106 protein-coding genes, 1 tRNA gene and 2 pseudogenes (1 of these 109 cut by a window edge) are annotated in these 115,343 nt (G+C 44.5%); 102 read left to right on the top strand and 7 right to left on the bottom strand.

The genetic code is table 11. From position 1 onward, the window contains the following. Positions 1 to 80: 80 nt before the first annotated feature. Entirely contained in the window at positions 81 to 320 is a 240-nt protein-coding gene (locus GN277_RS30900; RefSeq protein ID WP_280178604.1) for a hypothetical protein, read from the bottom strand. Between the two features lie 601 nt (positions 321 to 921). Here GN277_RS30900 and GN277_RS11035 point away from each other — a divergent pair. The 23 genes and pseudogenes from GN277_RS11035 (at position 922) to GN277_RS11145 (ending at position 21,471) form a co-directional block, all read left to right on the top strand. Next, on the top strand, positions 922 to 2,235 hold the full coding sequence (locus GN277_RS11035) for a zinc ribbon domain-containing protein (RefSeq protein WP_159751081.1): 1,314 nt from the start codon (positions 922 to 924) through the stop codon (positions 2,233 to 2,235). A 377-nt stretch (positions 2,236 to 2,612) separates the two neighbouring features. Continuing rightward, the gene (locus GN277_RS11040) at positions 2,613 to 4,136 is read left to right on the top strand and encodes a sugar phosphate nucleotidyltransferase (protein ID WP_159751082.1); all 1,524 of its coding nucleotides are present in this window, start codon (positions 2,613 to 2,615) and stop codon (positions 4,134 to 4,136) included. After that, a complete protein-coding gene (locus GN277_RS11045; RefSeq protein ID WP_159751083.1) occupies positions 4,133 to 4,711 on the top strand; it encodes an SIS domain-containing protein in 579 nt (192 codons plus the stop codon). Before GN277_RS11040 ends, GN277_RS11045 begins: the two co-directional genes overlap by 4 nt. Positions 4,712 to 4,720: 9 nt before the next feature. After that, on the top strand, positions 4,721 to 5,188 hold the full coding sequence (locus GN277_RS11050) for a hypothetical protein (RefSeq protein ID WP_159751084.1): 468 nt from the start codon (positions 4,721 to 4,723) through the stop codon (positions 5,186 to 5,188). Continuing rightward, positions 5,181 to 6,482, top strand: a complete 1,302-nt coding sequence (locus GN277_RS11055; RefSeq protein ID WP_159751085.1) for a nucleoside-diphosphate sugar epimerase/dehydratase — start codon at positions 5,181 to 5,183, stop codon at positions 6,480 to 6,482. The genes GN277_RS11050 and GN277_RS11055 overlap by 8 nt, the downstream gene beginning before the upstream one ends. Before the next feature lie 17 nt (positions 6,483 to 6,499). Then, the gene (locus GN277_RS11060; protein ID WP_159751086.1) at positions 6,500 to 7,702 is read left to right on the top strand and encodes a radical SAM protein; all 1,203 of its coding nucleotides are present in this window, start codon (positions 6,500 to 6,502) and stop codon (positions 7,700 to 7,702) included. Positions 7,703 to 7,717: 15 nt separating this feature from the next. Next, on the top strand, positions 7,718 to 8,521 hold the full coding sequence (locus GN277_RS11065) for an aldo/keto reductase (RefSeq protein ID WP_159751087.1): 804 nt from the start codon (positions 7,718 to 7,720) through the stop codon (positions 8,519 to 8,521). Between the two features lie 27 nt (positions 8,522 to 8,548). After that, positions 8,549 to 9,457 carry a radical SAM/SPASM domain-containing protein gene (locus GN277_RS11070; protein WP_159751088.1) on the top strand — a complete coding sequence of 303 codons (909 nt, stop codon included), beginning with the start codon at positions 8,549 to 8,551 and terminating at the stop codon, positions 9,455 to 9,457. A gap of 129 nt (positions 9,458 to 9,586) precedes the next feature. Beyond that, positions 9,587 to 9,859 carry a hypothetical protein gene (locus GN277_RS11075; protein WP_159751089.1) on the top strand — a complete coding sequence of 91 codons (273 nt, stop codon included), beginning with the start codon at positions 9,587 to 9,589 and terminating at the stop codon, positions 9,857 to 9,859. 34 nt (positions 9,860 to 9,893) lie between these two features. Continuing rightward, complete coding sequence (locus GN277_RS11080) at positions 9,894 to 11,072, top strand: FkbM family methyltransferase (RefSeq protein WP_159751090.1); 1,179 nt, start codon at positions 9,894 to 9,896, stop codon at positions 11,070 to 11,072. Between the two features lie 19 nt (positions 11,073 to 11,091). After that, positions 11,092 to 12,237, top strand: coding sequence for a hypothetical protein (locus GN277_RS11085; protein ID WP_159751091.1), 1,146 nt, complete (start codon positions 11,092 to 11,094; stop codon positions 12,235 to 12,237). A gap of 42 nt (positions 12,238 to 12,279) precedes the next feature. Further along, complete coding sequence (locus GN277_RS11090) at positions 12,280 to 13,365, top strand: CBS domain-containing protein (RefSeq protein WP_159751092.1); 1,086 nt, start codon at positions 12,280 to 12,282, stop codon at positions 13,363 to 13,365. 24 nt (positions 13,366 to 13,389) lie between these two features. Continuing rightward, positions 13,390 to 13,722: a hypothetical protein gene (locus GN277_RS11095; protein ID WP_159751093.1), complete on the top strand. Its 333-nt coding sequence runs from the start codon at positions 13,390 to 13,392 to the stop codon at positions 13,720 to 13,722. An 18-nt stretch (positions 13,723 to 13,740) separates the two neighbouring features. Beyond that, the gene (locus GN277_RS11100) at positions 13,741 to 14,988 is read left to right on the top strand and encodes a hypothetical protein (protein ID WP_159751094.1); all 1,248 of its coding nucleotides are present in this window, start codon (positions 13,741 to 13,743) and stop codon (positions 14,986 to 14,988) included. 6 nt (positions 14,989 to 14,994) lie between these two features. Beyond that, positions 14,995 to 15,191, top strand: a pseudogene (locus tag GN277_RS11105) (TnpV protein); the annotation flags it as partial. 272 nt (positions 15,192 to 15,463) lie between these two features. Next, on the top strand, positions 15,464 to 16,138 hold the full coding sequence (locus GN277_RS11110; protein ID WP_159751095.1) for a hypothetical protein: 675 nt from the start codon (positions 15,464 to 15,466) through the stop codon (positions 16,136 to 16,138). Positions 16,139 to 16,184: 46 nt separating this feature from the next. Beyond that, positions 16,185 to 16,421: a hypothetical protein gene (locus GN277_RS11115; protein ID WP_159751096.1), complete on the top strand. Its 237-nt coding sequence runs from the start codon at positions 16,185 to 16,187 to the stop codon at positions 16,419 to 16,421. After that, complete coding sequence (locus tag GN277_RS11120; RefSeq protein WP_159751097.1) at positions 16,411 to 17,073, top strand: ribulose-phosphate 3-epimerase; 663 nt, start codon at positions 16,411 to 16,413, stop codon at positions 17,071 to 17,073. The genes GN277_RS11115 and GN277_RS11120 overlap by 11 nt, the downstream gene beginning before the upstream one ends. Before the next feature lie 103 nt (positions 17,074 to 17,176). Beyond that, positions 17,177 to 17,908: a lantibiotic protection ABC transporter ATP-binding protein gene (locus GN277_RS11125; RefSeq protein WP_159751098.1), complete on the top strand. Its 732-nt coding sequence runs from the start codon at positions 17,177 to 17,179 to the stop codon at positions 17,906 to 17,908. Next, on the top strand, positions 17,909 to 18,670 hold the full coding sequence (locus GN277_RS11130; protein ID WP_159751099.1) for a lantibiotic immunity ABC transporter MutE/EpiE family permease subunit: 762 nt from the start codon (positions 17,909 to 17,911) through the stop codon (positions 18,668 to 18,670). Positions 18,671 to 18,672: 2 nt separating this feature from the next. Beyond that, positions 18,673 to 19,437 (top strand): lantibiotic immunity ABC transporter MutG family permease subunit, encoded by a 765-nt coding sequence (locus GN277_RS11135; RefSeq protein ID WP_159751100.1) that lies wholly within the window; start codon positions 18,673 to 18,675, stop codon positions 19,435 to 19,437. A 1-nt stretch (position 19,438) separates the two neighbouring features. Then, positions 19,439 to 20,095 (top strand): response regulator transcription factor, encoded by a 657-nt coding sequence (locus GN277_RS11140; protein ID WP_244324676.1) that lies wholly within the window; start codon positions 19,439 to 19,441, stop codon positions 20,093 to 20,095. Beyond that, a complete protein-coding gene (locus GN277_RS11145) occupies positions 20,086 to 21,471 on the top strand; it encodes a sensor histidine kinase (RefSeq protein ID WP_244324677.1) in 1,386 nt (461 codons plus the stop codon). The genes GN277_RS11140 and GN277_RS11145 overlap by 10 nt, the downstream gene beginning before the upstream one ends. A gap of 80 nt (positions 21,472 to 21,551) precedes the next feature. On the opposite strand, the gene GN277_RS11150 is transcribed toward GN277_RS11145, so the two are convergent. Then, complete coding sequence (locus GN277_RS11150; RefSeq protein WP_159751102.1) at positions 21,552 to 25,796, bottom strand: 2-hydroxyacyl-CoA dehydratase; 4,245 nt, start codon at positions 25,794 to 25,796, stop codon at positions 21,552 to 21,554. A gap of 238 nt (positions 25,797 to 26,034) precedes the next feature. On the opposite strand from GN277_RS11150, the gene GN277_RS11155 reads away from it, so the two are divergent. The 11 genes from GN277_RS11155 to GN277_RS11205 all read left to right on the top strand — a co-directional run bounded on the left by GN277_RS11155 (position 26,035) and on the right by GN277_RS11205 (position 37,994). Then, the gene (locus tag GN277_RS11155; protein WP_159751103.1) at positions 26,035 to 26,910 is read left to right on the top strand and encodes a rhomboid family protein; all 876 of its coding nucleotides are present in this window, start codon (positions 26,035 to 26,037) and stop codon (positions 26,908 to 26,910) included. 82 nt (positions 26,911 to 26,992) lie between these two features. Further along, positions 26,993 to 28,429: a pyruvate kinase gene (pyk, locus tag GN277_RS11160; protein WP_159751104.1), complete on the top strand. Its 1,437-nt coding sequence runs from the start codon at positions 26,993 to 26,995 to the stop codon at positions 28,427 to 28,429. Between the two features lie 195 nt (positions 28,430 to 28,624). Then, positions 28,625 to 29,350, top strand: coding sequence for a TrmB family transcriptional regulator (locus tag GN277_RS11165; RefSeq protein ID WP_159751105.1), 726 nt, complete (start codon positions 28,625 to 28,627; stop codon positions 29,348 to 29,350). Positions 29,351 to 29,352: 2 nt separating this feature from the next. After that, positions 29,353 to 30,624: a diaminopimelate decarboxylase gene (locus GN277_RS11170; protein ID WP_159751106.1), complete on the top strand. Its 1,272-nt coding sequence runs from the start codon at positions 29,353 to 29,355 to the stop codon at positions 30,622 to 30,624. A gap of 144 nt (positions 30,625 to 30,768) precedes the next feature. Continuing rightward, entirely contained in the window at positions 30,769 to 31,407 is a 639-nt protein-coding gene (locus GN277_RS11175; protein WP_159751107.1) for a hypothetical protein, read from the top strand. 96 nt (positions 31,408 to 31,503) lie between these two features. Beyond that, positions 31,504 to 31,586, top strand: a tRNA-Leu gene (locus GN277_RS11180). A 344-nt stretch (positions 31,587 to 31,930) separates the two neighbouring features. After that, positions 31,931 to 33,037 carry an aldo/keto reductase gene (locus GN277_RS11185; protein ID WP_159751108.1) on the top strand — a complete coding sequence of 369 codons (1,107 nt, stop codon included), beginning with the start codon at positions 31,931 to 31,933 and terminating at the stop codon, positions 33,035 to 33,037. Positions 33,038 to 33,084: 47 nt separating this feature from the next. Beyond that, the gene (polA, locus tag GN277_RS11190) at positions 33,085 to 35,700 is read left to right on the top strand and encodes a DNA polymerase I (protein ID WP_159751109.1); all 2,616 of its coding nucleotides are present in this window, start codon (positions 33,085 to 33,087) and stop codon (positions 35,698 to 35,700) included. A gap of 12 nt (positions 35,701 to 35,712) precedes the next feature. After that, complete coding sequence (gene coaE, locus GN277_RS11195) at positions 35,713 to 36,303, top strand: dephospho-CoA kinase (RefSeq protein ID WP_159751110.1); 591 nt, start codon at positions 35,713 to 35,715, stop codon at positions 36,301 to 36,303. A 17-nt stretch (positions 36,304 to 36,320) separates the two neighbouring features. Then, positions 36,321 to 37,118, top strand: a complete 798-nt coding sequence (locus GN277_RS11200; RefSeq protein ID WP_159756661.1) for an MBL fold metallo-hydrolase — start codon at positions 36,321 to 36,323, stop codon at positions 37,116 to 37,118. 18 nt (positions 37,119 to 37,136) lie between these two features. After that, positions 37,137 to 37,994, top strand: coding sequence for a DegV family protein (locus GN277_RS11205; RefSeq protein WP_159751111.1), 858 nt, complete (start codon positions 37,137 to 37,139; stop codon positions 37,992 to 37,994). A 17-nt stretch (positions 37,995 to 38,011) separates the two neighbouring features. On the opposite strand, the gene GN277_RS11210 is transcribed toward GN277_RS11205, so the two are convergent. Beyond that, complete coding sequence (locus GN277_RS11210) at positions 38,012 to 39,295, bottom strand: nucleotidyltransferase (RefSeq protein WP_159751112.1); 1,284 nt, start codon at positions 39,293 to 39,295, stop codon at positions 38,012 to 38,014. A gap of 129 nt (positions 39,296 to 39,424) precedes the next feature. On the opposite strand from GN277_RS11210, the gene mgtE reads away from it, so the two are divergent. From mgtE to ilvA, 14 genes are all read left to right on the top strand, one after another. Further along, positions 39,425 to 40,801, top strand: coding sequence for a magnesium transporter (gene mgtE, locus GN277_RS11215; RefSeq protein WP_244324678.1), 1,377 nt, complete (start codon positions 39,425 to 39,427; stop codon positions 40,799 to 40,801). A gap of 166 nt (positions 40,802 to 40,967) precedes the next feature. Further along, positions 40,968 to 41,969 carry a phosphate acetyltransferase gene (gene pta, locus GN277_RS11220; protein WP_159751113.1) on the top strand — a complete coding sequence of 334 codons (1,002 nt, stop codon included), beginning with the start codon at positions 40,968 to 40,970 and terminating at the stop codon, positions 41,967 to 41,969. Between the two features lie 34 nt (positions 41,970 to 42,003). After that, positions 42,004 to 43,194 (top strand): acetate kinase, encoded by a 1,191-nt coding sequence (locus GN277_RS11225; protein WP_159751114.1) that lies wholly within the window; start codon positions 42,004 to 42,006, stop codon positions 43,192 to 43,194. 225 nt (positions 43,195 to 43,419) lie between these two features. After that, a complete protein-coding gene (locus GN277_RS11230; protein WP_159751115.1) occupies positions 43,420 to 43,947 on the top strand; it encodes a YceD family protein in 528 nt (175 codons plus the stop codon). Positions 43,948 to 43,950: 3 nt separating this feature from the next. Next, a complete protein-coding gene (rpmF, locus tag GN277_RS11235; RefSeq protein ID WP_159751116.1) occupies positions 43,951 to 44,130 on the top strand; it encodes a 50S ribosomal protein L32 in 180 nt (59 codons plus the stop codon). A gap of 229 nt (positions 44,131 to 44,359) precedes the next feature. Then, the gene (locus GN277_RS11240; RefSeq protein ID WP_159751117.1) at positions 44,360 to 45,070 is read left to right on the top strand and encodes a LytR/AlgR family response regulator transcription factor; all 711 of its coding nucleotides are present in this window, start codon (positions 44,360 to 44,362) and stop codon (positions 45,068 to 45,070) included. Positions 45,071 to 45,281: 211 nt separating this feature from the next. Continuing rightward, on the top strand, positions 45,282 to 47,585 hold the full coding sequence (locus GN277_RS11245) for a hybrid sensor histidine kinase/response regulator (protein ID WP_159751118.1): 2,304 nt from the start codon (positions 45,282 to 45,284) through the stop codon (positions 47,583 to 47,585). A 156-nt stretch (positions 47,586 to 47,741) separates the two neighbouring features. After that, the gene (gene fliD, locus GN277_RS11250; protein WP_159751119.1) at positions 47,742 to 49,067 is read left to right on the top strand and encodes a flagellar filament capping protein FliD; all 1,326 of its coding nucleotides are present in this window, start codon (positions 47,742 to 47,744) and stop codon (positions 49,065 to 49,067) included. A 242-nt stretch (positions 49,068 to 49,309) separates the two neighbouring features. After that, positions 49,310 to 50,332, top strand: a complete 1,023-nt coding sequence (plsX, locus tag GN277_RS11255) for a phosphate acyltransferase PlsX (protein ID WP_159756667.1) — start codon at positions 49,310 to 49,312, stop codon at positions 50,330 to 50,332. Between the two features lie 53 nt (positions 50,333 to 50,385). Next, positions 50,386 to 50,619 (top strand): acyl carrier protein, encoded by a 234-nt coding sequence (gene acpP / locus GN277_RS11260; RefSeq protein WP_016217183.1) that lies wholly within the window; start codon positions 50,386 to 50,388, stop codon positions 50,617 to 50,619. 122 nt (positions 50,620 to 50,741) lie between these two features. Then, entirely contained in the window at positions 50,742 to 51,437 is a 696-nt protein-coding gene (gene rnc / locus GN277_RS11265; protein WP_159751120.1) for a ribonuclease III, read from the top strand. A 7-nt stretch (positions 51,438 to 51,444) separates the two neighbouring features. Next, positions 51,445 to 55,005, top strand: a complete 3,561-nt coding sequence (smc, locus tag GN277_RS11270) for a chromosome segregation protein SMC (RefSeq protein ID WP_159751121.1) — start codon at positions 51,445 to 51,447, stop codon at positions 55,003 to 55,005. A 68-nt stretch (positions 55,006 to 55,073) separates the two neighbouring features. Continuing rightward, positions 55,074 to 56,027, top strand: a complete 954-nt coding sequence (gene ftsY / locus GN277_RS11275) for a signal recognition particle-docking protein FtsY (RefSeq protein WP_159751122.1) — start codon at positions 55,074 to 55,076, stop codon at positions 56,025 to 56,027. Positions 56,028 to 56,053: 26 nt separating this feature from the next. Further along, entirely contained in the window at positions 56,054 to 57,268 is a 1,215-nt protein-coding gene (ilvA, locus tag GN277_RS11280; RefSeq protein WP_159751123.1) for a threonine ammonia-lyase, read from the top strand. Between the two features lie 75 nt (positions 57,269 to 57,343). Here the strand turns inward: ilvA and GN277_RS11285 are convergent, their stop codons facing one another. Next, positions 57,344 to 57,913, bottom strand: a complete 570-nt coding sequence (locus GN277_RS11285) for a GNAT family N-acetyltransferase (protein ID WP_159751124.1) — start codon at positions 57,911 to 57,913, stop codon at positions 57,344 to 57,346. 158 nt (positions 57,914 to 58,071) lie between these two features. On the opposite strand from GN277_RS11285, the gene GN277_RS11290 reads away from it, so the two are divergent. From GN277_RS11290 to GN277_RS11325, 9 genes are all read left to right on the top strand, one after another. Continuing rightward, the gene (locus GN277_RS11290) at positions 58,072 to 58,779 is read left to right on the top strand and encodes an ABC transporter ATP-binding protein (RefSeq protein ID WP_159751125.1); all 708 of its coding nucleotides are present in this window, start codon (positions 58,072 to 58,074) and stop codon (positions 58,777 to 58,779) included. 35 nt (positions 58,780 to 58,814) lie between these two features. Then, positions 58,815 to 59,759, top strand: a complete 945-nt coding sequence (locus tag GN277_RS30145; protein ID WP_244324680.1) for a hypothetical protein — start codon at positions 58,815 to 58,817, stop codon at positions 59,757 to 59,759. 98 nt (positions 59,760 to 59,857) lie between these two features. Further along, on the top strand, positions 59,858 to 60,412 hold the full coding sequence (locus tag GN277_RS30150; protein WP_244324681.1) for a hypothetical protein: 555 nt from the start codon (positions 59,858 to 59,860) through the stop codon (positions 60,410 to 60,412). 38 nt (positions 60,413 to 60,450) lie between these two features. Beyond that, positions 60,451 to 60,657 carry a DUF1648 domain-containing protein gene (locus GN277_RS11300; protein WP_159751126.1) on the top strand — a complete coding sequence of 69 codons (207 nt, stop codon included), beginning with the start codon at positions 60,451 to 60,453 and terminating at the stop codon, positions 60,655 to 60,657. Positions 60,658 to 60,690: 33 nt separating this feature from the next. Further along, the gene (locus GN277_RS11305) at positions 60,691 to 60,987 is read left to right on the top strand and encodes an autorepressor SdpR family transcription factor (RefSeq protein ID WP_159751127.1); all 297 of its coding nucleotides are present in this window, start codon (positions 60,691 to 60,693) and stop codon (positions 60,985 to 60,987) included. After that, positions 60,974 to 61,585, top strand: a complete 612-nt coding sequence (locus GN277_RS11310) for an SdpI family protein (RefSeq protein WP_159751128.1) — start codon at positions 60,974 to 60,976, stop codon at positions 61,583 to 61,585. The genes GN277_RS11305 and GN277_RS11310 overlap by 14 nt, the downstream gene beginning before the upstream one ends. Before the next feature lie 150 nt (positions 61,586 to 61,735). Further along, positions 61,736 to 63,127, top strand: a complete 1,392-nt coding sequence (locus GN277_RS11315; RefSeq protein WP_159751129.1) for a beta/alpha barrel domain-containing protein — start codon at positions 61,736 to 61,738, stop codon at positions 63,125 to 63,127. A gap of 21 nt (positions 63,128 to 63,148) precedes the next feature. Beyond that, positions 63,149 to 63,802: a GntR family transcriptional regulator gene (locus tag GN277_RS11320; RefSeq protein ID WP_159751130.1), complete on the top strand. Its 654-nt coding sequence runs from the start codon at positions 63,149 to 63,151 to the stop codon at positions 63,800 to 63,802. A gap of 57 nt (positions 63,803 to 63,859) precedes the next feature. Then, positions 63,860 to 65,056: an NADP-dependent isocitrate dehydrogenase gene (locus GN277_RS11325; protein WP_159751131.1), complete on the top strand. Its 1,197-nt coding sequence runs from the start codon at positions 63,860 to 63,862 to the stop codon at positions 65,054 to 65,056. A gap of 47 nt (positions 65,057 to 65,103) precedes the next feature. Here GN277_RS11325 and GN277_RS11330 read toward each other — a convergent pair whose 3' ends face one another. Then, positions 65,104 to 65,535 (bottom strand): hypothetical protein, encoded by a 432-nt coding sequence (locus GN277_RS11330; RefSeq protein WP_159751132.1) that lies wholly within the window; start codon positions 65,533 to 65,535, stop codon positions 65,104 to 65,106. A gap of 295 nt (positions 65,536 to 65,830) precedes the next feature. Between GN277_RS11330 and GN277_RS11335 the strand changes: the two genes are divergently transcribed. Then, entirely contained in the window at positions 65,831 to 66,562 is a 732-nt protein-coding gene (locus GN277_RS11335) for a flavodoxin family protein (protein ID WP_159751133.1), read from the top strand. Positions 66,563 to 66,594: 32 nt separating this feature from the next. On the opposite strand, the gene abc-f is transcribed toward GN277_RS11335, so the two are convergent. Then, positions 66,595 to 68,508, bottom strand: a complete 1,914-nt coding sequence (gene abc-f, locus GN277_RS11340) for a ribosomal protection-like ABC-F family protein (RefSeq protein ID WP_159751134.1) — start codon at positions 68,506 to 68,508, stop codon at positions 66,595 to 66,597. 130 nt (positions 68,509 to 68,638) lie between these two features. Here abc-f and GN277_RS11345 point away from each other — a divergent pair, with 130 nt between their 5' ends. The 14 genes and pseudogenes from GN277_RS11345 to GN277_RS11410 all read left to right on the top strand — a co-directional run bounded on the left by GN277_RS11345 (position 68,639) and on the right by GN277_RS11410 (position 84,519). Next, positions 68,639 to 69,283, top strand: coding sequence for a redox-sensing transcriptional repressor Rex (locus GN277_RS11345; protein ID WP_159751135.1), 645 nt, complete (start codon positions 68,639 to 68,641; stop codon positions 69,281 to 69,283). A gap of 107 nt (positions 69,284 to 69,390) precedes the next feature. After that, a complete protein-coding gene (locus GN277_RS11350; RefSeq protein ID WP_159751136.1) occupies positions 69,391 to 70,911 on the top strand; it encodes an NAD(P)H-hydrate dehydratase in 1,521 nt (506 codons plus the stop codon). After that, positions 70,898 to 72,064: an alanine racemase gene (alr, locus tag GN277_RS11355; RefSeq protein WP_159751137.1), complete on the top strand. Its 1,167-nt coding sequence runs from the start codon at positions 70,898 to 70,900 to the stop codon at positions 72,062 to 72,064. The genes GN277_RS11350 and alr overlap by 14 nt, the downstream gene beginning before the upstream one ends. Before the next feature lie 70 nt (positions 72,065 to 72,134). Further along, complete coding sequence (locus tag GN277_RS11360) at positions 72,135 to 72,482, top strand: type II toxin-antitoxin system PemK/MazF family toxin (RefSeq protein WP_159751138.1); 348 nt, start codon at positions 72,135 to 72,137, stop codon at positions 72,480 to 72,482. Positions 72,483 to 72,520: 38 nt separating this feature from the next. Next, the gene (locus GN277_RS11365) at positions 72,521 to 73,315 is read left to right on the top strand and encodes a hemolysin family protein (protein WP_159751139.1); all 795 of its coding nucleotides are present in this window, start codon (positions 72,521 to 72,523) and stop codon (positions 73,313 to 73,315) included. Positions 73,316 to 73,354: 39 nt separating this feature from the next. Further along, a complete protein-coding gene (locus tag GN277_RS11370; RefSeq protein WP_159751140.1) occupies positions 73,355 to 74,086 on the top strand; it encodes a YebC/PmpR family DNA-binding transcriptional regulator in 732 nt (243 codons plus the stop codon). Between the two features lie 12 nt (positions 74,087 to 74,098). After that, positions 74,099 to 74,908, top strand: a complete 810-nt coding sequence (locus tag GN277_RS11375; RefSeq protein WP_244324682.1) for a CFI-box-CTERM domain-containing protein — start codon at positions 74,099 to 74,101, stop codon at positions 74,906 to 74,908. Between the two features lie 69 nt (positions 74,909 to 74,977). Further along, the gene (locus GN277_RS11380; RefSeq protein WP_159751141.1) at positions 74,978 to 76,258 is read left to right on the top strand and encodes an O-acetylhomoserine aminocarboxypropyltransferase/cysteine synthase family protein; all 1,281 of its coding nucleotides are present in this window, start codon (positions 74,978 to 74,980) and stop codon (positions 76,256 to 76,258) included. Positions 76,259 to 76,327: 69 nt separating this feature from the next. After that, positions 76,328 to 77,025: pseudogene (locus GN277_RS32140) on the top strand (ClpP family protease). A gap of 67 nt (positions 77,026 to 77,092) precedes the next feature. Next, the gene (locus GN277_RS11390; protein WP_159756673.1) at positions 77,093 to 79,561 is read left to right on the top strand and encodes an FtsK/SpoIIIE family DNA translocase; all 2,469 of its coding nucleotides are present in this window, start codon (positions 77,093 to 77,095) and stop codon (positions 79,559 to 79,561) included. Positions 79,562 to 79,597: 36 nt separating this feature from the next. Continuing rightward, entirely contained in the window at positions 79,598 to 81,268 is a 1,671-nt protein-coding gene (locus GN277_RS11395; protein ID WP_159751142.1) for a formate--tetrahydrofolate ligase, read from the top strand. A gap of 56 nt (positions 81,269 to 81,324) precedes the next feature. Then, a complete protein-coding gene (locus GN277_RS11400) occupies positions 81,325 to 82,752 on the top strand; it encodes a chitobiase/beta-hexosaminidase C-terminal domain-containing protein (protein WP_159751143.1) in 1,428 nt (475 codons plus the stop codon). Positions 82,753 to 82,821: 69 nt separating this feature from the next. After that, positions 82,822 to 82,977: a rubredoxin gene (locus tag GN277_RS11405; protein WP_159751144.1), complete on the top strand. Its 156-nt coding sequence runs from the start codon at positions 82,822 to 82,824 to the stop codon at positions 82,975 to 82,977. Between the two features lie 216 nt (positions 82,978 to 83,193). Then, a complete protein-coding gene (locus GN277_RS11410) occupies positions 83,194 to 84,519 on the top strand; it encodes a D-alanyl-D-alanine carboxypeptidase family protein (protein WP_159751145.1) in 1,326 nt (441 codons plus the stop codon). A 111-nt stretch (positions 84,520 to 84,630) separates the two neighbouring features. Here GN277_RS11410 and GN277_RS11415 read toward each other — a convergent pair whose 3' ends face one another. Further along, positions 84,631 to 85,665, bottom strand: coding sequence for an AAA family ATPase (locus tag GN277_RS11415; protein WP_159751146.1), 1,035 nt, complete (start codon positions 85,663 to 85,665; stop codon positions 84,631 to 84,633). 420 nt (positions 85,666 to 86,085) lie between these two features. On the opposite strand from GN277_RS11415, the gene GN277_RS11420 reads away from it, so the two are divergent. The 30 genes from GN277_RS11420 to GN277_RS11565 all read left to right on the top strand — a co-directional run. Beyond that, the gene (locus GN277_RS11420; protein ID WP_159751147.1) at positions 86,086 to 86,616 is read left to right on the top strand and encodes a hypothetical protein; all 531 of its coding nucleotides are present in this window, start codon (positions 86,086 to 86,088) and stop codon (positions 86,614 to 86,616) included. Beyond that, positions 86,613 to 87,149, top strand: a complete 537-nt coding sequence (locus GN277_RS11425) for a transcription termination/antitermination NusG family protein (RefSeq protein ID WP_159751148.1) — start codon at positions 86,613 to 86,615, stop codon at positions 87,147 to 87,149. The genes GN277_RS11420 and GN277_RS11425 overlap by 4 nt, the downstream gene beginning before the upstream one ends. A 61-nt stretch (positions 87,150 to 87,210) precedes the next feature. Then, the gene (gene loaP / locus GN277_RS11430; RefSeq protein ID WP_159751149.1) at positions 87,211 to 87,903 is read left to right on the top strand and encodes an antiterminator LoaP; all 693 of its coding nucleotides are present in this window, start codon (positions 87,211 to 87,213) and stop codon (positions 87,901 to 87,903) included. Then, positions 87,900 to 89,267, top strand: a complete 1,368-nt coding sequence (locus tag GN277_RS11435) for a DegT/DnrJ/EryC1/StrS family aminotransferase (protein ID WP_244324683.1) — start codon at positions 87,900 to 87,902, stop codon at positions 89,265 to 89,267. Before loaP ends, GN277_RS11435 begins: the two co-directional genes overlap by 4 nt. Positions 89,268 to 89,282: 15 nt before the next feature. After that, entirely contained in the window at positions 89,283 to 89,975 is a 693-nt protein-coding gene (locus tag GN277_RS11440) for an acetyltransferase (protein WP_159751150.1), read from the top strand. A gap of 9 nt (positions 89,976 to 89,984) precedes the next feature. Further along, positions 89,985 to 91,571, top strand: coding sequence for an ATP-grasp domain-containing protein (locus GN277_RS11445; RefSeq protein ID WP_159751151.1), 1,587 nt, complete (start codon positions 89,985 to 89,987; stop codon positions 91,569 to 91,571). A 10-nt stretch (positions 91,572 to 91,581) separates the two neighbouring features. Further along, the gene (locus GN277_RS11450; protein ID WP_159751152.1) at positions 91,582 to 92,244 is read left to right on the top strand and encodes a PIG-L deacetylase family protein; all 663 of its coding nucleotides are present in this window, start codon (positions 91,582 to 91,584) and stop codon (positions 92,242 to 92,244) included. A gap of 8 nt (positions 92,245 to 92,252) precedes the next feature. Continuing rightward, a complete protein-coding gene (locus GN277_RS11455) occupies positions 92,253 to 92,873 on the top strand; it encodes a sugar transferase (RefSeq protein WP_159751153.1) in 621 nt (206 codons plus the stop codon). A 4-nt stretch (positions 92,874 to 92,877) separates the two neighbouring features. Then, entirely contained in the window at positions 92,878 to 94,098 is a 1,221-nt protein-coding gene (locus GN277_RS11460; RefSeq protein ID WP_159751154.1) for a type III PLP-dependent enzyme domain-containing protein, read from the top strand. Beyond that, a complete protein-coding gene (locus tag GN277_RS11465) occupies positions 94,095 to 95,165 on the top strand; it encodes an ATP-grasp domain-containing protein (protein WP_159751155.1) in 1,071 nt (356 codons plus the stop codon). The genes GN277_RS11460 and GN277_RS11465 overlap by 4 nt, the downstream gene beginning before the upstream one ends. Before the next feature lie 17 nt (positions 95,166 to 95,182). Next, on the top strand, positions 95,183 to 96,412 hold the full coding sequence (locus tag GN277_RS11470) for a glycosyltransferase family 4 protein (protein WP_159751156.1): 1,230 nt from the start codon (positions 95,183 to 95,185) through the stop codon (positions 96,410 to 96,412). 29 nt (positions 96,413 to 96,441) lie between these two features. After that, on the top strand, positions 96,442 to 97,617 hold the full coding sequence (locus tag GN277_RS11475; RefSeq protein ID WP_159751157.1) for a CDP-glycerol glycerophosphotransferase family protein: 1,176 nt from the start codon (positions 96,442 to 96,444) through the stop codon (positions 97,615 to 97,617). 17 nt (positions 97,618 to 97,634) lie between these two features. Next, a complete protein-coding gene (locus GN277_RS11480) occupies positions 97,635 to 98,411 on the top strand; it encodes a hypothetical protein (RefSeq protein WP_159751158.1) in 777 nt (258 codons plus the stop codon). A gap of 91 nt (positions 98,412 to 98,502) precedes the next feature. After that, a complete protein-coding gene (locus GN277_RS11485; protein ID WP_159751159.1) occupies positions 98,503 to 98,766 on the top strand; it encodes a hypothetical protein in 264 nt (87 codons plus the stop codon). A 23-nt stretch (positions 98,767 to 98,789) separates the two neighbouring features. Next, the gene (locus GN277_RS11490; RefSeq protein WP_159751160.1) at positions 98,790 to 99,458 is read left to right on the top strand and encodes a hypothetical protein; all 669 of its coding nucleotides are present in this window, start codon (positions 98,790 to 98,792) and stop codon (positions 99,456 to 99,458) included. Further along, a complete protein-coding gene (gene wzy / locus GN277_RS11495) occupies positions 99,449 to 100,171 on the top strand; it encodes an O-antigen polysaccharide polymerase Wzy (RefSeq protein WP_159751161.1) in 723 nt (240 codons plus the stop codon). The genes GN277_RS11490 and wzy overlap by 10 nt, the downstream gene beginning before the upstream one ends. A 17-nt stretch (positions 100,172 to 100,188) precedes the next feature. After that, positions 100,189 to 101,058, top strand: coding sequence for an N-acetylneuraminate synthase family protein (locus GN277_RS11500; protein WP_159751162.1), 870 nt, complete (start codon positions 100,189 to 100,191; stop codon positions 101,056 to 101,058). A gap of 2 nt (positions 101,059 to 101,060) precedes the next feature. Then, complete coding sequence (locus GN277_RS11505; protein ID WP_159751163.1) at positions 101,061 to 101,819, top strand: CBS domain-containing protein; 759 nt, start codon at positions 101,061 to 101,063, stop codon at positions 101,817 to 101,819. A gap of 28 nt (positions 101,820 to 101,847) precedes the next feature. Continuing rightward, positions 101,848 to 103,032, top strand: coding sequence for an N-acylneuraminate cytidylyltransferase (locus tag GN277_RS11510; RefSeq protein ID WP_159751164.1), 1,185 nt, complete (start codon positions 101,848 to 101,850; stop codon positions 103,030 to 103,032). After that, entirely contained in the window at positions 103,029 to 104,312 is a 1,284-nt protein-coding gene (locus GN277_RS11515; RefSeq protein WP_159751165.1) for a flippase, read from the top strand. Before GN277_RS11510 ends, GN277_RS11515 begins: the two co-directional genes overlap by 4 nt. A gap of 5 nt (positions 104,313 to 104,317) precedes the next feature. Further along, positions 104,318 to 105,034 carry an IspD/TarI family cytidylyltransferase gene (locus GN277_RS11520; RefSeq protein ID WP_159751166.1) on the top strand — a complete coding sequence of 239 codons (717 nt, stop codon included), beginning with the start codon at positions 104,318 to 104,320 and terminating at the stop codon, positions 105,032 to 105,034. Positions 105,035 to 105,043: 9 nt separating this feature from the next. Further along, positions 105,044 to 106,105: an NAD-dependent epimerase/dehydratase family protein gene (locus tag GN277_RS11525; RefSeq protein ID WP_159751167.1), complete on the top strand. Its 1,062-nt coding sequence runs from the start codon at positions 105,044 to 105,046 to the stop codon at positions 106,103 to 106,105. Positions 106,106 to 106,131: 26 nt separating this feature from the next. Continuing rightward, entirely contained in the window at positions 106,132 to 107,070 is a 939-nt protein-coding gene (locus GN277_RS11530; protein WP_159751168.1) for an acyltransferase family protein, read from the top strand. Positions 107,071 to 107,173: 103 nt separating this feature from the next. Further along, entirely contained in the window at positions 107,174 to 108,238 is a 1,065-nt protein-coding gene (locus GN277_RS11535) for a polysaccharide biosynthesis protein (RefSeq protein WP_159751169.1), read from the top strand. Further along, positions 108,213 to 109,454: a polysaccharide biosynthesis C-terminal domain-containing protein gene (locus GN277_RS11540; protein ID WP_159751170.1), complete on the top strand. Its 1,242-nt coding sequence runs from the start codon at positions 108,213 to 108,215 to the stop codon at positions 109,452 to 109,454. Before GN277_RS11535 ends, GN277_RS11540 begins: the two co-directional genes overlap by 26 nt. Then, positions 109,451 to 110,647, top strand: a complete 1,197-nt coding sequence (locus tag GN277_RS11545) for a UDP-N-acetyl glucosamine 2-epimerase (RefSeq protein WP_159751171.1) — start codon at positions 109,451 to 109,453, stop codon at positions 110,645 to 110,647. Before GN277_RS11540 ends, GN277_RS11545 begins: the two co-directional genes overlap by 4 nt. Before the next feature lie 172 nt (positions 110,648 to 110,819). Beyond that, positions 110,820 to 111,545 carry a polyphosphate polymerase domain-containing protein gene (locus GN277_RS11550; RefSeq protein ID WP_159751172.1) on the top strand — a complete coding sequence of 242 codons (726 nt, stop codon included), beginning with the start codon at positions 110,820 to 110,822 and terminating at the stop codon, positions 111,543 to 111,545. Then, positions 111,527 to 112,201, top strand: coding sequence for a DUF4956 domain-containing protein (locus GN277_RS11555; RefSeq protein WP_159751173.1), 675 nt, complete (start codon positions 111,527 to 111,529; stop codon positions 112,199 to 112,201). Before GN277_RS11550 ends, GN277_RS11555 begins: the two co-directional genes overlap by 19 nt. Further along, the gene (locus GN277_RS11560; RefSeq protein WP_159751174.1) at positions 112,138 to 114,291 is read left to right on the top strand and encodes a carbohydrate-binding domain-containing protein; all 2,154 of its coding nucleotides are present in this window, start codon (positions 112,138 to 112,140) and stop codon (positions 114,289 to 114,291) included. Before GN277_RS11555 ends, GN277_RS11560 begins: the two co-directional genes overlap by 64 nt. Positions 114,292 to 114,428: 137 nt before the next feature. Next, positions 114,429 to 115,343, top strand: partial view of a 5-bromo-4-chloroindolyl phosphate hydrolysis family protein gene (locus GN277_RS11565; RefSeq protein WP_159751175.1) — the 5' portion only. 381 nt of this gene lie beyond the right edge of the window; only the first 915 of its 1,296 coding nucleotides appear in the window; its start codon is at positions 114,429 to 114,431; its stop codon lies off the right edge, out of view.

Raw genomic sequence — 115,343 nt, forward strand, 5'->3', positions numbered from 1 at the left:
TGGCAGGGTCCATCTCCTGCATATGATGTTGGTATGCGCCTACGCAGCTGATGGTACAGCCCTTTTTAATTTTTGTCCCGTCAAATACAGGCTTGGAGGAAGGGTGTGACCGTAATTAGAAGGTCTGCATCATTAATAGCTTCATCTGAGGATTTTACTGCTGTAATCTTTGTTCCATAGGATTGTAATTCCTCCTGCATACACGAGGCGAAGCTGGCGGTTCTATTGTAATTGAGGTCATATACCCGTAACGTTTCTAATTTTCTTACCGCTATCATTGCTTCTAGCTGTGTGGCGGCCTGTCCTCCGGTGCCGATCAAGGCACCAATCTGATTTCCTCTTAATATTTTAAGTCCGGGCTCATTAAAAAGAGGTTTCTCCAGAGAATGAATGACCTTATTCTCCAGAGGAGTAACTTTTGCAAGCAGTATCTATAAATAAGTTCATATAGATGAAAAGTCAAATAAACTCTTTGGTTTCCTTCTTAATTCTTATCTTGTAGTTCTAAGTAAGGAGGAAACCACATGAATCAAACATCTTAGAGACAAAATGTCTAACCAAATCTTTTACAGGGAAAAAGAAGGCAGACGTATCTTCCTTCGGAATGAAGCAGAGGATTGGAATCGTGTTGTGAGGGCTTGCCATAACGCTTATGTTATAATATAACTAAATTTGAAAAAAGACGTTACGGAAAAGTATACTTTTTCGTAATGGTACATTTAAAATAAATTCTCAACCATTCTAATATATTATCGACAAAAAGTCAATAAACTTAATCTCTATTTTTTGTAGTATATGTCTAAAAAATTTTCCATAAAAATCATTACGAAAATGTATACCTTAATGGACGCAGTCCGCCCGCCCCGCTAGGGGCATGGATTACGGGATGCCCTTTGGGTATATCTTATTGGACGGAATCATATGCCAGTAGACAAAGTATGTAAAACCATTCATCAGTATAGTAAAGAACCGCTCAAAGAAGCAGATATGCAGAAGCTTTTAGAGATTGCCGAGGATTACAAAAAGGTGAAAAACTATGTATATTCACGCTTCGGAGGACTCCATAGCCTGTCAAAGCTCTATCCGGGCTACACGGTGCAGAATGAAATGACGGCCAGCGGTTACCGCGAAACATTAGGGATGCCGTCAGTCTACTTCTATCTGGCGATTTTTGATGCATTGGGTGAGATTAAGAGCCAGTGGACCAGGACAAAATCGAAGCTAACGAAGCTGATTAACCAGAATAAAGGCTTTACGGAGGAAGATAAACATTATCTGCGGTTTTTGCTTAAGGTTAGCAGCGCATTTGAAGAAGTTTTAAATCAGAGGCCGGTTGAACTGCCCAAGGCGCTGCAGAAACAGTATCTTGAAGTGGCGGCGAAGGTTGATACAAAAAAGCTTCACCGTTATCTGTGCAGGCAGGTGAGAAAGCATCACGTAAAGCTGCATACGGACAGAGCAGACGGTTTTGCCATAGCAGAGAGAGCGTATCGCTATGGGGATCATGGAGTCTATATTTCCGTAAAAGAAAAGCGGAAACGAGTCTTTGTACTGCTGACAGATAATAACCGTTATAAGAGCCAGCTCTATATCAAGCTGTATCCGAAAGAGAGCAGTATCACCATCAAGGTACCGGTAAATGTCGCGGTCCGCGAACATGCAGATTATCGGAAGCAGGTAGGGGTTTCAGCAGGGGTTTACACGATGCTGACGACAGATGAAGGCCGTCGTTATGGTGAGGAGTTGGGCAGATATCAGATTGAATACGCAGACTGGATTCGTGAGCAGACGAGGATATATAACCGTAACAGGAATGAGAATCCCGGAAGGAAGAAGTACAATGCGAAGAAGAAGCGTCTGGAGGAACACCTGCACAGCTATATCAATCAGGAATTGAACCGCTTCTTAAGAGAAGAAAAGCCACAGGCCGTTTACATTGTAAAGCTGCCTAAGCCCCAGGCAGGGGGTGTGAATAAGAAGATTAACCATTCCATGGCACAGTGGCAGAGGGGATATATCCGAAAACGCCTGATGCAGAAATGTAAGGAACAGTCGATAGAGCTGATACAGGTTCTAGGTAAAGATATCAGTAAAGAATGCAGCGGGTGCGGCCAGGTAGGAAAAAAGAAGGAGGGGTATTTTATCTGCTCTAATTGCGGCTGCCGTATAGAAGAAAAGACGAATACAGCAAGGAATGTGCTGATGAGGGGAAGGTCTGGAAGGACGGTGAAATAGGTCATAAGAACATTGATTCAGATAAATGCCGGCGATGAGCCGGGATTTTACCTGTATAGAGTAAGAGGACTGAAGAAGATGTTCCTGATATAAAAAAATAATGAACGGCATTAGAAGGCAAAGAGATTGCGTATTGGGTATGCCAGGACCTGGGGAACATGGGAGGCTGTGATGTACCTGGGAGCGAAGCAGAATATATCTGCATCATCTGTTTTTTGGTAGTTGTCCAGGAGACATGAATTGTGTCTGGTTGGAGATTATTGTAAGAGAGAATAGATGACCAATGTACCTTATTTAATAATTTATAAATCGTTTTCACAATGAAAGTAGTTTGTTATATATGCCTTATTATATAACATAAACAGGAGTCTGATGATATGAATTATATTATTGTGCAGGCAGGGGGCAAGGGTACCCGCCTGAAGCATTTAACTGAAAATAAACCGAAAGCGCTTGTTCCTGTAGGGAATCTGCCGATGCTGTTCTATCTGTTTGGCAGGTATCCGGATAAGCGTTTTGTTATCATAGCAGATTATAAGAAGGAAGTCATGCACGAATATCTGGAAGCGTTTGCGGCTGTAAAATACCAGATCGTGGACGCAGCAGGGACAGGCACATGCGCAGGAATAAGGCAGGCGGCAGATTTAATTCCGGACGGAGAGCCTTTCCTGCTGGTATGGTCGGATTTGATACTCCCGGCAGACCTGAAGATGCCAGAGGGATACGATGCCAGCGGAATAAATACAACGCTGCAAAAGGATTACATAGGTGTCTCGCAGACATTTCCCTGCCGCTGGTCGTACAGGAATGGACGGTTTATAGAAGAAAGCAGCCTGGAATACGGCGTGGCAGGTTTTTTTCTTTTTACGGAAAAAGCAAAGATAGCGGATGTGCCGGAAAGCGGGGAACTGGTACGCTGGATGCAGGGAAGGCAGATGGAATTTGAAAAATTCGGGCTTGCAGGGACAAGAGAGTTTGGCTTAATAGAGGAATATGAGAAATTAGAAACCGAAAAATGCCGCCCGTTCAACCGTATAACCATAAAGGAAAACCGGGTTATCAAGGAAGGCATTGATGAACAGGGTAAGCGGCTGGCAGCAAGGGAATGTGCATGGTATGGGAAGGCAAAGCAGTTAGGCGTTAAAGCATTGCCAGAGATATATTCAGTAAACCCCTTAGAAATGGAGCGCATCAATGGGAAAAACATTTACGAATACCAGCCTGCATATGGACAAAAGCAGGAGATTTTACTGAAGCTGACAGATGCTCTAAAACAGCTTCATGCCTCTGAAAAAATTCCGGCAGACAGCTTTAGCTTAAGGGAGTCATATTTCAACAAGACCTTTGAACGGATCATAAAAATCAGGGATTTAGTGCCGTTTGCCAATGAGAAGATCATTGCGGTAAACGGAAGGAAATGCAGGAATGTATTTTTCCATAAAAGAGAGCTGGAAGAAAAACTGGCAGGGCTGTCTTGTAATAATTTTTGTTTTATCCACGGTGACTGTACCTTTTCAAACCTGATGCTGCGGGAGGACGGAAGCCCCGTTCTGATTGATCCGAGGGGATATTTTGGTTACAAGGAGCTGTATGGTGATCCGCTGTATGACTGGGCGAAACTGTATTATTCCATTGTCGGAAATTATGACCAGTTTAACCTGAAGCGGTTCCGGCTCTCCATCGGGCAGGACGCAGAGGAGGGCGTAGGGCTTCAGATTGAATCGAACCATTGGGAGGATATGGAAGCAGACTTCTTTGCAATGACAGGAACGAAACCAGAGGAGATCAGGCTGCTCCATGGGGTTATCTGGCTGTCACTGACAACATATGCGTGGCAGGACTATGATTCGATATGCGGCGCATTTTACAACGGGCTATATTATCTGGAGGAAGTGTTATGACAACATACTTTGAACGGCAATTAAAGGAATTTGACCACGCTATCCATTCTATGGATATGGAACTGTTTGAACGGTGGGTAAAGGAAGGGGCAGAAACCTTAAAAAACGGGCATAAAATTATTGCCTCCGGCTTAGGAAAGAATGTTCCCGTCTGCGAGAAATTCGTGGGTTCTATGCAGTCGCTTGGGCTAGAGGCATGTTTCCTCAACACCAACTCTGCCGTGCATGGCGATATGGGCGTAGTAAAGGAAGGGGATATGGTGATTATCCTTACAAAAAGCGGGGAAACGGAGGAATCCATTTACCTTGCAAGGCTTTTACAGGAGAGAAATGTGGATATGTGGCTCCTGACTTTTAATAAGGACAGCATACTCACATGCGAGATTCCTAATAGTGTCGTGCTGGATTTACGGCACGAAGGGGATATGTGGAACATCATGCCAAACAACTCCACGACGCTGAATCTGATTGTGTTGCAGGGGTTGGTGATGAAGATGGCCTCGACACTGGAGATCCCGATTGAGGATTTTAGGAAGAACCATCCGGGAGGGGCGATCGGACAGAAATTGAGGTGAATGGCTATTATGGAATGGCTGATTTGTGCATGGCAGGGAAGGAATATCTGGAGAAGGCTAAAAATAAAATATCGGATTAACTATGACTGTGTTGTAATCATTCTGACAGAGCAGGATGAGGAATGGAATAAAACGGCGTTAAAGTATCTTCCAGATTATATGAAACGAAAGAGCGCTAAAAAAGCCTTGGTATTTTATACGGAAAATTGCACATTAAAATATTTGGAGCCTTATATGACAGACAATATTCAGACGTTCAAAATGAAAGAACTGCAAGTACGGCGATTGCTCCGCTATTATTGCCTATATCGTTTCTTTGACAATGTTGTTTTCTTTTCATTGGAAGAACCGAAGGACAATAATAGCAGGGAGATTCTGTCCCATGAGGAAATCACGAAAGAGGAATTGATATGTCTGGGGTTTTATTGTTTGCGGTGTGTTCCGGACGGCAAAGCGGAGGGAACGGTCTATGTATGAATATGAGTGGAAGCTTGTAAAAAAAACGGTGCAAAAGTACGTAGAAACGAAACAAGGACATGGTTCCCTGCATACCCCCGTTTACGTTTTCGGCGTCAGTGAGCGGACATATCACATCATAAGGGAATTGTCATGGAAGGGAATCAAAGTGAAAGGTGTGCTCGACAATGACAGAAAAAAGCAGGGAATGCATTGCTGCGGGATTCCGGTTGTATCAGTGAATGCAATCGAAAAGGAAGGAAAATCCAGAGTGGATGTTTTCATCATGTCCCCATTTTGGCGGGAAATGGAAAAACAGCTTATGGAAACAGGCTTACAAAAACGACACATATATGTGATTAAAGCTATCAAGAGAATTCAAACGGTCTTTGTTATGAGGAGTCTACATGTCCATATGGGGAAAGCGGTTTATGGAGCGATCAGGAAGAAGTATGGCATCAACGCAAAAATATTTCTCTGCCCCTATACAGGAACGGGTGATATTTACCTGATCGGGACATTTTTGCAGCAATATATCAGACAAAAGCAAATAGAAAATTACGTGCTTGTTGTTGTCAGTACAGCCTGTAAAAAAGTTGCGGATTTGTTTGATATAAAAAATATTGAACAGCTTCCTTCCACGGATGTCTGTTCAAGGCTTATTTCCTATTATATGGCGGAACCAGAGCAATGTGATATGGAAATCCTTAATGACAGTTGGGGAGAAATCTATACAAATCCAACACAGTGGATTCGGGGATATAAGGGACATAATTTTACGGAGATGTTCCGAAAATATGTGTTTCGGCTTTCGGATGATACAATGCCGCAGCCACCAACATTGAAAAATGCGGACGATCAGATAGACAGAATTTTCACAGGGCAAGGGCTTGTTAGGGGAAAAACCGTTATCCTCTCTCCTTATGCAATGACTCTTGCGAATTTGCCGAATCCCTTTTGGGAGGAGCTCGTAGTGGCTCTGCAAAAAAAAGGGTATTCTGTATGCACCAATAGCTGCGGGGAAAAAGAACCTGCCATAGCGGGAACAGATGCAGTTTTTTTCCCATTGAATATTGCCCCGCAAGTGGTGGAGGCAGCGGGAACATTTGTCGGTGTCAGGAGCGGATTCTGCGATGTGATAAGCCGTGCGAAAGCGAGAAAGGTGATTCTATATGATAAAAATAATTGGTTTTATAATTGCAGCGCATATAAATATTTCAGCTTGAATGACATGGGACTGTGCAATGACGCGGTTGAGCTGGAATATGAGGAGGATTTTCAAAGGCTGTGCACTGAAATCATAAATTTATTTTAAAACGGAGGAATGGGTGAATGAACAGAAAACATTTGCATGTGATTAATGAACTGCCACATATTTACGAACTGGAAGATATGATGGAATTTTGCGGAAGGTATCAAAAATTGTATATTTATGGATATGCGTTTAATCAGGAAATGCTGCTGAAGTATTTTGATATGTGTGGTATAAGGATTGAAGGATATGTTGCGACATGGGCTCCGAAGGAACCTCCCTGTTTTTGTTATAGGGAAATGCCAGTAAAGCTGATGGAGGATGTGATACAGGAGAAAGGAGCAGGGATTATCGTTGCGTTGTCAGACCGATATTTTAATAGGATTATCCCCAAATTCCGGGAAAAAGGGTTTCAGGATTACTTTATCATGTCGGAGTTCAATAAGCGTGCGATTGCCAACCAGGTCAGACCGAGAGAACGGGAGGAGATGGCGTTTGAAATCAGTTTGGCGGATCATTGCAATATGTCCTGCCAGATGTGCGACCACTATTCGCAGCTTTCCGAGCCGCATTTTTTGGATTTTGTACAATTTGAGAAGGATATTCATCGTCTGGGAGAATTGTATGACCATGATTTGGGATACATTGCGCTTTTGGGCGGCGAACCCTTGCTTAATCATGACATTATCCCCATTATTAAGGCGGTGCGCAGGGAGTTTCCAGACTGTGAACTGATTATACTGACGAACGGTACGCTCCTGCTGAAATGGGAGGATATGCCGGAAGGAAATCTGTGGCAGGCATGCAGGGATTACAATGTCCATATCACGGTGACGATATATCCCATCCATTTGGATTATGAGGCGCTTGAGAGAAAGGCTGCGGAGTATGGAGTGTCTTTAAAGATGTCATCGGATATCCACGCTGCAGATCCGACAAAGATTGTGAAAATTTCCGACAAGCATACTCTTGACTTGGGGAAAGGCGTTGATAAGTTTTACTGTGTGAACTGCCTGTATTATAACAAGTTCAATGTATTGAAGGACGGACGGATCTATATGTGCCCGGTGGCGGCGCATATTGATATTTTCAACCAAAGCTTTCAGCAGAGCCTTGAGCTTTTGGAGGAAGATTCCATAGACATATACAAGATAGACAGTTGGAAAGAGATCGCTGCGTTCAGCTCTAATTATGTGCCGTTTTGCAGCTATTGCGATTTAAAGCATTGGGGGCATGCGTCACAGTGGAAGCCGAGCACTAAGCAGATAAATGAATATGTCTGATTTGGAGGGATATCTATGGAATGTTTTGAAACGGGATTGGGGCTTAAAATACCGCAGATTGGTCTGGGAACCTATGATTTGAAAGCGGATGCGATATGTAATGCAATCAGGGCGGGCTACACGCTTCTTGATACTGCGTGGCAGTATCGCAATGAGGGTGAAGTTGGCTGCGCGGTGAGGAAAAGCGGAATTCGGCGGGAGGAGGTTGCTATTTCTACCAAGGTGTGGACAGAGGATATCCGCCGGGGCAGGGTGAGGGAAGAACTAGAGGAAAGCCTGAAAGCGCTCCAAACAGATTATGTGGATCTGTATTTAATCCACTGGCCAGCCATCGGATTTGAGCGGGCATGGGAAACAATGGCACGGCTCAAGGAAGAAGGCAAGGTCAGGGAAATCGGTGTGTGTAATTTTGAACCGCACCATTTTGGGGAGTTGGAAAGGGTTTCCGGGATTGTGCCGGTTTTAAACCAAATAGAATCGCACCCATACTTCCAAAATACAGAGCTGATTCAGTATTGCAAAGGGAGAGGCGTATTAGCGCAGGCATGGTGTCCGTTGGGTGGTTCTTACAGTAAGCTGACGGAGGAGCCGGTATTTGGAGAGCTTGCTAAAAAGTATGGGAAAACGCCAGCGCAGGTTATATTGAGATGGCATCTGCAGCGCGGCGTGTGGATGATCCCGCGCTCCGGGAATCCAGTACGGCAGAGGGATAATAAGGAGCTGTTTGACTTTGCACTGGATGATGCGGATATGGAGAGGATTGGCAGGATGGATACAGGGCATAGGATAGGAGCGGATCCGGATAATTTTACATTTTAGAGTCTTAATAGTTTGGGAGGAAAACACATGATTCATTCTATTGGTTTATTCGTTACATTGGTTGATGCCTGTAATCTTGACTGTAGTTTTTGCTTACTTGCAAAACGACCAGATTTTAGGGCAGGAGATGAAATTGATTATGATAAATTTGTTGCAATGCTTCGGCAGCTTAAAGATTGTCCGCCGCCTATCCCTCTTGGTGCAGTTTGCTTTTGCGGTTCAGGGGAGCCTCTGATTTATCGTCGATTGACAGAGATTGTGAGGGAAACTAAGAAATATGTGCCACAGGTGAGCATCGTCACAAACGGCGTTTTACTGACTAAAGATATCTCTCGGCAATTACTGGAAGCAAACATTGATCATATTGTGGTCAGTGTTACAGGAAACAGTTCAGATGTGTACAAAAAATACCAAGGAAGTGGGAGGAAAACAGTTAATCCGGAAAATCAATATGAAACTGTTAAACAGAATGTTGCGGCATTGATAGATGTGCGCAACGAAATGCAATCCGGCACACAGATTGGCATCAGTTATATCCTTGCGGAAAGTTCAAGGGATGATTATTTTCCGGCATTGTCATACTGGAGGGAGCTGGGTGTGAATTATGTAGACACAAGGATACTTGATAAAGGGTTTTCCCGTCCTAAGCAGGATTTTCGTACATATATTGATGAAAATGCCCAGCAGTGGTGGGAGAGCTGCTGTACCTGTTTTGGAAAGGTTATGAATGTCTTTACTGACGGCAGGATTGGTTATTGCAACTGTGCTTATCAGGAAGAAACAATACTTGGAAATCTCTGGGATAGTTCCCTGAATGAAATTTTAAATTCACCGCGTTTTGTTGAGCTCCACAGGAGTTTTTCACAGGATTACGATCATATTCCGGAGTTTTGTAAGAGTTGTGATTTGTTGCGCTCACGTCCAATTTTAGCTTAGGAGGGATAAGGATGATATCTGAAAATTTTCATTTTATGCGTAATACAGAGGAGAATTTTATCTCCTGTGTACGGGGGGGGGAATAAAAAACTTGTCTTGTTTGGGGCAGGATATGAAATGTCGCAGGCTATGAAAAAAATCATATTGCCGAATTGCTTGGAGGTATCTTATGCAGTTGACAATGATTTTCGTAAATGGTATGCAAGATATTTTGGCATCAGGATATGCGAGCCGAATAGGCTGGCAACAGAAAATGCGGAGCAGACAGTTGTCCTAATTACAAGTAGGTATCCTTTCCGTATTGAGGAGCAGTTGGAAGGGATGGGAATCAGTCATTATTATTCCAGTTTCCTTTTTCTGGAAGAGTATATTGGGGAGCATCAGTTTATGGTTACTTTTTAGTGATTGAATTAGTGTGAATAAGGAAGGTATTAAAATGAATGGAATTTATTACAACCAGTATAAGGATTATGTGGAAAGCTATCATCAGGGAAGGAAGCTTGTACTTTTTGGGGCAGGTAGGAGAGCATTTGAAATAATATATGATTATTATCTGAATGAGGAGATTTCTTTCATATGTGATAATAGTACAGAGAAACAGGGAGGAAGTATTCTGAATATTCCGATTTGCACACCGGAAAAGCTTAGGGAGAATCCGGATGGATATGTGGTACTGATTACGGTAATGGAGGCTTTTGCGGTGAAAAGGATTTCCCAGCAGTTAGAGGAAATGAAAATCAGGCATTACTATCCGGCGGCAATCTTAGATTTTGTCAATATGATTGAGCGGTATGACACGGATGGAAATAAGAAGTACCACGAATTTCATACATTTCAGGTAATACAGGATAATATGGATAAGCTCTTACAGGTCAGGGAGATGCTTTGTGACCAGAAATCCGTAGAAGTCTTTGATGCATATATTGAAAAGGTTCAGTACAATGTGAAAAACTACGATGACATTGCGGATAATCTTTATGAGCATTATTTCAGTGATAACATTTTTCGGTATTCGGATCAGGAGTATTTTGTTGACGGGGGAGCGTATGATGGGGATGATTCCATATGGTTTGCAGAGCAGTTGAAACAGGAAGGAAAACATTTGGAGAAAGCATATTGTTTTGAACCAGATGGAGGTAATTTCTCAAGGACATGTACGAACTTTCAGAAATACTTTGGCGTCGAGATAAGCGGTAACGGAGATATGGCGCATTGTGGACACATGACGGTTTATCGGTCTGGATTGTATGATAAGGACGACAGGGCGGATTTTATTGCATATGGAATGCATTGCTCAAGATTTGAGGAAAACGGATATGGAGCAGATAAAATTCCAACTATGCGTCTGGATAGTGTCATAGGAGATGAAAAAGTTACATTTATTAAATTTGATTTAGAGGGTGCAGATATTCCAGCGATTGTGGGAGCTTCGGAAACAATTAGGAAGAATAAGCCAAAGCTGGCGCTGAGTATTTATCATGATATAGAGGATTTATGGGAAATACCGCTTATGATTAAGGAACTGGTACCAGAATATAAGCTGTTTGTCCGTCACCATACAAAATTTGAGTGGGATAAAGTTTTGTATGCGGCATTAGACCGTGATTTGAAATAGTTGGGACTGGGAGGTTAGAATGGAGCATTATCTGGAGCTAAGCGATTGTAAGCTGACTTTTGATGGATGCTGTCAGGCAGAAGCGGGAGTATGGTTTGCAGCAAACGAATTTAATGCGCTTTGCTGTGTGGATGAAGATGGCAAAACACATTATATGGGTTCAATACCAGACGAGGATATATTTGGGAGGTATTTATATGCGGATATCCAGTATTTCCATGGGAAATTGTACCTGACGCCTCTTGGCGCAGAGCATATTGCCGTTTATTGTATTGAAACAGGAGAGTTTCAGACAATTCCATTGAATAAGCCTTCTTCATTTGCCCCGAATCCATATGTAGCATGGTTGAAATTTATAAAGTCAGTAATTGTCGGTGAAAGTCTGTATATGCTTCCGCGAAGTTATCCTGCAATCATTGAAATGGATCTTATTACGCATCAGTTGACGTATCATACGCAGTGGCTTTCTTATATCCAAGGGAAAACTGTGAACAGGGATGCGCTTTTTTGGTCGGACTGTGTTGTTAAAAGCAATCGCTTAATCTTGCCATCAGCGATTGCCAATATGGTTTTTTCATTTGATATAATTACTAAAAATTTTAGTCTGATATACAGCGGAAATCAACCAACCTGCTATTCTAGCATATCAGAAATACAGGACGGCATATTGCTGTCTGAACGTAATAGTGGGAGATTGAAACTGCTGGATTTATTGCAGAACAGACTCATGCCCTATGGGAAGATGCCAGAGGGATTCAAAACAGAGCAGCTAATTGGTTTTTTGGATTTTCTGCAGATGGGAGATAGTATCTTTGCAATTCCATTATGGGCCAATATGCTGCTTCGGATTATACCTACGGATGGAGAAATCCTTCTAATAAAAAATTATGACGAAGATCGCGGTGAAAGCAAGGATATTGCCGTGCGCCGTGCGTGGGTATATAACCGGAAACTGTATTGCATGAATAATTTTACTGGGGAAATAGATGTTTTTCAACAGAATGGTGTCTTTGAAAAATCATTTGCTGTCACTGTTTCGGAAAATTTTGCCCGTAATATGGGAAAAAATATCGTTCATAATAAAATGCAGATGTTTGCGGAAAGTAATATTTTTCCATTGAAAGGATATCTAAGTTATATTCTGAAAAAGGTACAATCTTTTTGATAATGAAATAATGAAACCAAAACAATTTAGAAAGGAGTATGAATGGTGAGAAAGCTTGATGACTATTTGGTAAATTTGAAAGACGATATTTTTTTTGCACATTGGAAGTTGCATAAAAATGGGGCGATTCTGCTTGTCCTTGATGGAAATGGTGATTTCCAGGGCGTTACTACTTTCCGAGAACTGAGGCGCACCTACGTGGACAGAACATTGCGGAAAGTCGAGGATATTTATAATGCCAACTGCAAGTACATAGTCCATGAGAATGAGGAATTGGACTTTTTAAAGGCAAGAAGCCTGTTCCTTGATTTTCCGAATATTTTTCATATTCCAATTATCGATAGGGAAAAACATGTCTGGGACATCATATCGAGGGAACGGGCGTTTTGGAAAACCTATTATGTACAGGCAAGGCTTCCCCGTATGCACTACGCTTATTGCATCTATAATGCTGCGCAGGAGGCTAAGGCACTGGGATATGATAAATTCAGCGTTCTGGAGTTTGGTGTTGCTGGCGGCAACGGTCTTGTAAATTGTGAGTTTCATGCAAGGGAGATAGAGAGGCTATTCAATATCGGCATTGAGATATATGGATTTGATTCTGGTGAGGGGCTTCCAGAAAAGAATATGGGTTATAAGGACATGGTGAATCTCTGGCCGGGAGGAAGCTATAAAATGGATAAAAAGAAGCTGGAGGAACGTCTGCGCAGAGCAAAGCTGGTTTTGGGAAGCTTCCAGGATACGACAGAAGATTTTTTGGACAAGTACTGCCCCGCACCGATAGGTTGTGTATTGGTGGATGTTGATTATTATTCATCCACTCTTCCGATACTAAGTTTTTTGAAAAACCAAGATTCAGCTTTTATGCCCAGAATCTATATGTATTGGGATGATATCATTGTGGGATATGAGTTTCAAGGGGAAAGTCTGGCGATAAAGGAATTTAATGAAAGCAACAGTCAGATAAAAATCTCCCCTGAGTCGCTCTATTATCAGGATTATCGAGCTAGGATAAAAATATGTCATCGGTTTTCCCACATGGATTATAATAGGAAAGCAAGCGTTTTTGATGGCAGGACAATGGACGTTTCGGAATATGAACTCCCATTGGAGCCAAATGTCAATTAACTTAACAGTAAATCGGAAAAGAATATGAGAGTGCATGATATAGAAGATTTATTGCGTGATTATGACAAAGTTTTTTTGATAACAGAGAGCAGATACATAAAGATGTTGGAAGAAGATGCAGGAGATGCCGGAAAGGTCATTGTATTGCTGCCAATTTCCCCAACGAAAGATATGCAGTTTGATTTCATTACGATTGACGAAATACAATGTGAGGAACTCTTAAAGCTATACCACACATACGAATTTTCCGACCGTTTTCAGGTTATTATGGAGAATAGCTGCTATGGAGGCCTTGACAATTATGTAAAGACAGGGATTTTGACGCCAAAGGAGGCAGAGGAAGCTGCGTTGATGTAGGAACGATGGGGATATGGTATGGATAAAGCGCATTATGAAGAAATGGTGAAAGCAATAGATGGACTGACAGCACATTATTTGCTGCAGGATAGAAAAATTTATGTGTTTGGGCATTGTAATGCCACGGAGGAGCTTGCCGATCTGCTAATGAAGAAAAATTTTACGGTAAAGGCGATTCTGGATAACAACACGGCGAAGCATGGAAGCAGTTATCGGGGCATACCCATCACTCCGCCAGAAACTATATTGTCGGAAGATGCCACGCATACGATTGTCTGCATTGTGGCAAGGGCGTATGCGGCGATGAATGCGCAGCTTAGGGAGCTTGGGTTTTCCGGGAATGTGGTAAAGCTGGTGAATTATAACAGCTATGCAGAATATTCCCTTTCAGGGGATACTATGCTGAGAATGTGGCAGCGTGTGGAGAGGGGAATCCGACTGAAGGAGGAGATGGAGCAAAAATATCCGGGAGCTTTCAAGGTGCTTTGCCCCTTCTGCGCGTTGGGCGACGTTTTCCTTACCATGTCCTATCTGCCGTATTTTGCGGGGAAGCGTTGGATAGACGGGAAAGATATTGTCTATTGCGTAATTGGCTCTGCTTGCAGGCAGGTAGTAAGCCTATTTGGGGCGGACAAGCGTGTGGAGTGTTTTTCGCAGAAGGATATGGATGAGCTGGTGCAGGCGTGCCTGTATACGGAGGACGAGACTTCCTTTATCGCCCATCAGGATCGCCCCTATATGGTAAATCTGCATAAGGCATTATATTTGAAATGCATTCCGCTTGAAATCATTTATCGATGTGGGGTTTTCGGGCTGCCAATAGGCACGGAGCCGGTAAAGCCGGAAAATCTGCAAGTATATCCCGGATTGGAGCAGATTAAAAAAGGGAACGCGGTTGTTTTTTCACCTTATGCAAAGTCTGTCACATCATTGCCAAAGGATGTGTGGGCTGCAATCGTTTCTTACTATAAAGCCAAGGGATACCAGTGTTTTACAAACGTGGCAGGAGAGGAGAAGCCATTGGCTGGAACGACAGGAATCAGCCCGACGCTGTCGCAGGTGCAGTCCCTGGTGGAGTGGGCGGGCACGTTTGTGGGAATCCGCAGTGGGCTGTGTGATGTCCTGAAATATGCGGCTTGTGATAAGACGGCGCTTTTCCCAGATTATCATTACTGTGATACGAAGTGGAAGGCGATTGATATGTATGCCATTGATGGCTGGAGAAATCTTGTTGTAAAGGATGGTTTTTTATGGGGGAAAAGCTGATTTTTTCTTCTCACAAGAGGCAGGCTGAATACTTACCTTGCCAACATCAACAGGCAGGCACAGGAACGCTTTGAAAGGCTCATAGTGGGCATGAAACAGAACGACAGCTAGAGGAAGAAAATGGCTTAGATTAGACAGGAAGAATGAATGACATAAGGGTTTGTGCGAGGGAGGTTGTGAACAGCAAGATAATTTATCTATAAATACAAGATACCAAAGGGGAAATCGGCATGAGCCGATTTCCCCTTGTTTTTAAACCTTTGATATTGCCCATGAAAACGATCCAGATGCAAAGCCTTTATTCCACAGTGACCATGGATACCAATACATCTCAAAATCCTTCCGCAAAAAGTTTAACAAAGCAGGAATGATGCAAAGTATATCAAGAGTATCCAGATGTATTGATAACGGACCAATGGAAGCGTTCTGGGGGAAGCGGCGGCGTTTTGGTGTACTATGGACAGGGGGAGTGAAATTGGAGATACAATATTATAGAGAAATGACAGAAAGTTATAGTAAACTAAGGCAATGCGGTATTCTTAAAAATAAAAAAATTTTTCTCTTTGGGCATTGTAATGCCACGGAGGAGCTGGTAAAATGTTTTGCAGAAGGCGGATTTTCTATAACGTCAATTTTAGATAATAACACCTCCAAGCATGGTAAAGTGTATCAGGGAATTCCGATTGCTCCACCTAATTCAATCTTGTCTGAGAATCCTGAAGAAGTAATTGTATGTATTGCAGCACGGTTTTATGAATCAATGTATTCTCAGCTCAGGAAGCTTGGATTTCCAGGTGAAATACGAAAAATGGTTGATTATAATACATATGCTGAATATTCGCTTTCTAATGAAACCATAGGGAGAAAATGGAAACGTATAGAAAAAGGGCAACGTTTGGTGGCGGCGCTTTTTGCTCATTGTCCGGTTGAAATTATTGAGCAAAAAGAATTAGATGCTGCTATTCAGGCGGAATTATACCTGCAAGATGACAAGGCTTTTATTGCCCGTCAGGACAGACCCTATGTTGTGAATTTAGCAAAAGCGCTATATATTAAAAAAATCCCCTTAGAAAAGATATACTGTTGCGGTGTATTTGGACTTCCAAAAGGAGCAAGGGCGGCAGGTTTTTACAAATGTTGCAGGAGATGAAAAACCCCTTAGAGGAACCATACCCATTAGTCCCTTAATCTGTGAGATGAAATCAGTGGTAGAAAGAGCAGGGACTTTTATTGGGATTCGCAGCGGCATGTGTGATGTGATTCGGACGGCAAAGTGCCGAAAGATTGCACTTTATCCAGATTACAATTATTGCGATACAAAGTGGAAGGGAATTGATATCTATGAAATTAGCGAGTTTGAAAATATTTTTATAAAGAGTGATTTTGTATGGAAGAGGATTTTAGATAAGGAGTGTAGCAGATATGAATTTTGAATTAACAGCTTCCATGATGTGCGCCGATTTTGGCAATCTGGAGAAGGAAGTAAAAAATTTGGCAGAGGGAGGTATTGATTCCTTTCATATCGATATTATGGATGGACGTTATGTGCCCAATTTCGCAATGTCATTGAATGATATGAGATACATAGCTTCAGTGTCTCCAAAGCCTTTGGATGTACATTTAATGATTGAGCATCCGAATAACCGGATTGACTTGTTTCTGAATAATCTGCGCAAAGGAGATACGGTATATATCCATCCGGAGGCGGAATATCATCCGTCTACAACGCTGCAGAGTATTATCAATGCGGGAATGATTCCTGGCATTGCAATTAATCCAGGAACCAGTGTGGAGACTGTGATGGAGATGCTCAGGATTGTTAAAAAGGTGCTTGTGATGTCGGTGAATCCGGGGAATGCAGGACAAATGTTTCTTCCATATGTAGGGAAGAAGATTACGAAGCTGCTGTCAATGAAGGAAGATATGGATTTTGAATTATACTGGGACGGGGCCTGCAGCGCAGACAAGATTCTTGAATTTGCACCGAAAGGGGTACGAGGATTTGTCCTTGGAACGACGCTTCTGTTTGGAAAGGCTAAGCCGTATGGAGAGACGCTGCAGAGGATTCGGGAACTGCAGTTTTAATACTTTGTTTTAATTCCTTATACTTTCCTTATAATCCTGCCTTATACTTGTTTTGTAGTTCAGTAAGAGAACATGAACAAGGAGGAAATAAGGAGGAATCAACATGAATCAAAACATCTTAGAAACAAAATGTCTAACCAAATCTTTTGGAAATCACCATGCTGTTAATCATATTTCTTTGGCAGTACCCAAGCATTGTGTATACGGACTTCTAGGCCCCAACGGCGCAGGAAAATCCACCCTCTTAAAAATGATGACGGGAATCCTGCGCCCCACAGACGGGCAGATTCTCTTTGACGGTCATACATGGACCAGGAAAGACCTTGGGGATATTGGAGCCCTAATCGAGACGCCGCCAGTGTACGAGAACCTGTCGGCATGGGAGAACCTAAAAGTCCGCGGGCTGCTGCTTGGCATACCAGATGAGAGAATCCAGGAAGTATTGGACTTGGTGGATTTGGCAGATACAGGGAAGAAGAAGGCGGGCGCATTTTCCATGGGAATGAAGCAGCGGCTTGGAATCGGGATTGCCCTTCTTGCCAATCCAAGGCTTTTAATTCTTGACGAACCCACCAACGGACTTGATCCCATTGGCATTCAGGAGCTGCGGCAAATGCTTCGTAATTTCCCCGAAGAAGGAATCACGGTCATTGTCTCAAGCCATATCCTAAGCGAGATTGCAAAGACAGCCGACCATATTGGAATCATTGTAAACGGTGTGCTGGGATACCAGGGCAGTATGCCAGAGGCCGACCGTCTGGAGGAGTTATTCTTGAAGACTGCGGCGCAGGAAAGCCATGAGAGTCTGGGAAAAAATCGGAAGGAGGGGAGATAGATGAGAGAATATTTTCTTGCAGAAAAGATGAAGAACCGTCATACCTATCTGCAAAAATTGATGGTGCTCATGCCTGTGGCAGTGGTGTGTCTGTCCGCCTGGCTTGCGACGGATTATTTCATGATTGACAGTTACAACTGGTGGTATATGGTCCTGTTTCCATCAATGGTTGCTCTTGTTGGCGCCTCTGTAGGAAACCGAGATAAGAAGATGGGAAACCGTACAATCCGTGTACTGCCTGTAAAAATGGGGGCAGTCTGGGATGCAAAAGTATTGTACGGCATCCAGTGCATGGGGATTGCCCTGCTGGTTTTTTTGGGTATGACGCTTGCAGTCGGCACATGGCTTGAACATATACAACAGGTATTTCCCATTAATCCATCGGTGGGCGAACAGCTTCTGGCGGTAGTAGTCTTATTTGTGACGTCTCTGTGGCAGATTCCCTTCTGTCTGCTTTTGCAGCAGCTTATGGGCGTATTCCCTATGCTGCTGCTTCATATGGGCAGTTATACATTGCTTTCAGTGGAGTTAGCGCTTCACCCATTTTTTATGGCCCTGCCTGGCGGAATTACGGCAAGGCTGATGTGTATCATCTTAAAAATACTTCCCAATGGGCTGGTGGCAGAGCCAGGGAACGTGACATTTACACAGGAGTTGTTGGAATGGAGAGGGCTGCCTGTAGGAATTGCCGCTTCTGCTCTATGGTTCGTGCTGCTTTGGAGGGCAGGCCGTAAGTGGTTTGAGAGGCAGGTGGAAAGATAGAAATGGAAAACTTAAAGAGAAATGTGGAGGAATTGTACCGGAATATGAGAGGAGAGATGTGGAAAATGCGCCATACTCTGCTTAAATGGCTGCATCTGATGATTCCCTTGCTCGGAATTTTAGTATTCCTTTCCTACTATTCCTTTTCAGGATGGAGTGACCAGGGGAAAGTGTACGGATACATGGAGGTACTTTCCATTGTGCTGCCCCTAATCGTCAGCGTGGTCAGCGCAATGTCTGTGGAGTTGGAGGAGAAGGGGCATTTTCAAGCTCTTTTCACAGTGACGGTGTATAAGAGGAATCCCCTGATTGCCAAGTGGATGGTATTGTGGAGTATGGGATTTGCTGCAATCCTTCTGGCGGTTCTAGGTTTTGGAGTGTGTTTTGGCATCCAGACAGGGAGGACGGTGCTCTCAGTGGGAGAGTATTTGGTTTTGGCAGTGGTTTTGTGGCTTGGGAGTATGAACTTATATCTTCTCCATCTCTTTTTGAATCTTGCCTTTTCTAAGACCATTTCCCTGTGTGTGGGAACTGCACAGTTGGCGGTTTCTGCACTGTTTCTGACAGGGCTTGGGGAGGGAAGGTGGCAGTTTTTTCCCTGCGCATGGGGTGGCAGGTGGAGTGGATATCTGTTACAATATTGGAAGGGAAACGAGAGTGTATCAGGAGAATATGTGGCAAACAGCCTGGTTGTGGGAGCAGTTGTTACAATTCTGTTCTGGTGTGGGGCGCTGCTCTGGTTTCATTACTATGAGGGAAGGCAGTAAAATGAGGATATTGGCAGTAGATGATGATGAGCAGATTTTGAAGCTAATCAGAAATGCATTGGAGAAGGAGGGTTACCAGGTGACGGTGCAAGGTGACCCTCGTAAACTTAAAAACCTGAAGCTTACGGATTACCAGTTAATCCTTCTGGATGTAATGATGCCTGGACTTGACGGCTTTGCGCTGTGCGAGGAAATACGTGACAGCGTGGACTGTCCCATCTTATTTTTGACAGCAAAGACGAATGAGGCGGATATTATGAAGGGACTTGGCGTCGGCGGGGACGATTATATCACCAAGCCTTTTGGAATCGGGGAATTGCGCGCCAGGGTGGCGGCCCATCTGCGAAGGGAGACGAGAGAGAAAAAGCATGCGGTGACCGTAGACGGCGCAATGTTCTATCTGATGGAGAAGAAGGTGCGCTATGGAGAGATGGAGCTTGGATTTACCAAGAGCGAGTATGCCATCTGCGAGTATCTTGCCATGAATCGCGGACAGGTGTTTTCCAAGGACAGAATCTACGAGCATGTATTCGGGTATGACAAGGAGAGCGATCCTTCTGTGATTACAGAGCATGTAAAGAATATTCGGGCAAAATGCCAGAAGGCTGGTTTTCAACCCATTGAGACGGTCTGGGGGATTGGATATCGATGGAGATAAAAGGAAAAAAGAAGACCGTTACGTCGGTGTTTTTCAGGTATGCCTGCTTCTACACAGCCGGCGTCTTATTTTTGATATTTTTATTGTTCCTTATCTGGTTTGTGCTGGAGGTGACCGGAGAAATCCTTCCGGCGAACCATATGGAGATAAGGCTTAATGAAGCCGCAGATCAAATACGAAAAGCGCCGAGAATTACAAAGGAAATGCTTCCAGAGGGGTGTATATATGGAGTGTATGAAGGGGATGGCAGTTGGCTTTATGGTACGTTTCCCTCAGAGGAGATTAAGCAGGCCTGGGAGAAATACCAAAGGAATGACATCTATACCCATGGAAGTGGATATTATCGGTTTTTTGTTTGCGATTCAGGGGAGGTATGCATTGCAAGGTATGAGATTAGGACACAGTTTCAAAACGGATTTCTGGAGAAATTTTTGCCCAGTCCGGACCTGTTGATGGTCTGTTCATTTATCGTGCTGTTTCTGCTTCATACGGTCCTTATGTCACGCCGTTTTGGAAAATATATGAAGAACAGGCTGGTGGTTCTCAATGAGGTTACGGCAAAAATCAGGAATCAGAATCTGGAATTTGAGGAAGAACATTCTGAGTTAAAGGAAGTGGATGAAGTTCTAAATTCCCTAAACCAAATGAGGGAGGCCCTTAAGGCTTCTCTTTACAGACAGTGGAGCCTGGAAAAGAGCAGGGAGGAACAGATCGCCGCCCTTGCCCATGATATTAAGACGCCTCTTACGGTCATACGGGGCAATGGGGAGCTGTTGGCAGAGGCAGAGCTTGGGAAGGAGGAAAGGGAGTATAACCAGGACATTCTCCAGAGTGTGTCAATGATTGAAGAATATCTTGTGACATTGAACGAGATTTTAGCAGAGGACGAGGGAGAGTCTGGCGTCCAGAATCAGACAATTTCCTGCGACGCTCTTTTAGAGCTGTTTATGGAGCAGGGAAGGCTTCTTTCGTCTGCAAGGCAGTATCCCGTGGTTTTTGACGCAAAGGCTGTCCATGGGGAGGTCTGGTGTAGCGTCAGCCAGCTTCTGCGGGCGTTTAATAATATTTTGAGCAATGCTATGGATTACAGTCCGGCTAAGGGGGAAATCAAAGTTTCGCTGGAGATAAAAAGAGAACATAAGGGAGAATATTTGGTTATAACCGTTGTAGACGAGGGCCCAGGTTTTACGGCCCAGGATTTAAAGCATGCAACAGACCGGTTCTATCAAGGGGACGACAGCCGCAGCAGAAAGAACCATTACGGGATAGGGCTTCATACGGCTGAAAAATTTGTGAGAGCACAGGGAGGATATCTGGCGATTGAAAATGCAGAAAACCATGGGGCGAAGGTGAGTATTTTTGTTCAGATACATTGATTTTTGCAGAAAAACAGCATGGTCTTTCGGCCTTTCATCCGGAAACCATGCTGTTTTTATATTATAATCGGTTATGAAAGTCAAGCCTTCATATTCTTATTTGCCGTAGAAAGCATAAGTTTAATCCGGTTCAACTGGTTCACCTCGCTTGCACCAGGGTCGAAGTCGATTGCCACAATATTCGATTCCGGATACCGCCTTCTTAACTCCTTGATCACGCCTTTCCCCACCACATGATTGGGCAGGCAGGCGAAGGGCTGCGTACACACAATATTCGGCGCGCCGCTGTGTATCAATTCAAGCATCTCGCCGGTGAGAAACCACCCTTCTCCGGTCTGGTTGCCAAGAGACACGATATCAGAGGCCATCTTCCCAAGCTCTTTAATATCTGCCGGAGGGTCAAAATGCCTGCTCTCCTTAAATGCCTTGCTTGCCGGCGCACGAAACCATTCCAGAGCCTTGATGCCTAAGTTTCCTACAGTGGCCTTGGATTTTTTCATTCCCAGATGGGACACCTTAAAGTTCTGGTTATAGAAGCAGTACAAAAGGAAGTCCAGAAGATCCGGCACTACTGCCTCTGCGCCCTCGCTTTCCAGCAACTCCACCAGATAGTTATTGGCGGCAGGCAGGAATTTGACCAGAATCTCACCGACCACCCCCACACGGGGTTTTTTTACATCCAAAAGCTCAATGTTTTTATCGAAATCCTCAATAATCTCTTTGCAGAGCCGTTTGAACCTGTGTCTGGAAGGATATCCCTTTGACAAGAACTCTTTACAGACCTTCACCCATTTTTCATGCATAGCGTCGGCAGAGCCTTTGACCGCCTCATAGGGGCGGATGCGGTACACGCATTTCATGAAGATATCTCCCAACACGATTGCATACATGCTGCGCATGATAAGGCGGGGCGTCAGCTTAAAGCCGGGGTTCCCCTCCAGTCCGCTTAAATTCACAGAGATAACTGGTATATGCTCGTATCCAGCTTTTTTAAGGGCTCTGCGGATGAAGCCGATATAGTTGGAGGCACGGCAGCCGCCGCCGGTCTGGCTGATAATCACGGCAATCTTGTCTGTGTCGTACCGGCCGGAGAGGATGGCGTCCATAATCTGTCCCACCACCATCAGGGAGGGATAGCAGGCGTCGTTATTGACATACTTAAGCCCCACGTCCACCGCCTGCTTATTGTCATTGGGCAGGATTTCAATGTTGTAGCCAGAGGCTGCAAAAGCAGGCTCTAACAAATCAAAATGTATGGGTGACATCTGGGGGCAGAGGATGGTATAGTCTTTTCGCATTTCCTGGGTAAACGGAACCTTTGTGACAGCAGAAGACTGAATGGTCCGTTTCTCATTCCTCTTTTCCCGAACGCGGATGGCGGCAAGAAGAGAGCGCACCCGAATTCTTGCTGCCCCTAAGTTATTCACCTCGTCGATTTTCAGAGAGGTGTAGATTTTGTCTGAATCGTTGAGGATGGAGGCCACCTGGTCTGTGGTGACGGCGTCCAGCCCGCAGCCAAAAGAATTAAGCTGGATTAAATCCAGATTATCCCTGGTTTTTACAAAGTTGGCTGCCCCATAGAGCCTGGAGTGGTACATCCACTGGTCCATCACATTTAACGGATGCTCGGCAGGATGCAGATGGGAAACAGAATCCTCTGTCAGTACCGCAATATTGTAGGAGTTGACAAGCTCCGGAATTCCGTGGTTCACCTCAGGGTCAATGTGGTAGGGGCGTCCGGCAAGAACGATTCCCCGATTGCCGGTGCGGTTCAAAAATTCAATGGTTTCCTCACCCTTCTTTTTCATGTCCTCGCGGCATGCTAAAAGCTCATCCCAGGCCCTATGTACGGCAGAGCGGATTTCGGATGCGGGTATGGAGAACTTTTCTGACAACTCCTCCACCAGACGGTAGGAAATGGTCTCCTCGCTTTTTAGCGACAGGAAGGGATGGAGGAATTCCACCTCGCCGTTTACGATGGCGTCGATATTATTCTTAATATTCTCCGGATAGGAGGTAACAATAGGGCAGTTATAGTGATTGTTAGCCTCCTGAAATTCATTTCTCTCATAGGGAATACTGGGGTAGAAAATACGGTGTATTCCCTGATTAATCAGCCATTGTACATGGCCGTGGGCCAGCTTGGCCGGATAGCACTCAGACTCACTGGGAATAGATTCAATCCCCAGCTCATAAATCTTGCGGGTAGAAGCAGGGGACAGTACCACCTGGAAGCCCAGAGTATGGAAAAATGTAAACCAGAAGGGATAGTTTTCATACATGTTCAGCACCCGCGGGATACCAATTACACCCCTTGTGGCCTCGTACCCTTCTAAGGGGGTGTAGTCAAAATACCGGTGAAGCTTGTATTCAAACAGGTTGGGCAGCTTGTTGTCGGCTTTTTCCTTTCCAAGTCCCCGCTCGCAGCGATTTCCGGTGATAAATTTTCTTCCGCCGCTGAAATGATTAATGGTTAAGCGGCAGTTGTTGGTGCAGCCCTTGCATTTGGCCATGGTGGTGGAGTATTCAAGGGCCTCAATATCCTCGATGGAAAGCATGGTGGTTCCTTGACAGTCCATATAACGCTCACGGGCAATGAGAGCAGCACCGAAAGCCCCCATGATTCCGGCTATATCCGGACGAATGGCCTCGCAGCCGGCAATCTTCTCGAAGCTTCTAAGCACCGCATTATTGTAAAACGTACCTCCCTGCACCACGATATGGTTTCCAAGCTCGGAGGCGTCGGATACCTTAATCACTTTAAACAGGGCATTTTTTATGACAGAATAGGCAAGGCCGGCGGAAATGTCCGCAACCTCGGCCCCCTCTTTTTGGGCCTGCTTGACCTTTGAGTTCATGAATACCGTACAGCGTGTGCCAAGGTCAATGGGGTTGTGGGCAAATAAAGCCTCATGGGCAAAATCCTCCACAGAGTAATTCAGAGACTTGGCGAACGTCTCAATGAAAGAACCGCACCCCGACGAGCAGGCTTCATTTAGAAGCACGTTGTCAACGGTCTGGTTCTTAATCTTAATACATTTCATATCCTGTCCGCCAATGTCCAGGATACAGTCTACATCCGGCTCGAAATAAGAAGCCGCATAGTAGTGGGAAACCGTCTCAACCTCTCCTTCGTCCAGCAGAAGGGCAGATTTTATTAATGCCTCCCCATAACCGGTAGAACAGGAGTGGACGATTTGGACACCCTCTGGCAGCTTGCTGTAAATGTCCTTAATGGCCATGATGGTGGTTCCAAGGGGGTCGCCCTCGTTGTTGTGGTAGAAGGAATACAAAAGAGTGCCGTCGTCTCCCACTAAAGCGGCTTTTGTGGTGGTAGAGCCGGCGTCAATCCCAAGAAAGGCCTTGCCGGTGTAGCTTGCCAGATCTTTTACCGGAACCTGGTGTCTTGCGTGGCGTTTTTCAAACCCATGAAAATCTGCCTCGCTTGTGAACAAAGGCTCCATCCGGTCAACCTCGAATTCCATCTTAATCCGTTTCTCTAAGCGGCTCTGCATCTCCTGTAAGGATACCTGACGTTCCCTTTTTGAATTCATGGCAGACCCAATGGCTGCAAACAGATGAGAGTGGTTTGGAGCAATGGTATGTCTGTCATCCAGCTTTAGAGTCCGGACAAATGCCTCTTTTAATTCAGAGAGGAAATGTAAGGGGCCGCCTAAGAACGCTACATGGCCGCGGATTGGTTTGCCGCAGGCCAGACCGCTGATGGTCTGGTTTACCACCGCCTGAAAGATGGAGGCGGCTAAGTCCTCCTTGGAAGCGCCGTCGTTTATGAGAGGCTGGATATCGGATTTGGCAAATACTCCGCACCTTGCGGCAATGGAGTAGAGGGACTTGTAATTCTTGGCGTATTCGTTAAGTCCAGATGCGTCGGTCTGAAGAAGGGACGCCATCTGGTCGATAAAAGAGCCTGTACCGCCAGCGCAGACACCGTTCATGCGCTGCTCTACGTTACCGCCTTCAAAATAGATGATTTTGGCATCTTCACCGCCCAGCTCGATGGCCACGTCTGTCTGGGGAGCATAGTCCTGAAGGGCTGTGGATACGGCAATCACCTCTTGAACGAAGGGGACGTCTAAGTGCTTGGCGAGAGTCAGGCCGCCGGAGCCGGTGATTACCGGATAGGCGTAGATTCCCCCTAATTTATAGATTGCCCGTCCCAGAAGGTCGGACAAAGTTTCCTGGATATTAGCATAATGCCTTTCGTAATCGGAAAAGGCGACATCGTTGTCCTTGTCGAGTATAGCGATTTTCACAGTGGTTGAACCGATGTCAATGCCCAGTGTATACAATTCGTTTTTACTCATAATAATAATAACACTCCTTTACGGCTGTCTTATTACAGCCTGTAACATTATACGACAAAATTTTTAAAATAACAATTAAGAAAGTGCTATAGAAATATAAAAAAGTTGTAAAGTTCCATAGCAGAATTGACAAACAGTGCGTAAAACGGTAGAATTACTACAGTATAAAAATGATGTTAAGAGAATGTTCAGATATCTTCATCTAGTGTAAAATATTGGAATTTAAGGAGTTTGTCTTATGGAAAATTGGCTTTCAAAGCTGGAGAGAAGGTTTGGCAGGTACGCCATTCCCAACCTCATGTACTATATTATTATATTGTATGCGGCTGGATTCGTATTAAATATATTGAATCCTGAATTTTATTATCGGTATCTGAGTCTTAATGCCCAGGCAATCCTGAACGGGCAGATTTGGAGGGTGGTGACATTTATCATCCAGCCCCCTTCAAACAGTCTGATTTTTATCGTGTTTGCCCTGTATCTCTATTATATGATTGGCCAGCAGTTAGAGAATGCCTGGGGTGCGTTTCGGTTTAACCTGTACTTCTTTTCCGGAATGCTGTTCCATATAGTAGCGGCCATTCTATTGTACGTGATTACAGGGATGATATTGCCAATGTCCGTGTGGTATCTGAACATGTCTCTGTTCTTTGCCTATGCCGCCCTGTATCCGGATGTGCAGTTTCTGGTGTTTTTTGTGATCCCTGTCAAGGTAAAATACCTTGCTTTGATTGACGCGCTGTATTTTATCTATCCCATTATCCAGGCATTTCTTCCAGCCTACGGGGGGCATGCGCTGGTGGGCGGCTTCTACAAAGCGGCGGCGGTGGAATCGGTGGTGTCTCTTCTTAATTTCCTGATCTTTTTCCTTGGGTCAAGGAATATGAGACCGTATACGCCCAAGCAGCGCAGGAGGAAGAAGGAGTTTCAGCAGAATATACGGAGGGCGCAGCGTCCGGTTCAGAATTATGCCAACGGTGCGAAGCATATGTGCGCAATCTGTAAGAGGACTGAACTGGATGATCCCAACCTGGAATTCAGATATTGCTCGAAATGCAACGGCAATTATGAATATTGTCAGGATCATCTGTTCACACATACACATGTCAAATGACAGCAGTAATTTAAGAGGATTACCTGTATTAAGGCTGCTGTCAGGACAGTCACAAATTATATAGCAGGAGGAAGACGAAACGATGAAGAAGACAAAGATCATATGTACGCTTGGACCAAGGACCGACGATGACGAGCTGATGAGGATTCTGGTTCAAAAAGGTATGGATATTGCCAGATTCAACTTTTCCCATGGAACCCATGAAGAACAAAAGGAGCGAATGGACAGACTTAAGAGAATTCGCGACGAGGAAGGAAAGCCTATTGCCATACTTTTGGATACCAAGGGACCGGAGATTCGGACGGGTACCTTAAAGGACGGGAAGAAGGTTACGCTGAATGAGGGAGATACTTTTGTTCTGACAGCGGAAGAGTTGACGGGAGATGCCGAAAAGGTATCCATTACATATGAAGGTCTTGTGGATGATGTTCAGGTCGGAAGTACCATTCTGATTGACGACGGGCTGATAGGCCTTAAGGTCAAGGCGAAGAATGGCAGGGAGATCATCTGTACAGTTGTGAATGGAGGTGAGCTTGGCGAGCGGAAAGGCGTCAATGTCCCCAATGTTCCGGTAAGGCTTCCGGCAATCACGCAGAAGGATCGGGAGGATATCCGGTTTGGCGCCAAGCAGGAGATTGATTTTATTGCAGCGTCTTTTGTGCGCAATGCAGAGTGTATCCTTGAGATTCGTGCTTTCCTTAAGGAGTGCAATGCGCCGAATATCCCGATTATTGCTAAGATTGAGAATGCAGAAGGGATTAAGAACATTGATGAGATTATTCGCTGCGCAGACGGTATTATGATTGCCCGCGGTGACTTGGGTGTGGAGATTCCAGCAGAGGAGGTTCCTTATCTGCAGAAGATGATTATTCAGAAGTGCAATGAGAATTATAAGCCGGTTATTACTGCCACCCAGATGCTGGATTCCATGATGCGCAATCCGCGTCCTACCAGGGCGGAGGTGACGGATGTGGCCAATGCGGTCTATGACGGTACGGATGCCGTAATGCTCTCCGGCGAGACGGCTCAGGGCAAGTATCCTGTGGAGGCATTACGGATGATGGTGCACATTGTAAAGGATACGGAGCAGCATCTGGATTATGAATTGATGATGAAAAAGACGGAGGCTCATCATATGAAGAGTACCTCCAGCGCTCTGTGCCATGCGGCGGTGACGACGGCAAATAATTTGAGAGCCAAATGTATCATTACGCCCACAGTATCCGGTGTGACGGCAAGGGTAGTGTCAAAGTTCAAGCCGCGTATGGATATCATAGGCGTGACTCCAAATGAGGCTGCGCTTCGCAGGATGCAGCTCTATTGGGGAATTATTCCGCTAAAATCCATTCCTCTTAGCTCCATGGAGGACGTCTGCAACGGAGCCATTGATTTGGTATGTGCAAAGCAGATGGCGGAAGCAGGGGATATCGTGGTGCTGACTGCGGGAATTCCGGCTGCCAATGTGACCGCAGAGCGGGGCGGAGCCAGCAATATTATGCGGATTACTGTGATTGAGTAAGCATAAGGAGAAACGACGGACCAATCAGTTAAATTAGGTGTCAATATACAAGATATGGTATTTTCTGAGAATCAGATTTTGCCATATCTTGTTTTGGTTTGGCATATAATATTATTAGAATTAGAATTTATTGTAAAAAAATGTTGACACATGCCCTAGGAATCAAGTATAGTGTTCCTTGTGAGAACTACGGGGATGAGGAGTGAAGAATTGGAGCAAGTATCATTTACAGAACGCCTGATGGAGTTTGGGCTTACGCGTCAGGAGGCCAACATCTATCATTGTCTGCTCACTGAGGGGAAAGTGACAGGCTATGAGGTGGCGAAGCAGACAGGGATTTCCAGATCTAATGCGTACAATTCCTTGGCAAACATGACAGAAAAAGGCGCTTCCTATCTGGTGGAGGAGGGACATACCCGCAAATATGTTCCTGTGCCTCTGGATGAATTCTGCAAAAACCGGATTCGGAAGCTTACGGAAACCAAGAATTGGCTTGGCGAGCATATGCCTTCAGAGAAAACATATGTGGAGGGATATATTACCATTGAGGGTTCTGAGCATATCCTGGACAAGATGCGTAATATTCTAAAAAAAGTAGAGGGGCAGGTTTACATCAGCCTGACCAGGAACTATCTGCTGCTTTTGATTAAGGAGCTGCAGGAGCTTATCATGGACATGAAGCGGGTGGTTATCATTACAGACCAGCCTACTGCTTTTCCAAGGGCAAAGGTATACATAGGAGAGGATCGGGGCATGCGTATCGGTGTAATTGCAGATTCACGCTATGTCCTTACAGGAGAATACGGGGAAGGGAGTATGAACACCTGCCTGTATTCCGGACAGAAGAATTTCGTAGAATTATATAAGACTGCGCTTTCCAATGAGATTAAATTACTATCCATGCGAGAGGAGAATCAGTAACAATGAAGAAAGAGACATTTGTGACAAAAGATCAGTTAGAAGAAATTGTGAAGGAATATCCGACACCGTTCCATCTGTACGATGAAAAGGGGATTCGCAGGAATATTAGGGCGCTTAAGGAAGCGTTTTCCTGGAACAAAGGGTATAAGGAATATTTTGCCGTCAAAGCGACGCCCAATCCCTTTCTGATTAATATATTGAGGGAATACGGCTGCGGCTGTGACTGCTCCTCCTACACAGAGCTTATGCTCTCTGAGGCGGTAGGGGCTCTTAAGGAGGATATCATGTTTTCCTCCAATGATACCCCGGCAGAGGAGTTTGCCTATGCAGACCGTCTGGGCGCAATCATTAACCTGGATGATATTACCCATATTGATTTTCTGGAAAATGTAATCGGTCATATTCCGGAGACTATTAGTTGCCGTTATAATCCCGGCGGTTTATTTAAGATCAGCAACGATATCATGGATAATCCTGGGGATTCTAAATACGGCATGACCACTGAGCAGTTGTTTGATGCATTTAAAATACTGAAAGAAAAGGGCGCTAAGGAGTTTGGAATCCATGCATTTCTAGCAAGCAACACGGTGACCAACGAATATTACCCCATGCTTGCCAAGGTGCTGTTTGAAGTTGCCGTTAAACTAAAACAGGAAACCGGAGTCCATATTAAGTTTATCAACCTGTCAGGTGGAATCGGGATTCCCTATACTCCAGACCAGGAGCCCAATGATATCCGTATGATCGGTGACGGAGTCCGTCGGGTATATGAGGAGGTGCTTACGCCGGAGGGGATGGACGACGTGGCCATTTATACAGAGCTTGGACGTTTTATGATGGGACCTTATGGCTGTCTGGTTACAAAAGCCATTCACCAGAAGCACACTCATAAAGAATATATAGGCGTGGACGCCTGCGCAGTCAACCTGATGCGTCCGGCCATGTACGGCGCTTACCACCATATTACGGTTATGGGCAAAGAGAAAAAAGCTCTGGACCACAAGTACGACATTGTGGGCTCTCTGTGCGAAAACAATGATAAATTCGCCATTGACCGTATGCTGCCAAAGATTGACATGGGTGATCTCCTTGTGATTCACGATACAGGGGCTCACGGTTTTTCCATGGGATATAATTACAACGGAAAGCTAAAGTCCGCAGAGCTTTTGTTAAAGGAGGACGGCGGTGTACAGTTAATCCGAAGGGCTGAAACGCCTGCCGACTATTTTGCTACCTTCGATTGTTTTGAGGTTGCTAAAAATTTGATGAAATAATTCCTCTGTCAAGAGTTGATTTTGTACAATAATGAGAGTAATATAGTTTATGTGCGAAATATCAACGTAATAGAGAGGCGTTGAGGTCACAGGTGCAGGCATTTGCCAGATGCCGGCGCATTATTTTGTGAAGGAGGAATAATCATGAAAAAAAGAGGATTGCTGGCAGTATTACTCATTGCAGTCATGGCGTTGTTATGTGGCTGTGGAGGTATGAGTGCGGAGGACGCACAGTCTTATGCTAAGTCTATCATGGACGCAAGCTATAAGGGAGAGTTTGACAAGTACGTTGAATGGACGAAGTCATCAAAGGAAGAAGCCCAGAAGCTTTATGAGAGCAATGTTGATACCACCATGCAGGAAGCGGGATTTTCACAGCTTGGTCTGTCTGAGGAGCTGAACGCTAATTACAGACAGTTATTCCTGGACATGATTAAACAGGCGAACTATGAAGTTGGTGAAGCGAAGGAAGCGGGAGACAAGGCTTATACAGTCGATGTGACAGTGAAGCCTTTTACTGGTTTTGACGGGCTTCAGGCAGAAGTAGAGGCTGCTACAATGGCAGAGGTGGAGAATATTGATGTGAATGACCAGAATGCAGTCAATGAGCTGGTATTCCAGAAGATGTATGAGATCATGGCTGCAAAGATAGCGTCTCCTACTTACGGAGATCCTACTACAGTGACCATTACCGTTAAGCCGGATTCTGACGGTGTGTACTTTATCGATCAGACCGATATGACAGCATTGGATGACGCTTTATTCCCGTCAGATGCTTTCTAAAATCTTTGCTTCTAAATTTTTTTAATAAAAGCATTGACATTAGCTGCATTAGCAGTTATAATTTACCATGTTGCCGGTGATTATCGGCAACGATAAGCGGATGTGGCGGAATGGCAGACGCACAAGACTCAAAATCTTGCGGGGGCGACCTCGTGTGGGTTCAAGTCCCACCATCCGCAGTACTAAGAGGTATTTAGATAAGGTGAGTTTGTTCATTTATCTAAGTATCTTTTTTTATTTGAATTTGACGGGTTACTGTGAACATCATGGGTGTGAACAGTAACTTTGACAGAACCGTAAAATATGGGTCGGCGTAATAAGGGCTTTACACTGCAATCACCGATTGATATAATAAAAGTACTAAGAAAACGGCGTTTTAAAAAGAGAGGTGAAAAATATGCCGAACAATGAAAAAGAATATAACGGTTATCTTATCGATCAACTTAGATTGCTTAAACGGATTAAGGTAGTAACCAAAGATACAAAGGACTAGAAAAGGAAAATACCAGGAGGATAAGAGCATATGTACTATAAACAGTATGGCAGCACGGATATGAAGGTGTCGGCAATCGGCCTTGGCACCATGCGTTATGATGAGGAGGATATTAAGGCAGACCGCTTGGAGAAATGTGCGGAGATTCCTCTTTATGCTTTTGAGAAAGGGATTAACTACTGGGATACAGCACCCTTCTATTGCGAAGACAAGAGCGAGATTGTGACAGGAATCGCTTTGTCCCAGGTAAAAAGAAGCGAAGTCTATGTAACTTCTAAGACAAATTTGGGCACAATAGATGCAGGCGACCATCCGAAGAAGGAGGACTTTAGGAAAAGGCTTGAAATGTCTCTTGACAGGCTTAAGACGGATTATATTGATTTTTACCATATGTGGTGTATGTTAAGCCTTAAGTCCTGGGAGAAGCATATGGATGCTCTCTACGGGTTTTTTGAGGATGCGAAGCGGGAAGGGCTAATCCGCAATATCGTTTTTTCTTCCCATATGCAGGGAGACGAGATTGAGACAGTGGTTGAAACGGGAAAATTTCGCGGTATGCTGATTGGGTACAATGCGCTGAATTACCGTTTCCGCCAGATCGGGATTGAGGCGGCTTATCAGAACGGAATGGGCGTGGTGGTCATGAATCCTCTGGGCGGGGGCATGATTCCAGAGAATCCTGATGCATTTTCCTATCTGACGGAAGGGACGGATTTGACCGTACCTCAGGCGGCCCTAAGATTCGTGGCCTCCCATAAGGAGATTACGGTGACCCTGGCAGGCTGTACCAAGAAAGAGCATGTTGACGACGCAGTGAAGGCTGTTGAGAACCTTGAAGAGAAGCCTACCAGTGAAATTGTGAAGAAATACGAGGGAAAAGGCGTGGCGCTGAATAATCTGTGTACAGGGTGCTCTTACTGCAAGGTGTGTCCAAAGCAGATTCCCATTGCCAAATATATGGATGCATATAACCAGATGATTTTGACAGGAGATAAAGGCGCTATTTTGGACCGAATCGAAAACCACTGGGGCATTACGAAGGATAAGGCGAAAGATTGTATTGGCTGCGGCAGATGTGAACGTCACTGTACACAGCATCTTCCCATTATAAAGAGGCTTAAGGAGATTGCAGAGTAGATTAGCAGCTGTATTCTGGACTGTAGGAAAAACAGGGGGAATCTGATATGAGCAATAAAATCGTGTTAATAGACGGACATAGTATTTTAAACCGTGCATTTTACGGGCTGCCGGACCTGACGAATTCAGAGGGGCTGCACACCAATGCAATTTACGGTTTTCTGACCATCATGTTTAAGATACTAGAGGAGGAGAAGCCGGAATATCTGACAGTGGCCTTCGACGTCCATGCGCCTACGTTCCGCCACAAGATGTACGCGGAATATAAGGGAACCAGAAAGCCCATGGCGGAGGAGCTGCGTCAGCAGGTGCCGGTGATTAAAGAGGTTCTTCATGCCATGGGGGTTTTGACCATTGAGTGTGCCGGCCTTGAGGCGGATGACCTTTTAGGAACCTTGTCCAAACGATGTGAGGAGAAGGGGATGGAGGTGTCCGTCATTTCCGGCGACCGCGACCTCTTGCAGCTTGCGACAGACCATGTGAAAATCCGAATCCCCAAGACCAAACAGGGGCGTACTGAGGTGGAGGATTACTATGCCAAGGATGTGAAGGAGAAATATCAGGTGACACCCCAAGAGTTTATTGACCTAAAGGCTCTTATGGGAGATGCCTCTGACAATATTCCGGGAGTTCCATCCATTGGGGAGAAGACTGCAACAAAGATTATTGCAGAGTACCATTCCATTGAAAATGCTCACGACCATGTGGAGGAATTAAAGCCCCCCAGGGCTTCTAAGGCCCTTCGTGAGCACTGGGATATGGCGGTTATGAGTAAGAAGCTTGCCACCATCAATGTGACCGCAGATTTCCCCTATGAGCTTTACGAGGCAAAGCTTGGCAGCCTGTATACAGAGGAGGCCTATGATTATTTCCAGAAGCTTCAGTTTAAGAATCTCTTGTCTCGATTCGACGTAACGAAAGCCGCGGAAAAGGTTGAGGAAGGGTTCCTAGAGATTTCTGATTTGTACACAGCAAAACAGGTCTTTTTGGAGGCGGCAGGGGCAGAGTGCGTGGGAGCCTGCATTTTCAAAAATGGGAAAGACGTGCTTCCACTTTTTGCTGACCAGGCCCAGATGGGGGGAATCGGACTGTGTTTTCAGAAGGATAAGAGCTATTGTATCCGAACCGGAGAAGGGATTTCCGAGAAATGGCTTCTTGAGCGATTGTCTGAGACGGCAGGAAGTGCAGGGCGGTTCGTGATGTTTGATTTGAAGGAGGCTTTGGCATATCTTAGGCTTGAAGATCCGAAGAATTGCTTTGACGCTACTGTGGCAGCTTATCTTCTGAACCCGTTAAAGAATAATTATACTTATGAGGATGTGGCGCGGGAACAGTTGGAGATTTTGATTGATGAGAAGGCAAAGGAACAGGTAAAAGTATGCTACGAGGCCTATACGGCCTATAGGGCTTCCTCACTCCTTTGGGATAAGCTTAAAGAGTGTCAGATGGACAGGCTGTTTGCAGACATTGAGATGCCGCTTGTATTTACGCTGTACGATATGGAGAAAAACGGTGTCAAGGTGGAGGCGGAAGCCTTAAAGTTCTACGGAAGCCAGCTTGGCAGTAAGATTGCGGAGCTGGAAAAAGAGATCTATGAGGATGCAGGCGAGACCTTTAACATCAATTCACCCAAGCAGCTTGGGGTCGTCCTTTTTGAGAATATGAAGCTTCCTGGCGGTAAGAAGACCAAGACAGGATATTCCACGGCTGCAGACGTGTTGGAGAAGCTGGCGCCCGACTATCCGATTGTCGCCAAGATTCTGGAATACCGCCAATATTCAAAACTAAAGTCCACATATGCGGACGGGCTTGCGAACTATATTGGTGAGGACAAAAGAATCCACAGTAAGTTTAACCAGACAATCACGGCCACGGGGCGGCTTAGCAGTACGGAGCCCAATCTTCAGAATATTCCTGTGCGCATGGAGTTAGGAAGACTGATCCGGAAGGTATTTATACCGGAGGATGGATACGTGTTCGTGGATGCGGATTATTCCCAGATTGAGCTTAGGGTTCTTGCACACTGCTCCGGCGATCAGAATCTGATTGAGGCGTACAGGGAGGCGGAGGATATCCACAGGATTACAGCTTCCCAGGTGTTCCATGTGCCCTTTGAGGAGGTGACCTCACAGCAGAGGCGCAATGCCAAGGCAGTTAATTTTGGGATTGTGTATGGAATCAGCTCCTTCGGGCTGAGCCAGGACTTAAGCATTACCCGAAAAGAGGCGGCCCAGTATATTGAGGATTATTTTAAAACCTATCCTGGAATCAAAAGCTTTCTTGATGACACGGTAAAGCACGCCAAGGAGATGGGGTATGTGGTGACTCTGTTTGGGAGAAGGCGTCCTGTGCCGGAGTTGTCCTCCAGCAATTTCATGCAGCGCTCCTTCGGTGAGCGTGTGGCGATGAATGCTCCCATTCAGGGAACGGCTGCCGATATTATCAAGATTGCCATGATTGGCGTACACAAAAGACTTAAGGGCAGGCAGATGAAGTCAAGGCTGGTTTTACAGGTTCATGATGAGCTGCTAATCGAAGCATATCAGCCGGAGCTTTCGGAAGTTAAGGAGATTCTCAGAGAAGAAATGGAGAAGGCTGTTTCTTTAGATGTACCGCTGGAAGTGGATATGCACACGGGAGAGAATTGGTACGAAGCGAAATAGAGGTGTAAGGTCATGAAGATTATAGGAATTACAGGCGGTGTAGGCGCAGGAAAGACACAGATTTTGGAATACTTGAACAATCGATACGGCGCCACCGTCTGCCAGACGGATGCAGTAGGGAGAAAGCTTCAGAAGAAGGGAACGAAGTGTTTTGATGCTATCGTGGAGAGCTTCGGGACGGAGATACTGGATGAAAAAGGAGAGCTTGACAGGGATAAACTGGCTGGTATTGTGTTTTCCGACAGCGCCAGGCGAGAAGAACTTAACGGAATCGTCCATCCTGCGGTGGAGGAGGAGATCCGCAAAAAGATTGGTAAGGAGGAACGGAGGAATACCAATCTGTTTATGATCGAGTCAGCTCTTTTGATTGAGACCCATTATGACCAGATCTGTGACGAAGTCTGGTACGTTTACGTGGAGGCGTCCATCCGCAAGAAACGGCTGGTCTATGCAAGGGGCTATGACGCCAAGAAGGTGGACGATATTATTGCTGCCCAGCTTCCCAAGGATGAGTTCATGAAGCACTGTGACAGGGTGATTGACAATAGTAATACATTTGAAGAGACCCAGGCGCAGCTTGACGAGATTATGGCAGATTTGTAGGAAGGGCAGAAGAAATGATGAGACTATGCAGCATTGCCAGCGGAAGCAGCGGCAACTGTATCTATGTGGGGGATGACAAGACCCATCTGCTGGTGGATGCTGGAATCAGCAGGAAACGTATAGAGCAGGGGTTACATACGCTGGATGTTAAAGGTGATGAGCTAAGTGGGATTCTGGTTACCCACGAGCACATAGACCACATTCAGGGGCTTGGTGTATTCAGCAGGAAATATAAGATTCCTATTTATGGGACGAAAGGAACATTGGAGGGAATCCGCTGCTGCCATACATTGGGGAAGATGCCGGACGGGCTATTGAATGAGATCAGGGCGGACGAGCCGTTTGCCTTAGGCGGCATGAGGATTTGTCCCTTCACCATTTCTCATGACGCGAGGGAGCCGTCGGGCTACCGGATTGAGAATCAGGAGAAATCCGTGGCTGTAGCAACGGATTTGGGAAAATATGACGGATATATAGTAGAGCATCTTAAGAACTTAAATGCACTGGTATTGGAGGCAAATCATGATATCCATATGCTGGAGGTGGGACCTTATCCCTATACGCTGAAAAGGCGGGTCATGGGAGATGAGGGGCATCTGTCCAACGAATTGTCGGGAAGGCTTCTTTGCGACATTCTGCATGATAATTTACAGTATGTGGTTTTAGGCCATCTAAGTAAGGAGAATAACTATGAAGAACTGGCCTATGAGACGGTGAAGCTGGAGGTAAGCTTCGGCGACAATCCCTATAAGGGGGAGGATATCCCCATGATGGTGGCAAAGAGGGATACCGTGTCAGAGGTTATTACGTTATAAGACATGTGAGGTATTAGTATGGGAAAAGTAGCGATTGCGACAGACAGTAACAGTGGAATTACACAGGAGGAGGCAAAGGAGCTTGGAATACGGGTGCTGCCCATGCCGTTTTTTATTAACGGAGAGCTGTATCTTGAGGATATCACGCTGACACAGGAGGAGTTTTACCAGAGACTTTTAGAGGATGCGGATATTTCCACTTCTCAGCCGTCGCCGGGGGATGTAATTGATTTGTGGGACGAGATTTTAAAGGAGTATGATGAGATTGTCTATATTCCCATGTCCAGCGGCTTAAGCAGCTCATGTGAGACTGCAATAGGGCTTTCTAAGGATTATGACGGAAAAGTGCATGTCATTGATAACCAAAGGATTTCCATATCTCAGCGTCAGTCTGTGCTGGATGCCCTTGAGATGGCGAAAAAGGGTATGAGCGCCCAGGAGATTGACGATGTGCTCATGCGTGAAAAATTAGAAGCCAGCATTTATATTACGGTGGATACGCTGAAATATTTGAAAAAGGGCGGACGAATTACTCCGGCGGCAGCGGCCATTGGTACGGTGCTGAATCTAAAGCCGGTGCTTCAAATCCAGGGAGAGAAGCTGGATTCATTTGCAAAAGTGCGTGGCTGGAAGGCGGCAAAAAAGGCTATGCTGGATGCAGCGCAGAAGGATTTGACGGGGAGATTCAAAGGCAAAGAGATGTATGTCCATGCAGCCTATACCTGCTCTGACGAAGAAGCGAAAGAGTGGAAAAGTGAGATTGAGGCGAAGTTCCCAGGCTATGATATCCATATGGACAAGCTGTCCTTAAGCGTGTCCTGCCATATCGGGGCAGGCTCGAAAGCGATTGCCTGTATTAAGAAGGCGGAATATTAATTTGCAGGATACCAGCATCAGATTCTTAAGATCTGCTGCTGGTATTCGTTAATAAAGGGCATTTTATATTTGTTGGTAATGATACTTTCATAGAGGTTGGCGGCAAAGATGTCCGTTTTCAGCATGGACAGCCCTGTACGGCTTAACTTTTCTGTCTGGGTCAGTTTTGTCACCAGAGGGACTTGGGAGCGGTTTTTCAGCAAGGCAAACAGCCTGCGCGCGTCCTTGCGAAAGCCCAAGATACGGGCATACTGGCAGTAACCATGTTCCTGATAGGTAAGTAAATCCTCCTTCCTGATGTTCAGAAGGATGTGGAACAGGCAGCGGCAGATGCGGCTTAGTGTCATGTCGCGGGTCTTTAACTGGTCGCTAAACTGGTCGAAGGAAATAAAGTCGTTGGCATTGTTAATGATACGGTTTGCCAAATCTTCTGAGATATCCAGATATTCTGTCAGAGATTCTTTGGTCTCGGTCAGAAGACGGTATTTTAACAGCAGGGAAAAATCATTAGCGTATACAGGGTAGCGGCTGTGGTGGGTTTCCTCAAGCATTCGGATACAGGAGGGAGGAACTTGTCCCTCCAGGCGGCTTAGGACTTCGGACATGGAGGGCTCGTCGAACATGCCGTCCTTGTCCAGTAGAACAGACTGGCTGGTGTAGCTTAGAAGCCTTCGGATGGCGGAGGCTGAGCTGTAGGAGCCAGTAAGATCTGTGTCGTGGTAGCCGGAAATCATGCGCTTGATGGTGTAGGACTTCATAGGGCTGTGCCGCTGGTACAAAGCCTTAATGTATTCGATTCCCAAGATGTTGTTGGGCTGTGCAAGAACCGAATCCAGCGTGTCGTCCTGTAAATATTCCGTGAGCGCCGTCTGGCGGGCCAGGGGGAAGGACATGCCGTTTTTCAGGGCCTCCTTCAGAGACTGGCGATACCCCTCCGGCTCATCGGCAAGGATGTGAGCGACTCTGGCAAGAAGTCCGTAGTCGCCGCATTCGCTGCCAAAGCAGATGGAATCTACGCAGCCAAGCTGCTCAAACAAATCAATGGCTCCTGCGGCGAAATATTCTGCGCTTCCCACAGCGTAGCATACCGGCAGCTCCATAAGAATGTCTACCCCTGCTTCCAAAGCAACCTCTGCCCGCAGATGCTTTGGCATAATGGCAGGGGCGCCCCTCTGTACATAGTTGCCGCTCATGACTACGATGACAAAATCTGCGCCTGTGATTTCTTTTGCTTTCTCAATATGGTATAAATGCCCGTTGTGAAACGGGTTGTATTCTGTGATGAGTCCGACTATTTTCATAAAGAATCTCCTTGTATATCTTTCTGAAATTGATTATACTATATTAAAGTTGTATGTGCAAATGTATGTTGGGGTAGAACTTTTTGTCTTTACATTTACATGGGATGATATGTCAGGAGGGAGGGATACATGATGAGTGAAGAATGGGTAGAAGAACAGAAGGAGGAGCTGACGGACGAGCGGATTTTGCAGCTTCTGGAGGAACGCCAGTATAAGGAATTAAAAGAAGAATTAGAGAACAATATGTATCCGGTTGACCTGGCGGATATACTTGAGGGATTTGAGCAAAAGCAGATGGTGATGGTTTTCCGCCTTCTGGCCAAGGAGGAGGCTGCGGAGACATTTGCCTATATGAACAGTGACCTAAGGGAGCTTTTGATTAACTCTTTGACGGACTCCGAGCTTGAGGAGGTCATGGAAGAAATGTATCTGGATGATACGGTGGATGTGCTTGAGGAGATGCCCGCCAATGTGGTGGACCGGCTTTTGATGGCTACGGATGAAGAGAAGCGCAGGCAGATTAACCTACTGTTACAGTATCCTGACGACAGCGCCGGAAGTGTGATGAATGTGGATTACATCGCCCTTCGCAAAGAAATGACGGTTGCAGAGGCCATTCTTAAGATTCGGCAGGTGGGGCTGAATCGGGAGACGATTTACACCTGTTACGTGACGGAGAAGAAGAAGCTGATTGGACAGGTGGATGTGAAGGAGTTATTGACCACCAGTGAATCCAAACTCATTGAGGAAATCATGGAGACGAACATGCTCTATGCCCGTACTACGGACGATCAGGAGGATGTGGCGTGGACCATTACGAAATACGGCCTGATTGCACTGCCGATTGTGGATCATGAGATGTGTATGGTGGGAATCGTCACGGTTGATGACGCCATGCTGGTTCTCCAGGAGGAGACTACAGAGGATATCAGTATCATGGCAGGTGTTCATCCCAGTGAAGAATCCTATTTTGGCACTACGGTAATCGAGCATGTGAAGAGTCGTATTCCCTGGCTTCTGTTTCTCATGCTCTCTGCCACTGTCACTCAGATGATTATGAACAGCTATGAGAGCGCCCTTGCCGTGATGCCGCAGCTTGCGGGCTTCATCCCCATGCTGACGGGTACGGGCGGAAACTGCGGTTCTCAGAGCTCTACCCTGGTCATCCGAGGTCTTGCGGTGGAGGAGATTGAATTTGCCGACATTTTGAAGGTAATCTGGAAAGAGGTGCGGATTGCCATTTTAATCAGTGCGGCGCTCTCAGTGGTCAATGGTATCCGTATTATGCTGATGGGGCAGGGGAATGCTACCATGGCCTTTACGATTGGGGTTACCATGGCTTGTACGATTATTATTGCAAAGGTGGTGGGATGTACCCTGCCGCTGGTAGCGGAGAAGGTGGGGCTTGATCCGGCGATTATGGCGACGCCCTTAATCTCAACGCTGGTAGATATCAGTACGATTAGTGTGTATTTTGCCATTGTAAGCGCAGTATTCGCACTATAAGTATACCCAAAGGGCACACCGCAATACAGGCCTCTGACGGGTTGGGTGGACTTTGTCCAGTAATGTACGAAAAAATAGACATAAGATTGGGTAAGAGACCTTGTCCGCAAGGATTCTTTGTATTATAATAAAAATATTGAGAATATATGGAAAGGAGTCTATAATCATGGGATTTATAGATGAGATCAAGGCAAAGGCCAAGACAAACAAGAAGACCATCGTTCTGCCGGAGACTGAGGATATCAGGACATATGAGGCAGCCCAGGCGGTACTTAAGGAAGGAACCGCGAACCTGATTCTTGTGGGAAGCGAAGAGGAGATTGCGAAGAACAAAGGCTCATTTGACATAAGCGGCGCAACGATTGTTGATCCGGCTACCAGTGAGAAGACGGACGCCTACATCGCAAAGCTTGTGGAGTTAAGACAGAAAAAAGGTATGACAGAAGAACAGGCAAGAGAACTTCTTCTGAGCAACTATCTCTATTATGGCGTTATGATGGTGAAGATGAAGGATGCAGACGGTGTGGTAAGTGGTGCGTGTCATTCTACCGCGGATACTTTAAGACCATGTCTTCAGATTTTGAAGACGAAGCCAGGAACCAAGCTGGTTTCTGCGTTCTTCGTGATGGTGGTGCCAGATTGTGACATGGGCGCAGACGGAACCTTTATCTTTGCAGATTCTGGTCTTGAGCAGAACCCAGATCCAGAGAAGTTAGCGGCAATCGCACTCTCCTCTGCAGAGTCCTTTAGGACGCTGACAGGAAAGGAGCCGGTTGTGGCAATGCTTTCCCATTCTACCAAGGGAAGCGCGAAGCACGCGGATGTGGACAAGGTGGTGGAGGCTACACGCATCGCCAAGGAGAACGCGCCAGAGGGTCTTTTGCTTGACGGAGAATTCCAATTAGACGCAGCGATTGTGCCGGAGATTGGAGCATCCAAGGCGCCGGGAAGTCCCGTAGCTGGAAAAGCGAATGTGCTGGTATTCCCAGACTTAGACGCAGGTAACATTGGATATAAGCTGGTGCAGAGACTTGCTAAGGCAGAAGCATACGGACCGCTTACACAGGGAATTGCAGCGCCGGTGAATGATTTGTCCAGAGGCTGCAGCGCACAGGATATTGAGGGCGTGGTGGCAATCACGGCTGTTCAGTGCATGACGGAAGGTTAGTTCTTTTCAATAAAAAACAAGAGAGGGAAAACAAATGAATGTATTAGTTATCAACTGTGGAAGTTCATCTTTAAAATTTCAGTTAATTAATTCTGATTCCGAGCAGGTACTTGCAAAGGGACTTTGCGAGAGAATCGGGATTGACGGAAGCCTTACTTACCAGCCAGAGGGTGGGGAGAAGGTAAAGTCTGACAAGGCTATGCCTACGCATACAGAGGCAATCCAGTTCGTAATAGACGCTCTGACAGACGCCGAGACAGGGGTTGTTAAGAGCTTAAGCGAGATTGGGGCAGTAGGACATCGTGTGGTACATGGCGGAGAGAAGTTCGCAAGCTCAGTCGTGATTACAGACGAAGTGAAGCAGGCAATCGAAGACTGCAACGACCTTGCGCCTCTTCACAATCCGGCAAACTTAATCGGTATTAACGCATGTCAGAAGCTGATGCCAAACACACCGATGGTAGCCGTATTCGATACTGCTTTCCATCAGACCATGCCGGAGAAAGCATATATGTATGGTCTTCCATATGAGTACTATGACAAATATAAAGTAAGAAGATACGGTTTCCACGGTACAAGCCACAGCTTTGTTTCCAAGAGGGCGGCAGAGCTTTTAGAGAAGCCTTACGACCAGGTAAAGACCATTGTGTGTCATCTGGGAAATGGCGCCAGCATCTGCGCAGTGGAGAACGGCAAGTCTGTGGATACGTCCATGGGACTGACACCTTTGGAGGGACTTGTAATGGGAACCCGTTCAGGAGACATTGACCCAGCGATTTTAGAGTTCATTTCCAAGAAGGAAGGACTGGATATTGCAGGGCTTATGAATATGCTGAATAAGAAATCAGGTGTATTCGGGCTTTCCAACAACTTATCCAGCGATTTCCGTGACTTAGAGGACGGAGCCAATTCCGGCAATAACGAGGCAAGAATCGCATTGGAGGTCTTCGCTTACCGTGTTGCAAAATATGTGGGAAGCTACGTTGCAGCCATGAACGGCGTGGATGTAATCGCATTTACGGCAGGTATCGGAGAGAATTCCGGCACTGTACGTTCTTCTGTACTGAAATATCTTGGATATCTGGGAATCAGTGTGGATGAAGATGCGAATAAGAAGCGCGGGGAGGAGATTGCAATCTCTACGGCGGATTCCAAAGTAAAGGTTATGGTAATCCCCACCAATGAGGAGTTGGCGATCGCCCGTGAAACCGTTGCATTAGTGTAACAGTTCAGCCTGCAACCGCGCACTTGCTGCGCGGTTAGCAGCCAATGAATTGGAGTAGCTGGGAATCCGCCTCTTTGCCGCAGGCAAACTTTAAAATGGGCGGATTCCGTAACAGTGAAGCCGGAAGGCTGAACTGTTACGCATTAGTATAGAAGTTTAGAAGATGGGTGTTGACAAATTTATTTTACGTGATATAATAGTCTAGGTGTGAATAGGAGTTTAACTATGATATTAGACCTATCCAGCGTTCTGTCGGAACAGCATAATACAATCGAGCAGACCGTTCCTGTTGAGATGGATGTATTCCAATGTGAGACAGGCAGTTATGAACTTGTAAGGAAGTCAGACTTGTCACTGTGTATTGCGTATGCAGGGGACAAGAAGCTAGAGATTTTCGGCAAGGGAGAAGTGACGGCTGTGATTCCGTGTGACCGCTGCCTTGCGGATGTAAAGGTGGACATTTCTCTTTCATTTCGCAGGAAGGTGAATGTGAATCCGGATACTTATGTGGAGGCAGATGATTTAGACGAATCAAATTATATTGACGGATATAACTTTGACGTAGAACAGTTGATCTACAACGAGTTATTAGCAGGGTGGCCAACGAAAATTCTGTGTAGCGAAGACTGTAAGGGTATTTGCAGCGTGTGTGGTCAAAACTTAAATAAAGGGGCTTGTGACTGTGAAGATACAGGTCTTGACCCTAGAATGTCAGTTATCCGTGATGTGTTTAAGAATTTTAAGGAGGTGTAACCTATGTCAATTTGTCCAAAGAATAAGTCTTCTAAGGGAAGAAGAGACAAAAGAAGAGCAAACTGGAAGATGAGCGCACCGAATCTTGTTAAGTGCAGCAGATGCGGCGAGTTAATGATGCCTCACAGAGTTTGCAAGGCTTGTGGATCATACAACAAAAAAGAAATCATTCCACAGGACTAATCGAGAAAAGAAAGGGTTTCCGAGTAATCGGGAACCTTTTTTCATCTTATATGAATAAAGTATGATAGTACGAAAGCAAATGTAAGATGACGGGAAAGGAGAACCGCGAACAAAAGCGAATAATGTCGATTTTCCTCAAAAGTCTGAGGAATCTCCTGTTTTGCTTTATTAGAGATATGAAAAATTATATAATATACAGGATTTCGCTAAAGGACGGAGGAGGTATTGCATGTTCCACATTGCAGTTTGCGACGACTTACAGAGGGACAGGGAGGAAATATGTCTTGTCCTGAAAGAAGAACTGGAAGCTTTTGATGCAGATGCCAGGTTTATAAAATTCGGAAGCGGTAATGCTTTGCTGAAGGCTTGGGAAAAGAAGAAAATAGATTTTCATATTGTCTTTTTAGATATTTTTATGGAAGGACTAGACGGTATAGAGACGGCGCGCCGCCTGAGGGCTTCGGGATATAAGGAGGCGATTATTTTTCTTACGACAACACAGGACTTCGCAATAGAGGGGTATGAGGTGGACGCAGCAGGCTATCTGTTAAAGCCCCTGGAGAAGATAAAACTGCGGCAGCTATTAAAACGCTTGTTTAAACGGGAAAAACCAGCGCTCATTACACTGCGTCAGGGAAACAAGGTTTATACGTTTGCACCGTCTGAGATTGTGTATATTGAAAGCAACCGAAACCGATTGTCAATCCACACTGTCAAGGAAACCATTTTTTACTATGGACGGTTGGATGAGATAGAGAAGATACTTCCAGAGAAATCATTCTTGCGCTGTCACCAGAGTTTTCTTGTGAATATGGACAGGGTCTATGGGGCAAAAGATGTATTTCACATGGAGACGGGGGATTTGGTCCCCATTCGGGTCAGGGAGCGCCGTGCCATACGGGAGGCATATTTTCGGTATATGACGGAGAGAAATTTATGAATCGGTTCTTTGGTCTTGTGCTTACGAAAAGGGGCATGGGCTAGGGCTTGCAATTTGAAAATGTAAAGATTTTGCGTTACTGGTACGGATGGGCGCCAACAGGTTGATTTTATATACAAAGACAGGTATACTGATTATTGATAAGCACCTTAGGAGATAAGGAAGGAGGGGAAGTGCCATTCTGACCATAAAGAGCATTGTTGTGAAGAATATGAAGAAGATCACGCTACTCATGGTGGTGATTATACTTTTTATTTCTACAGTGATACAGATATTCAGTATGCACCAAATCGGCAGGGAGAACGCTTGGCAGATCTTTGAGCAGGTGGAACAGATTCTGGATGAGAATTCGAGAGAACTTAAGCTGGTCCAAGACGAGTATAATGCCATGTGCCTAAACGACGCGAGGGTGGTTGCCTACATTCTTGAGAACAATCCAAAGATAAAAGAGGATGTGGAGGAGCTTAGGAAGATTGCGGCTAATGTGGAGGTGGATGAGATCCATATTTTTGATACTGAAGGCGTGATTGTTGGGGGAACTCATCCAGAATATTTGGGTTATTCTTTTGATTCCGGAGAGCAGATCGGTTTCTTCAAACCTCTGCTTAAGGATTGCTCTTTGGAGCTTGTGCAGGAGATGACGCCAAACACGGCGGAAGGGAAGTTGGTTCAGTATTCGGCTCTTTGGAGTGAAGACAAAAGTTTTATCCTGCAGGTGGGGATGAAGCCGTCCAATGTGGTTCGTGCAACGGAGAAAAATGAGTTGTCTTATATTTTCTCTTTGTTAAGAACAGGAGTTGGATATCAGTTGTATGCCGTGGATTCGGACACGAAAAAGGTGGTAGGGGCAACGGTTGTATCGGATGTGGGGAAGGATATTCAGGAGATTGGGATTCAGGCTCGTCAGATAGAGTCTGACAAAGGGTTTCATGCAAAGACGGACGGCTCGTTTAATTACTGTCTGTCAAAAAAGATTGGTGATAATTATATCCTTTGGGCGTCTCCGGTCTCTGGATTTTACCACTCGATTATAGTTAATGAGTTTTTGCTTCTGGCGGGATTGGTTCTGATCTCTCTGATTCTGGTCTATGCTGTGACGGACAGCATGAATAGGACTGTGATTGACCAGATTAAGAGGATTAATGACAAGCTCTGGTCAATTCAGGACGGGGATTTAATGACGCGGGTGGACGTTTCGGACAGTAAAGAGTTTCTGGAGCTTAGCACACATATTAACAGTATGGTTGAAAGCCTGCTTAAAAGCTCAGAAAAGTTGGAAATGAGCGAGAAGATTAGGGAACAGAAAGAGAAATTAGAAAAGCAGCATGAGCAGCTTGAGATTGCGGTCAAGCGGGCGGAGGCGGCAAACAAGGCCAAGTCTGAATTCTTGTTTAACATGTCCCACGACATCCGCACACCTATGAACGCGATTCTGGGCTTTACGAATTTTGCTCTGGAAAGCAATGATCCGGATATGCAAAGAGAGTATCTGGAAAATATTGACGTTTCGTCAAAACAGCTCTTGGATCTGATCAACAATATCTTAGAGCTTGCAAGAATCGAGAATCATAAGATTATTGTCGAGGAAGAATTGGTGGATGTAAAAGAGACTTGCCGTAAGCTTTGTACCATATTCAGCAGCGATTTGAAGAAAAAGAATCTGACATGCAGGGTGAATATGGATATCAGGCATAAAAAGCTCTATGTGGATACGACCCATTATTCCCAGGTATTCCTGAATATAGTGAGCAATGCTGTGAAATATACGCCTGATGGCGGTACGATTATCCTTTCGTTTCGAGAGCTTTTAGGGGACAGGGAGGATACCTGTTTTGTGGAAACTGTGATTGAGGACAATGGAATTGGAATGTCTGAAGATTTTCTTGCCCATGCCTATGAGTCATTTTCCAGAGAGAGGACTTCTACGGTCAGCGGTATCCAGGGAACTGGGCTTGGGCTTGCAATCGTGAAGAATCTGGTTAAATTGATGAACGGAAGTATTACCATTGAGAGCAGGCAGGGAATAGGAACAAGGGTAACAATCCGTCTGCCTCACAGGTTTGGTGAAGGTTTGGCAGAGAAGACAGAAGGAGAGACAAGTGCCTGGGAGCATCTGAGATTTGACGGCAGGCACATCTTGCTGGCAGAGGATATTGACGTCAATGCTATAATCGCCACAAAACTTCTGTCCAGTAAGGGCTTTATTGTGGAACGGGCAAAGGACGGCGTGGAGTGCGTGAATATGCTGCTGAAAGCAGAGGACGGATACTATGACCTTGTTCTTATGGATATCCAGATGCCGGTCATGGACGGTTATCAGGCGGCGCGGGCTATTCGGTCCTTTGGGGATGAAAAGAAGGCGGCAGTCCCGATTCTTGCCATGACGGCAAACGCATTCAAGGAGGACCGAGAGAAGGCAGCCGAGGCAGGAATGGACGGTCATATAGCAAAGCCCTTGGACGCGGCAAATATGTTTCGGAGAATAGCCGAGGTTTTAATAGGAAGAGAAAGATAGGGCTTCTACTATTAACATTTATATCCAGTTTGTCGATATAATATTGAAGGATGGAAGAACCATTCTTATACAACTGGTATTCCAACGATTTTCATATCCGAAATGGATGTGGAAACGTGGAATGAAATATATAATGTTAAGAAAGGAGGAAGAAGTATGGCAATCAATGGAATCGGTTCCTATGGGTTGAATAGCCTTTACAGCTATCAGTCATCCATTAACAGTCTTCGCCTGTCCCAGGCTCTTTCCCGGAATACGAAGCTGAATCAGTCATATTCGTCGTCATATCCATCACGTAAGGCAGCGATGAATGCAGATATCAGCTTTGTTAAGGATTACAGCAGTAAGATGACGAACTTGATGAATGCAGCCAACGAGCTGAAAAGCTCTAACAGGAGCGGCGCTATGAGTGATCTTGCGATTACAAGCACCAACAATGACGTTGCGACAGCAAGCGGCAAATTACTGGTTAAGAATGACAAAGAGTATAAGCTTGACGTTACTCAGATAGCCCAGGCTCAGGTTAATGCAAGCGAAGGCGTGAAAGCATCTGATTATGCAAAATCAGCGATGAATTTTACCGTAGGAGATGGTAAAAATTCCGTAAACGTATCAGTGGGCACCGTGAAGGCGAATGGAGGTTCCAAGACCAATGCCCAGATGCTGAAGGAGGCGGCAGACCAGATCAATAAGAGCAAGGTTGGCGTGACAGCCAGCGTTGTGGAGAAGGATGGAGTTGCTTCTCTTCAGTTGGAAGGCAAGGAAACAGGCGAAGGCAAGACATTTACAGTCAGCGGAGAGCAGCTTGGAGCAGCAGCAGGAGTTGAAAATGTAAAGACAGAGTCAGCGAATGCAAAGTATTCCGTAACCGCAGACGGTAAGACTACAGAATATGAGACTGATAAGAACAATGTTTCAATCGGTTACTACGGCGTAAGCGTTGAGCTTAAGAAAGCCGGTGAGGCTACCCTTAAGGCTGGTGTGGATTCCGGCAGTGTAGCTTCTGCACTTGGCAATCTGGTTGATGCTTATAATTCATCATTGAAGTTCCTCAATGATAATTATGACAAGGGAAGCGGTGTCAGCAGACAGCTTCGCAATATGATTTCAGGTATCGGTTCAGAGCAGTCATTAAAGCAGCTTGGAATTACAGTTAATAAGGATGCAACCTTAAGCTTTAGCAAGAGCACGTTTGAGACGAACATGCAGAAGAACCCATCTCTGACAAAAGAGTTGGTTTCCGGCATGGGCGGAGTTGCAGACCGTATGTTCAACAAGGCAACCAGCGCTATGAATGTAAGCTCAAGTTCTCTGGTTAATGGAAGCAGCCAGAAGTCATTTTCTGGTACGTCCAGCAGTTCATCTTCACTGGAGAGTATGGCGACGAATCCGTACAGTGTACTGGGAATGTACTCCAGGGGCGGAGCATACAATATGAGTAATTATTATGCTGTGGGCATGATGATGAATTATCTGATTTAATTACATCTGTTTATATTAAGAAGTGACAGGACGCTGCACAGGAGGAGAAATCTGACTGTGCGGCGTTTTTTTATATCTTCATTCATGTTTTTGCATGTTGGACAGAATGGGGTATTGCTTTTTCCTATAATGTCTAGTAAAATTAGTCTAGTGCATCGTAGATTAAATAAATGGCTATCAATAAGAGAGGTATGGCTGGTTATTTAATGGACGATGTGCGGGTAATGTCAGGAGGAAGACAGATGACGGAGATTACGAATATAGCATTAGACGCCATGGGCGGGGACAACGCCCCGTCTGAGATGGTAAAAGGAGCGGTGGATGCCGTTCGTAAGGAGCCTGCCATGAAGGTATTCCTGGTTGGGCAAAAAGAGGTTATTGAGAAAGAGCTTGCCAAGTATCAGTTTCAGAAGGAGCAGATTGAGGTGATTCCTGCTTCTGAGGTAATCGAGACGGCGGAGCCGCCTGTGAACGCCATCCGCAGGAAGAAGGATTCGTCTATTGTAGTCGGCATGAAGATGGTGAAGGCAGGCAAAGCGGATGCATTCGTGTCGGCGGGAAGCTCAGGCGCCATTTTGGTTGGGGGCCAGACGCTGGTAGGGCGCATCAAGGGAGTGGAGCGTCCGCCCCTTGCATCCCTTGTTCCAACTAAGAAGGGGGTATCCCTTTTGCTTGACTGCGGGGCGAATGTGGACGCCAGGTCCTCCCATCTTGTACAGTTTGCCAAGATGGGCTCCATCTATATGGAGCATGTTCTTGGGGTGAAGAACCCGAAGGTGGGGATTGTCAATATCGGTGCAGAGGAAGAAAAGGGAAACGCGCTGGTGAAGGAGACATTTCCACTTCTCAAGGAGTTAAGCGAGATTAATTTCACCGGAAGCGTGGAGGCCAGGGAGATTCCCCACGGCCAGGTGGATGTGGTGGTCTGTGAAGCTTTTTCGGGAAATATCATTCTGAAATTATACGAAGGAGTGGGCGCAGTCCTGATCAGCAAGGTGAAGGAGGGTCTTATGTCTTCCCTAAGAAGTAAGCTTGGCGCGCTGTTGATCAAACCAGCTCTTAAGCAGACGCTTAAGGCTTTTGATGCCAGTGAATACGGCGGGGCGCCCCTTTTGGGGCTTAACGGCCTGGTGGTGAAGACTCACGGAAGCGCGAAGGCGAAGGAGGTCAGCAATACCCTGCTTCAGTGTGTGACCTTTAAGAAGCAGAAAATCAACGAGAAGATCAGAGAGTGTATTCAAACGGATGCAGTATCCGCTGAATAAAAGAAGAACATTGTGTATCAGAAAATGATTAACAGAAAAGGAGAAGAGATGGTATGGAATTTGAAAAGTTGAAAGAGATTATTGCAGATGTATTGAATGTGAATGCAGATGAGATTACGGAAGATACAACTTTCGTGGATGACCTGGGGGCGGATTCTCTGGACATCTTTCAGATCATCATGGGAATAGAGGAGACTTACGATATCGAGATTGACAATGAAGAAGCGGAGAAGATCGTCACAGTGGGAGATGCTGTGGAGCAGATTAAGAATGCGACAAACAACTAGGCATTTAAACCACTAGGCGATAGAAGGTTAGAAAAAGCCCGTCAGGGCTTTTTCGTTTTTGGCAGCAGCATAGGACGGGCTTGCGTCGGCAGGCTCTTGGATTCGGTTTGTGAGGCGATAGAATGAATCAGGAATTAAAGGTATTAGAGGGGAAGATAGGTTACAGGTTTAAGGATTTTGAGTTGCTTAGGCAGGCGATGATTCATAGCTCCTATGCAAATGAGAAGCATTTATCCAAACATGAATGTAACGAGCGTCTGGAGTTTCTGGGGGATGCGGTACTGGAGCTGGTCAGCAGTGAATTTCTGTTTTTTGAACATGAGCAGATGCCGGAGGGGGAGCTGACTAAGACGAGAGCCAGTATGGTCTGCGAGCCGGCTCTTGCGTTCTGCGCAAAAGACTTGGAGCTTGGCAGATACCTGCTGCTTGGCAAGGGTGAGGATGCAACCGGCGGAAGGAAGCGGGATTCGATTACCTCGGATGCGCTGGAGGCGCTGATTGGGGCGATTTATATGGATGGTGGGTTTGCTAATGCAAAAGAGTTTATTCATCGTTTTATTCTGAATGACCTTGAGAATAAGACGCTCTTTTTTGATAGCAAGACTATCTTGCAGGAGATTGTGCAGGCGAATACTAAAGAGACGATTACTTACCATTTGGTGGGAGAGGAAGGACCAGATCATGATAAATCCTTTCATGTGTCTGTGCTGATTGGTGATAAGGAATACGGCGTGGGCATGGGCCGCACGAAGAAAGGGGCGGAGCAGGTGGCAGCTTATCAGAGTATTTTAAAGCTGCGCAGCCTGAATATAAAGTAGGTGTAGAATGTATCTAAAGAGTATTGAAGTGCAGGGCTTTAAGTCGTTTGCACATAAGATTAAATTCGATTTCCACAATGGGATCACGGGGATTGTAGGGCCCAACGGCAGCGGCAAGAGCAATGTTGCGGACGCTGTGCGGTGGGTTTTAGGTGAGCAGAGGGTCAAGCAGCTTCGTGGGGGCACCATGCAGGACGTGATCTTTTCGGGAACGGAGAACCGTAAGCCTCTAAGCTATGCGTCGGTGGCCATTACGCTGGATAATTCCGATCATCAGCTCTCCATTGATTTCCAGGAGGTGACCGTGACGAGAAAGCTCTATCGGTCGGGGGAGAGTGAGTATCTGATTAACGGGAGCGCCTGCCGGCTTAAGGATGTTAATGAGCTGTTCTATGATACAGGTATCGGCAAGGAGGGATATTCTATCATTGGGCAGGGGCAGATTGACCGGATTTTGAGTGGAAAACCAGAGGAACGTCGTGAGCTTTTTGACGAGGCAGCAGGAATCGTGAAGTTTAAGCGCCGGAAGAACATGTCTGTGAAGAAGCTAGAGGAGGAGCGTCAGAACCTTCTGAGGGTCAATGACATTTTAGCAGAGCTTGAAAAGCAGGTAGGGCCCCTTGAGCGTCAGGCGGAGACTGCCAGAGAGTATTTGAAGAAAAAGGAAGAACTTAAGACTTACGATATCAACATGTTTCTGCTGGAGACGGAGCGTCTTGAGGAACAGGTGAATGTGATTACCAGTAAACTTTACCTTACCAGGGCTGAGCTTGAGGAGGCGAGCCAAAGGTATGACGATATGAAGACGGAGTACGAGACGGTGGAGGAGCAGGTTGACGGGCTTGATGCGTCGATTGAGAAGGCGAAGGGGCAGCTTAATGAGACGAATCTCTTAAAGCAGCAGTTGGAGAACCAGATTGAGCTGCTTAAGGAGCAGATTAACAGTATGCACATGAACGACGCCCATTATGACCAGCGTGCCAGAACCATTGCTTCTGAGATAGAGGCGCGGGAAGGACAGTTAGATGAGTTAAAGCGTGAGGAGGAGGAGTTAAAACGACAGCTTGATGAGCAGACCAGGCTTGAGAATCAGGCGAAGGCGGAGCTGATTAATGTCCAGTCTCGCATTGCCTCTGTCACGGCCTCCATGGAGCAGCACAAGGAGGAGATCATGGAGCTTTTGAATAATCGTGCTTCTACGAAGGCGAAGATTCAGAAGTATGATACAATGCTTGAGCAGATTCAGGTTCGCAGAGCAGGGATGAACCGCCAGATTATAGAGGCCCGTGAGGAGGAGGAGGTTCAAGGGAAAGAGCTTCTTAAATATCAGCAGGAGCTTAAGGACATTTCCGGTAAGATTATCCAGTTATCAGAAGAAAACAGCCAGTATGAGGAGAAGATTGCCGTATTACAGAAGCAGTTGGAAAAGCAGACAGAGCAGTTTAGGATTGGACAGACTGCATACCATCGTGAGGAGTCTCGATTGGAGTCTTTGAAGAATCTTACGGAGAGATATGACGGATATGGCAACAGTATCCGGAAGGTAATGGACTTAAGAAGCCGTGAGAAGGGAATACTTGGTGTGGTTGCAGATCTCATAAAGGTGGAGAAGGATTACGAGATTGCCGTTGAGACGGCCCTTGGCGGAAATATCCAGAATATTGTGACTTCAGATGACGAGACGGCGAAACGGATGATCAGCTTTTTAAAAAAGAACCGATTTGGACGAGCCACCTTTCTTCCGCTTACGAATATCCGTTCTTATGCGGGGAGTATCAAGGAAGATGCCCTAAAAGAGACTGGAGTGGTAGGAACTGCCAATTCTCTGGTGAAGGTGGAGGAAAAGTACCGGACGCTGGCGGATAACCTCCTTGGGAGGACGCTGGTGGTGGGACACATTGATGACGGCCTTGCCATTGCGAAGAAATATAAGCAGTCCATCCGGATTGTTACCCTTGAGGGGGAGTTGATTAATCCAGGGGGCTCCATGACCGGCGGTGCGTTTAAGAATTCCAGTAATCTGTTAAGCAGAAGGCGTGAGATGGAGGAATTTGAGCGGACAGTCAAGCAGTTAAAGCGCGAGATGGATGAGGTGGAGGCTTCTTCAAAGCTTTTGCGAAAGGAGAGGGCCGGATACTATGAGAAAATGGACGAGATCAGCGCAAAGCTTCAGAAGGCTTACGTCATCCAGAATACGGCGAAAATGAACGCGGACCAGGCGGCGGCGAAGATTCAAAATGCCAGGGAGATTGCCGAGAATATGGGAACAGAGGCTAAGGCGCTGGATGATCAGATTACAGATATCGCAGATAATCAGGAGTCTATTAATGTTGAGCTGGATACCTCAGAGAGACTGGAGCAGGAGTTGACCGAAAAGATTGAGCAGGAGCAGAAGCTTTTGGATGCGGACCATGAGGAAGAAGCGAAAAAGGTGAAGCGGACAGAGGAAATCCACCTGGAATTTGCAAGCTTAGAGCAGAAGTTTACCTTTGTTGACGAGAATGAGAACCGTATTCGCGAGGAGATCTTAAAGTTTCAGGAGGAGCTTGAGGAGCTTAAGAAGAATAAAGGGGGCACTTCTAAGGAGATAGAGGAGAAGGAAAAACAGATTAGTGAACTTAAGGATACCATAGAGAATTCTGGAGAATTGTTTGTGGAGATAGAAGAGGAGATCGAACGGTTTAAGAAGGAGCGGGAGGCTCTGAACCAGAAGCATAAAGATTTTCTTCTGAAAAGGGAAGAACTGTCAAAGCATATGGGGGATCTGGATAAGGAGATTTTCCGTCTGGAGAGCCAGAAGGAGAATTTTGAGTCAGCTTCAGACAAGCAGATCAATTATATGTGGGAGGAGTATGAGATTACGCTCATTCGGGCAAAGGAGCTGCGGGATGAAAGCCTTACGGATTTGGCAAAGATGAAGAAGCGGATTCAGGAGCTTAAGGGGGAAATACGAGGACTTGGAAATGTTAATGTCAACGCCATTGAGGAGTTTAAAAGTGTTTCTGACCGGTATGAATTTCTTAAGGGCCAGCATGATGACCTGGTGGAAGCGGAAGCCACCCTTGAGCAGATTATCGAGGAGTTGGACGGGGCCATGCGCAAGCAGTTTCGCGAGCAGTTTGCTCGGATTGCCAGTGAGTTTGATCAGGTGTTCAAGGAGTTGTTTGGCGGGGGCAAGGGTACGCTTGAGCTGATGGAGGATGAGGATATCCTTGAGGCAGGTGTACGGATCATTGCCCAGCCGCCGGGGAAGAAGCTGCAGAATATGATGCAGCTCTCTGGCGGGGAGAAGGCGCTGACGGCCATTTCTCTACTGTTTGCCATCCAGAATCTGAAACCGTCCCCATTTTGTCTGCTGGATGAGATTGAGGCGGCGCTGGATGATAATAATGTGGTCAGATTTGCGGGGTATCTGCACAAACTGACTAAGAGTACCCAGTTCATTGTGATTACCCATAGAAGAGGTACCATGACGGCGGCGGACAGGCTGTATGGGATTACCATGCAGGAGAAGGGAATCTCTACGCTGGTGTCGGTGAGTCTTTTGGAGGATGAGCTGGATGCATAGCTATAGCAGGGATGCATTTCAGGCGAGAGTACACCAGGAAGATTGCAGAGTGGATAAGGAGGTTTTTGATGGCAGAGGAAAAGGTTGGTTTTTTTAAGCGTCTGGTTCAGGGGCTTGGAAAGACGAGAGATAATATTGTGTCCGGAATGGACAGTATTTTTAACGGGTTTTCACATATTGACGACGATTTTTATGAGGAGCTTGAGGAGGTCCTGATTATGGGGGACCTGGGAGTGCAGGCCACTTATGATATTCTGGATGATCTGAAAGGGAAGGTGAAGGCAGAGCATATTAAGGAGCCAATGCAGTGCAGAGAGCTTTTGATTGAGAGTATTAAGGAGCAGATGGATGTAGGCGAGACTGCCTATGAATTTGAGGAAAAGACGTCGGTGGTGCTGGTAATCGGGGTAAACGGCGTCGGAAAGACTACCACCATAGGGAAGCTTGCTGGAAAACTTAAGGCGCAGAATAAGAAGGTGGTGCTTGCGGCAGCAGATACATTCCGCGCTGCGGCAGGGGAGCAGCTTAAGGAGTGGGCGAACCGCGCCCAGGCAGACTTAATCGGAGGACAGGAGGGCTCAGATCCTGCCTCTGTGGTCTATGATGCCGTAGCTTCTGCCAAGGCAAGGCATGCAGACGTGCTGTTGTGCGATACAGCGGGCAGACTTCATAATAAAAAGAATCTGATGGAAGAGTTAAAAAAGATGAATCGGATCATTGACAGAGAATTCCCTGAGGCATATCGAGAAACGCTGGTGGTATTGGATGCGACTACGGGGCAGAATGCCATGCAGCAGGCCAAGGAGTTTAACGAGGTCGCGGATATTACAGGGATTGTCCTGACGAAGATGGACGGGACGGCAAAGGGCGGCATTGCCGTGGCAATTCATGCAGAGCTTGGGATTCCTGTAAAATATATTGGTGTAGGAGAGTCCATTGACGACCTGCAGAAGTTTGATGCAGATACCTTCGTTCGGGCGTTGTTTACGACTGGGGACGGGGAAGAAGGAGAGAATTCTTAGGTTTGACTTTTAAGGAGGAAGGAAGCATGTTTACGCTTGAAAAATTTGAGCAGGCCAGCGAGCTTGTAAAGAAAGTTACAAATCCCACGAAATTAGTGTACAGTGAGTATTTAAGCAAAGAGACAGGCGGCAGGATTTACCTGAAGCCGGAGAATATGCAGGAGACTGGCGCGTACAAGGTGCGGGGTGCATACTATAAGATTAGTACTATGAGCGAGGAAGCGCGGGCAAAGGGGTTGATTACTGCTTCAGCGGGGAATCATGCCCAGGGCGTCGCTTATGCAGCCCAGAAGTTTGGCTGTAAGGTGATTATTGTTATGCCTACAGTTACGCCACTGATTAAGGTGAACCGTACGAAGAATTATGGCGCAGAGGTAATCCTCCATGGGGATGTCTACGACGATGCCTGTGAGTATGCGATTAAGATGGCTGAAGAAAAGGGATATACCTTTGTACATCCTTTTGACGACCCAGATATTGCTACTGGACAAGGTACGATTGCCATGGAGATTGTACAGGAATTGCCGACTGTGGACTATATTCTTGCGCCTGTGGGCGGCGGCGGTCTGATTACGGGGGTTTCTACACTTGCTAAGATGCTGAATCCGAAGATTCAGGTCATTGGAGTGGAGCCGTCCCAGGCGGCAAGTATGACCATGGCACTGGCCTCAGGGGAGCCGGTTACCCTTGACAGTGCCAATACCATTGCGGACGGTACTGCGGTTAAGCGGGTGGGAGAGAAGATTTTCCCCTATGCTCAGGAGAATATTGACCGGATGCTGACGGTGGAGGATGACGAGCTCATTGGCGCGTTCCTTGACTTGGTGGAGAACCACAAGATGGTGGTGGAGAATTCAGGGCTTTTAACGGTTGCGGCCTTGAAGCAGCTTGATCTGAAGGGAAAGAAGGCTGTGGCGATTTTAAGCGGCGGTAATATGGATGTGATTACCATGTCGTCTATTGTACAGCATGGCCTGATTCAACGTGACAGAATCTTTTCTGTGTCTGTGCTGCTGCCGGATAAGCCAGGCGAGCTTGTAAGGGTTGCGGCTACCATTGCAGACGCTCAGGGGAATGTAATTAAGCTGGAGCATAACCAGTTTGTCAGCACAAACCGCAATGCGGCTGTGGAGCTCCGTATTACTATGGAGGCGTTTGGAACCGAGCATAAGAATGAGATTATGAAGGCGTTGGAGGATGAGGGCTTTAGGCCAAGGGAGATTGGGGCGAAGTTATATTAGTACATCTTGGTGTATTAGTCTTTATAGGCGGCAAGGAGAATGTTTCTTCTTGCCGCCATCCTTATTTAAATACAATTATTTTTCCTGCCTTATGGGTTCCCATTCACTCCTGATGATACCGTAATCGGATATATCAAGAAACTCTCCGGTGGAGGCTTTGAAGTATTCACGCTTTGTTCCTTCAAAGGTTAGACCGCATTTTTGAGCAACTCTACCAGAAGCAGGGTTTTTAACGGCGTGGGATATGCCAACACGGTTTACACCAATTTCAGCAAAGAGATAGTCAATGACTGCTTTTGCGGCTTCAGGCATAAAGCCTTTATTCCAATAAGCATAGCCCATACAGTAGCCAAGCTCTGCATATTCGCATCTTTCACTCAACCGTACAACGCAGATATTGCCAATAGGTGTCCCTTCATGTTCTATAACCCAATTATATGTGTTGGGGTTCTCGTAGGCGGCACACCAAAGTTCCAAGAGTTGTTTTGTTGCTTCAGGTGACTCGTGAGGACACCAAGTTAGGAAGCGTGTAACTCTCTCATCGTTTGCCCAATTCTCAAACATTGCTTGAGCATCCTCAACGGTAAATTTCCGCAGTATAAGTCTTTCGGTATGTATCGTTTGTGTTCCTTTATGTGTAATCATTTTTTATTCCTCCAAGCGGCTAATTTAAAACCATAGACATTCTAACAAAATAGTTTAAGCTTGTCTACGGTTTCTATTGACATTTTTCAAAAATAAGAATACAATAGAATCAACCTATTAACTAAAAGGTTAAAAGCATAGAGGAGAAGGGATTTAGTATGTTGCAAGTGTCCAATCTTTCGTTTCATTATCAACCTAATGTTCCAGTTCTGACTAATCTTACATTTTCTGTCCCAGATGGAGAAATAGTAGGATTATTAGGAAAAAATGGCGTTGGTAAAACTACTACTTTAAAATTAATTTTAGGATTGTTGCCGATAGAAAAAGGAACTCTTACTCTCGAAAAATATTCATTGGATACACACCCTTTACAATACAAAAAACGAATTAATTATGTTTCTGACAATCACGAGATATATAATAATCTTACTGGGAAAGAATATCTAAATTTTATAGCAGACATGTATGAGGTATCAACTGAAACTAGGACTAAAATTTACGCTCCACTAATTAAAGTATTTCAAGTTGAAAAATATCTAAACCAGCCAATAAAAAAATTATCTCATGGGACAAAACAAAAAATTGCTATTATATCTTCACTAGTCAATGACCCACAACTTTGGGTATTAGACGAACCTATGACGGGGTTAGATGTAGAAGCTGTTCAAGCCCTAAAAAAATTAATTAAATCTAGGAAAGATAGTCAAAAGTCTGTTTTGTTTTCATCTCATATATTGGAAATTTGCGAGAAAGTGTGCGATAAAGTTGCTATTATGCAATCTGGGACGATTAAGAAAACAATTACACTCCATGAAAATCCTCTTAATATTACATTAGAAGATATTTATATAGAGTCTGTAACCTGATTTTTCTTGACTACAAACTTATAAAGAGGTGGTTAATGATGAAGCACTGGATAAAAATTTTTCAATTAAGTAGAAATCTTGGGAAGATAAATTTTAGCTTTTTGAATTTTCGATATAAATTCAAAGAGCGTCTCGATATGTATTTCGTAGTCCTTACTTGTTTTATTCTAAGTCTTGCAGGCGTGATTTATTATTATTACTTTCAAATAGTTAATCAAGTTTACATTGAACTGGAAGTATTAGGGATAAACGCATGGTTCTACCACCTTGTATCATGTGGAATATCTATTGTGCTCACAATAATAAGTATCTTTTTGTTGATCAATATTTTTTGTTTTTCAAAAGATATAGAAAATCTGCAATTATTTCCTGTGGAACCATGCGATTTTTTTGCAAGTAAATATATAGTAGTAATTCTATTTTGTTACGGAATAGAAACCCTATTATTATTTCCTATATGTATTATTCAAATTCAATATGTAGGTGAATTTTCTGTTATCATTACTTATCTTTCTATTGCGCTGATACTTCCGCATATTGTAGCGCTTCCACTATCAGTTATTATTACGATTTGCTTGAAAATTTCTATGATTTTCAAGCGTCCGAAAACGCTTTTTGTTATTACAGGAATAATTATATATTTTACAGGGATAATCGTTTACAAGGCATTGTCCATAAAGCAGATCATGTCGTCTAAACAGGATTTTCTAACTATGATAAATGATTTACTTGCACCGTTTCCATTCTTTGAACAATATATTAGTTTACATATAGGATTAAAGCTATTCTGTATTATATTCGCTTTATTATCAGTTGTAAGCTATTATTATTTAAGCAACTTTATACTTGGGGAAAAATATGCTCTTTATGATAAAGAAGTAAAAATCAAATTGGAAAAGATAGCATTTCATTCATCAACAAAGTTGAAAAGTTATTTAAAAAAGAGTATAAAACATTTTTTCGTAACCCTGTATATGTAATAAATGGATTATTCGGGATTTTTATTACACCATTTTTATTACCGCTGTTTTTTCGACTAACCGCTGCCGCCAAAAGTTTGGAACAAATAAGGACACTAGTGATAACGCCAGAGTTTTCGTTTTATGCCGTACTATTTGCACTTGCAGTAATTATATTTACGTTGTCAATTAATGTGGTCGCTTCCAGTAGTTTCTCCAGAGAGGGGACAAATTTTTGGATAGCTGAAATAATTCCTTATTCATTGAAACAACAGGCTTTTATTAAAGTTTTATTTTCTACAAGTATATCCATTACTGGAATTATTATAAACTGCTTTATATTTAAATTCTATTTTCATTATGGATTTATTCAAATAGGGTGGATTGTTTTAGTTAGTACATTATTTGCTATCCTGTGGAATTTAATAGGAGTATTTATTGATATGAAACGTCCTAAATTAGACTGGACAAATGAAGCAGAAGCAATCAAGCAAAATATCAATGTAATTCTATCTATTATTTTATGTATCTCTATTTGTATAGGATTTTGTTTTGTTACATTGAAGATGATACAAAATGCTTTACCTATCTATACAATTATATGCTTTACATTTTGTAGTTTGTTTGCTTTGATATTTCTTGTGTGCAAAGGTATTACATCAAATAAAGAGTAATGACCTTTCATATATACACATTAAAGGAGGAATGATTTATGAGTAAAAAGAATTTGATTACTTCTGTATTATTAATTGGGACATTTATAGTTTTGCTTGCGGCGACTTTTTTTCTTCCAGAAAAGATACCATTCCATTTTGACGCTAATGGAGAAGCTGGCTGGTATGCAAGTAAATATTTTATTTTATTACTTACGCCAGTTCCGTATTTAATTTATCATCAATTTACGCACAAGAAAAAATGAATACGGTAACATTTAGAAAGGAGATTGTCATTAATGACTACTGTATTTAAGGCTTTATCTGATGATACAAGGCGGCAAATTTTAAAATTGCTTGCCAATGGCGATATGACAGCAAAGGAAATTTCCGAAAATTTTTCAATATCAAAACCTGCCATATCAAAACATCTTGATATTTTGAAAGAAGCTAGGTTAGTAACAAGTGAGCGAACAGGTATGTCGGTTACGTACTCCCTTAATGCTTCTGTTTTACAAACAACATTAGGCGCTTTTTTAGATTTTTTTGACAATAAACCAACTGGAAAAGAGGATAGTGAAAATGAAAATATATAAATATTTGAATATACTTTTGTTGATTATTTTCATTATAGGGACAATTTTCTCCTACGAAAATCTACCTTATAAAATTGAATTGTTTATGCAAAGTCCTAGCCGAGAGGTTTTCGTTTTAATTAATTTCGTCATTCTCTTAGCACTGGCGTTTGTTTCATTATATCCACAAAAAATATCAAGAAGCAGTAATCAAGTAAGAAATGAACTTACAATAGTTGTTTTAAATCTTTTGGGAACTGGTATATTTCTTTATTATTTCGCTGTCATAGCAAAGTACAATGGCTTTCAAATAGATTATTTGAAAGTAGTGGCTCTTATTATTGGAATTTTGATGATTTTGATAGGAAATTTTTTGCCACAAATGCCTTTTCGCAGTCGTATTGGTTTTAAATTACCGTGGATATTAAAAGACAAGCTATGTTGGCAAAAAACACATAGGTTTGCAGGATATACGGCAATTCCATTAGGTATTATACAATGTTTACTCGTATTATTTTTTTCAGATAATAATATGATATTTATGTTTGGTATCGGTTTCTGGATTATACTTGTATGCGTATATTCATTGTTTGCAAGAAATGCTAATCGAAAGAATTAAATAAAGAGTAAGTTGTTAGGAGTGAAATCTATATGCAAAATTTAAAATTTTGGGAATTTTTCTTGACAATAAATGTATAATTGTATACAATTATACACGTTAATAGATTAGGACAAATGAAAAGATATGACATGAAGGAGAGGACATCGGATGGAAAACAGAAAAGTATACCTAGACAAGCACAGCAATCTCTTGCAGTTGGAGGAGCATATGTATCCTCTGGTGGATGTGGAGAAGCCGAACGTATTTCGCAACCTGTTCCGTTATGACGAGATTCCTAAGATTGCGTTCAATGACCGAATCGTGCCCCACAGTATGCCGGATGAGATTTGGATTACGGATACTACGTTTCGGGACGGTCAGCAGTCCAGGGCGCCTTACAGTCCAGAGCAGATCGTGAAGATCTATGAGTATTTTCACAGGCTTGGAGGGCCGAAAGGGAAGATACGCCAGTGCGAGTTCTTCTTATACAGCAAGAAGGATCGGGACGCCGTATATCAGTGTATGGAGAAGGGGTATGAGTTTCCGGAGATTACCAGTTGGATTCGGGCCAGCAAGAAGGATTTTGAGCTGGTGAAGGAGATTGGGATGAAGGAGACAGGGATTCTGGTTAGTTGTTCTGATTACCATATCTTTTATAAGTTAAAGATGACAAGGCGGGAATGTATGGAGCATTATCTATCGGTGGTTCGGGAGTGCCTGGAGACGGGAGTGAGCCCAAGATGCCATCTGGAGGATATTACCAGGTCAGATATCTATGGCTTTGTGATTCCGTTCTGTCTTGAATTGATGAAGCTTAAGGAGGAATACCAGATTCCGGTTAAAGTTCGTGTCTGTGATACCATGGGATATGGGGTGAATTATCCGGGGGCTGTGATACCAAGGTCCATTCCAGGAATCATCTATGGCATACGCGTTCATGCAGGAGTGCCCAGTGAACTGATTGAATTTCATGGTCACAATGATTTCTATAAAGCGGTCAGCAACTCGTCTACGGCGTGGCTCTATGGGGCAAGCGGGGTAAACTGTTCTCTGTTTGGAATCGGTGAGCGCACAGGCAATACGCCGCTGGAGGCAATGGTGTTTGAATATGCCCAGCTTCGGGGAACGCTGGATAACATGGATACTGCTGTGATTACAGAGCTGGCGGAGTATTACGAGAAGGAGATTGGATACACAGTGCCGTCAAGAACACCCTTTGTGGGAAGGAATTTTAATGTTACACGGGCGGGAATCCATGCGGACGGGCTGCTTAAGAATGAAGAAATATACAATGTATTTGATACGGATAAATTCCTGAACCGACCGCCCCTTGTGGCTGTGTCCAATACATCTGGACTTGCAGGGATTGCCCACTGGATTAATACATATTTCCATCTGCCGGAAGGAAAGCAGGTAGATAAGAATACAGAAATGGTTGCAATGGTGAAGGCTTGGGTGGATAAGGAATATGAGGAAGGCCGCATGACGGTTTTGACGGATGAAGAATTGCTTGAAGTGATTGAAGCTGCAAGGAAGCGGTTAGGATGTGAGCTGATGTAAGGATAGAATAGGAGAAAAGGAATGGAAGAGTATCAAGACCGTTCATTGCGGGGCAGGGTCTTTCAGCGGCTTCGGGAGGATATTCTGTCAGGGGTCTATAAGGAACGGGATGAACTGCGGGAAATTACGCTTGGAGAGGAGCTTGGAGTCAGCAGGACTCCGGTAAGGGAGGCCCTTAGACAGTTGGAGCTAGAGGGCTTGGTTACGATTATTCCCAACAAGGGCGCATATGTAACGGGTATTTCCCGCAAGGATGTTGCAGACATTTATAAGATTCGTTCGATGTTGGAAGGAATGTGCGCCAGATGGGCGACGGAGCATATTACAGAGAAACAGATTGAAGAACTGGAGGAGGTATTGCTTTTGTCGGAGTTTCATCTGCGTAAGAAAAGCGAGGGTCAGGCGGAGCAGGTGACAGAGCTTGACGGGAAGTTCCATAAGATTTTGTACGAGGCCTCCAACAGCAGGATTTTGGAGCATGTGCTGTCGGATTTCCATAAATATGTGCAGATGGCCAGGGCGATGTCAGTGGGAGAGAAGAATCGGGCAGAGAAGTCCATACAAGAGCATCGTGAGATTCTGGAGGCCATAAAAAAGCAGGATGGAAAGCTGGCGGAAAAGCTGGCTAACCGGCATATTTTAAATGTGATGGAGAATCTGCATCTGACAAAATAGACGGGCTAAATGGGTCCCGAAAGATAATAAATGACAAAAATCAGGAGGTAATATATCATGACAAAGATTAAGATGACAACACCAATCGTAGAGATGGACGGCGACGAGATGACGCGCATCCTGTGGAAGATGATCAAAGACAATCTGCTAGAGCCCTTTATTGAGCTGAATACAGAGTACTATGACCTGGGGCTTGAGCATAGGAATGAGACGGATGACCAGGTGACTATCGACTCTGCAAATGCCACGAAGAAGTACAAGGTTGCTGTGAAATGTGCGACAATCACGCCCAATGGGGCACGTATGAAGGAATATCATTTGAAAGAAATGTGGAAGAGTCCCAACGGAACCATACGGGCGATTCTGGACGGAACCGTTTTCCGTACGCCTATTGTAGTTAAGGGAATTGAGCCTTGCGTAAGGAACTGGAAGAAGCCGATTACGATTGCAAGACATGCTTACGGAGATGTGTACAAGGGCTCAGAGCTTAAGATTCCAAATGCCGGTAAGGTGGAGCTGGTGTATACGGCTAAGGACGGGGCGGAGACAAGAGAATTGGTGCATGAGTTTGAGGGCTCAGGGATTGTTCAGGGGATGCACAATGTAGACCAGTCCATCGAGAGTTTTGCCAGAAGCTGTTTTAACTATGCGCTGGATCTTAAGCAGGATCTGTGGTTTGCCACCAAGGATACGATTTCTAAGAAATATGACCATACCTTTAAAGATATTTTTCAGGATATCTTTGATGCAGAGTATCAGGAGAAATTTAAAGAGGCGGGAATTACGTATTTCTACACGCTGATTGATGACGCCGTGGCCCGTGTGATGAAGTCTGAGGGCGGCTATATCTGGGCATGTAAGAATTATGACGGGGATGTGATGAGCGACATGGTTTCTTCTGCCTTTGGCTCCCTTGCCATGATGACCTCCGTTCTGGTATCTCCAGACGGGTATTACGAGTATGAGGCGGCCCATGGAACGGTGCAGAGACATTATTATAAGCATCTTAACAAAGAGGAGACATCTACAAACTCTGTGGCGACCATATTTGCATGGACAGGGGCGCTTAAGAAACGGGGAGAGCTGGATGGAAATCAGGAATTAATGGATTTCGCAGACAAGCTTGAGAAGGCTACTATTGATACCATTGAAGATGGGGAAATGACGAAAGATCTTGCCTTGATTACAACCATTGAGAACCCTACTGTGTTAAACAGTGAGGAGTTTATCAAGGCGATTGCAAAGAGATTATAATATTTGGGGGCTGTCAAAAGGACGGCCCCTTTTTTGACATCAGCTATCTACAATTCTTTGGAAAATTTTCTATAATAGTACCCGTAGGAGACGCCTAATATGATTAACGCTGCGAAGGAGCAGAGGATTCCAGTCAAATCTGTCTTTGTCTCAATTAGAAGGAAGGGCAGAATAATCAGCACATAGGTTATAATGTCAAATGTACGGGCTTTCGCCAGATCATGGATGGTTCTGGTGCGCTCGTCATTCTGGTCAATGACGGTCTGTCGGCTTTCTTCGGGGTATTTCTCGTACTGGTAGGTGGTTCCAAAGTAATGAATTCCGTTCAAAAACAGAAGGGCGCCTGTGTACTGGATGAGAGTCAGACAGATGGTGATTGGCAGGCTGTCGAAGAGGTGGAGGGATTTCACCATAAAGGCTATGACATGCATGGGAAATCCGACGAAGATAAAGATTTGTTTTTTCTTTTTGGTTGTCATGACTGTTCCCTCCTTAAAGCTATAGAATATAAAATGTAAAGTATATTTTCCATATGATTATTATAAACAAGAATCACAGTAATGTCAAGTTCGCTTTCCATAAATTTGGGTAGGAAAGGGTGAGTACTGGCAGTATGAAGATATCGTTAAATTTATCTGTGAAAACCATACCATTTTTATATGGAAAATGGTATAATAAAACCAAATATCATCAAATTCTGTGGGTCTGGATATGTTCCATAGCGTCTGCCCACATTACATAGATATGTAAAAGAGAAGGGAGAACAAGGACAAGATGAAGATACTGATGATTAATGGCACCATGAGACACGGCTCAAGCTACCATATCGGAAAGATGGTGATTGAGAAGATTGCGAGGGAAGAGGATCAGGTCATTGAGTTATTTCTTCCAAAGGACATGCCGGAATATTGTCGTGGGTGTGCTACCTGTATAATGGAGAGTGAGAAGAAGTGTCCAGATTATCTGATGTATATGAAGCGGGTGACACGGATGATCGACGAGGCGGACCTGTTGGTATTTACGTCGCCGGTTCATGTACTCCATGTGACAGGGGCTTTGAAGGTTTTGCTGGATCATTACGGATATCGTTTTATGGTGCACAGACCAGAGGAGAGTATGTTTAGCAAGCAGGCCGTGTGTGTGACCACCGGTGCAGGAGGCGGCATGAGATCCACGCTTAAGGATATTAAGAGCAGCTTGTTCTTCTGGGGTGTGGCAAGGATTTATACATACGGGATTGCCGTGTCTGCCATACGGTGGGAGGATGTGGAGATGTCCATAAAGGAGAAGATTGTCAATGATGTGGACCAGCTTGCTCTTAAGCTTACCAGGGATACGGCTTCTGTGACTCCGGCGTTGAAGACGAAGATTTTATTCTATATCATGAGACATATACAGCAGAACGGGAAACACCTTCCGGATGTCGCTTACTGGAAGGAAAAGGGATGGCTTGGGAAGGCGCGCCCGTGGAAGAAGGCGGCGCAGAAGACAGGACAGGAAAATTAATGAAAAGAGACGGGGCGTAGTAATATATTTTACTACGTCCCTAATTCTTCCCAGCGCTCATACAATTCCTCTAATTTTGCTGCAATGGCGGCCTTCTCATTGGCCAACTCCTGGCACCGGAGAGAGTTGGTAAAAACCTCCTCCTGCATCATAAGCCCGTCAATCTCTGCGTCCCGTTCCTCCAGACCCGTAATACATTCCTCAGTCTTTTTCAGTTCATTTAAGCGTTTGCGCTCCCGTGCCTGGGCCTCCTTCTGCTCCTGCCAGCTTAATTTTGCCTCAGATACGACTTCCACAGAGGAAGAAATGGTTTCCTCTCTGCCAGCATAAGCGGCGGTCAGCTCGTCTCTCTTTTCCAGATAATAGTCGTAGTTTCCAATGTAGTTGACGAAGGTATGGTTGACCAAATCCAGAATCCGTGTGGCTGTCTGGTTGATAAAATACCTGTCATGGGAAACATAGAGCAGAGTTCCTGTATAGTCGTTTAACGCCTTCTCCAGAATCTCCTTGGAGGAGATGTCTAGGTGGTTGGTAGGCTCGTCCAGAATCAGGAAATTCGCCCGTGAAAGCATCAGCTTCGCCAGAGAGACACGTCCCCTCTCACCGCCGCTTAAGTCCCCAATCCGTTTGAACACATCATCCCCTGTAAAAAGGAACGCTGCCAGCATATTACGAATCTTGGTGTTGGTAAGCTCAGGATAGTCGTCAGATATCTCGTCGAAAATGGTCTTGTCCATATGGAGTACATGGTGCTCCTGGTCATAGTAGCCAATCTCTACGTTGGCCCCAAGGGTAAAAGCTCCTGTATCGGCAAGAAGCACCTGGTTAAGTATCTTAAGGAGGGTAGTCTTTCCTGTTCCATTGTCCCCGATTATCGCAATATGCTCTCCCCGTTTGATTTCAAAGCTTACGTTCTGGAACAATACCTGGTTTGGGAAGGATTTGCCTAGAGCTTCAACGGTAAGCACGTCGTTGCCGCTTTGACGGGAGGGCTCTAGGTTTAAGTGAATCTCTGTATTCATCTCCACCGGTTTTTCCACCGGCTTGATTTTTTCCAACATCTTTTCACGGCTCTCCGCCCGCTTGATGGATTTTTCACGGTTAAATGAGCGCAGCTTTTCAATGACTGCCTCATGGTGTTTGATTTCCTGCTGCTGATTTAAGTACTCTTTAAGCTTGGCCTCCCGAAGCCTGCGTTTTTTCTCAGCATAGGCGCTGTAGTTGCCCATGTAGGTCATAAGGCTTCCAAGCTCAATTTCCAATATCTTTGTTACGACACGGTCAAGGAAATAGCGGTCGTGAGAGACGATCAGTACAGCGCCGGAATAGTTAAGTAGATAGGTCTCAAGCCAGGCGATGGAGTTTAAGTCTAAGTGGTTGGTGGGCTCGTCAAGGAGCAGGATATCCGGCTTTGTGAGCAAAAGCTTTCCCAGGGAAACCCGTGTCTTCTGGCCTCCTGAGAGGGTGGATACAGGCTTGGAGAAATCCTCCTCCCGAAAGCCCAGTCCCTTTAAGACGCCCGTAATCTCACTTTCGTAGGCGTATCCGTTTTCCCGCTCAAAAGCTGCCGTCAGGCGGTGGTAAGTCTCCAGGCGGGCGGTTAAGGCGTCCCCCTTTAGATGCTTAAGCTCACATTCAATGGAGCGAAGCTGCGCCTCCATGGCGATAATATCTGCTTTGGCTAGCTTCACCTCTTCATAAATGGTGCCGCCGCTTACCATGTCCTGATGTTGAGCAAGATAGCCTAATGTCTTACCTTTGGTGAGAATAATCTCTCCGGCGTCGGAGGAAAGTTCTCCTACAATCATTTTAAACAGCGTGGTCTTACCTGCGCCGTTTGGCCCTACAAGGGCTGCTTTTTCGTGTTCTTCTATATGAAAAGAGCCTTCGGTGACAATAACATTTTCCCCGAAGGACTTGCTGATTCCGTGACATGCCAGTATCATGATGCTCCTCCTTGTTCAGTGGTTTCTTTCATTATAACGAAAAATATACAAAATACAACTAAAAGTTTGACTTTAAACTTACAATTCTATATAATTGAGTATTAGAAAGGAAATGGAAGGTGAGTTTAAATTGGAAGAAAGAGAGATTTCCCAGGCAGTCATACGAAGGTTGCCCAGGTATTACAGATATCTTGGTGAGTTATTGGAGCACGGGGTAGAGAGGATCTCCTCCAATGACCTGAGCAGGCGGATGAAGGTGACTGCATCTCAGATTCGTCAGGATCTTAACAATTTTGGCGGATTTGGGCAGCAGGGATATGGATATAATGTCAAGTATCTGTATACGGAGATCGGCAAGATTCTGGGGCTGGAGGAGGATCACCGTATGATTATCATCGGTGCAGGTAATCTGGGACAGGCATTGGCGAATTATGCAGCATTTGAAAAACGGGGATTCATACTGAAAGGAATTTTTGACGTAAACCCCAGGCTCGCAGGCATGACGATACGGGGAGTTCCTGTGCGGATGATTGAGGAGCTTGGCGAGTTTGTGAAGGATAATGAGGTGGAGATTGCGGCTCTTACCATCCCCAAGGACAAGGCGATTGAGGTGGCGGAGTTTTTGGTTGTCAACGGTGTAAGGGCAATCTGGAATTTTGCCCACACGGACTTGAATCTGCCAGAGCACGTTATCGTTGAGAATGTGCATCTGTCGGAGAGTCTGATGCAGTTGTCCTATAAGATTAACCGGTTCAATAAGGAGCACAAAAAGTAATTATTTAAGGACTGTATGGAAATAACTTTTACGAAAAAGTATTTTTCATACAGTTTGTTGATTTTATCCAAAGGATATCTTTAAAAAGGTATGGGAGGAGATAAGATATGCAATATCTGGTGGACGGCCTTCAGATGAAGAAGGCGGATCAATATACGATAGAGAAGGTGGGAATTCCTTCTCTTGAGTTGATGGAGAGGGCGGCTGCCTCCTGTGTGAGAGTGATGGAGGAGGAAGGTCTTGACTTGTCTAAGCCCTGTATCGTCTGCGGTTCTGGAAATAACGGAGGCGACGGTTTTGCAATCGCAAGGCTTTTGTGGCGGAAGGAGCTGCGTCCCGTGGTCTGTTTCCCAGGCAATATGGCTCATTGTACTGAGGAGACGACACAGCAGATGGAGTGGTTCACTAAAATCGGCGGAGAGATATGCAACGAATTCAAGGCTGGTGAATATAGTATCATCATAGACGCAGTGTTCGGCGTGGGGCTTAGCCGTAAGATTGAAGGGAAGTATTTAACCCTGCTTACCCAGATGAACGAGGCAAAAGGAGTGAAGTTTGCCGTTGACATGCCCTCCGGTATTTCTGCGGACACAGGCAGGGTGCTAGGTACTGCATTTCGTGCGGATGTGACTGTAACATTTCAGTTGGAAAAACTGGGACTTGTGCTGTATCCGGGGAAGGAGTACGCAGGAAAGGTGCGCATAGAGGATATTGGAATTCATACAGAGGCGCTTTTGAAGGATTCAAGTCTTGCATATTGCTGTGATGAGACGGACTTAAGGAGGCTGCTTCCTATGCGCAAGGCAGATTCTCATAAGGGGACTTACGGGAAGCTATTGGTAATCGCCGGCAGTAAGGGGATGTCCGGCGCGGCTTTTTTCAACGCAAAGGCGGCGTACCTGTCCGGCGCAGGGCTGGTACGAATCTATACGCCAAAGGAGAACAGAGAAATCTTACAGCAGCTTCTTCCAGAGGCGATTATCAATGATTACACAGAGTATGAGGAGGAAGATCTGCTTAATCTTCTTTCCTGGGCGGACGGGGTCTGTATCGGCTCAGGGCTTGGGACTGGCAAGACGGCTTGCAAGCTGTTAAAGACAACGTTAGAGAGGGGAAAGGGTCCTTGTCTGATTGATGCAGACGGGCTGAATCTGCTGGCAGAGCATGAAGAATATTTGGATTTATCTGAAGCTGCAAAAGAACGGCAGATCGTGCTAACCCCTCATATGAAGGAAATGTCCCGTCTGGTTAATCAAAAGGTAGACGAATTGAAAACAAACCGTATTAATCTTCTAAGGAGTTATACCAAGAGCAGAGGATGTACCTGCGTCCTTAAGGATTCCCGCACTGTAGTCGCCACCCCAGGAGAGGGATTTTATGTCAATCAATCTGGAAACCCGTCGATGGCGAAGGCTGGCTCTGGCGACGTCCTTTCAGGAATCATAGCCGGACTTCTGGTACAAGGGCTTGGCTGTCACAAGGCGGCTGTGCTTGGAGTGTATCTCCATGGTCGGGCGGGGGATTATGCTAAGGCGGCGAAAGGAAGTTATAGCGTAATGGCTCAGGATCTGCTATTATATTTGAGTGAGGCATTTAAGAGACTGGAGGCAGAAAATGAAGAATTATAGCAGAGTTTGTGCAAGGATTGACCTTGATGCAATAGAATATAACATGGAGATGATGAGGAAAAACCTTGACGAAGGCGTGAAGATATTGTCTGTAATCAAATCCGACGGTTATGGGCATGGCGCCTTACAGGTAGCAAGATTCCTGGCCAAGAAGGAGTATATCTGGGGCTATGCAGTCGCAGCCCTTGACGAAGGAATGATTCTGCGAAAAGGTGGGATTGAGAAGCCAATCCTGGTGATGGGCTGTATTTTTCCGGAACAGTGGGAGGAAATGCTGCTCCATGAGATACACATGACCATTTATGACGTTAAGACGGCAAGGCGGGTGTCCGAATTTGCCGTAAAAATGGGAAAAAAGGCGTACATTCATGTGAAAATTGATACGGGAATGTCCCGTCTGGGATTTTTGGCTCAGGAGGATAGTATTGGCAGGATAGAGGAAATCAGCCGTATGCCGAACCTGGTTATTGAGGGCATGTACACCCATTTCGCCAGGGCTGATGAGACTGACAAGACGGATGCCAAAAGCCAGCTTGCCAAATTTATGTGGATGAAGGGCAGACTTGCCAAGCTTGGGGTTACGGCTTCCTATTATCATTGCTCCAACAGTGCGGGGATCATTGATTTAAGGGAGGCGTCTCTTAGTATGGTGCGGGCGGGAATCGCCACCTATGGTCTGTACCCTTCTGACGAGGTCAAAAAGGACCTGGTTCCCTTGCGTCCGGCAATGGAAATAATTAGCCATGTGGTTCATGTAAAATGGGTGGAGGCGCAAACGCCTGTAAGCTACGGAGGAACCTTTGTCACCTCAAGGCCCACCAGGATTGCAACCATCCCTGTGGGCTATGGGGACGGGTATCCAAGAAGCCTCTCCAACAAGGGTTATGTCCTGATACATGGGAAAAAGGCGCCAATCTTAGGCCGTGTATGTATGGACCAGTTTATGGTGGATGTGACGGACATTGACGATGTGGAATTTGGAGATTTGGTGACACTGGTAGGGCGAAACGGCGATGCATGGGTCACGGTGGAAATGCTAAGCAGCCTGGCAAAGAAGTTGCGGTACGAGTTTATCTGCAATTTTGGCAAGCGGGTTCCAAGGGAGTTTCTGCGGCACGGAAAAGTTGTGGAGCAGATGGATTATTTTGCATAAAAGATAGAATACATCCGACAAAAGATGGAAATACTCATCTTATCTTTAAGAAATCGGAGTGTGAAAAAGTGTGCAGGTAAGACGTGGAGATATCTATTATGCAGATTTAAGCCCTGTGGTGGGTTCAGAGCAGGGAGGCGTAAGGCCAGTGCTGATTATACAGAACGACGTGGGCAACAGACACAGCCCGACTGTGATCTGTGCCGCCATCACGTCAAGGATGAATAAGGCGAAGCTGCCGACTCATGTAGAGATTGATGCGAGGCGGTATCAGATCGTCAAGAACTCTGTGGTGTTGTTGGAGCAGGTACGGACGATAGATAAACAGCGGCTTCGGGATCTGGTGTGCCATCTGGACAAGGAGATTATGAACAGAGTAGATGAAGCGCTGAAGGTTAGTTTTGAGCTTCATACATAGGGCGCTCAAAAATAGTAAAGGAGTAAGAGACATCAGTTATGGAAGAAGGCAGTTTGTTCCAACGGATGAAATATCTGTTAAAGGGTGAGGATGAGCTTGCAGAGGATGCGCAGAAGGAAGCGGCGGGACTAATCCACAATATTATCCGCTATTTGGATAAGGATGCAAAGGATATTATGACTCACCGGAAGCATATTGTAACGATTGACAGCGGGGAGCTGCTTGAGGATGCGCTTAAGTTTATGCTTAAGGAGAATTTTTCCAGATTTCCCATCTGTAAGGGAGACATTGACGAGATTATTGGAATTATCCATCTGAGGGAGGCCATGTCATGTTATCTGGATGAAAAGCTAAGGAAGGTTCCCCTCAAGGACCTGACGGGCTACATAAGGTCTGCGGCGTTTATACCGGAGACAAAGAGTATTGACACGTTATTTAAGGAAATGCAGGCGGACCAGAACCATATCCGCATTGTGCTGGACGAGTATGGACAGACCTCAGGGCTTGTGACCATGGAGGATATTTTGGAGGAAATCGTAGGAAATATTCTTGACGAGCATGACGAGGAGGACGAGCGCATCAGAAGGCTTCAGAACGGAAATCTTCTGGTCAATGGGATGGTGGATTTGGAGGATTTGGAGGACATTCTACCCATCGTGTTTGAGAAGGATGAGTTTGAGACGCTGAACGGCTTCTTAATCCAGCAGCTGGACCGGATTCCAGGGGAGGACGAGCAGTGCATCGTTGACTATGGGGGATATCGCTTTACAGTTCTTCTGGTGGATAATAACACAATCCAAAGGGTTAGGATTGAAAAACGGTGGGAAGAATGATAAAATAATTTAGATTAGAATAAGAGAGAGGTAGGAAATATGTCAGGACATTCAAAATTTGCCAATATCAAGCATAAAAAAGAGAAAAACGACGCAGCGAAAGGGAAGATTTTCACGAAGATTGGGAAGGAGCTTGCAGTTGCGGTAAAAGAAGGAGGAAGCGCAGATCCGGCCAATAACAGCCGCCTTCGGGATGTGATTGCCAAGGCCAAGGCGAATAATATGCCTAACGATACCATTGACCGCAATATTAAGCGGGCGGACAGCGACGCCAACGCCGCCAATTATGAGCATATTACATATGAAGGGTATGGGCCTAACGGTACGGCGATTATTGTGGAGACGCTGACGGATAACAAGAACCGTACTGCCTCCAACGTAAAGAACGCATTTACCAAGGGAAACGGGAATGTGGGGACGCCGGGATGTGTTTCCTTTATGTTTGACAAGAAGGGTCAGATTGTGGTGGACAAGGAAGAATATGAGGGAGATTCAGATGAACTGATGATGATGGCCTTAGATGCAGGGGCGGAGGACTTCGTAGAGGAGGAGGACAGCTTCGAGATTCTGACGGCTCCTGATGATTTCAGCGCCGTTCGGGTGGCGCTTGAGGAAGCAGGAATCAAGATGGCTGCCGCTGAGGTGACGATGATTCCTCAGACTTATGTGGAGCTTACGGACGAGAAGGATATTGCAAGTATTCAAAAGACGTTGGATATGCTGGATGACGATGATGATGTGCAGGATGTGTATCATAACTGGGACGAATGACGGACAGTACAGGTGAAAAGTGAGGGACGTTCTGCGGAAGGGAGATTAATGGAGGAGACCAGGAAGAAGCTTGAGGATTTTTTTGACGAGATGGTTAAGTCTATGAAATATTTTAAGAAGAAGTCCTATGAGCAGTATTTTAAAGATACCTATGAAAAGTACAGAGATTTGTTCATGTCGCTTCCGGCTCTGTGCGAGGGGGAGGAGGAGACAGCTTCGGCAGCGATTGAGGAGCTGGCTTCTGTGATTCCCATGTATGCCAGAAGAAAATTTCTTGATGTGCCAAAGCAAAAGAAAGAGCCTGTGGGGATTGATTATAATATGGCAATGGCGGTATATGTGGTGCCGATGCTGGTTTATCAGCATGAGCCTGTCAATGAACAGATTGCCCAGCAGATGGTTGAGATTTGGAATGAAAGCCAGGTAACGGGACTTCGGCTTCAGAAGTCGGATTATGAGAAGATTGCCGGAGGCTTTCGGAAGGGCTTGTGCTATATTACAACGGCTGTGTGTGAGTGTCAGGGAAAATCAGATGACTGCAGGGAGCTTACCATCCTTCGCAGATACAGAGATGATTATTTGATGCAGTCAAAGGAGGGGCGCGCCATGGTGGAGGAATACTATGAGATTGCGCCGGCGCTGGTGCTTTCCATAGGGATGCATAAGGAGCCATGGAAGATATATCAGGAGATATATGAGGATTATTTATGCCCTTGTGTAGAATATGCCAAGAATGAAGAAAATGTAAAATGCAGAGAATTGTATGGGGATATGGTGGGCAGTCTGAGACAGAGATTCGCGCCGTCCCACTATTTAAACTAGTGTAATGTAAATGTGTCAGTACACTAGGGTAATTACATATCCTTAAGAACAAAGGAGAGATAAGGCATTATGAGTAATTATAAGACAGAAACCAAATGTATCCAGTCGGGATATACGCCGGACAACGGGGAACCAAGGGTGGTGCCCATCTACCAGAGCACCACGTTCAAATACAGCTCCAGCGAGCAGATGGGACGTCTGTTTGATTTGGAGGAATCAGGGTATTTTTACACACGCCTCCAGAATCCCACCAATGATGCTGTGGCGGCTAAGATCTGCGACTTGGAGGGCGGCGTGGCGGCTATGCTGACATCTTCCGGACAGGCGGCGAATTTTTATGCGGTGATGAATATTGCACAGGCGGGCGACCATGTGGTGTGCGCTTCTGCAATCTACGGGGGAACCTACAACCTCTTTGCTCACACAATCCGAAAGATGGGTGTGGAGGCCACATTTGTGGAGCCGGACTGTACAGAGGAGGAGCTTAATGGGGCTTTTCAGGAGAATACCAAGGCTGTATTTGGAGAGAGTATTGCAAATCCGGCGCTGGTGGTTCTGGATTTTGAGAAGTTTGCCAAGGCTGCCCATGCCCATGGGGTTCCGTTTATTGTAGATAACACCTTTGCAACGCCTGTAAACTGCAGGCCCTTTGAGTGGGGGGCGGATATTGTGACCCATTCCACCACCAAATACATGGACGGCCATGCGTCCTGTGTGGGAGGCGCCATTGTGGACAGCGGGAATTTTGATTGGGAGGCTCATAAGGAGAAGTTTGGAGGGCTTACCACGCCGGATGAGACCTATCATGGAATCGTCTATACAGAGAGATTCGGCAAGGGCGCGTATATTACCAAGGCGACGGCCCAGCTTATGCGGGATTTGGGCTCCATTCAGTCCCCCCAGAATGCATTTTTGTTAAATATGGGGCTTGAGACGCTGCATCTGCGCATGGAGAGACACTGTGAAAATGGAAAGAGGGCCGCAGAGTTTTTACGCAAGCATGATAAAGTTGCGTGGGTAAACTGTCCGTCTCTGCCGGGTGATCGGTACTATGAGCTTGCCAAGAAGTATATGCCTAAGGGAACCTGCGGGGTGATTACCTTTGGGCTAAAAGGCGGCAGGGAGGCGGCAGTTCGGATGATGGACAGCTTAAAGATGATTGCCATTGTGACCCATGTGGCGGATGCGAGAAGCTGTGTGCTTCATCCGGCAAGCCATACCCACCGTCAGATGAATGATCAAGAGCTTATGGAGGCAGGCGTACAGCCAGATTTAATCCGGTTCAGCGTAGGGATTGAGCATATTGACGATATTATTGCAGATCTTTCACAGGCATTAGAACAGGTATAAAGGTATAAGATTTGTAAAACACTTCCATACTAATGAAGGATAGGAAAATATGTATGGAGGTGTTTTTTTATGTCAGACGGAGTACGTGAAGAACAAAAGCGGGAACAGATTAAGGAAATGGGAAGTGTGGATTTGGAAGGGAGCAAGAATCGGCACAAGATTAAGCTGCTGACCGTGATTGGGGAGATTGAGGGGCATGAGGCGGTTTCCGGCAATGCCAAGGCCACCAAGTACGAGCATCTTCCCCCTGCTTGCCGAGGTGGAGGACAGTGACGAGATTGAAGGGCTTTTAATCCTTCTGAATACCCTGGGGGGGAGACGTGGAGGCAGGGCTTTCCATCGCGGAGATGATTGCTTCCTTAAGTAAGCCTACGGTTTCTCTGGTGCTTGGCGGAAGCCATTCGATCGGAGGGCCCTTGGCTGTTTCAGCCAAATACTCCTTCATTGTTCCAAGCGGAACCATGATCATCCATCCTGTGCGCTCTAACGGAATGTTTATCGGCATAACCCAGAGCCTGCGCAATATGATTAAGACTCAGGACCGGATTACAAGGTTTCTTGCTGACCATTCTCATATGACCCAGAAGCGTATCGAGGAGCTGATGCTGAACCAAAGGGAGCTGGTCAAGGATGTGGGAACGCTTTTGGAGGGAAAGGACGCTGTGAGGGAAGGTTTAATCGACGAGGTGGGCGGTATGAGCGACGCGTTGAATAAATTGCACGAAATGATTGACGAGTGCCGAAGGAAAAAGAGTGAAAATATGTAATGACAGCCCTTTTCAAAAATGATATACTATTATTGCATTATTTTGCCAGAATAAGGGGGAGAGTATGATGGCAGCTAAAGCAAAAAAACAGGGGAGCAAAAAATCGACGAAAAAGAAGAACGTGGAGACGAGCTTTGTAGGGACGGAGATCGTCATATGGATGACGCTTGCCGTAAGTATCCTTCTGATGATCAGTAACTTTGGCGTCGGCGGCTTCGTAGGGAAGCTGCTGGCCGGTATGATGGAGGATGTCTTTGGGTGGGCGGCATTTGTGATTCCGTTTGTCCTGTTCGGCTCCGTAACATTTATCATATCCAATCGGGGGAACCCCAACGCTTATGTGAAGGTGGGGGCAGTCTTATGTCTTATGGTTCTTGCCTGTACATTTCTTCAACTGGTTGACAAAAAGGGCGGGCTTTTGGGTGAACTGCTGGCGGGTATTCTGACGCCGGCAATCGGAGTCGCCGGAGCCTATGTGGTGGATATTATCCTGATGATTATCTGTCTGGTGATTATCACAGGTAAGTCTGCCCTTAAAGGCGTTAAGAATCACGGTGGGAAGGTGTACGACAGGGCGAAGCAGGATGCGCTTCGCAGGCGTGAGACGGCAGAGGAACGGCGGAAGATGAGGGAAACTTCTCTGATGGAAATGAAGAAGGAGGCGGCAAAAAAGTCCCGCAAAAGAAGCGACCGCCATGTGGAGGGAGTTTCTTTTAATACGGAGATTGGAAAGAAGCCGGTACAACCATCGGTGGTCGAGCCGGAGGATTGGCAGACAGAGGGAATGCAGACGAAGAATGAGCCCCATAAGGGAATGGAATTTGTCATCAACCGCGGCGGCGACGAACCTATAGAGGAAGCTATGGAAAATGACATGACGTTATCGAAAGAAGCGGAGGTTTCCTTAGATGTGGGTGCGCATAAGCCGGAGGAGGAAGCAGAAGGACTAGAAGCGGCTGTGGCTAAAAGCCAAAGGAAGAACTCAAAGGCAAAAGAGGATGCCGCGGACGAAACGGCGGCTGTGGCGTCTGCCATTGCTTCTGAGAATCAGAAGCCAAAGAAGGCATATCGGATGCCCCCTATTTCCTTGCTTAAAAAGGGAGTCAAACAGAAAGGGGAATCGGATGCCAGTCTTCGGGAGACTGCCATGAAGCTTCAGCAGATTCTACAGAATTTTGGGGTAAAGGTTACTGTGACCAATGTAAGCTGCGGCCCTTCTGTTACCCGTTATGAGCTGCAGCCGGAGATGGGGGTAAAGGTCAGCAAGATTGTAGGTCTTTCAGATGATATAAAGCTTAATCTGGCTGCGGCTGATATCCGAATCGAAGCGCCGATTCCAGGCAAGGCTGCGGTAGGCATCGAAGTGCCCAACAAGGAGAATTCTCCGGTCATGTTTCGGGAGCTTCTGGAGTCTATGGAATTCAAAAACAGCAGCTCTAAGATTTCATTTGCTGTGGGAAAAGATATTGGGGGCAAGACTGTGGTGTCAGATATCGGGAAGATGCCCCATGTGCTGATTGCCGGTCAGACTGGCTCCGGTAAGTCGGTGTGCATCAATACGCTGATTATGAGTATTCTATATAAAGCGCTGCCGGATGAGGTCAAGCTGATTATGATTGACCCCAAGGTGGTGGAGTTAAGCGTTTATAACGGGATTCCCCATCTGTTGATTCCGGTGGTGACGGACCCGAAGAAGGCGGCAGGCGCCCTTAATTGGGCGGTTGCAGAGATGGACAGGCGTTATCGGGAATTTGCAGAGTATGGTGTGCGGGACATGAAGGGGTACAATGAGAAGGTGATGTCCGCGCCGCCGGAAAACGGCACACAAAAGGAGCCTTTGCCTCAGATTATTGTAATCGTGGATGAGCTGGCGGACTTGATGATGACCGCGCCAGGCGAGGTGGAAGGAGCCATCTGCCGTTTGGCACAGCTTGCCAGAGCAGCGGGAATTCATCTGGTTATTGCGACCCAGAGGCCGTCGGTCAATGTTATTACAGGACTGATTAAGGCAAACATGCCTTCCCGAATTGCGTTTTCCGTGTCGCAGGGCGTAGATTCCCGTACCATTATCGACATGAACGGAGCTGAACGACTTTTGGGAAAGGGCGATATGCTGTTCTACCCTGCGGGTTATCTGAAGCCTGCCAGGGTGCAGGGGGCCTTCGTCTCGGATAAAGAGGTTCAGGATGTGGTGGATTTCCTGAAGGAAAACAGTGAAGCGGTTACATACGACGAAGAAGTGGTGAACCATGTGAATACCAACCAAGGCGGCAGTATACCGGCCGCGGGCGCTTCCGTGGAGGAGGATGCCCACGACGCCTATTTCGTAGAGGCGGGACGGCTCATCATAGATAAAGATAAGGCGTCTATCGGGATGCTGCAGCGGGCATTTAAGATTGGCTTTAATCGGGCGGCAAGGATTATGGACCAGCTTGCCGAGGCAGGGGTCGTAGGACCGGAAGAAGGGACGAAACCGAGAAAGGTGCTGATGGCGCCAGAGGAGTTCGACCAGTTTGTATCAGGTAACGAAGCTTAATATACATAACAGATAAAAGAAAGGATGGGGAATGCGATGAAAACAGATATCCAGATTGCACAGGAGGCACAGATGGCCCATATTAAGGATGTGGCTAAAGTCGTAGGAATCAATGAGGAGGAGCTTGAGTTTTACGGGAAGTATAAAGCAAAGCTCTCTGACGAGGTATGGGAGAGGATTAAGGACAGGCCGAATGGAAAGCTGGTGCTTGTGACGGCAATCAACCCTACCCCTGCAGGGGAAGGAAAGACTACCACCACGGTTGGTTTAGGGCAGGCTTTGGCAAAACTTAATAAAAAGGCAATCATTGCCCTTCGGGAGCCTTCTCTTGGACCCTGTTTTGGAATCAAGGGAGGCGCGGCTGGAGGCGGATATGCTCAGGTAGTGCCAATGGAGGATTTGAATCTTCATTTTACGGGAGATTTCCACGCCATTACGTCGGCAAATAACCTGCTGGCAGCCATGCTTGACAACCATATCCAGCAGGGCAACGCGCTTCAGATTGATCCAAGACAGGTAGTCTGGAAACGCTGTCTGGATATGAATGACCGGAATCTGCGCAATATCGTGGTTGGTCTTGGAAATAAGATGGACGGCATGGTAAGGGAAGACCATTTTGTCATCACAGTGGCGTCGGAGATTATGGCGATTCTCTGTCTGGCAGAGGATATACAGGATCTGAAAAAACGTCTTGGAAGGATTATTGTGGCATATAATTTTAACGGTGATCCTGTAACGGCAGATGAGCTTGAGGCAACAGGCGCCATGACGGCTCTTTTAAAGGATGCCATCAAGCCCAATCTGATTCAGACCTTAGAGCATACGCCCGCACTGGTTCACGGAGGACCTTTTGCTAATATTGCCCATGGCTGCAACAGTGTAAGAGCCACCAGAATGGCGCTGAAGCTTTGCGATATTACCGTCACTGAGGCTGGCTTCGGGGCAGACCTGGGGGCGGAAAAGTTTTTGGATATCAAGTGCCGCAAGGCAGGCTTTCGACCGGATGCCGTGGTTCTGGTTGCGACGGTGCGCGCTTTGAAATATAATGGCGGAGTTTTGAAGGAGGATCTTGGGAAGGAAAACCTTGAGGCCCTTAAAAGAGGGATTGTGAATCTGGAGAAGCATATTGAGAATATCAAGAAATATGATGTTCCGGTTGTGGTAACCTTGAATTCCTTCGTGACGGATACGGATAAGGAGAATGAATATATCCGTAAGTTCTGCGAGGAGAAGGGCTGTGAGTTTGCTCTCTCTGAAGTGTGGGAGAAGGGAGGCGAGGGAGGAATCGCCCTGGCGCAAAAGGTTCTTGATACCCTGGAGCATAAGGAGAGCCATTTCCATACCCTGTATCCGGATGAGTTGTCTTTGGAGGAGAAGATTGAGACAATCGCGAAGGAAATCTATGGTGCAAGAGGGGTTGTCTATGAGCCGGCTGCAAAGAAGCAGCTTGGAAAGATTACCTCCATGGGCTTTGGAAGCCTTCCTGTCTGTATGGCGAAGAATCAGTACTCCCTGTCTGACGACGCCAAGAAGCTGGGACGTCCTACGGATTTTGACATTCATATCAGAGAAGTGTATGTCAGCGCCGGAGCAGGATTTGTAGTTGCGCTTACAGGCGCCATTATGACCATGCCGGGCTTGCCGAAGGTTCCGGCAGCCAATGGGATTGATGTATCAGACGATGGGAAGATCACCGGATTGTTTTAAGAAAAACCTGCCGGAATCTGTTAGGGTAACGGCAGTAAGTAGGGGGGTCTCTTAAGATGAAATGCGAGTATTGCGGATATGAGATACCGGAGGGGATGTTGTACTGTGAATCATGCGGCAGGGAAGTACGCATTGTTCCAGATTACAATCCCTTGGATGACATGCTTACTGAGCAGATAAGGGGTGCCATTAACGGCGAGGATGATTATATTGACTATGGCTCTATAAGGGATACGAAATCCACAAGGAGCAGTACAGGCAGGAATACCGGACGGGGGACGAACCGAGACATGGGCGGAGTGGGACGAAGCACCAGTCGGGACATGGGCGGCGGAGTGAGCCGAAGCACTAGTCGGGACATGAGAAATGGAGCGAGCCGAAGCACCAGTCGGGACATGGGCGGCGGAGTGAGCCGAAGCACTAGTCGGGACATGAGAAATGGAGCGAGCCGAAGCACCAGTCGGGACATGGGCGGCGGAGTAAGCCGGAATACAGGTCCCCGTCGGGGTAATGTAACCGAAAATATGTCTGAGCGCGACCGGAAGCGCAGGCAGGCAGAGCGCAAAAAAGCAAAGCGGCGCAAAAGGACGGGATGTCTGTTGGTCTTGTTCTTAATCATTGCGGCGATTGCCGGAGGTATGGTCTATCTGTATATGAATTCCTATCAGGGAATTGTAAGCAGGGGAAACAAGGCGTTAAAGGCAGGAGAATTGAATCAGGCAATCGCATATTTTGAGCGGGGCATCCGAAAAGACGAGGCGAAAAAGGATGCCTATGTGGGATTGTCCAAGGTCTATATTGCAAAGAAGGACTTAGACTGGGCAGAATCCATTTTCTCAGAGGCGATAAAAAAACAGCCGAAAAATGCGAATATATATCAGGCATATGTGGAATTCTATATGGATACGGAGCAGAAGGAGAAGATTCCGCTGCTTCTTGAAGATGTGGACGGAGATGTGGCTGAGCGGCTGGCAGGCTACATTGTTGCCAGTCCCCAATTCAGTCTGGACGACGATGAGGTCTACGAGGATGTCCAGGAGTTGTCCCTTACTACGGAGGAGGGTTACAAGATTTATTATACAGATGACGGAACCGAGGCGACAATCCGCAGCAAGGAATATACTGAACCAATTCAGCTTGGTGAAGGAGTAAACGAGATCTCTGCCCTTGCCGTTGACGATAAAGGAGTTCCGGGACTGCCGGTAAAGAAGACTTATACAGTAGAGCTTCCTATTGTGGATGCTCCGGCCGTGTCCCCGTCTACCGGTCAGTATAGTTCGGCAGTCCAGATTGAGATTAAGGTGCCGGAAGGGTATACGGCTTATTATACCACGTCCGGAGAGGAGCCTTCTACGGCGTCCAGTAAGTATATAGGACCTATAGACATGCCGGAGGGCGAGACTTTGTTTAAGGCAATCCTTGTAAATGGAAAAGGAAGGTCCAGCGGAGTTACCACCAGGAATTATGTGCTTGAGACGCAGTAGACATGGATTTTTTCAGGAAATGAACGCTCTTTAACGGAGCGTTTATAGATAAGAAAGGAGAAAAAGCTTATGAAGTATGTATGTGATGTATGTGGATGGGAGTATGATGAAGAAGTAGGTTATCCGGAGGGAAATATCGAGCCGGGAACTAAGTGGGAGGATGTGCCTGAGGATTTCTTGTGTCCGCTGTGTATGGTTGGAAAGGATCAATTTTCTGAGGTATAATATGGCACAGGGATCAGAGTAAGATAAGGCTGTTGTAGCACTGTAGATGTGAACAATCATCAGAAAAAGCAGGGGATAGGAGGTTTCGCTTTTTGTCCCTTGCTTTTTGCTGTTATTTAAGGTTGATTTCATGATCATCAGGCGAATGGATTGTCATATTTCTTATAGATGCTTATTACAATGATAGTAATAGAGCAAATTATGAGGAGTCAGTGTATGAAATCTATTGTGGCAATGCTGCTTGCCGTCTTGCTGTTTGTACAGCCAGTGCATGGTATGGAGGCGAAGGAGACGATTCTGTATACGGATGTACAAAGAGATGAGACGAAGGAGAGCGAAGACACAAAGGAGAAGATGGAGAGTCAGGAAGCTGCTGAAGCCCAGAAGGAAGCAGAAGAAGCGGTTCAGAATGAAGATGAAGCTGCCCAGGAAGAAGGGGATTCGGGCAGCGCAGCGGCGGGGCAGGTGGAGGTTTCTGCGCCCTCCGCGATTCTGATGGAATCCTCCACAGGGCAGGTAATTTATGAGAAAGACGCGGATACACAGCGTCCTCCAGCCAGTGTGACAAAGGTTATGACCCTTCTTCTGATTTTTGATGCGCTGGCGGATGGGAAGATTAAGCTGGAGGATTCGGTTACGACTTCTGAGTATGCGGCGTCTATGGGCGGGTCCCAGGTGTTTTTAGAGCCGGGGGAGGTGCAGACGGTGGATACATTGATTAAGTGTATCTCTGTGGCAAGTGCGAACGACGCATGTGTGGCAATGGCAGAACACATCTGCGGCAGTGAAGAGGAATTCGTGGCACAGATGAACAAAAGAGCCGAGGGTCTTGGAATGAAGAATACCCATTTTATCAACTGCAACGGCCTTGATGCTGACGGGCATCTGACAACGGCTAAAGATATTGCCCTGATGTCAAGAGAGCTGATTACAATGTACCCTCAGATTCATGATTACTGTACCATCTGGATGGAGAATATTACCCACACGACGAAAAAAGGGACGTCTGAATTCGGGCTGTCCAACACGAATAAACTGATTCGGCAGTATGAATATGCCACCGGTCTGAAAACAGGCTCTACCAGCAAAGCAAAGTTCTGTGTGTCAGCCACGGCAAAAAAGGATGATACGGAGCTGATTGCTGTTATCATGGCCGCGGACGACAGCAAGGCGCGTGTGAGAGACGCCATTGCCCTTTGCAATTATGGATTTGGGAAATGCAACAAATACCAAGAGAAGGGGACAAAACCTGTAAAACCTGTGAAGCTTGCAAGAGGGGTGAAGGAGACGGTCAAGGCGGCGCAGAAAGAACCGTTTACATACATAGACACAACGGGAGCAGATTTGAAAGGAATGGAGCGGAAGGTAAAAGTCAGTAAGAAATTACAGGCTCCAATCAAAAAAGGCGATAAGGTAGGCGTTGTGAAATATTATCTGAATGGCCAGGAGGTAGGCAGCAGGGAGCTGATCGCCTCTGAGAATGTGGATGCAATCAGTTACCAGAGTGCGCTTGTAGATACGATTGAGGAATGGCTGCTGTGATTTACAATTAGAAATGATGAAAAAGGGACGCCTGAAAAATGTTATAAAACAGCATTTTTTCAGACGCCCTTTTTTGTCATAAAATACGAAATATATTGACGGTATAGTCAGTTACTCCTGGGCTTCCTTCAAATAGCTATATTCCGGTTCCTCATGCTCGATATCAATGATTCGGACGTCTTTTGCAGAGGCGATTAATTCCTGGGAATGTGTGGCAGCGATAAACTGAACATTGGGAAATACTCCGCGAAGTGCGTCGATCACTTTTCCCTGCCACTGGGAATCTAAATGCATATCCAGCTCATCAATCAATACAATTCCTTTTGTCTTGGCAATCTCCTCCTGTTTATGGGGATTTAGCATAGCCATCCGGCAGGCAATATCAAAAACCATCCAGATTAGGGACTGGAAGCCTGCGCTTTGATGTCCCACCGGCAGGATGCGCTGTCCATCCTGATACATGAAATCGTCTAATTTTTTATCGTAAAAGAATTTACATGATTCTTTGCCGTTCATCCGGTTTGCGAAATCAGCCGCTGTATTCATGACTGCTTCATATTCTTTGGTATTTTCCATCTTAGAGCACCAGTTAAACAGAAACCTTTGATTGGTTTCTTCCGATAAAGCACCCATATATCCCACTGTTCTTGCATATTTTTTACGAAATATATTTTCCGTCTTTTCTAATCTCAATGAGCAGGCCCTTCCCACTCCCTGAAAACTTAATAAGGGCAGGTCTAACTCCGCTTTCTTAGAAAGCCGCCGCAGGATGGCCGCAGTATCTTTGGGCTGAATCGAGCTTTTGGAGGCATGGATGCTGGTTCGGCTCATAATCCAGCGGACGGGTATATTAATTCCTTCGACACTCGCAACCAGAGTGACTTCAACCGGAACGGAGTAACTGCACTCTAATGTGCCCTCGGCAGATGTGCTGTACACTTTGCTGATCTCGTCTCTGGTAAAATGTGTGACGGAAAAGCCTTCGATTCCCGAAAGTATTGCAGTAAGGCCAGAGGACAGGGCATTGAGGATAGAGGTCTTCCCTTTTCCGTTGGTTCCTTTTATTAAATGAAAGCCTGGCTTAAATTCCAGACGCAACTGTTCAATTCCTCTAAAATTCGTTATCTGTGCATTGATGAAATGCATGGTACACCTCCTGAAATGTTGCTGATTTAGTATTTTTGTACTAGACATAAGTATAATCTTTTTTTGAGGGTTTAGCAATGGATAAATCGGGAATTGGGGATTTTTAGGTAACAGTGAAGCCGGAAGGCTGAACTGTTACATTTTTAGGTTATTTTGGGGACAAATCACAGAAGGTTTAAAAGCAAATTTCGCAGAGTATCATCCTCTGCGAAATTTATTTTAAAAAGAACATTATTTATTGTAACTATCTAAGGCAAATAAGTCAATACCTAAAATATTTTTGTAATAATTTGGAGAAATTTTGTATGTAAAACATAGGATAAGTTCCAATTATTTTATAAATTTATTGAGTAATTTAAGAAATTTATAGATTGAATCAGATAATTTTCCGGCCGAATAAACACAAAATTTTCGCAGAGGATGATACTCTGCGAAGTTGGAGGGATTCATATCTGGTATTTATTTCCCTGCCGTAAGCAGGAAGAACAAAAGACTCTGAATTTGTGCAGAAGATGTTTTTCACAAGAAGCGTTACAGGACACATTTCTTCTAACCTATGACTGTATGCGCCGCTATCAAGGAACGTGGCATTTGGAGAAGAAGCTGATCTTTCCGGCAAATGTGGTTCTGGAGAGCAAAAATGAGAAACTTCTGGAATATGAGATTAGACAGGGTCGTGATGAGATTGGAAAAAGCAGAGAAATCCTCAAAATCAGTCCGGATGAAGAAAATTTTCTTAGATTTCTGTGCGGAGACAAAAAGCATGTGGGAATGTCCAGAGGCGTGATTTTTGAAGGAGTTACAAAAGTGACAGAGGGACCGCTTAAAGGGTTAGAAGCGCAGATTTGTAAGATTGACCGACATAAGCGGCTGGCAAGGCTTGAAACGCCGCAAGGTGAGAATGTCAGATACGTATTGGCTGGATTAGAGATTATGGAGAAGGTTGTATGACAGAGCGTATTAGCTGGTATGTAATGCGTACAGTTTTGGGGAAAGAGCAGGAAGCTTGCGCACTTGTGGAAAAGAAGATTGACCAAAGCTTGTGGGAATGCTGCAGAATCCTTAAGAAGCAGCAGTTGTTCCGAACACAGGGAAGATATCTGCTTTGCAGAAAAGAGATGTTCCCAGGCTATATTTTTGTAGAGACAAGATTTCCTGGAGAGCTGGCAGAAGAATTGCAGAAAGCAAGGCAATTTCCGCAGCTAATTGGAAGCGGTAGAGCAGAGCTTGTATCCATAGAGCCGGAGGATTTGAGGTTTCTTATAAATGTATGCGGCAGGAAGCTTGCGCAGGATATGAAGCTGTCTACCGTGGAAGTAGATGAAAAAGGACAGGTGAAAAGCGCTGCCGGAGTGTTAGCGCCATATCTGAATCAGATTACCAGACAGAGACTTAGGCACCGGTATGTGATGGCGAGAGTGCAGCTATTTAATCGGCAGGAGGAGGTGCTGTTTGGGATTCGGATGGAGGGAGATCCGGCGTAGAGGCAAAGCAGAATCAGAAAATCAGGAATATCTCTTGAAGCATTGGCACTTGATGATATGAATGACGGACATAAAGGATCATGACTGTGGCTGTGCAGATCTGCACAGGTATGGATGGCGAAGCCTGCCTTATAGGATGGCGAAGGTTGGCAAGCTGTTTAAACATGTGTTGGGAGGATATATGTGGTATGTAATGCAGGTAATTTCTGGCAAGGAAAGAAAAACTGTTATGATGATGAAACAAATTCTTTCCTGCGATGTTTTAGAAAATTGTTTTATTCCGATACGCAGACTTAAGAAAAAATATAAAGGGAAATGGCAGGAAATAACCGAAAAGCTGTTTCCAGGTTATGTTTTTTTAATCTCTGGACAGCCACAGTTATTGTACGATGAATTGGAGAAAATTCCGACGTTGACAAAGCTGTTGGGAAGCTGCGAGGAGTATTTTACCCCATTGTCAAAATCGGATATACACTTTTTACAGAACACATTAGAAGAAAAGAATATTAATCCCAAAGAGTATCAAGAACAATCAGAGACACCTACAGTTGAATTATCGAAAGTGGTTGTGAAAGATAACAGGCAAATACAGATTCTCTCTGGACCGCTTACGAATCTGGAGGGACAGATTAAAAAGGTAAACCTGCATAAGAGAATAGCAATAGTAGAAACAGAATTTATGGGAAGCCGGTCGATGATACATCTAGGGATTGAGATTGTAAATGAGGAAATAGTATTTCAGGAGAATAGATGATGGAAAAAAAGGATGAATTTATTTCTGGTCAAAGATTTGCAGGTATAAAGCCATTCCCCGAAAAAGTTTGGCTGTCGTCACCCACCATGCATGGAGACGAGCAGAGATGGGTAGATGAGGCAATCCTTTCCAACTGGGTGACGACACTTGGAGAGAATGTAGACGCTGTGGAGAGGATGACTGCTAAGAAGGTTGGAAGGCAGTACGCAGTTGCGCTCAGCGCCGGTACAGCTGCGCTTCATATGGCTGTTCGTCTTGCGGGTGAGAGGCTGTATGGACCGAAGCCTGCGAATGTGGGGGTGCTTAAGGGAAAGAAGGTATTTTGCTCTGACTGTACCTTTGATGCCACAGTGAATCCGGTGGCATATGAGGGAGGCGAAGCAGTTTTCATTGATATGGAGATGGATAGCTGGAATATGAGTCCGAAGGCGCTTGAAAAAGCTTTTCAGATTTATCCGGATGTAAAGCTGATTGTGATGGCACATCTGTATGGAACTCCAGGGAAAGTAGAAGAAATTCGGGCGATAGCCGATAGATACGGTGCGTTGATTGTGGAAGATGCGGCTGAATCGTTAGGTGCGTCTGTTCTGATTCATCCTTCCTCAGCTTTTTATGGAGCATCCGATTGTGCAGATGGTAAAAAGAAATGGGTCCAGACAGGATGCTTTGGAGATTATTCGATTTTCAGTTTCAACGGCAACAAGATTGTGACAGGAAGTTCTGGCGGAATGTTGATGACAGACGACGAAGAAGATGCCCATAAGGTGCGGAAATGGTCTACCCAGGCAAGAGAAGCCGCTGCCTGGTATCAGCATGAAGAACTTGGATACAACTATAGAATGTCAAATATTGTTGCCGGTATTGTCAGGGGACAGCTCCCATATTTAGAGAAACATATTGAAGCCAAAAAGAAAATCTATTTCCGTTACAAAGAAGGGCTTTCAGACTTACCTGTGAGTATGAATCCCGTTCCGGAAAATGTGAATCCCAACTACTGGTTATCCTGCCTTTTGATAGATGAAGATAGAATGTGTGCCCAAGTAAGGTCAGAAAAACATGCGCTTTTTCATACAGAATCCGGTAAGTCATGTCCAACAGAAATTCATACCGCCATTACCTCGTTTAACGCAGAAAGTCGTTATATATGGAAGCCGATGCATATGCAGCCAATTTACAGGAATAATGTGTTTGTGACTGTGGATGGGGTGGTCAGAGGAAGGAGCAACGCCTACATTGAGAAGGAAATAGCAGTTGCTCATGGCAAGGATGTCTTTAACAGAGGATTGTGTCTGCCGAGTGATAATAAAATGTCTGCCAGGGAACAGGATATGATTATAGATATTATCCATAGATGTTTCAGATAAGGAGGATTGTCAGAAGTGAAAAAGCTAACAATCATTGGCGCTTCTGGCCATGGAAAGGTCGTAGCGGATATTGCAAGTCTAAACGGATATGAGGAGATTGAATTTCTTGATGACGATAGGTCAATCTCATTGTGCGGCTTATATCCTGTTGTTGGCACGTGTATGAAGGCATCAGAGATTGAAAACGATATTTTTATTGCCATAGGTAACGCCAACCATAGGAAGAAGCTGTTTAGAATGAATAGAGATAAATATCTCCCAATCCTTGTTCATCCTGACGCAGTAGTGGCAAAAGATGCAAAGATAGGTGCAGGTACGGTTATTATGGCCGGAGCAGTGCTGAATCCGGGAATTAAGACGGGCGAGGGATGTATTATCAATACATGTGCCTCCGTCGATCATGATTCTTCGATAGGGAATTATGTACACGTAGCAGTGGGGGCTCATCTGTGCGGAACCGTTACGGTAGGCGATGAGACATGGATTGGCGCTGGTAGTATTGTTTCTAACAATGTCAGTATTTGCGGCGGATGTACAATAGGTGCCGGCGCCGTAGTGATTAAAGATATAAAGGAGAAGGGGACTCATATAGGAGTGCCGGCAAGGATGATGAATGAACTACAAAAATTGAGGGGGGGGGGTATCCTGCTGGATAGCTTTATATACAAGGTCCTCACTCTATACAGACAATTCCATACAGCGGCATAGGAGGACAGCATGAAGAAAATCTTATTCACAGGAGTAGGAAGAAGGATTGAACTTCTTCAGGCTTTTAGGAACGCTGCTCTCGTTTTAAATAAGGATTTAAAAATCTATGGCGCAGATATGACAGGGACAGCGCCGGCATTGGCATATTGTGATTACACAAGAAAAGTTACAGCTATGACGGAGCCTGGATACATAGACAATCTCTTAAGAATATGTAAAGAAGACAGGATAGCGCTCCTAATCCCAACGATTGACACAGATCTTTTGATTCTATCTGAGAACAAGGACTTGTTTGAAGAAGCAGGTACTCAGGTGATGATTTCATCTGCTGATAAAATTCGGATATGTAGAGATAAGACCCAAACATCACAATTTTTTTCGGACTGCGGGCTTAAAGCTCCAATGCCTGTGAATGAGTGGAAAAAGTATCAGGCAGGATATCCCGCTTTTATCAAAGAGAGAGATGGAAGCAGCTCAATCAATGCATTTAAGGTTATGAATGTAAGAGAGCTTGAAATTTTTGCCGCACAGATTAAGGATTATATTGTCCAGCCATTTGTCGAAGGCAGAGAATATACAATTGATATTTTCTGTGATTGGAAGGGAGAGCCTATTAGCATCGTTCCCCGTGAACGGATTCAGGTCAGAGCAGGAGAAGTCCTAAAGACTCAGATATGCATGGATGAAAAGATGATTGCAGAGGCGAATATGATATGTAAGGCGTTTCGGCCATGCGGCGCCATAACGGTACAGTTGATTCGTGACAACCACACAGGGGAAGATTATTTTATCGAGATTAATCCTCGGTTTGGCGGAGGCGCACCCCTATCCATGAAGGCTGGTGCAAGAAGCCCAGAAGCTGTGCTTAAGATGCTGGACGGAGAAAAGACTGAGTATTATAAAAAAATAGAGGACAAAGCTATCTACAGCAGATTTGACCAATCTGTATGCATTACAGAGGAACAAAGCAAGGTGAAGGGCATTATCTTTGATTTGGATGATACGTTGTATTCAGAAAAGGAATATGTGAAGTCAGGATACAGGGCAGTGGCGGAATATTTAGGAAACCTGTCTTACGCAGAGTGTTTATGGGAGTATTATGAGAGTGGATTACCTCCTATTGATGAGCTGCTAAAAACACTTAAAAGAGAAGATGAAAAAGAGTCTGTATTGAATGTATATCGTACACATAAGCCGGATATTCACCTCTATGAAGGGGTTGTAGAATTGCTTACAAAGCTGAATCAAAAAGGTATAAAGACAGGGATTATCACTGATGGCAGGCCAGAGGGGCAGAAGATGAAAATTGCAGGCCTCGGCCTTGGGAAGCTTGTTAATGATATCATCATAACAGACGAATTAGGCGGGATACAGTTCCGCAAGCCCTGTGATATCGCATTCCGTATCATGCAGACACGCTGGAGGCTGCCTGCGGGACAAATAGTATATGTAGGAGACAATTTCGCAAAAGATTTTCAGGCGCCCAGGCAGTTAGGTATGAAAAGTATTTACTTCAAAAATATTGACGGATTGTATCCACGTCATCAGTCAGCTCAATGGACTATAAACAATATCAATGAACTAAAGTTTTTATAAGGAGTAACCTATGAATGTTCTTGTGATAGCACCTCATCCGGATGATGAAATTCTGGGGACCGGAGGGACAATCGCTAAGAGAGCAGCCCAGGGGCATGATGTATACGTATGCATTGTTACTAAGGGCTGCGAGCCATTATTTCATGAGAAATATGTAGAAAAGGGTCGTTCGGAATGTAGGAAGGCAGATGAATATCTTGGTGTGAAAGAGACAATATTCCTGGATTTTCCAGCGGTGATGCTTGAAGAAGTTCCAAGATATGAATTGAATGATGGAATCCTTGGTGTTATACAGAGGATAAAGCCGGAGGAAGTATATGTGCCTCACCGCGGGGATATGCAGATTGACCATAAGATTGTGGTTGACGCGGCCATGGTCGCACTCAGACCTAAATATAGTCATAAGGTAAAGCGTATCTATGCATATGAGACGTTGTCAGAGACAGGATGGGATATTCCGAATGTAATGAATGAGTTCATTCCCACAGTATATGAGGATATCAGTGATACCATCAATAAGAAGATAGAAGCAATGAATATCTTCCAGTCTCAACTGGCTTCGTTCCCTAATGCCAGGTCTATTGGCGCCATTGAGGCATTGGCCAGATTCAGAGGAAGTACAGTCACTTTGGAAGCCGCAGAAGCATTTGGAATTGTGAGAGAGATTAAATAGGAGATGGCATGTACGCAAAATACATAAAACGGATCATAGATTTTATTCTGTCTTTTATTGCTGTCATCGTTTTTTCCCCGCTGCTTCTCGTAATTGCCGTTTTGGTGAAAATCAATCTTGGGGCGCCAGTAATATTCAAACAAGAACGTATAGGGCTTAATGAAAAGATTTTCACGATGTATAAGTTTCGGACTATGAATGACAAAAGAGATAAAAATGGAGAACTGCTGCCTGACATTTACAGACAGACAAGGTTAGGCGATTTTCTCAGATCAACAAGCCTTGACGAGCTGCCTGAATTGATAAATATCCTTAAGGGTGACATTGCGATTGTAGGTCCGCGGCCACTGTTAGTATCTTATCTTCCCTACTATACGGAAGAAGAAAGGCTTAGACATTCTGTTAGAGGCGGACTTACGGTGCCGGAGGTGGTATATGGAGATGTGGCGCCTACATGGGAGGAGCAGTTTTCTTATGAGGTAGATTATACAAAAAACATCAGCTTCTTGCTGGACATAAAAATTATCTGGAATACTGTGAAAATCATCTTCAAAAGGGTAGAAAATGACTATGGCTCGCAAGTTCGTAATCCCCTGGATGTAGAACGCAGCGATTGGGTAAGGAAGTGAAAAAATGATTGGATTATCAGCACAGCAAATCGAAGAAATAGAATCAAAGTTTGGAGTTCCGGTATACATCTTCCACAGTGATGAGTTCGTGGAAAACTACAAGGAATTAGAAAACACATTTCAAAAGATTTATCCTCAATATCAGATTTGTTACTCTTATAAGACAAACTATACGCCAACTATTTGCCGTATGGTTAAGCAGCTAGGCGGGTATGCTGAGGTTGTTTCTGATATGGAATATGAACTTGCAAAAAAATTAGGATATTCTGCAAAGAAGATTGTTTATAACGGTCCCTGCAAAGGAAAATATCTTGAAGCGCATCTGCTTGAGAATGGCATAAACAATGTTGACCGTGTGGAAGAAGCAGAGAGAATCTGTAGGTTTGCAGATGAGAATCCTGACAAAAATATAAAAACAGGAATACGAGTCAATTTTGACCTTGATGCAGGTTATACATCGAGATTTGGTATTGATCTTAATCTTCTGGGAGAATTGCTGCTCCTGTTTCAGACACATCATGTCACGGTAAATGGACTTCATTGTCATATGAGCAGAGCAAGAGGAATAGAGCCTTGGAGGCTTCGGGCAAAGACAATGTTAGGATTGGTGGAACGATACCATTTATATGAATTAGAATACATTAGTCTTGGCAGCGGTATGTTTGGCAAAATGGATTGTGAATTGCAGGTTCAGTTTCCTTGTGATATTCCTGATTATACAGAGTATGGAAATGGAGTGGTTGGGCAGTTTGCTGAGTTCTACAAGGATAAGGAGATTAAGCCAACACTTTTTACCGAGCCGGGAACAACGTTAATATCAAAATACGTAGATTTTCTGGCAAAGGTGGAAGGAATCAAGACAGTGCGGGGCAGAGAGTTTGTCTTACTGAATTGTAGTTTTCATAATCTTGGCGAAACATGCCAGATGAAGAATTTACCAATTAGGGTGTTCCACCAGGGAGGGGGTCTGACGTCCCTTACAAATGCCAGATTGGTTGGTTACACATGCTTAGAGCAGGATGTTCTCTACAGAGATTTTTGTGGAGAGCTATCCGTAGGCGACTACATTGAATTTGGAAATGTTGGAGGATATTCCCTGGTTGACAAGCCTCCTTTCATTCAGCCTGATTGTCCGATGATTGCCATAAAGGAAGGAAAACAAGAGTTAATCAAACGGGCAGAGACGTTTGAGGATATTTTTAAGACTTTTAGGTGGGAGATATGATGCGAAAAGATTTGACAATATTATTATCTGCTTCCGGCTCTCCTTCCATGCCCGGACAACTAGAGTGTTTCCGCAGGAATGGTGAACGGAATATCAGGATTGTGGGTATGGATATGAGTGACGAGCCAAGCGCCAGATATTTGGTAGATACGTTTTATCAAGTGCCTGCGGCATCAGAGAAATGTTACTGTGACATTGTGCTTGATATATGTAAAAAAGAAGGAATTGATATCTATTTTCCCAACATTTCGGCTGAGGTGAGCGCAGTTGCTTTGAGGCTTGGCGAATTTGAAGCGATAGGGACGATTGTTTCCATTGCAGATCAAAAGGCTGTGGAAATTACAAATAATAAATTGTCCGCTTATCGTTTTTTCAAAACAAGAGGCATAGGGGTTCCTGATTTTTATCCGGTATATAGTGCAAAGGATTTTGTGAAAGGATGCCGAAAATTAGGCTATCCAAACCGCCCCGTATGTTTGAAGATTACAGAAGAAAGCGGGAGCAGGGGCGTAAGGATTATAGATGCCGCAAGGAACCGATATCAAATCTTTGCACATGAAAAGCCCAATAGTTTTTTTACCTCTTATGATGATATGCTAAGCATCCTAAGCAGTACGGAGGCTCTCGATGAAATGATGCTTGTTGAGTATATGTCCGGAAATGAATATACGGTTGACCTTCTTGCCGACCATGGAAATATTTTATATATGGCAGGTAGGGAAAATGTAGTCAGTATGATGAGTATAGCCCAGGAAAGCGTTGTGTCCAAGATAGATTCTGCTTATGAAATGTGCCGAAAAATCGTCAAAGCCTTAGAACTTGACGGTAACATTGGTTTTGACTTCATGAAGGATGCAAATGGCAATCCGGTACTTATGGATATTAATCCGAGAATTACGGCAACAGTTTCTGTAATCGCGGCAGCAGGGGTGAATCTGCCATACCTGAGAGTAAAGCAGTTGTTAGGGGAGACATTACCAGAGTGTCAGATTGATTATGGGACGAGACTGAAAAGACGATACGGAGAAATCTATACCAATTCCAAAGGGGAGCTAATTAACATCTGATTTTGGGAGAACTGAAAATGAACGTTCTTTTTTTGACAATCGACCATGTTACATCATTTTCCGACAGGTCTATTTATATAGATTTGGTTAATCAGTTTATAGAAAAAGGATGCTATGTAACCGTTTTATCTGCCTGCGAGCAGAGGGAACAAAGACGAAACTCATCTGTTTATTTTGAAGTAGATGGGGGCGAGGTAATCAAAGTCCTGGTTCCTAATGTGACGAAAGTAGAAAATTATATTCAAAAGGGTATTTCTCTTGTCAGATTCAATTATTTGTTTCAGAAAGCAGCCGTAAAAGCAATGAAAAAACGGAAGTATGACCTGGTTCTCTATGGCTCTCCTCCGGTTACGGTTTATGGTGCTGTTGAGTTGGTGAAAAAAAGGCAGGGGGCGTACAGTTATCTTCTTCTCAAAGATATATGGCCCTATGATTGTGTTTTTGGGAATGTTCTTACCACACACGGATGGAAGGGAATTGCATTCTATATTTTAAAATTAATGGCAAGAAGACTATATAGGGCTTCAGATTATATTGGGTGTATGTCTCCTGCAAATATCCGATTTCTTCTTGATAACGAGCCATGGCTTTCTAAGAAAAAAATAGAGATTAATCCCAATAGTGTCAAACCCTTTGGTTGGGCTCTTACAGATGAAAAAAGGGAAGCAATGAGGATACAAAACGGATTACCATGTGATAAGGTTATTTTCATTTACGGCGGTAATCTTGGGATTGCCCAGGGAATAGACTTTGCCTTAAAGGCGGTGAAAGCATCTGAAACGGTGGAGGAGGCCTGTTTTGTGTTTGTAGGAGGCGGTACGGCAAAGGCAAAGGTTAAGAAGGCTGAAAATTCTTCTGATTTTAAGAATCTCATTTTTCTTCCTGCAATGCCAAAGGATGATTATGAACAACTGGTATATGCCTGCGACGTAGGATTGATTTTCTTAAATCATGAGTGTCTGGCGCCCAATTATCCCTCAAGACTGCTTTCTTATATGCAAGCTGCGCTTCCGGTAATCTGCGCCACAGATACTTACACAGATGTGGGAAAGATTGGGGTGGAGAATGGATATGGATTATGGTGCGAGAGTAATCAAACAGATGATTTTGTGAAGTGCGTCCGTAAGCTATGCGAAAAATCGCTGCGAAGTTCCATGGGCCGAGAAGCTCATTCCTATTTTGTAAATCATTACACGGTACAGACATCTTATGAGTTAATAGTCAGGCATTTTCAAGAAAATAATTAATATACAACATCTATGGGGGAGGTAAGGATATGGATGCAATTTTAAGACTCATAGGAAAGTATTGCATGAGAATTATATTATGTCCGTTTAAACTGATTCCGATTAAGCACAACAGAATCCTGTTGTTAAATAACCAGGCATTGAATTATTCAGACAGTCCGAAATATATTATTGAATATTTGCTTGCTCATTATCCAGGTAAATTTGAAATTGTTCTTGCGGTAGATGCTCCGGTGAAGTTTACTGATTTGGGTAAAAAGGGAATAAAAACGATTCGGTTTGATTCATTACAGTATTTTTATTACATGATGACCACAAAGGTTTTTGTGACCAATAGCGGAGGCCACTCCTATATCCCGAAAAGAAAACAACAATTATTTATTAATACTCATCATGGCGGCGGCGCGTATAAAACGAATGGAAGAGATATGTTTGAGGATACCTGGATATTCAGAAAAGATTTGATGCTTGCATCCAAACAGACGGATTATTTTTTATCAACTTGCCACAGGTTTACGAAGGTTAATGTCCAATCTATTTTGCTGCCAAAAGAAAAGTTTTGGGAGATTGGAATGCCTCGCAATGATATGCTGCTCAATGGGAATGCCTCCTTACGGAATCATGTGAGAGAGAAACTGGGAATAAGGGAGGGAGACAAGCTGGTGTTATATGCCCCCACATACAGAAAACCGGATGATAATTATTTTAAAGAGTCCATTGCAGTTTCCTATGGAATAGACTGTGAAAAGGTGCGCGAGGCGTTGCATGACCGCTTTGGCGGGAATTGGAAATTTGGCTTCAGGCTTCACCCTTGCGTGGTCAATCGGGACCAGCTTCCAAAGGGAAATGTCATAGATTTGTCAGATTATGAGGATATGCAGGAATTGCTGTTGGCTGCTGATGTAATGATTAATGACTTTTCTTCTTCCATGTGGGATTTTATGTTGACGGGAAAGCCCTGTTTTACCTTCGCATTAGATATGGATCATTATGTAGAGACAACAAAGTTATATACGCCCCTTAATGAGTGGCCATTTTCAAAAGCAAGGTCTAATGAGGAATTGGCTGAGAATATTTTAAATTTTGAAGAAAAGAGTTATATGGATGCTTGTAAGAAACACTATGAATTACTTGGAGGATGTGAGACTGGAAGGGCAACTGAATTAGTATGCAGGAAAATCTATGACAGATGCTTTCAGCCGTAACGATAGGTGATGTTAATATGAGTGAATCAAAAAGCTGTTTTCTGTGCAGCACCACATTTCAGCTTATTACAGCTATGCAGATCTGCTATGGGAGAAGGGAAAAGGCGGATTTATATATTCTCCCTTTATGTCCCAATGGAAGTGTATATAGAGACAGAATCATTGAGGTGAAACTGTTTCATAAAGTTTCTGTTATTGACGGTGACAGCTTGTCTTGTTTATATAAGAAACAGAGCGCTTTGCGATATAATATAAACTCCTTTTTGTGTTATCTGAATATTAAAAAAATAGTAAGTAAGATGATATCTGTTGACGCTTCGTATGATAAATTTTATTTTTCTAGTGTTACGCCGTACTCTAAACTAATTCAGTTATATTTTTATAGATATTCTAAAAAGACAGAAATTATTCTGTTTGACGATGGTGAGGGAAGTTATGATGACCCATATATTATAGGTAAATTGTCAAAAGCGGATGCTCTTGTCCGACGACTGTTCTTTGGGTATAACTTTTCTTCATATGATTTTAAAAGATTGCTGTATTCACCTGAACTTTTTATTAATATTAACGGAAAAGGATATAGAGTAGATAAAATTAAAAATTTATTTAATGAAGTTAGTTTTGCTAGGCAAATTAATTTTGTTTTTGATTTTCAAAAAGATAAAGCAATAAAAGAGAAATTTATTATCCTTGATGTAATCAAGAATATAAGATTTACAGAAAAAGGAAGAAGAAAATTAGAAAAAATATATGGTTTAATATGTCAATTAGTGGGGAGAAAATCTCATAATTAAAAAACATCCAAGAGATAATGATACGGTAGATGAAAAATATAATGTTTATAAGACTCAAGATATTCCGTTTGAAATTGTGGAGATTAATTCGATGATTGAAAATAAAGTAATTATAACGGTTGCAAGTACGGCTATATTTACTACTAAAATTATGCTTGGTAAAGAACCATTTGTTATTCTGCTCAATGAATTATTTGGAGATGAAGATTTACTATATAACAAAGAAGGAATAAGAGACGGCAGAGTGAAGGCTTTTAATCAGGGATGTAGTGATTTGTTTTCCGATTCATCTCGGTTTATGAAGCCTCAAAATTTATCTGAATTGCGCAATTTTCTGAATGATATACGGGATTAAAAGATAATGATTGAGAGGATTATATGATTGAAATTAGAAAAAATAATGTGGTTTTGATTTTTACATATTGTATTTTTACAATAATAATAAATGTGTATATTATCAATGGTATAACTAATTTTACTGATGTAAAGACAAAACTATCTTGTATTATTATTTTATTGTTTACTATACAGACAATACTCTATTTGTCAATTAGCAAAGAAATTAATTTCTCAATGATATTTATTTGGTGTTGTTATTTGTTTTGGTTATCGCAAAATATATTACTGTTTCTAAATTTTGACTTTGGAAACAAAATAACCTATGTAGCTTATTTTAATTACGGATATAATGCATATGTTCAGGCTATTAAATATTCGACAATAGCAGTTTCAATCGTGTTTGTCGGAGTGTTATTTGGCACACAGGTGAATGTTGTCAATCATGTTGTCAATCAATTTGAAAAAGTAATCCCAACAAAACAATATGTATACCCATTGCTAATTATTTCTCTTATTTTGGATTTAATTCAGACGGCTATACGAATTACCATCAATCTTACATCTGGATATGAGGAAGCTCATGGAGCAGGTAATTTTATTAATATTTTTCAAACATTTACACAGTTTTTTCCGGTAGCAGTTTATCTTGCCCTTGTCATATATAAAGAGGATAAGAAAAAGCTAAGAAAATATATTATTTGTTTATAATATATGAACTGATAAAAATGTTTGGGGGTGCCAGAGCGTATTCGGTTTTGGGAATTATTGTTATCACGGTTTTATATTATCATGTTGTCGAAAAGTTAAATATAAAAAAATTCCTGCTTATCTCCTTCGGAGGATTTGTACTTTTAAATGTACTCATAGTTATCAGAAATGGCAGATACTTCGGAACATATTCATGGGAATTTAATGGAGTCTATTTTTTGGCAACAGAAACGATGAAAGAGTTTGGAGGAACTATCAATGTAATTTCAAAAGGGTTTAGAGATTTCCGTGAAACAGCAAATGGAATGGTAACCATATCCTCTATACTTTCTATTATACCTGGATGGACATACATTTTCGGAGATGATCTGATAAATAAATATTACACATATTTTGCGTTTGATTTTGAACCTTTGGGGTCTGCATTCCCGATTGAATATTATTTTGATTTTGGTTATACAGGCGGTTTAATTGCCTGTTTTTTCCAGGGAATCATAGTCGGTATGCTTGATAAGCGTATATTTCAAAATATACGGACAGGGAGATATGCCCAGAATTCATTTTTGATTTTTTTGATTATTGAATTGATCTATACTGTTCGCTCTTATCCGTTTCGGATACCAAGATATATATTTTATTTTATTTTGGTATATAAGTTTTATGACATTATATTTACGAATCATAAGCGTAGAAAATATATAGAGATAGTTTAAAAAGGGAGAATAAAAATATGTACAAAAAACCATTTATTATTGCCGAAGCAGGCTGTAACCATATGGGGCGAATGGAGATTGCAAAGGATCTCATTGAAACGGCGGCACATTTCTGTAAAGCTGATTCCATCAAGTTTCAAAAACGCTGCCCAAAGGAGCTGCTGACTTTAGAACAATACAATGCGCCCCACCCTAATCCTGCGAACTCCTATGGCGCAACCTACGGTGAGCACCGTGAGTTTTTGGAATTCGATGTGAAGCAGCACGCACAGTTAAAAAAGTGGTGTGAAGATGCAGGCATTATCTATTCAACTTCAGTATGGGATCTGACCAGCGCCAAGGAAATATCTTGTCTTCATCCTAAGTTTATTAAGATTCCGTCTGCATGCAATACCCATTATGAGATGCTTCAGTGGTTATGTGATAACTATGAAGGAGAGATTCAGTTGTCCTTTGGAATGACGACAAAAGATGAAGAAGAAAAGATTGTTCAGCTATTTGAAAAGAATGGCCGTGCAAAGGATTTGGTTCTCTATAATTGTATTTCCGGATATCCGGTGCCTTCTAAGGATGTCTGTTTACTTGAGATTATTGGTATGAGAGAACGATACGAAGGGCGTGTCAAGGCAATTGGTTTTTCCGGTCATCATCTTGGGATTGCAGTGGATGTGGCAGCCTATACGTTGGGAGCTGAATATATTGAACGCCATTATACGCTTGACCGTACATGGAAGGGGACGGATCACGCCGCGTCCCTTGAGCCGGATGGAATCAGAAAGCTTGTCAGGAATCTGGAGGCAGTTTATGAATCACTAACTTATAAGAAAGAAGAAATTCTTCCGATTGAGCAGATACAGCGTGATAAGTTGAAATACAGGGAGAACTGATTGTGGATGAGAGATTTAGAGATTACACGGTGTATGAATCTGACCGTGTTATAGAGGCGCTTAAAAAGATTGACGCAAACAGGCAAGGATTTGTCATTGTGGTTGATTTGGAGAAAACAGTTCTTGGAGTGTTGACGGACGGGGATTTAAGGCGTGCATTTATTCGAGGGTGCAATAAAGAAGCCTACGTTTCTGATGTATATACAAAGGAGGCAAAGACTGTTTTTCTATCAGATGGATTCGAGACTGTATCGAGACTGTTCAAGAATCAAGCTATTAAATTCTTACCTGTGGTGGATGATAACAACTGCTTAGTAAATATTATTACTAAAAATCAGATGCATACATTGTTATTACAAGATATTCATGCGGATTTGGGATATGATTTTTTCTCCTTAGATACAGGAGTTATTGATTATGAGATTTTTCAAAGACCGTGGGGTTTTTATAAGACAACTGTGTTGAATGATTACTATCAGGCAAAGGTAATCTGTGTAAAACCCAAAAGTCAATTAAGTCTTCAATCCCATGAGCATAGAGAAGAACATTGGATTGTGGTTCATGGGACAGGCATAATTCATTTAGAAAAATCTGTTTTGCATGTAAGCTGTGGAAGTTCTGTTTTTATTCCAAAAGGAGCCAAGCACAGGGTACTCAATACAGACGAACAGGAGTCGCTGATTATTACCGAAGTTCAAATTGGAGATTATCTTGGAGAAGACGACATTATCCGCTATGAGGATATTTATGGAAGAATATGAGATTGGGGCTTGAAATATAGGAGGAATTATGAACGTAGCATTTATTCCGGTCAGAGGCGGAAGTAAGTCGATTCCGCTAAAAAATATTAAATATCTTTGCGGCAGGCCATTGGTCTATTGGGTAATAAAAGCGGCATGCGGATGTGAGTATATTGATAAGGTTTATGTTGCAACTGACAGTGAGCAGATTAAAAGGACGGTAGAGTCCTTTCAGGCAGGGATGGAAGGGAGCCTTTTTGACAAGGTAGAAGTAATCGGCCGTTCTGCAAAATCTGCTTCTGATACGGCATCCACAGAGTTTGCAATGCTGGAATTTGCTAAGAATTACGAGTTTGATCATATTGTGCTTGTTCAGGCTACATCCCCTTTGCTTAGGAGTGATGATCTGAATCGCGGGTTTCAGATTTTCAATTCTGAGGGGACAGACAGCGTCCTCTCTGTCGTCCGGCAGAAGCGCTTCCACTGGGCAAATGATGAAAAAGGATATACATATCCGACGAATTATGATGTATTTTGCCGCCCCCGCAGGCAGGAGTTTGACGGATATCTTGTAGAAAACGGTGCGTTTTATATCAGCTCAAAAAAAGCATTGTTGAAATCAAAGAATCGCGTTTCCGGAAACATAAAAGCAGTGGAGATGAGTGAAGATACATTTTTTGAGATTGATGAACCCAGTGACTGGATTATAATTGAGGCTCTGATGAAAAAGAATGGTATCGCTGCGTTTGTTGAAGTACCTGAAATAAAAATGTTTTTGACGGATTGTGATGGATGTCTGACCGACGGAGGAATGTATTATTCAGAGAAGGGTGATGAACTAAAGAAATTCAATACCAGAGACGGTATGGGCTTTGCGCTGCTTCGCAAGATGGGGATTATTACGGGTATTATCACGAGTGAAAACGTGGATTTAAACAGACGGCGTGGGAAGAAGCTGAAGCTTGACATTCTTGAAATGGGCTGTAAGAACAAACTAGAGACGGTTACAAAAATTTGCTCACAGTACGGAATATCCCTTCAGAATGTCTGTTATATTGGAGACGATGTAAACGATCTTACAGTCATAGAGGCTGTAGGATACGGCTGCTGCCCAAAGGATGCTGTGCGGGAGGTCAAAGAGGCGGCGGATTATATCACAGAGGCAAAGGGCGGGAAGGGAGTAATTAGAGAAGTAGTTGAGATAATCAGTGGGCAGAGGAAGAACGCCGAATGAATGGTGATTTAAGGAAAATAGCTAAGAATATTGGATGGATGACTTTTGATAAGGTCTTTTATCTGATTCTCAATCTTCTTGTTACAGTGCGGGTAGCTAATTATTATGGTTCAGCAGACTATGGGCTGTATCAATATGCATTGAATGTTGTGGCTATCTTTGAAATTCTTGTAACGCTTACAGACGGGAGAGTAGTAAAAAAAAGATATAGTCAATATTTGCCGGAAGAAGTGGTAATCTCAGCAACTTTTTCCAGGCTACTATTCTCTGGTATTTCCTGTATGGCAGGAGGAATATATCTTATTTTCGCCAGGCAAGGCAGAGAGTATAAAGAAATATTCCTGGTGTTACTGATGAATGCAGTGATATTAAATTGTAAATTTGGAATGGAGAATCGTTTTGAGTATCTTCTTCAATCCAAAAAGGTTGTGATCGCATCAGATATATCGGCTGCGGTTGGCTGCCTTTTTCAACTGGGGGCTGTCGCTGTACATTTGCCAGTTATTGCCATAGCTTTTATCGCCACAATTACTGCCATCATTCAGTTTTTCATCATATTTGTTCAGTATAGAAGCGCATTTCATTCTGGGATTATTGGCAGGGTAGACAAGGGGTTATTAAAGGAAATCATAGCGGAAAGTTTTCCTTTGGCTGTCGCTGCGTCCTGTGCGACAATTTATCAACGCTGCGATACCGTTATGCTTGGAAGTATGCTTTCAGTAGCAGACGTAGGAGTATATGCAATCGCTGTAAAATTAATAGGGATTGTGCAGATCGCTATAATGCCTGTACAGAATTCTGTGTATCCCAAACTAATCACATTATTTAAAATCAACAAAGAGGAATATGAGAAGCTTTATATCCGTATATCCTCAATGCTTACCTGGCTTTACATAGCCGGCGTTATGGTTTCTTTTTTTGTACTGCCTGTTGCTTTCAAATACTTAAAGCCAGAATATGGGGCTGCTTTTGGAGTATATAAAATCTATGTTCTAGGTTCTTTTTTTATGTATAATGCCGTACTTAGAGCAGGACACTTTACACTGATTAACCGAGGAAATATTCTGATGTTTTCTCAAATAATCAGTGTGATTTTGAATATCATTCTGAATTATTTCGGAATCAAAATCATGGGTATGTATGGGGCGGCAATGGCTACAGTCATTACCCAAGGCGTTTCATTATTGCTTTGTAATCTGTTGTTTGGAAAGGACGGAAGAGAAGTATTTTTGTGGCAGATAAAAGCAATAAACCCAAGATATATTTTTATAAGGAGATAGGAACGATGAATATAGCAGTCGTAATTGCAGGTGGTTCTGGGAGCAGAATGGGACAGGACATTCCCAAACAATTTATCAACGTATTTGATAAGCCTGTGTTAATATACACCCTTGAAGGATTTCAGAAGCATCCTCAGATTGATGCGATTGAGGTTGTTTGTATCGAGGGCTGGCATGATGTTCTCTGGGCGTATGTCAGGCAGTTTGGCATAGATAAGCTGAAATGGGTGGTTTCCGGAGGGGAAACAGGTCAGGAGTCCATTAGAAACGGTATCTATAATCTGGAAGGAAAAGCTTCTGAGGAAGACATTATTATTATTCATGACGGAATCCGGCCGCTGGTTGATGAGACGGTTCTTACAGATGTAATCGTAAAATGCCGGCAATATGGAAATGCTGTTACTTCTCTGCCTTATAATGAGCAGATTTTTGTAGCTGATGATGAGAAAAGTACTGTTAAATATATCCCTCGCGAAACCCTTCGGCGCGTTTCTACTCCCCAGGCTTACAAATTTGGTTTACTTGATTCAAAATACCATGAAGCGTATGAAAAAGGAATCGGCATCTATGGTTCTTCTTATACGAATACAATGATGGTTGAGCTTGGAATTCGGCTGTATTTTGCAGCAGGTTCGGATAAAAACATAAAGCTGACTACCAAAGATGATTTGGAGATGTTTAAAGCTTATCTGAGATCAGATAAGGATAACTGGTTAAAATAGGGGATTGAAATGAACTTATATCAAAGTAAACAATACATAGAAGATGTCGTAGCCGTAGCTGACTTAGACCTTTCATGGGAAAAATTAAGGGATAAATGCATGCTGGTATCCGGTGCAACAGGGCTTGTAGGCAGTTTTTTGGTAGATGTAATTTTAAGAAAGAATCAGGAGGATGACTTAAACTGTACGGTTTATGCTCTGAGCAGAAATGAAGAAAAAATCATGGAACGGTTTGCCGGATATTGTGGTGATAAACATCTGGTTTTTATTCCTTATGATATCAGGCTCCCTTTGGTACGTAACGATATTGGTACTGTGGATTATGTTCTTCACCTTGCGTCAAATACACATCCTATACAGTATTCTAAAGATCCCATTGGAACGATAACAACCAACATTATCGGTTTACAGAATATGCTTGAATTTGCCGTGGCCCATCATGCGGCTCGTTTTGCATTTGCATCCTCAAATGAAATCTATGGTGAGAATCGGGGAGATGCAGAGTTCTTTGATGAGAATTACTGTGGTTATATTAATTGTAATACAATGAGAGCCGGCTATCCAGAAAGCAAAAGATGCGGAGAAGCGCTCTGCCAGGCATACAAAGCCCAGAAAGGATTGGATGTGGTCATTCCTCGCCTAACCCGATCCTACGGTCCGACAATGTTAATGTCCGACACAAAAGCGATCAGTCAATTTATCAAGAATGGGATTGACGGTGAAGATATTGTCTTAAAATCTGCTGGAATGCAATATTACTCATATGCATATGTGTCGGATTCTGTCAGCGGTTTGCTGACAATCCTTCTGAGTGGAAAAAGCGGGGAGGCGTATAATATTTCGGACGAAAGTTCGGATATTATGCTTAAGGAGCTTGCGGCGATTATTGCCGATTTGAATGGGAAAAAAGTTGTGTTTGAGGTACCAGACTTTGTAGAGGCGGCCGGATACAGTAAGGCAACTAAGGCACGATTGGATGGACATAAGCTGCTTACATTGGGCTGGAGGCCGAGATATGATGTGAAGTCAGGAGTTGAGAGAACTATATCGATTTTACGGGAGATTAGGTAGGTGATAGGGTGGATAGGGAGGTTAAGATGAATAGGAGAATTTTAAGAAAACAATCTAACAGTCTGAATTTTATACGAATACTCGCGGCTTCTCAAGTGATGTTTGGACATTTAGTTGAACATTTGGAATTGCCGATCAAAGAAAATATTTTTCGAGCATCCTCTTTCTTAAGAGGCGTTCCTATTTTTTTTGCTATTAGTGGTTTTTTGATCTGGTTCTCCATTGAAAGTTCAAAGTCCTATTCACATTATATTACAAAGAGGTTTTTGCGGATTTATCCTGAGCTTTGGGCTGCTGTAATGATAGAGCTGCTTTTTTTAATGATTTTCTATCATGGATGGGATATAAAGAGTCTTATTTTGTTTGGATTTGGCCAAGGAACTATTTTTCAATTCTGGACTCCTGAAGCGTTGCGGGGTTATGGTGTTGGGACTCCAAACGGTGCGTTGTGGACGATTGGCGTGATGATTCAATTCTATATAATGGCCTGGATTTTCTATAAAATAATGAAGAATAGAAAAATGATTACATGGATGATCGGATTAATCATTTCTTTTATGGTTAGTTGTGTATTCAATTCTATTACGCATGAGTTTATAAGAATAGAGGTGATCGGTAAGCTATATGACCAAACTCTTATCCGATATTTTTGGATTTTTTATATTGGTATGTTTATTGCAGAATTTCAGGAATTTCTGTTGCCAATTTGTAGGAAATATTGGTGGATGTCATTACTATTGAGTTATACTTTCTTTTGGTCGAAGATTGATATTTTATCGGGATATTATTTATTCTGGAGTTTGTTCCTGATTATTGGTGTTATTGGATTTGCTTACAGGTTCCCGCAGCTAAATGTTCCATTAGATATTTCGTATGGGTTATTCCTATACCATATGACGGTTGTAAATGTTTTTGTTAATTTTAGATGGGGGGTAAATGGGAATATGCTTTGCTCATCGTTTTAATTACAGTTATACTTGCTTATATTTCCACTGTTACAGTTGGAAAACTATCGGTGAGAAAGAAACGTTTATTGACATAGGGAAAGAAGTTTGGAGGAGATGTGATATGTCATTGTTCAATAATTCAACTTTATTAATCACAGGAGGCACTGGTTCTTTCGGCCACACCGTCCTGAAACGCTTCCTGAATACAGACATTCGGGAAATCCGTATATTCAGCAGGGATGAAAAAAAACAGGATGACCTGCGCCATATGTTACAGGTGCATCATCCGGATACAGCGTCAAAAGTAAAATTCTATATCGGAGATGTTCGCAATCCACAGTCTGTGCATGACGCCATGCCAGGTGTGGATTTTATATTTCACGCAGCAGCCTTAAAACAGGTCCCTTCCTGCGAGTTCTTCCCTATGGAAGCCGTACATACGAATGTGGAAGGAACCAACAATGTTCTCCACGCTGCAATCGAAGCCGGAGTAAAACGGGTCGTTTGCTTAAGTACAGACAAAGCCGCATACCCTATCAATGCAATGGGAACGTCAAAAGCTATGATGGAGCACATTGTAAGGGCAAATGCACGTGTGGCGGCAGAGCGAGGCAAAACACTTATCTGCTGTACAAGATATGGAAACGTCATGTGCTCAAGAGGCTCTGTCATCCCGCTTTTTATTGAGCAGATTAAGAATGGGAACCCCATTACAATTACCAATCCAGATATGACAAGGTTTCTGATGAATCTTGACGAGGCGGTAGAGCTTGTAAAATTTGCTTTTGAACATGGGGATTCAGGAGATTTATTTATACAGAAAGCAGATGCCAGCACCATCGGCGTGCTGGCTGAGGCTGTACAGAGACTGTTTGGAAATACAGGGACTCATATCATCGGTACGCGGCATGGGGAAAAACTGTACGAAACACTAATGACAAAAGAAGAACGCTTAAGGGCACAAGACATGGGGGATTACTATCGGGTATCTGCCGATCATAGAGATTTGAATTACGATAATTATTTTGTCAATGGACAGGTAGCCACAGAAGCAGACGAAGCATATACAAGCCACAATACAAAATTACTGAATGTGGAAGAAACTGTACAAAAAATATTAACTACGGATTATGTCAAAGAGAAACTTAGGAGGCAGAAGGATGAAGATACTTGTAACAGGCTCTAAGGGATTCGTTGGACGTAATCTGGTGGAGAATTTGAAAAACATTAGGGACGGAAAGAATCGGACAAGACCTGACCTTACCATTACAGAAATCTATGAGTATGATGTAGATACAGAAGAAGTCCTCTTAGACCAATATTGCAGGGACTGTGATTTCGTATTTCATCTGGCAGGAGTGAACAGGCCGAAAAATATTTCTGAATTCATGGATGGAAATTATGGCTTTACATCCCTTTTGCTGGATGCTCTTAAGAGAAATCAAAACACATGTCCGGTGATGCTTTCCAGTTCCATTCAGGCAAGCTTAAGCGGGCGGTTTGCAGCTTCAGAGTATGGAAAAAGTAAATTGGCGGGAGAGGAATTATTCTTCCGGTATGCAGAAGATATGGGAGTAAAAGTGTTGATTTACCGATTCCCGAATCTGTTTGGAAAATGGTGCAGGCCCAATTATAATTCAGCGGTGGCAACGTTTTGCAGCGCTGTAGCCAATGGGAAGGAATATACGGTAAACGACCGTTCCACGGAATTAGAACTTGTTTATATTGACGACCTAGTAAGGGAATTTCTTGACGCATTGGAGGGACTTGAACACCATTGCGAATATGAAGGCCTGAAAACTGTTTTGGCGGACAATGGGCGTTATTGCTGCGTACCTGTTACCCATTGTGTGACGCTGGGAGAGATTGTAGATTTGCTTCAATCTTTCAGAGAAGCTTCAAAAACTCTTACAATGCTGGAAATGCCTCCGAATTCATTTGCAAAAAAACTGTACAGTACGTACTTGTCATATCTTCCGGAGTCTGAGATTTCCTGTAAGCTTACGTCCAATCAGGATGAAAGGGGCAGCTTTACGGAGCTGATTCGTACACAAAACTGCGGGCAGGTATCGGTTAATATTACAAAGCCAGGAATCACAAAGGGACAGCATTGGCACAATTCCAAATGGGAAATATTTATTGTGGTGTCAGGCCATGGGCTAATCCAGGAGCGCAGGATTGGCATAAACCCGGAGACTGGCAAGGAGTACCCTTTGGTCGAATTTGAGGTTACAGGCGAAGAAATGCGGGCGGTACGGATGCTTCCGGGATATACCCATAATCTCATCAATTTGTCTGATTCGGAGAATCTTGTTACAGTGATGTGGGCGAATGAGAGGTTTGATGAAAAAAATCCGGATACTTTTTTTGAACAGGTAACAGAAACGGGAGGGATTCAATGAACAGCGATTTTGGGAATATCACATGGCAAAACAATGGCAGAATTAAGCTGCTCATTATTGTCGGGACACGGCCTGAGATTATCCGTCTGTCGGCGGTGATTAATAAATGCAGAAAATATTTTGACTGTATTCTTGCTCATACCGGACAGAATTATGACTATAATTTAAATGGGGTATTCTTTAAAGACTTGGGCTTGGATGCACCGGAGGTGTATTTGGAAGCAGTTGGGGAGGATTTGGGTTCTACAATGGGAAATATCATCAGTTCTTCTTATAAGTTAATGAAAACAATGCACCCGGATGCAGTACTTGTTCTTGGCGATACGAATTCCTGCCTGTCTGTGGTTGGCGCAAAACGGCTTCACATTCCGATTTTCCACATGGAGGCGGGAAACCGCTGCAAGGATGAATGTCTGCCGGAAGAAACCAACAGGCGAATTGTGGATATCATCTCTGATGTGAATCTGGCATACTCAGAGCATGCCAGAAAATATCTTGCTGACTGCGGACTGCCAAAGGAGAGAACTTTTGTTACAGGTTCTCCTATGGCGGAGGTGCTGAATCAAAATTTACGATCAATTTTAAAGTCGGATATCCACAGTCGGTTATCAGTAGAGACAGAAAATGAGATTGAGAAGGGGAAATATATCCTCATGTCGGCCCATCGGGAAGAAAATATAGATACTGAGGAAAATTTTACTTCATTATTTACAGCCGTTAATGCTATGGCAAAAAAGTATGATATGCCAATTTTATATTCTTGTCATCCGAGAAGCAGAAAGAGGTTGGAGAATACGGGTTTTCAGCTCGATTCTCGCGTGATTGCACACGAACCCTTAGGTTTTCATGATTATAATTGTCTGCAGGCATATGCATATGCAGTTGTTTCTGATTCTGGAACACTTCCGGAAGAAAGTTCATATTTTACATCAGTTGGGATGCCGTTTCCAGCCGTATGTATCAGAACCTCCACAGAACGTCCGGAGGCGCTGGATAAAGGATGTTTTATTCTTTCCGGTATCCATACGGAAGGGCTGCTTCAGTCAGTAGAACTGGCGGTACAGATGAATCAGGAAGGCGACTACGGTATTCCTGTACCGGATTATGTTGATTTAAATGTAAGTGGAAAGGTTGTGAAAATTATTCAGTCATATAAAGATACGGTGAATCGTTTTGTATGGCGGAAGGAATGAGAACAAATAGATTTAACATCATAAAAATGTGAAAAGAGGAGATGTCAGGAAAATATCACATTCCAGACATCTCCTTTTTTATCCCCTACACCATTTTTTCACATTTTTACCATATTTCTCCCACACTTTCTCCGTATAATAACCAGGTAATATTTCAGCAAGGAGAGAAAATATGAGTGACCAGAATGTATTTGAGCGAGTAGAGAAGAAATACCGCCTGAACCAGAAGCAGTACGATTCATTCCGAAATGCAGCAGCCAAAAAGCTTCATATGGATGAATACGGCCTGCATACCATCCGAAACATTTACTACGACACCCCCAATTACGAGCTAATCCGCCGTTCCATCGACAAGCCGAAATACAAGGAGAAGCTTCGCCTGCGGGGGTACGGGGAGATTCAGGATGAAAGCGTCGTGTTTCTTGAGATTAAGAAGAAATACCAGGGTGTGGTCTACAAACGGCGGACACAGTTGGCCTTTATGCAGGCGCAAGAATATCTGGAATCAGGAAGCATTACAAAGAAGAATCAGATTTTGAAGGAGATTGACTATTTTATCAAGTTTTACCGTCCAAAGCCAAGAGTCTACCTTGCATACGACAGAGAGGCTTTCGTGGGAAATGAGGACGAAAATCTGCGAATCACTATAGACCAAAATATCCGAAGTCGAAGCCATAGGCTGGAATTGTCTTATGACGGGGAGTGTAAGATGCTGAATCCAGGAGAGTATCTGATGGAAATCAAGGTAAAAGAAGCATATCCTATGTGGCTTGCGGATTTGTTGGGGAAACTGGAGATTTACCCTGTCTCCTTCTCCAAATACGGAGCCGTATATGCCCAGGCAATGAGAAATGAAGCAGAAAGAGAGGAAAAAAGGATATGTTTACAAGTATACTAAATAACATGGAAGGAAGCCTCACTATTCAAAACGCGCTGCTGTGCGCCTTTGTATCCCTGGCTCTGGGGTTCGTGATTGCCTTAATTTATGGCCTGCAGGGAGCCGGCAGCAAGAATTTTATGGTGACACTTGTAATGCTTCCCGTACTGGTACAGATGGTTATTATGCTGGTAAATGGAAATCTTGGTACCAGTGTTGCGGTACTTGGCGCCTTTAGTCTGGTCAGGTTCCGGTCTGTTCCTGGTACATCGAAGGAGATGGCCGTTATCTTTTTTGCTATGGCAGTAGGCTTGGCCACAGGAACAGGCTTCTTAGGATTTGCCGCTGTCATGACCCTTGTGGTGGGAATGGCGCTTCTGGCGTTGGAGAAGTCTCGCTTCGGTGAATGGAAGCAGGAGAGAAAGGATCTTAGAATCACCATTGCAGAGCATCTGGATTATACGGAGATTTTTGATGATATTTTTCAGAAATACACCAGCGTATGCTGTCTTCAGAAGGTGAAGACCACGAATCTTGGCAGTATGTATGAGCTGGATTATCACATTACGTTAAAAGACGTCAGACAGGAGAAGGAGATGCTGGATGAAATACGATGCAGAAACGGGAACCTGACCGTAATCTGCGGACGACGGGCGACGGGTCAGGAGGAGTTGTAGTGATAAAGGGCGTAGCGGAAATGAATACTGGAAATGAAGGCAGACAAAGAATCAAAAAAAGATTGGAGTTGGGAAAGATGGAGACGGGAAAAAGGAAGATTTTGGCCGTATTACTTGGCGTGCTGCTTATTTGCACCATGTCAGGATGCAGGCGGGACGGCGGTGAGACAGAAACAGGTATTGCCAAAGCAGCAGATACGTCTTCCCACGCGTCTGTAAGTACGGTGACCCTTACAGAAGGGAAATATAGTGAAGAAAAGCTGGATGATACTTGGGATGAAAACCAGGCAGTCTATTTATGCCTTGAAAATGATAAGATTACTATAGAGGAACGTACTGGCTTGGAGAAGGGAGATGGGGCTGCCCTTAAGGATAAAGTGGAGGTTACTAAGAGCACCGTTGTCATCAAAAGTGCAGGAACCTATGTTTTTTCTGGAACGTTAAAGGATGGTCAGATCATTGTAGATGGGGATAAGGAGGAAACGGTCAGGTTGGTTTTTAACGGAGTCTCTCTGACCTGCACTAGTTTAGCGCCTGTTTACTTAAAGGGCGGCAACGTCATCATCACACTGACAGAGGGGACAGAGAATACTCTTTTGGACGGCAGCGTTTATGAGTTTGAAGATGAAGGGGCAAAAGAACCAAAAGCAGCGGTTTTTTCAAAAGACGATTTAACTTTTAACGGAACAGGGACGCTTCATGTAATCGGAAATTATTGTCATGGGATTCAGTGTAAGGACGATTTGAAATTTATCAGCGGCACCTACATCATCTCAGCAGTCAATGACGGGATTGTGGGAAAAGACAGCGTATCCATTCGGGATGGACATTTTACCATAGAAAGCGGCGACGACGGAATCAAGGCTTCTAACACCGAAGATTCGGATAAGGGTTATGTTCTCATTGAAAATGGGTTTTTCCAGATAATGGCCGATGGCGATGGAATTCAGGCAGAGACGCTTCTTCGGATAAACGGCGGTGATTTTGAGATTACCACAGGAGATGGAAGCCAGAATGTGAAGACAGTCTCTGATATGCATAGCCCTGACGCCAGACAAGGAAGCAAAACTGGAATGTTGGGTGATAAAGGGGCAGAGATGGAGGGGCAAATACCAGAAGGGGGAATGACGCCGCCAGAAGGAGACATACCAGAAGGGGGAATGACGCCGCCAGAAGGAGACATACCAGAAGGGGGAATGGCGCCGCCAGAAGGAGACATACCAGAAGGGGGAATGACGCCGCCGAAAGGAGATATGCCGGCTCACGAAGATGGGGAATCTGAGACTGTCAGCACAAAAGGGTTAAAATCCTATGTAGAATTAATTATTGCAGGAGGAGAATTTAATCTGGACACACAGGATGACGGAATCCACAGTAATCAAAATGTTACGGTTCAGGGAGGCTCAATCACCGTTTCCACCGGAGACGACGGAATTCACGCTGAGAAAACGTTGATTGTAGATGGCGGAAGTATAGACATTCAGAAAAGCTACGAAGGATTGGAGGGATTTGATATTGTCATTAAAGATGGGGATATAAAGATTGAAGCCTCAGACGACGGAATCAACGCTGCAGGAGACTCTGAAGCCGTTACGGAAGAAAAGAAGAAGGATTTTATGGCAGACGAGGATCAAGGCGCCTCTATGACCATCAACGGAGGCATTATATACGTCAACGCCAATGGTGACGGATTGGACGCTAATGGAGACATTTTTATAGATGGAGGCGAGGTCACGGTACACGGGCCGGCTGACGGTGGAAACGGTACCCTGGACTATGCGGCCTCCTGCAGGATAACAGGCGGCACATTGGTTGCCATCGGAAGCATTGGAATGGCTCAGAAGCCAAGCGAGGATTCCACGCAGGTGTCGCTGGTATTTCAAACGGACAAGGCAATCGAGGCGGGAGCCGTTATTTCCCTGAAAGACAAAGAGGGGAATACGCTTGCCGAGACGGTTACAGAGAAAACCGCCCAGTGGTTTGCAATATCATCTCCAAACCTGTCGGTAGGGGAGGAGTATATATTTTGTGCAGGAACGGCTGAAAAAGAAGTAAAACCAACCCAGACAGTCAGTCAATTTTCCTTTTAGGCAGATTCCGTTTCGGAAATCTTTTGAAAATCTTGCTGTCGGGAAATGAATGTGATACAATAATCCCATCCTGAACGAAAGAGTCTTATGTAATTTACATGGGACTTTGAATACGTACAGCAGATTTGGAGGACAAGATGATAAATCGGGATTGGGAGAAGTTTGGGGAGGATATCCGTAAGACGGTGCAGGATGCCATTGATGCCCAGGACTTCGGGAAATTGAATCAGACGATTACGAATACGATTAATAATGCGGTTGACAGCGTTTCCAGAAATATCCGGAACGCTCAGGAAGCGCAGCAATTTCAGTCAAGAGGCAGAGGTCCTGTGAACAGAAGCTTTGGTTCACAGGATACTGTTCGTGGGAGAGATAACAGAAGGAATGGACATTTGGGGCAGGAGTATGGCTATGGCAGCGGGAGGAAGAAGCAGCTTCCGGTGTTGTACCGCAAACCCGCCGGTGTGCAGGTGGGCGGCACGCTTACGACGGTATTTGGGGCAGTCGCAGGCAGTATGTTCTCCGTAGCCCTGGTGTTTTTCGTTATCACAGCATTGATGGCCGGAGCATTCGGGATTCCGGAGATTATGGTTACAGCGCTGTTTTTGATATTTGCAGTCGCGGGATTTGTGGCCTTTGGGTGCGGCGCCGGTATACAAGGCAGGGTGAAAAGGTTCCGCACATACGTGCAGGTTCTCGGTATGCGTGAGTATTGCAATATCCGTGAGCTTTCAGAGAAGGTTCATAAGAGCGTCAAATTTGTAGTCAAGGATTTGGAATATATGTTTGCCAAGGGATGGTTTCTGGAGGGGCATCTGGATGATGAAAAGACCTGTCTAATCACAAGCCATGGGATGTATCAGCAGTACAAGCAGATACAGGCGGACAGAAGGGTAGCTGAACAGGAAAAGGCGGCAAAGCAGCAGCGGGCAGAGGACGAGAGCATCCCGCAGAACAATCGGGGTACAGAAGGCGGACATTCTAAGCTGCCGCCAGAGGTACAGAAGGTGGTGGGTGAGGGGGATGCCTATATCCGGAAGATTCACGCCTGC

The organism is Sporofaciens musculi, from assembly GCF_009830285.1.
GTDB lineage: Bacteria > Bacillota > Clostridia > Lachnospirales > Lachnospiraceae > Sporofaciens > Sporofaciens musculi.

Bases quoted from the DNA above. Each gene is read 5' to 3' on its own strand.
- GN277_RS11035 (WP_159751081.1), top strand. From the start codon at position 922: ATGCCAGTAGACAAAGTATGTAAAACCATTCATCAGTATAGTAAAGAA.
- GN277_RS11040 (WP_159751082.1), top strand. From the start codon at position 2,613: ATGAATTATATTATTGTGCAGGCAGGGGGCAAGGGTACCCGCCTGAAG.
- GN277_RS11045 (WP_159751083.1), top strand. From the start codon at position 4,133: ATGACAACATACTTTGAACGGCAATTAAAGGAATTTGACCACGCTATC.
- GN277_RS11050 (WP_159751084.1), top strand. From the start codon at position 4,721: ATGGAATGGCTGATTTGTGCATGGCAGGGAAGGAATATCTGGAGAAGG.
- GN277_RS11055 (WP_159751085.1), top strand. From the start codon at position 5,181: ATGTATGAATATGAGTGGAAGCTTGTAAAAAAAACGGTGCAAAAGTAC.
- GN277_RS11060 (WP_159751086.1), top strand. From the start codon at position 6,500: ATGAACAGAAAACATTTGCATGTGATTAATGAACTGCCACATATTTAC.
- GN277_RS11065 (WP_159751087.1), top strand. From the start codon at position 7,718: ATGGAATGTTTTGAAACGGGATTGGGGCTTAAAATACCGCAGATTGGT.
- GN277_RS11070 (WP_159751088.1), top strand. From the start codon at position 8,549: ATGATTCATTCTATTGGTTTATTCGTTACATTGGTTGATGCCTGTAAT.
- GN277_RS11075 (WP_159751089.1), top strand. From the start codon at position 9,587: ATGAAAAAAATCATATTGCCGAATTGCTTGGAGGTATCTTATGCAGTT.
- GN277_RS11080 (WP_159751090.1), top strand. From the start codon at position 9,894: ATGAATGGAATTTATTACAACCAGTATAAGGATTATGTGGAAAGCTAT.
- GN277_RS11085 (WP_159751091.1), top strand. From the start codon at position 11,092: ATGGAGCATTATCTGGAGCTAAGCGATTGTAAGCTGACTTTTGATGGA.
- GN277_RS11090 (WP_159751092.1), top strand. From the start codon at position 12,280: ATGGTGAGAAAGCTTGATGACTATTTGGTAAATTTGAAAGACGATATT.
- GN277_RS11095 (WP_159751093.1), top strand. From the start codon at position 13,390: ATGAGAGTGCATGATATAGAAGATTTATTGCGTGATTATGACAAAGTT.
- GN277_RS11100 (WP_159751094.1), top strand. From the start codon at position 13,741: ATGGATAAAGCGCATTATGAAGAAATGGTGAAAGCAATAGATGGACTG.
- GN277_RS11115 (WP_159751096.1), top strand. From the start codon at position 16,185: ATGAAATCAGTGGTAGAAAGAGCAGGGACTTTTATTGGGATTCGCAGC.
- GN277_RS11120 (WP_159751097.1), top strand. From the start codon at position 16,411: ATGAATTTTGAATTAACAGCTTCCATGATGTGCGCCGATTTTGGCAAT.
- GN277_RS11125 (WP_159751098.1), top strand. From the start codon at position 17,177: ATGAATCAAAACATCTTAGAAACAAAATGTCTAACCAAATCTTTTGGA.
- GN277_RS11130 (WP_159751099.1), top strand. From the start codon at position 17,909: ATGAGAGAATATTTTCTTGCAGAAAAGATGAAGAACCGTCATACCTAT.
- GN277_RS11135 (WP_159751100.1), top strand. From the start codon at position 18,673: ATGGAAAACTTAAAGAGAAATGTGGAGGAATTGTACCGGAATATGAGA.
- GN277_RS11140 (WP_244324676.1), top strand. From the start codon at position 19,439: ATGAGGATATTGGCAGTAGATGATGATGAGCAGATTTTGAAGCTAATC.
- GN277_RS11145 (WP_244324677.1), top strand. From the start codon at position 20,086: ATGGAGATAAAAGGAAAAAAGAAGACCGTTACGTCGGTGTTTTTCAGG.
- GN277_RS11150 (WP_159751102.1), bottom strand. From the start codon at position 25,796: ATGAGTAAAAACGAATTGTATACACTGGGCATTGACATCGGTTCAACC.
- GN277_RS11155 (WP_159751103.1), top strand. From the start codon at position 26,035: ATGGAAAATTGGCTTTCAAAGCTGGAGAGAAGGTTTGGCAGGTACGCC.
- pyk (WP_159751104.1), top strand. From the start codon at position 26,993: ATGAAGAAGACAAAGATCATATGTACGCTTGGACCAAGGACCGACGAT.
- GN277_RS11165 (WP_159751105.1), top strand. From the start codon at position 28,625: ATGAGGAGTGAAGAATTGGAGCAAGTATCATTTACAGAACGCCTGATG.
- GN277_RS11170 (WP_159751106.1), top strand. From the start codon at position 29,353: ATGAAGAAAGAGACATTTGTGACAAAAGATCAGTTAGAAGAAATTGTG.
- GN277_RS11175 (WP_159751107.1), top strand. From the start codon at position 30,769: ATGAAAAAAAGAGGATTGCTGGCAGTATTACTCATTGCAGTCATGGCG.
- GN277_RS11185 (WP_159751108.1), top strand. From the start codon at position 31,931: ATGTACTATAAACAGTATGGCAGCACGGATATGAAGGTGTCGGCAATC.
- polA (WP_159751109.1), top strand. From the start codon at position 33,085: ATGAGCAATAAAATCGTGTTAATAGACGGACATAGTATTTTAAACCGT.
- coaE (WP_159751110.1), top strand. From the start codon at position 35,713: ATGAAGATTATAGGAATTACAGGCGGTGTAGGCGCAGGAAAGACACAG.
- GN277_RS11200 (WP_159756661.1), top strand. From the start codon at position 36,321: ATGAGACTATGCAGCATTGCCAGCGGAAGCAGCGGCAACTGTATCTAT.
- GN277_RS11205 (WP_159751111.1), top strand. From the start codon at position 37,137: ATGGGAAAAGTAGCGATTGCGACAGACAGTAACAGTGGAATTACACAG.
- GN277_RS11210 (WP_159751112.1), bottom strand. From the start codon at position 39,295: ATGAAAATAGTCGGACTCATCACAGAATACAACCCGTTTCACAACGGG.
- mgtE (WP_244324678.1), top strand. From the start codon at position 39,425: ATGATGAGTGAAGAATGGGTAGAAGAACAGAAGGAGGAGCTGACGGAC.
- pta (WP_159751113.1), top strand. From the start codon at position 40,968: ATGGGATTTATAGATGAGATCAAGGCAAAGGCCAAGACAAACAAGAAG.
- GN277_RS11225 (WP_159751114.1), top strand. From the start codon at position 42,004: ATGAATGTATTAGTTATCAACTGTGGAAGTTCATCTTTAAAATTTCAG.
- GN277_RS11230 (WP_159751115.1), top strand. From the start codon at position 43,420: ATGATATTAGACCTATCCAGCGTTCTGTCGGAACAGCATAATACAATC.
- rpmF (WP_159751116.1), top strand. From the start codon at position 43,951: ATGTCAATTTGTCCAAAGAATAAGTCTTCTAAGGGAAGAAGAGACAAA.
- GN277_RS11240 (WP_159751117.1), top strand. From the start codon at position 44,360: ATGTTCCACATTGCAGTTTGCGACGACTTACAGAGGGACAGGGAGGAA.
- GN277_RS11245 (WP_159751118.1), top strand. From the start codon at position 45,282: ATGAAGAAGATCACGCTACTCATGGTGGTGATTATACTTTTTATTTCT.
- fliD (WP_159751119.1), top strand. From the start codon at position 47,742: ATGGCAATCAATGGAATCGGTTCCTATGGGTTGAATAGCCTTTACAGC.
- plsX (WP_159756667.1), top strand. From the start codon at position 49,310: ATGACGGAGATTACGAATATAGCATTAGACGCCATGGGCGGGGACAAC.
- acpP (WP_016217183.1), top strand. From the start codon at position 50,386: ATGGAATTTGAAAAGTTGAAAGAGATTATTGCAGATGTATTGAATGTG.
- rnc (WP_159751120.1), top strand. From the start codon at position 50,742: ATGAATCAGGAATTAAAGGTATTAGAGGGGAAGATAGGTTACAGGTTT.
- smc (WP_159751121.1), top strand. From the start codon at position 51,445: ATGTATCTAAAGAGTATTGAAGTGCAGGGCTTTAAGTCGTTTGCACAT.
- ftsY (WP_159751122.1), top strand. From the start codon at position 55,074: ATGGCAGAGGAAAAGGTTGGTTTTTTTAAGCGTCTGGTTCAGGGGCTT.
- ilvA (WP_159751123.1), top strand. From the start codon at position 56,054: ATGTTTACGCTTGAAAAATTTGAGCAGGCCAGCGAGCTTGTAAAGAAA.
- GN277_RS11285 (WP_159751124.1), bottom strand. From the start codon at position 57,913: ATGATTACACATAAAGGAACACAAACGATACATACCGAAAGACTTATA.
- GN277_RS11290 (WP_159751125.1), top strand. From the start codon at position 58,072: ATGTTGCAAGTGTCCAATCTTTCGTTTCATTATCAACCTAATGTTCCA.
- GN277_RS30145 (WP_244324680.1), top strand. From the start codon at position 58,815: ATGATGAAGCACTGGATAAAAATTTTTCAATTAAGTAGAAATCTTGGG.
- GN277_RS11300 (WP_159751126.1), top strand. From the start codon at position 60,451: ATGAGTAAAAAGAATTTGATTACTTCTGTATTATTAATTGGGACATTT.
- GN277_RS11305 (WP_159751127.1), top strand. From the start codon at position 60,691: ATGACTACTGTATTTAAGGCTTTATCTGATGATACAAGGCGGCAAATT.
- GN277_RS11310 (WP_159751128.1), top strand. From the start codon at position 60,974: ATGAAAATATATAAATATTTGAATATACTTTTGTTGATTATTTTCATT.
- GN277_RS11315 (WP_159751129.1), top strand. From the start codon at position 61,736: ATGGAAAACAGAAAAGTATACCTAGACAAGCACAGCAATCTCTTGCAG.
- GN277_RS11320 (WP_159751130.1), top strand. From the start codon at position 63,149: ATGGAAGAGTATCAAGACCGTTCATTGCGGGGCAGGGTCTTTCAGCGG.
- GN277_RS11325 (WP_159751131.1), top strand. From the start codon at position 63,860: ATGACAAAGATTAAGATGACAACACCAATCGTAGAGATGGACGGCGAC.
- GN277_RS11330 (WP_159751132.1), bottom strand. From the start codon at position 65,535: ATGACAACCAAAAAGAAAAAACAAATCTTTATCTTCGTCGGATTTCCC.
- GN277_RS11335 (WP_159751133.1), top strand. From the start codon at position 65,831: ATGAAGATACTGATGATTAATGGCACCATGAGACACGGCTCAAGCTAC.
- abc-f (WP_159751134.1), bottom strand. From the start codon at position 68,508: ATGATACTGGCATGTCACGGAATCAGCAAGTCCTTCGGGGAAAATGTT.
- GN277_RS11350 (WP_159751136.1), top strand. From the start codon at position 69,391: ATGCAATATCTGGTGGACGGCCTTCAGATGAAGAAGGCGGATCAATAT.
- alr (WP_159751137.1), top strand. From the start codon at position 70,898: ATGAAGAATTATAGCAGAGTTTGTGCAAGGATTGACCTTGATGCAATA.
- GN277_RS11365 (WP_159751139.1), top strand. From the start codon at position 72,521: ATGGAAGAAGGCAGTTTGTTCCAACGGATGAAATATCTGTTAAAGGGT.
- GN277_RS11370 (WP_159751140.1), top strand. From the start codon at position 73,355: ATGTCAGGACATTCAAAATTTGCCAATATCAAGCATAAAAAAGAGAAA.
- GN277_RS11380 (WP_159751141.1), top strand. From the start codon at position 74,978: ATGAGTAATTATAAGACAGAAACCAAATGTATCCAGTCGGGATATACG.
- GN277_RS11390 (WP_159756673.1), top strand. From the start codon at position 77,093: ATGGCAGCTAAAGCAAAAAAACAGGGGAGCAAAAAATCGACGAAAAAG.
- GN277_RS11395 (WP_159751142.1), top strand. From the start codon at position 79,598: ATGAAAACAGATATCCAGATTGCACAGGAGGCACAGATGGCCCATATT.
- GN277_RS11400 (WP_159751143.1), top strand. From the start codon at position 81,325: ATGAAATGCGAGTATTGCGGATATGAGATACCGGAGGGGATGTTGTAC.
- GN277_RS11405 (WP_159751144.1), top strand. From the start codon at position 82,822: ATGAAGTATGTATGTGATGTATGTGGATGGGAGTATGATGAAGAAGTA.
- GN277_RS11410 (WP_159751145.1), top strand. From the start codon at position 83,194: ATGAAATCTATTGTGGCAATGCTGCTTGCCGTCTTGCTGTTTGTACAG.
- GN277_RS11415 (WP_159751146.1), bottom strand. From the start codon at position 85,665: ATGCATTTCATCAATGCACAGATAACGAATTTTAGAGGAATTGAACAG.
- GN277_RS11420 (WP_159751147.1), top strand. From the start codon at position 86,086: ATGATACTCTGCGAAGTTGGAGGGATTCATATCTGGTATTTATTTCCC.
- GN277_RS11425 (WP_159751148.1), top strand. From the start codon at position 86,613: ATGACAGAGCGTATTAGCTGGTATGTAATGCGTACAGTTTTGGGGAAA.
- loaP (WP_159751149.1), top strand. From the start codon at position 87,211: ATGACGGACATAAAGGATCATGACTGTGGCTGTGCAGATCTGCACAGG.
- GN277_RS11435 (WP_244324683.1), top strand. From the start codon at position 87,900: ATGATGGAAAAAAAGGATGAATTTATTTCTGGTCAAAGATTTGCAGGT.
- GN277_RS11445 (WP_159751151.1), top strand. From the start codon at position 89,985: ATGAAGAAAATCTTATTCACAGGAGTAGGAAGAAGGATTGAACTTCTT.
- GN277_RS11450 (WP_159751152.1), top strand. From the start codon at position 91,582: ATGAATGTTCTTGTGATAGCACCTCATCCGGATGATGAAATTCTGGGG.
- GN277_RS11455 (WP_159751153.1), top strand. From the start codon at position 92,253: ATGTACGCAAAATACATAAAACGGATCATAGATTTTATTCTGTCTTTT.
- GN277_RS11460 (WP_159751154.1), top strand. From the start codon at position 92,878: ATGATTGGATTATCAGCACAGCAAATCGAAGAAATAGAATCAAAGTTT.
- GN277_RS11465 (WP_159751155.1), top strand. From the start codon at position 94,095: ATGATGCGAAAAGATTTGACAATATTATTATCTGCTTCCGGCTCTCCT.
- GN277_RS11470 (WP_159751156.1), top strand. From the start codon at position 95,183: ATGAACGTTCTTTTTTTGACAATCGACCATGTTACATCATTTTCCGAC.
- GN277_RS11475 (WP_159751157.1), top strand. From the start codon at position 96,442: ATGGATGCAATTTTAAGACTCATAGGAAAGTATTGCATGAGAATTATA.
- GN277_RS11480 (WP_159751158.1), top strand. From the start codon at position 97,635: ATGAGTGAATCAAAAAGCTGTTTTCTGTGCAGCACCACATTTCAGCTT.
- GN277_RS11485 (WP_159751159.1), top strand. From the start codon at position 98,503: ATGATTGAAAATAAAGTAATTATAACGGTTGCAAGTACGGCTATATTT.
- GN277_RS11490 (WP_159751160.1), top strand. From the start codon at position 98,790: ATGATTGAAATTAGAAAAAATAATGTGGTTTTGATTTTTACATATTGT.
- GN277_RS11500 (WP_159751162.1), top strand. From the start codon at position 100,189: ATGTACAAAAAACCATTTATTATTGCCGAAGCAGGCTGTAACCATATG.
- GN277_RS11510 (WP_159751164.1), top strand. From the start codon at position 101,848: ATGAACGTAGCATTTATTCCGGTCAGAGGCGGAAGTAAGTCGATTCCG.
- GN277_RS11515 (WP_159751165.1), top strand. From the start codon at position 103,029: ATGAATGGTGATTTAAGGAAAATAGCTAAGAATATTGGATGGATGACT.
- GN277_RS11520 (WP_159751166.1), top strand. From the start codon at position 104,318: ATGAATATAGCAGTCGTAATTGCAGGTGGTTCTGGGAGCAGAATGGGA.
- GN277_RS11525 (WP_159751167.1), top strand. From the start codon at position 105,044: ATGAACTTATATCAAAGTAAACAATACATAGAAGATGTCGTAGCCGTA.
- GN277_RS11530 (WP_159751168.1), top strand. From the start codon at position 106,132: ATGAATAGGAGAATTTTAAGAAAACAATCTAACAGTCTGAATTTTATA.
- GN277_RS11535 (WP_159751169.1), top strand. From the start codon at position 107,174: ATGTCATTGTTCAATAATTCAACTTTATTAATCACAGGAGGCACTGGT.
- GN277_RS11540 (WP_159751170.1), top strand. From the start codon at position 108,213: ATGAAGATACTTGTAACAGGCTCTAAGGGATTCGTTGGACGTAATCTG.
- GN277_RS11545 (WP_159751171.1), top strand. From the start codon at position 109,451: ATGAACAGCGATTTTGGGAATATCACATGGCAAAACAATGGCAGAATT.
- GN277_RS11550 (WP_159751172.1), top strand. From the start codon at position 110,820: ATGAGTGACCAGAATGTATTTGAGCGAGTAGAGAAGAAATACCGCCTG.
- GN277_RS11555 (WP_159751173.1), top strand. From the start codon at position 111,527: ATGTTTACAAGTATACTAAATAACATGGAAGGAAGCCTCACTATTCAA.
- GN277_RS11560 (WP_159751174.1), top strand. From the start codon at position 112,138: ATGCAGAAACGGGAACCTGACCGTAATCTGCGGACGACGGGCGACGGG.